Genomic DNA, 115,343 nt, shown 5'->3' with positions numbered 1-115,343 from the left:
ACACCATCGAGACTTCGCCTCTGGTCTCCACCTATTTCAGCTCTCCGGAGTCGCCTGCATCGCAGACCGCCGCTTCTGCCTCCGTCCATCATGAGGTCGCTTCATGCTGCCGTCGTTGAACTTGTCTGATGTCGCGGTCGATTCGGGCGATGGTGCGAGGCATCCAAGCCCACTGGATGTCAGAGGGGATCCGTAATCTGCGCGACATGGTCTATCTCCCTGGTTCGCTCGATATCGATGTCTTCGCCGAGAGTTTGCGGAGCAGTGTTGCTTATCCGGAATCTTTCGACAGGTGGCGGTCGTCAGCTGAGTACGCGATAGCGCTCCACGATGCCGATCGGCACGACGGTCCGCTGGTTGGTCAGACCGGTGGCGTTCCTGAACTGCCGCTCGGCGTCGAGTGGCCGGTCTGGGACGGCAGTGACCAGATCGGATACGGGGTCCAACCCTTGCATTTCGTTGCCCGCATAGACTGCGCCGCACTCCCCGCCACCGCAGCCGAGTTGGGGTATCCAACCGAGGGCACACTGTTGTTCTTCCATTTCGATGATGAAAGACTCGGGCAGTTCGTGCAGCCGCGGCCGGGTAACCCTGCCTATCCGGACGGTTTCCGTGTAATTTACGTCGGAGCCGACGAGATCGTCGAATCCCGGCCTGCGCCGGATGGTCTCGAAATCTACGAACCGAGAGGACTGGTCGCCGAAGTCGTTCAGACAATGCATGGCGTGCCATGTCGCTATGAAGATAGCGAAAGCATATACAAGGCCCTCGTCGACCCCTTCTCGGTGGCTGAGCCGGATGCGGGACAGCTTGCAGGTATCCCGGCTAGCATGCAGGACCCCGTTGAAGAAGAAGTCGCCGAGGCCGTGGCGAATGGGCTGACCGATCCCGCGTTGCGGGGTTCCTTCGACGAGGACGAAGAGTGGGTACTGCTCGCAAGCTTCTACTACGAGCGACACTTTGGGTTGCTCTACTACTTGATTCAGCCCGATGACCTCACCGCACGCCGATTCGACAAGGTCATGTTCACCTGGCAGTGCACATGATGCGTATACGAGCCTTCCGGAGCGCTTGGCATCACCCAGATTCGCCGGAGTTCTGGATGCCTGCCACATAGATGTATATGCCTCCGCGCAGAGAGCAGCGGCAGAACTCGGCAACGGATCGCTGATCACCGCGCAGAACACAGTACCGTTCACACTGTGGGTCGCGGCCGAATATCTGGACAACTACCCGGCGGCAATCACCACATGTATTGCGGCGGATGGAGATATCGACACCACGAGCGCTATCGCCGGCGGAATCGTCGCCGCCTATACCGGCGCAGGCCCGCTCACCGGAGTACCACAATCCTGGATAGCCGCGCGAGAACCCTTGCCGGGCTGGTTCGACCCGAAACGCGGAACACGACGGCGCGAAAAGTCCGCATCCAGCCGCGCTCGACGATGGTTGTCTGGCACGTCATAAGCACGAGAAGGTTCAGTTGACCCGGTGTCCGGGTACTACATGTCGGCGGGCAGGATCCGAAACGATCGGAATCCGGGTGTCAGTGGTTCGATGGCACGGAAGTCGCGCTGGTCGAGGGTGAAGATACAGTCGGTCTTGTATTTGTCGGCGAGCGCGATACCGACCGCATCGGCGAGGTCGAGTCGCAGCCCTTCGTACTTGGCTCGGACCGATTGCGCTGTGGACAGGTCGACGTGCTTCAGTTCGGCAAGCCGATAGCGGCCGTCGATGGCCCGACCCAGTAGCGCATCGGTGATCTGCATCGCCGCGGTGAAGCCGAGGTCGCGGTGGGTCAGGTGGTCCAGCTCCGTCAACACCAGCGGCGATATGACCAGGGTTTCGCGCTCCATCACGCGCAGTGTCTGTTCGTGTTCGTCTTGGTCGGCATCGAATGCCGCGAAGAGCGCCGAAGTGTCGGCGACGATGATCATCGACGTGCCGATCGCTGCTTGATCTGCTGGTAGACGTCCTCACGCAACTCGTCGGCACTGCGCGAGCGCCCGCTGTGGAAGACGGGCAGCGGCGCGTCGTTGCGGGGGCGTTCGGATGCATCCAGCAGCATGGCGATACCGCGGCGGATGAGTTCCGCCTTGCTCACCCCAGTTGCCGCAGCCTCCGCATCGAGTCGGACCTCCAGCTCATCGGAGAGATACACGGTTGTCTTGACCATGCCATATATGGTACCACCCACATACCTCCCGAGGGACTGCGTAAATCCGACACCGCCTGGCAGTGTGCGACCGATGTGGTCTGAGATGCCGAGTCAGCATCGAACCGCTCACTTCACCGGCTTTCGCCCAGTTCAGCGCATACCCTCTCCGGCCATCTCGTATCACGAGCCCGGAAACGCCCTGCGAGCGTGACCACCACATTGCGTCGATCTCATAGCTCACCGCGTGTCCGCATAGGCCGCACGGGATTCGTTCGGCCGGCCACACCCCTCTTTACAGTCGAAATATCAGCCCAATTCACACAGCTCGAAGGGGACGTCGTGGTTGATTCGCTTACCCAGGGTCACACACCCGCCACTGCGACCACCGAAGCCGGGGACTCGCTCCTGCCTCCGTCTATCATGAGGTCGCTTCATGCTGCCATCGTTGAACTTGTCTGATGCCGCGGTCGATTCGGGCGATGGTGCGAGGCATCCAAGCCCACTGGATGTCAGAGGGGCTCCGTAATCTGCGCGACATGGTCTATCTCCCTGGTTCGCTCGATATCGATGTCTTCGCCGAGAGTTTGCGAAGCAGTGTTGCTTATCCGGAATCTTTCGACAGGTGGCGGTCGTCAGCTGAGTACGCGATAGCGCTCCACGATGCCGATCGGCACGACGGTCCGCTGGTTGGTCAGACCGGTGGCGTTCCCGAACTGCCGCTCGGCGTCGAGTGGCCGGTCTGGGACGGCAGTGACCAGATCGGATACGGGGTCCAACCACTGCATTTCGTTGCCCGCGTAGACTGCGCCGCACTCCCTGATACCGCAGCGAAGTTGGGGTATCCGACCGAGGGCACACTACTGTTCTTCCATTTCGATGATGAAAGGCTCGGGCAGTTCGTTCTGCCGCGGCCGGGTAACCCTGCCTATCCGGACGGTTTCCGCGTAATTTACGTCGGCGCCGACGAGGTCGTCGAGTCCCGGCCTGCGCCAGATGGTCTCGAAATCTACGAACCGTGTGGACTGGTCGCCGAAGTCATTCAGACAATGTATGAAGTGCCATGTCGCTATGAAGATACGGCGAGCATATACAAGGCCCTCGTCGACCCCTTCTCGGTGGCTGAGCCGGATGCGGGACAGCTTGCAGGTATCCCGGCTAGCATGCAGGACCCCGTTGAAGAAGAAGTCGCCGAGGCCGTGGCGAATGGGCTGACCGATCCCGCGTTGCGAGGTTCCTTCGACGAGGACGGAGAGTGGGTACTGCTCGCAAGCTTCTACTACGAGCGACACGATGGGTTGCTCTACTACTTGATTCAGCCCGATGACCTCACCGCACGCCGATTCGACAAGGTCATGTTCACCTCGCAGTGCACATGATGCGTATACAAGCCTTCCGGAGCGCTTGGCATCACCTGGATTCGTAAGCCGGAGCACAGCGCACTTCCGCCGCGCTGTGCGTTTCGGTGATTCTACGGATGCGCACCTCGATGGAGGCAAATTCCGGCCGGGCATGATATCCGAGCACCGGTCCGGCACAACCATGTTCACGGGTGCTCGGGTGGAGCATCGCGGCCGTCGGCTCCACCTGCCTGCGACCGCCCATCTCACGTCGGATGCGGCCGCGGGAAAGGAGCTCAACTGTGTTAACAAATGTAAAGCACGAAAGAATCGGCCGTTTCCAAAGCATCACCGGCACGATGGCCGACCACACTACTCGATCCGCTTTCTACCAGGTCAGCGCATATCCTCCCGGACCGTTGCCCATCGCAAGCCCCGAAAACGCTGCGCGAGCGTGACCACCAGATTGCGCCGATCTCACAACTCACCACTCATCCGAATGGGCTGTGAGGGATTCGTTTGGTCGTGCGCGGACGTCTCCTTACAGTCGGAATATCAGCACAATTCATACAGCTCGAAGGGGACGTCGTGGTTGATTCGCGTACCCAGGGTCACACACCCTCCACCGCGACCACCGAAGCCGGGGACGCGCTCCTGCGGCTGGGGAAATACTTCCACCGGGGCGAAGCGTCGGCCGACCACCGCACACTGCACAAAGTCGGTGGTCGCAGCGCCGACGAGTTCTATCGGGACCGCTGGTCGCACGATAAGGTTGTGCGCTCAACGCACGGGGTGAACTGCACCGGATCGTGTTCCTGGAAGATCTACGTCAAGGACGGTGTGATCACCTGGGAGTCGCAACAGACCGATTACCCGTCGGTCGGTGCGGACAAGCCGGAGTACGAGCCGCGCGGCTGCCCCCGCGGCGCGTCTTTCTCCTGGTACACCTATTCGCCCGCCCGGGTGCGCTACCCGTATGTGCGCGGCACGCTGCTGGAGCTGTATCGCGAAGCCAAGTCCCGGCTGAAGGATCCGGTGCTGGCCTGGGGCGAGATCGTGGAGGACCCGCAGAAGTCGCGCAGCTACAAGGCCGCGCGCGGTAAAGGCGGTTTCGTCCGCGCCGAGTGGTGGGAGGCGGCCGAGATCGCCGCCGCCGCGCATGTCTACACGATCAAGCAGTACGGTCCGGACCGGGTGGCCGGGTTCTCCCCGATTCCGGCCATGTCGATGGTCAGCCACGCCGTGGGCGCCCGGTTCATCTCGCTGCTCGGTGGCTCGATGCTGTCGTTCTACGACTGGTATGCCGATCTGCCGGTGGCCTCACCGCAGGTCTTCGGTGATCAGACCGATGTGCCGGAGTCGGCGGACTGGTTCGACGCGGGTTACCTCATCATGTGGGGCTCGAACGTGCCGGTGACCAGGACGCCGGACGCGCATTACATGACCGAGGCCCGCTACCGCGGCCAGAAGGTGGTTGTTGTCTCCCCCGACTACGCCGACAACACCAAATTCGCCGACGAATGGGTGCCCGCGCGCCCTGGCACCGATGCGGCGCTGGCCATGGCGATGGGGCATGTGGTGCTGAAGGAATTCTTCGTCGATCGGGCGACGCCGCGATTCCTCGACTACATCAAGCGCTTCACCGACCTGCCGTTCCTGATCACACTGGACGAACGGGACGGAACGTATCTGCCTGGCAAGTTCCTCACCGCGGCCGACCTCGGCCATACCGGCGAGGGCGTGGAGTTCCAGACCGTGCTGTTGGACGACCAAGCGCAGCCGGTGGTGCCCGACGGCTCGCTCGGCCATCGGTTCGGCGAATCGAACGCCGGACGGTGGAACCTCGATCTCGGGGACGTCGATCCCCTGCTGACTCTGCACGGCCGCACCAACGATGCTGCGGCCGTGCAGATTCCCCGCTTCGACAGCGCCACCCCCGGCGTGCTCACCCGCGGGGTGCCGACGACGACCGTCGCGGGCAAACGCGTCACCACAGTGTTCGATCTGCTGTTGGCCCAGTACGGCGTCGGCCGCGAAGGATTGCCGGGAACCTGGCCCAGCGGCTACGACGATGCGGCCGAGCCCTACACCCCGGCCTGGCAGGAAACCATTACCGGGGTACCTGCCGCGCAGGCCGCGCGCATCGCGCGGGAGTTCGCCGATAACGCCGAACGTTCCGGTGGCCGGTCGATGATCCTGATGGGCGCGGGCACCAATCACTGGTTCCATTCCGATCAGATCTACCGCGCGTTCTTCACCCTGACCCTGCTCACCGGCTGTCAGGGTGTCAACGGCGGTGGCTGGGCGCATTACGTCGGACAGGAGAAATGCCGTCCGGTCACCGGCTGGTCCACGCTGGCCTTCGGGCTGGACTGGCAACGCCCGCCACGGCAGATGCAGGGCACGGTGTTCTGGTATCTGGCCAATGATCAGTGGCGCTACGACCCGTTCACCGCGGAGTCGTTCGCCTCGCCACTCGGCGCGGGGAAATTCACCGGTCGCACCGCCGCCGACAACATCGCGTTGGCTACCCGGCTGGGCTGGATGCCGAGCTACCCCACTTTCGACCGCAACCCGCTCGACTTGGCCGATGAGGCGCAGGCCGCGGGTAAGAGCGCGGCCGAACACGTGGTGGACGGATTGAAGTCCGAGCAGCTGCGGTTCGCCTGCGAGGACCCGGACGCACCGGAGAACTTCCCGCGCTGCCTGACCGTATGGCGGGCGAACCTGCTCGGCTCCTCCGGTAAGGGCAATGAGTACTTCCACCGTCACCTGCTCGGCGCCGACGCCAACCTGCAGACCGACGAGGCCACCGGCGTGCGGCCACAGGAGCTGACCTGGCGGGAGACCGCCGCCACCGGCAAACTGGATCTGCTGCTGTCACTGGACTTCCGGATGACCAGCACCACCCTGTTCTCCGATATCGTGCTGCCCGCCGCCACCTGGTACGAGAAACACGATCTCTCCTCCACCGATATGCACCCGTTCGTGCACGCCTTCTCGCCCGCCATCTCCCCGCCATGGGAAGCCAAAACCGATTTCGACGCCTTCCACCGGATCGCGCGCGGTTTCTCCTGGATGGCCGACAAACATCTGGGCAAACGCACCGATATCGTGGCCGTACCACTGCAGCACGACTCACCGGACGCGACCGCGCAGGCAGGCGGGCGAGTGCTGGACTGGAAAGCCGGTGAGTGCGAGCCCATTCCGGGCAAGACCATGCCCAAGCTGGTGGTCGTCGAACGCGACTATCCGAAGATCGCGGAGAAGATGGCCGCGCTCGGGCCGCTGATCGACACGCTCGGTGTCACCACCAAGGGCATCACCACCCACCCCGATCAGGAGGTCGAACACCTCGCCGCGGTGAACGGCACGGTGGTCTCCGGGGTGGCGCAGGGGCGTCCGTCGCTGGCCAAGGACACCCATGCGGCCGAGGCGATCCTGGCATTGTCGGGTACCACCAATGGCAGGCTCGCGGTGGAAGGTTTCCACGCACTGGAACGCCGCACCGGGACCCAGCTGGCCGATCTGGCCGCCGAACACGAAGGCAAACGCGTTTCCTTCGCCGATACCCAGGCCCGCCCGGTGCCGGTGATCACCTCGCCGGAATGGTCGGGCAGCGAGACCGGCGGGCGCCGATACTCACCGTTCACCATCAACACCGAACGGCTCAAGCCCTGGCACACCCTCACCGGCAGGCAGCATTTCTACCTCGATCACGACTGGATGATCGAGCTCGGTGAACAGTTACCGATCTTCCGGCCACCCTTGGATATGACCGCGTTGTTCCGCGAGCCCGCGATCGGCGAAGTCGGCGATAGAGGCGTCACCGTGCGCTACCTGACACCACACTCGAAGTGGTCGATCCACTCCGCCTACCAGGACAACCTGCATATGCTGACGCTCTCGCGCGGCGGACAGACGATCTGGATGTCCGACCGGGACGCAGCGAAGATCGGGGTTGCCGACAACGATTGGATCGAGGCGATCAACCGCAACGGTATCGTGGTCGCCCGCGCGATCGTCAGCCACCGGATGCCGGAGGGCACGGTGTTCATGTACCACGCCCAAGACCGCGCGGTGGACGTGCCGCGCATCGAGGGCCTCGACGCGAGCACCAAGGGCCGTGGCAAGCGCGGCGGCATCCACAACGCGCTCACCCGCATCATGATCAAACCCTCCCATTTGATCGGTGGTTACGCGCAGCAATCCTTCGCGCTGAACTACCACGGCCCCACCGGAAATCAGCGTGATGAGGTCACCACGATCCGCAAACGCTCGCAGGAAGTGGAGTACTGACATGAGCCCGACGAGGTCACCACACTGCGTCCGTGAACGCTCGCACGAAGTGGAGTGCTGATATGCGAGTTATGGCACAGCTGGCCATGGTGATGAACCTTGACAAATGCATCGGCTGCCACACCTGCAGCGTCACCTGTAAACAGGCGTGGACCAATCGGGGCGGCACCGAGTACGTCTGGTTCAACAATGTGGAAACCCGCCCTGGCCAAGGCTATCCGCGGCAATACCAGGATCAGGAGAAGTGGAAGGGTGGCTGGACGCTGAACAAGCGCGGCAAGCTCACCCTGAAGTCCGGGTCGCGGGTCAAGCGGCTGATGAACATCTTCGCCAATCCGGACCTGCCCACGGTCGAGGACTACTACGAGCCGTGGAGCTACGACTACGACAATCTGCTGTCCTCGCCGCCGACCGACACCACGCCGGTCGCGCGACCGAAATCGCTCATCACCGGCCAGGATACGCAGGTGACCTGGGGCGCGAACTGGGATGACGATTTGGGCTCCGGCCCAGAGCAGGTCGGCAAGGACCCGCTGCTGGCGAAGCTCTCCGAGCAGGTGAAACTGGAGTTCGACCAGACCTTCATGTTCTACCTGCCGCGGATCTGCGAGCACTGTCTGAATCCCTCGTGCGCGGCCTCTTGCCCCTCCGGAGCGATCTACAAGCGCGCCGAAGACGGCATCGTGCTGGTGGACCAGGACAAATGCCGCGGGTGGCGACAGTGCGTCTCGGGCTGCCCGTACAAGAAGATCTACTTCAACCACAAAACGGGCAAAGCGGAGAAATGCACCTTCTGCTACCCGCGGGTGGAAGTCGGCATACCGACGGTGTGCTCGGAAACCTGCGTCGGGCGGCTGCGCTATATCGGCGTGATGCTCTACGACGCCGATGCCGTGCTGGGGGCGGCGTCGGTCGCCGAGGACACCGACCTCTACCCGGCCCAGCTCGGCGCATTCCTCAACCCGCACGATCCGCGGGTGATCGCCGAGGCCGAGCGGGCCGGGATATCCACGGAATGGATTCAGGCGGCGCAGGATTCGCCGGTCTACCGGCTGATCGTGGACTACCAGATCGCACTGCCGCTGCATCCGGAGTACCGCACCATGCCGATGGTCTGGTACGTGCCGCCGCTGTCGCCGGTGGTGGATGTGCTCACCGAAACCGGGCACGACGGCGAGAACGTGTCGAACCTCTTCGGCGCGATCGACGCGCTGCGCATCCCGGTGGAGTATCTGGCCGAGTTGTTCACCGCGGGGGATGTGGGTCCGGTGCGCGCGGCGCTGCAGCGGCTCGCGGCGATGCGCGCGTTCATGCGGTCGGTGAACCTCGGCGAGGAGCCCGATCCAACGATCGCGCCCTCGGTGCGGCTGGCACCGGAGGAGATCGAGGCGATGTACCGGCTGCTGGCCATCGCCAAGTACGAGCACCGCTACGTGATCCCATCCGGCGCGACAACGCGCGCACACGAACTGGATTCCCTCGCCACCGGGTGCAGCCTGGACACCGACGGCGGGCCTGGTATGACGGCATTCGACCAGATGGTGGAGAAGTTCCACCTCACCGACACCAACGACGCGACGCCGCAGCAGAAATCGTCCCGGATCAATTTGCTGAACTGGGACGGCAAGAGCACCGAGGGCCTGGTACCGACCACTACGCCTGCGAACGGTGAACACAACGGGCACGCGGGCGATGCCGGCCATACCAACGGCTCGAGTAACGGCGTCAGCGCCGATGGCTCTGCCACCACGCCGAGCGGAGCGCAGCGATGAGCCTGTTGAAGCTGCGCCGCCGCCAGGAACCGGCGATCGAACTCACCCAACGCGAGCGGCAGCTGGTGTGGCGGATCGCCGCACTACTGCTGGACTACCCGAGCGAGCAGACGCTGGCTATGGCCGACCAGGTGGCCACTGCCGCGGCAGGCTTGCCGGAGGGGGTACGTGAACCGCTGCGCGAATGCCTCGCCTATCTGCGCAACACCCCGCCCTTACGGCTCGCCGCCACCTACGTAGAAACCTTCGACCTGCGTCGCCGCGCCAGTCTGCATCTGACCTTCTACGCCTACGGCGACACCCGCAAACGCGGTATGGCGCTGTTGCGGTTCAAGCACGCCTATCGGCACGCCGGCGTCGAGCTCGGCGAACAGGAGCTGCCCGACCATCTGCCGGTGCTGCTGGAATTCGCCGCCACCGTTGATCCGATCGGTGGCGAACGGCTGCTCGGCGAGCATGTTCCCGTGCTGGAGCTGCTACGGCTCTCACTGTCCGACACCGGCTCCCCGTATGCCGGGGTGCTGGCCGCGATCGGTGCGACGCTGCCGCCGCCGACCACCGCGGACCGGCGGCGCATCGCCGAACTCGCCGCCCAGGGCCCGCCGGAAGAAGAAGTCGGGCTGGACCCCTTCGCGCTGGACCCCTCCCTGTTCGACGGATCGGAAGGCCGACGATGAACGCAACGCCGCACCTGCCGACCGCGCTGTGGCTGATCCTGCCTTATATCGCGTTCACCTCGTTCGTACTCGGGCACCTGTGGCGCTACCGCACCGACCAATTCGGCTGGACCACCCGCTCCTCCCAGATCTACGAAAGCCGCCTGCTACGCCTCGGCAGCCCACTGTTCCACTTCGGCATGCTCGGCGTGATCGCCGGTCATGTACTCGGCGTGCTGATCCCGGCGTCGTGGACCGCGGCGGTCGGCATCTCCGAGCACACCTACCATCTGATCGCCGTCTCGGCCGGATCGGTGGCCGGTCTGGCCGTACTCGCGGGCGTCGCCATCCTGCTCTACCGGCGCGTCACCGTTCCAGCCGTCCGCCGCGCCACCACCGCCAATGACAAACTGATGTACACGCTGCTGGCCGCGGCGCTGATCACCGGATTGCTCAACACCTGGGGCAGCAACCTGCTGTGGGGCACCTACAACTACCGCGAAACCGTCTCCCCCTGGTTCCGCAGCCTGTTCACCCTCAGCCCGGAACCCGAACTCATGGTGGACACCCCATGGACCTTCCAACTACACGGGCTGGTCGTGCTCGCACTGATCGGACTGTGGCCTTACACCCGGCTGGTGCACATGTTCAGCGCGCCCATCGGCTACCTCGTTCGGCCCTATGTGGTCTACCGCAGCAAGGAATACAACGCTCCCGATAAGCGCCGCTACGCCAGCGCATGGGACGCGCCGGTCACACCGGAACGCAGGCGCTGACCGAATCGAGCGCACCACGCGAGACCCCGCCAGGCCAGTAGCGTCCGGGCGGGGCTTCGTATATCAGCGTTGCGATAGGCGCCCCGCGAGAGATAGCGGATGGCCGTGATCAGTCGAGCAGGAACTTCAGTCGGTCTGTGGGGCGTCTTTCCGGTTGTCGGAGAACCTGAGCGGAACCACGAACATGCTTTTCTCGCTTCTGTTGTCGTCAGTGGTGTGCTCGGCCACCATCAGGGGTGCGGTGGGAGTTGCCGGAGGAGGTGTCGGCCAGTCAACAGGTGCTCGACCTCGCGGCGAATGAACTGTTCATCGCGGATGGCGTTGGCGAGGGTGGCCACGCCTTGACTGACGGTGAGTACGTGCATGGCCAGCGCATCGGCGTCGGTCTCGTGCCCGAGCCCGACGAACTGTTCACGCAGCCAGTCGCGGAACAGAGTGAACAGGCCACCGGCGGCGTCGAAGACAGTGTGGTCGAGACCGGGAATTCGTTGCCGAACTGCCATCAGGGATTCGTTGCGGAACTGCCACTGTTGGTGAGTTACTGGATGGAGGGATATCGCGACTATGTCGACATCCCTTGCAGTACAAAGTTTTCCTGTTGAGAGGCCGACCGATGGCGCCTGCGCTCACCTCGCTCAACCCCAGTTTCGGCCCCCAGGCCGGGGGCAACACGGTGCAGATCATCGGCAGCGGATTCTCAGGTGTCGGTCCATTGACCGTGCGATTCGGTTCGACGGCAACCACATTCACCATCGTCTCCGACACCCGGATCAACGCCATCGCCCCACCCGGCACCGGCACAGTCGGTGTCACCGTCCAGGCACTACTCGACGGCACCAGCAACGCACTGCCCTACACCTACAACGGCTCCGGCCTGCTGTATGTCACCGAAGGCACTAATCCCGGCAATGTGTATTCGGTGCCGCGAACCGGTGGCACACCAACCCTGCTGGCTTCCGGCATGAATCAACCTGTAGGCGTCGTCCGGGTCGGTAGCCTCCTCTATATTTGCGAGATCGGGGCCGATCAGGTGTCGACGGTGCCGACCATCGGTGGCACACCGACCCCCTTGGTAACCGGCCTGTCGCTCCCTGTGTTTCTCACTGTCTCCGGTAACACCCTGTTCATCACCAACGCGGGCACCAGCCAGGTGGTGTCGGCGCCGATCACCGGCACCACTACCCCCACCGTTGTCGCCACTAGCCCCACCAGCGTATCCGGGATCACCGACGGAGTGCCGACCCAACCAGGAGTCGCGTCGTTCGCGGCTGCCCTCCTGGCCGCACCGGTACTCACCTCGCTCAACCCCATTTTCGGTCCCACAGCAGGCGGCAACACGGTAGAGATCTTCGGCAGCGGATTCGCCGGCGCCGGGCCGTTGACCGTGCGATTCGGCACGACGGCAACCACGTTCACCATCGTCTCCGACACCCGGATCGATGCCATCGCCCCACCCGGCACCGGCACCGTCGACGTCACCGTCCAGGCACTTCTCGACGGCACCAGCAACCCACTGCCCTACACCTACGGCGGCCTGCTGTTCTTCACCGACAGCTCCAGCGGCAGCAATGTGTATTCGGTGCCACAAACCGGTGGCGCACCAACCCTGTTGGCTTCCAGTCTGAACGGTCCCAATGGTCTCGTCCGGGTCGGTGACGTCCTCTACATCTGCGAGACCGGAGCCGATCAGGTCTCGACGGTACCGGTCACCGGTGGCACGCCGACCCCCTTGGTGACCGGTCTGGCAAACCCCACGGGTATCACCGCCTCCGGTGACACTTTGTTCATCACCAACGCAGACTCCTCTGTCCACAACGTGGTGTCGGCGCCGATTACCGGCACCGCAACCCCCACCGTGATCACCACCCTCCCGGTCGGCGCATCCGACGTCACGACTTGAGCGCCGCCCGACCACTTCCGGCAGCTGGTTTCCCTCCCCACGCTGGGCGATGAACTCGGTCCAAGTGCCGCGACAGTGAAGAAGTATGTCGCCCTGCGCGAAGAAATCGACCTCGTCGAACGGATACCGACATGGTCAAGGAACATCAGCAGCCGGGCAACCACCACACCGAAGCTCGCGTTCGTCGGCTCCGGATTCGAATGCGACGCTCGTGGTGACTGCCCCGAGCACGAGACGTCTCACACGGAGATCACGGTCAGCAGCTTCTCTATGCCTTTGAAATCGTCGGGGTTACGGGTGAACAAGGGGAGATCGTGTGCCGAGGCCACGGCCGCGATCATCAGATCGACTTTACGTGGTTTCGGGTTCCGACCTGAAGCGACAACGAGTTTCGCCATCGACGTGAACCGTCGTGCCGCGGCGGCGGAGAACGGTAGCGGATCGAAACCGTGCTCGATCTCCAGCATCCGTTCCGTACGCAGGGCCAGGGCTTCAGGGGTGGTGGCGACAGCGATGCCGAGGCCGAGTTCGGCCAGGGTGACGGAGCTGATCCGCGCCTGGATCGGCAACTTCGCATCAGCGATGGCACCGATGTCGATGAGGACACAGGTATCCAGCAATCCGACCGGAAACCGTTCGCTCGAAACCGGTTCAGTCATCGAGGCGTTCCTCGCCGAACGCCACATCGATCTCGGCGCGTTCCTCGGCGCCACGACCTATATCGGCGAAACGGGCGAGTCGCGCCTTGAGTTCAGCCACCGTCATGTTATGTCGCGGAGTGATGGGCCGCAGCTCGCCGACAGGCCGCCCGTTACGGGTGATGACGAAGTCCTCGCCCGCTTCGAGCGCGTCCATCACCCCAGCGCTCCCGTTGCGCAACTCAGCCTGAGTAATCGTCTTCGCCATAACCCCATGATAGCAATTCATGCTATGCGATGCTATATTTCGGCGAACTCGCGCCGCGCATCCCGACGTCGAACCACCGGGAGCCGGTACGCATCGAGCTTGTTCTTGTCCCTGGACTTGTCCTCGCCCTCCCCCGCCGGGTCCGGCCACAACAGCCAGGCCAGCAGCACAGCCGATAGGCACCAATGGAAGAACCACATCTTCAGCAGATGACCGAACGAGGGATAGCCACCGCACTCCGGACTGATCACACACAAACCGAACAACGCCTTGCCGAGGGTGGCGTGGAAGATCGCTTGGCAGACAACCCGGCCTACTATCGATGCCGCTGCCCAGAAGCCTGCCAAGGCGACAAGATCGATACGGGTGGTGCCTTGCGGCACCACCCGTATCGACACGCCTACCAGCAGAAGCGGTAATCGCCGCTGCCACGGCATTCGAGCTCGTACTCCCATTGGTCCGGGATATCGGAGTTGGGAATAGCGGCGCCGGCGGCGCCGCCGAGCGCTATCCCGCCCAGCACTCCACCGATCAGACCCACCGGCAAGGTGATCGGGATCAGCAGCCCGGAGGTGGCGATACCGATCACCATACCGAGGAAGACTCCCGCTATTCCGCCGAGCGCGGCGCCGATGCTCATACCGGCCTCGATACTGCGCTGGCGCGGTGAGGTTTTATGCCAGTAGCCGATCTCCTCCGCGCTCATCTGCCGCGCGCTGACCTCGGCGATCAGGCGGGTGCCATCGGCGTCCAGGCGCGGCGCCAATTCCAACAGCTGTTCCTCCACCGGCGTCCGCAGCGGCAGACTGGCCACCTGAGTGCCATCGGCGGCGGTCACGGTGATCGCGTCGGCAGTAAGACCGAAGGTGCCATCGGCGAGGGTCGCGGTGAGCGTCGTATCGTCGCGGTCGATGGTGTATCCGACGCCGCGCTCAACCCCCTGCGCGAGAACTGGCCATGCACTGACGGCGGCATCGGGCACTGCCGGCGGATCACCTGCGGCGACCCCCGAGGTGATGCCGACGGCGGCGATGGACAGCATGGCGGTTGCGGTGAGTTTTCTGATCTTCATCTTTCCTTGTTCCCCGGTACTTTTCGACGATATGGACGAGTAGTTCCTGCGTGGACGACTGGACGTTCAGAATCGGTGCCACGGGCAGTACGCCCGGACCGAGGCCGCATGAACCAGACCGGTGCCCACACACCGCAATTCGACAAGAGCTGAAAGGCGTCGAACAGTGGCGTCGGGCAACCGAAGAGTTGATCATGTACCAGTGAATCGTGTCAAGATCTGTTCTGATGAGCCCGCTCAGAGCCCCTGACAGGTCAGGCGAGCTCGGATCGGGTCACCTTGCAGTGCAAGATGTTTCAGTGTGACTGCATCCAAATATCTTCTCTTACAAGAGGCAGTCATATGACCACCGGCTACGAGTACCACAATCCCGGAGATCTGTTACAAACCGATCCGTGCCGGCGGACCGCTACAACACCACACAGCACTTCAGCTACCCCAGAAAAGGCGCGCATCGCTGTAACAGCCACACCACTCGATGGGTGCGAATTCGACCTCGGTCGAGTTCTCGAACGGCCCGCCCCGATCGACGATCTCCAGCTACGACGGGACGATTCCCGTAGACTTCGAAGAAAGACCGTCTCGTATCGGTTCGGAGGGAGATACCATGATCCCCACCAGATATGATGCCATCATAATCGGCAGCGGCCATAATGGACTGACATGCGCATGCTACCTGGCGAAAGCCGGCCTGAAAGTTCTCGTTGTGGAGAAATATCATTCCATCGGCGGAATGACCAATACAGAAGAAATAACCATACCCGGGTTCAGGTCGGATACGCACGCGAGCTGCATTCAATTAGCAAACTTTTCTCCCGCTCCCGAAGAACTTCAGCTGGAAAAATATGGGTTCGAACTGATCCATCCCGACCCCGGTCTATCTCATGTCTTCCCCGACGGTCGCTCAGTTTCTGTGCATCGCAACCTCGATGATACTTGTCGGAGCATAGCGCGTTATTCACAAAGAGACGCGGACATGTGGCGCGTCCTCTACGAGAAATTCTTGGAACAGAAGGAATTGATTGGCGATTCTTTCAACAACCCACCGCCATCGTTCACCGAAGAAGCGGCATCCTTGCGGACTCTCCCCGGAGGCCTGGACGAGTATCGGTTTCAGATGCAGAATCTCAGATCCTGGTGCAATGAAACGTTCGAATCGGAGGAGGCCAAGTCCCTGCTGGGGACGTGGGGGGTGCACGTCGGTTCCTCTCCTGACGACGTCGGGGGTGCGAGTATCTCCTGGCTGCTCTCGATGCTGATTCAGCACTATGGGAACAATATTGTCGAAGGCGGAATGCGAAATCTTTCGCTGGCACTGTCCGGATTTCTCGAAGCACACAACGGTGAGATTCGGACGAATGCGGAGGTCAAGCAGATCGTCGTCGAGAACGGAAAAGCCTGCGGTGTCGAGCTTCAGGACGGCGAAGAGATCGGAGCCGGGTTGATCGCCTCCAGCGCGCACCCCCGGAATCTGGTGCTCGACCTTCTCGGGCAGCAACGGCTCGGAACCGCCATCGACACGAAGATCCGCCGTTACGAACTGGGCGAATCCGTCATGGTTGTATATATCGCTCTGCGCAGGCCGGCGAAGTATAGGGCCGGGCCGACCGCTGAACAGTCCGTCTATGTACATCCGAGCCCGGGGCTCTCAGATCATCTCTCCCGCATATTCTACGAAGCGCGAAGCGGCCTCTTATCCGAAGAGCCATTTGCTCTGATCTGCAACGACGCTGCTGCGGATCCGAGCCGTGTGCCGCCCGGTGCCGGATTGATGAAACTTGTGGTCCAGCCTGTTCCGTACGAGATCAAAGGGGATGCCGGCGGCACGATCGAGGAAACACACTGGGACCGTGCGAAAGAGCTCCTCGCGGATCGGATGATCGACCTGTTGACCGATAAGTACATCCCGGATCTCCGAGACAACATCATCAAACGAGTCGTTCACAGCCCGCAGGATATCGAAAGAATGCTGCCGAGCGCCCTTCAGGGGACGAACTCCCACGGAGCTTTCGTCCCATACCAGGTCGGCGCCATGCGCCCGATACCGGAAATGGGGTTTTATCGCTCACCGGTCACACATGCCTATCTATGCGGATCCGGCAGTCATCCCGGTCCGGGAGTGACAATGGCGCCAGGCCGAAACGCGGCGCAAATAATCTATGCAGACCTCGGGATCGACTTCACTGCGGTGGGACGGGGCTCGTCCCGATGAGTAGACGTCGATTCACCGCTTCGATCCGAACTCGGCCAAATCCTCTGAAAACGACCCAGTCGCCGCGACCTCTCAGATCGAGAGTGTTGCGACGACCGCGTGAACCCGGGGAGTACTGGGGGTCTGTTCATGCCGATCACCGATTCTCCAGCAGCGCCGATATCCGATCCAGTCCGTGGCTATAGTCGTCGACTCATGCCTTCAAGAACGTGGCATCGGACATGATGGTCTCGACCCCATGAAACAGCGGCAGAGAGGGTCAGCGCACCCGTGCCTCGACCAGCTCGCGGGCTGCGGTCCGGTAACGCTCGGCGATCAACCGGACCACGGCCGGATGCACGCCGATGGGTTCGGCGACACCATCCGCACCCGCCTCGTGCAGACGCTGCTGGAACAGGCCGTGCGCCAGCAGGTACGAGGCCACGAAGACCCGGCCCGCACCAGCCGCGCGCAGCTCGGCGACCACCTCGGGGATGCGTGGCGTACCGGTCGCGACATAGCCGACTCGGACCGGAGCGTCGAGCCGTTCGGCCAGTAATGCGGCGGCACGGCGGACATCCCGGCGGGCCCTGGCATCCGAGGAGCCCGCGGCGGCGAAGACCACCGCGTCTCCCGGAGTCCAGCCCGCGGTGCGCAAGCGCATGGCCATGATCCGCGCCAGCGCGGGATCAGGGCCCATGGCCGGGGTGACTACCACCGCAGGATGATCACTGTCGGCCACCTCGCGTGGTACGTCCTGGTAGACGTGATAGCCCGAGGCCAGGAACGCCGGAACCACCACCGCCGGAACGGCCTCCCCGGTCGGTGACACCAGATCGCGCAACACTTCGGCGGGCGAGGGGCCGAGCACATCGACGAACGCTGTGCGCACCCACGGCGTTTCCTCGGCCTCGGTGCCTGGTGCCGAAACCCCGGCGCCGAGTTCCTCGGTCACTGCCTCGGCGAGTGCCGCGATCATCTGCACACCCTTGGTGCTTCGGGTTCCGTGCGCCACCAGCACCAGGGCGGGGACCGTCACCAGCTGCCCGCCGTCTGGATGTATCGGGGTGCCCGAGCCGGAATTCCCGTGCCCGGCGCCTGCGCGCCATCGGTGGCGAGGGGCCTGGGATTGTTATCGATGCACTCCGCCGGATCCAATGCGAGCCGGTAACCGCGTTTGACCACGGTTTGAATGGCTTTCGGCGTGCCGAGTCCGGATCGGAGCCTGGCGATGGCGGTTTCCACCGCGTGCGTATCGTCCCCGCCGCCGGGCAATACGGCGAGCAGGTCCTCCCTGGAGACCACTCGGCCCGGCTGCCGGGCCAGCGCACGCATCAGAGCCATCGGCGCGGGCGCAAGCTGACGCACCTGACCGTCCACCACCACGCAGGCTCCGCGCACGCTGATGTGGTGTCCGGCGGCCTGGATCCGGTTGGCCCGCCTCGGCAGTTCTTCGGCAACGTGCCGGGCCAGCGCACCGAGCCGGGCCCGGCCCGGCATCGAGGTCGGCACGCCGAGTTCTTCCAGCGGCGCCGCCGTGATCGGCCCGACACAGGCGGGCAGCACCCGGCCACGTAAGGCGTACAGCAACCCGTCGAGCAGTCCGGTTTCCTTGGCGCGCATCAACATCGATGCGACGGCGGGAGCACTGGTGAAGGTGACGCAGTCCAGGCTCGCGGTGACGATGGCCTCGATGAGGTGATCCATCGGGCCCTGATCATCCGGCGGCACCCAGCGATACACCGGCACGGGCACGACATCCGCTCCCGCGCAGCGCAAGACCTCGCAGAAATCGGGTACCGGTTCCCACTCGGTGGTGGCTCCGTGTAATTGCACCGCGATCCTGACGCCCTCCACTCCCTCGGTGAGCAGGTGGTCGAGCACTTCGGCGGACGATTCGGAAGCAGGCGACCATTCCTCACGCAATTCCGCGGCACGGATGGCGCCCTTGGCTTTCGGGCCGCGCGCCAGCATCCTGGTGGTGCCGAGCGTGCGGCGCAGGTCATCGGCCATCCCCCAGCCCTCGGCGGCTTCCATCCAGCCGCGAAAGCCGATTCCCGTTGTGGCCACGGTGATCCGCGGCGGATCAGTGATCAGCTGCCGGGTGACCCGCGCCAGTTCGTTGTCGTCGGCCAGCGGGATGATCCGGATGGCCGGTGCGGACACAATCGTGGCGCCGCGTCGTTGTAGCAGCGTGGCGAACTCTTCGGCCCGCCGCGCCGCCGTGATACCTATCGTGAAGCCGGCAAGACCGGCTCCCGCGTCACCTGTCGCCATGCCGATCATCCGTCCGAGGATTCGAGCTCGGATACCACCGGCTCATTGGAAACCGAAACGATGCCGTCGTCCACGCGCACCGCGTACACCGGCAGCATCGCCGATTCGTCGTCCAGGCAGTGCCCGTCGACCAGGGAGAAAGCTTGCTTCAACAATGGTGAGGCCACGACGGGTACCCCACCGCGATCGCCGACGATGCCGCGCGACATGACCGCGGCCCTGCCGATCGGATCGACATTGCCGACGGCGTACAGCGCGCCGTCCCCCACACGGAACAGCGCAGCCTGCCTGCCGCCTTTCAGTAATACCGCGACGCCGCGGCCGGGAATCAGATAGTCGAGACGGCACGCTTGCGTCCACTCGGCGGTGGTCGCTCGGGCGATGCCAGGGGTGTCGATCACAGTCATCGGTGTCGTCCTCCAAACGCCTTACCTATTGGTACAGACGTTCTGTTTCTATGCGGTTACGCGGTTATTTCCCAGGCGTGGCGAGCGGCATGTCCGGCAGCCCGAGCAGCACAGGCACCTTCCGATCCCCGGTATCGTCGAACGAGATCGTCGGATCGGCCGCCTCGGGGGCGTTGACGAACGACACAAAGCGAGACAACTTCTCTTCGTCTTCCAGTACCGCGGCCCACTCATCGCGGTAACCGGCGACATGCGCGGCCATTGCCGCCTCCAGATCCCCTGCGATGCCCAAACTGTCTTCGCAGATCACTTGCTTCAGGTAATCGATACCGCCGTCCAGCGCCTCCTGCCACGGCGCGGTGCGCTGCAAACGATCAGCGGTACGGATGTAGAACATCAGGTAGCGATCGATGTACTTGATCAGTGTCTCGTCATCGAGGTCACCGGCCAGTAATACCGCGTGCTTCGGGGTGAGGCCGCCATTGCCGCCGACGTAGAGGTTCCATCCGTGCTCGGTGGCGATCACGCCGACATCCTTGCCACGCGCCTCGGCACATTCGCGGGCACAGCCGGAGACGGCCAGCTTCAGCTTGTGCGGCGAACGCAGGCCGCGATAGCGCTTCTCCAGCAGTACGGCCATACCGACCGAGTCCTGCTGCCCGTAGCGGCACCAGGTGGAGCCGACGCAACTCTTCACGGTGCGCAGCGACTTACCGTACGCGTGCCCGGATTCCATGCCCGCGTCGACCAATCGCTTCCAGATCAGTGGCAGCTGTTCGACGCGCGCGCCGAACAGGTCGATGCGCTGGCCGCCGGTGACCTTCACATACAGGCCGAATTCCTTGGCCACCTCGCCGATAGTGATCAGCTGCTCCGCGGTGACCTCGCCGCCTGGCATCCGTGGCACCACCGAGTAGGTGCCGTTCTTCTGCATATTGGCCAGGAAGTGGTCGTTGGTGTCCTGCAGCGCGGCCTGCTCACCGTCGAGGATGTGCTCGCTCGAGGTGGAGGCGAGGATGGAGGCGACGGTCGGCTTGCAGATATCGCAGCCCGTGCCCTTGCCGTGCTCGGCGATCAGGCCCGAGAAGGTGCGGATACCGGTGACCTGCACAATCTGGAACAGCTCGGCACGCGACTGTTCGAAGTGCTCACACAGCGCCTTGGACATCTGCACGCCGGACTGCTCTAGCAGCTTTTTGATCATGGGTACGCAACCACCACACGATGTTCCGGCGGTGGTGCACTTCTTGATCGCCGGGATATCACAGGCGCCGTCGGCGATCGCCCCGCAGATAGTGCCTTTCGACACGTTGTTGCACGAGCAGATCTGCGCGTCGTCCGGCAGGGCATCGGCGCCGAGTTCCGCGCCCGCCGGCGAGATCAGCGCAGCCGGTTCAGCGGGCAGCGGGCTGCCGACCAAGGGACGCAAAGCCGAATAAGCGCTGGCATCGCCGACCAGGATGCCGCCGAGCAGGATCTTCGCATCGTCGGAAACGACGAGTTTGGCATAGGTGCCCTTGGCCGCGTCGTGCAGCACCACCGACAGTGCGCCCTCGGTGACCCCGTGCGCGTCACCGAAACTGGCCACGTCGACACCGAGCAGCTTGAGTTTGGTGGACATGTCCGCACCGGGGAATTCGCCCGTGCCGCCGAGCAACCGGTCCACCACGATCTCGGCAGTGCTGTACCCCGGCGCGACCAGCCCGTAGCACACCCCCTCCACCGCAGCGCATTCACCGATGGCCCAGACATTGGGGTCGGAGGTCTGTAAGCCGAGATCGGTGACGATGCCGCCACGGGGGCCGATCTCCAGCCCCGCGTCCCTGGCGATCTGATCGTGGGGGCGGACACCGGCGGAGAACACCACCAGTCCGGCCTCGATCACCGACTCGTCGGACAGCACGACCGTCAGCCCCGCGTCCGACGCCTCGATCGAAGATGTGCCGACCCCTGTGTGCACCTGCAGGCCGAGGTCGGTGACCAGACGCTCCAGGATCGCACCGCCGCCCGCGTCGACCTGGGCGGGCATCAGCCGGTCGTTGTACTCGACTACATGGGGAGTGAGCCCGAGCAACCGCAGCGCGTTCGCGGCCTCCAGGCCGAGCAGTCCGCCGCCGATCACCACCCCTGCCGCACCTGGACCGGCAGCCGCGGCGGCCGCGCGGATGCCGTCCAGGTCATCGATGGTCCGGTAGACGAAGCATCCGGGCTGGTCATGGCCGGGAACCGGCGGTACGAACGGGTAGGAGCCGGTGGCCAGCACGAGCGCGTCATAGCCGAAGGTGTCGCCCGCCGAGGTGGTCACCTTACGCGCCCGGCGATCGATCGACTCGGCGCGCTGACCGAGCCGCAGTTCGACCAGATCGTCACCGGCGTACTCGTTACCGGGCAATGCCAGCGCACCCGGGTCCCAGTTGCCGATATAGGAAGAGAGGCCGACCCGGTCATAGGCGGGCAACCGCTCTTCGCTGAGGACGACTACCTGCCAGTGGCCTTCGGTATCGCGCGAGCGCAGCGCCTCGACGAACCGGTGCCCGACCATGCCGTGGCCAACGACCACCGCGGTCTTGCGATCGACTGTGGGGTTCATCTCTTGGTCCTCCTGGGCTGGTTCGGTGTCAGACACGGGCCGACGAACCGACGGAGTCCCGAGCTATACCGCGTCAGCATGTGCAACAGGGCCTCCCGGATTCGGTTGGCCCCAAGGTAAGAAATGGGTATTGCCGACATGCTGCGCGAAATGACCGTCAAATCAACGGTTGCTCACGCATTCCGACCATCCGCCGTGAGCTTCCAGCACATGTTTCCGGCATGTGACACAACGATTTCCGGATGTCACACGCGGCCCGATCCCGAATTCACCGAGCGGTGAGGTGCGCCGGGCACAGCATGCTCCCGCACGTACCCGTGCGCAACTCGGAACGGACGATCATTCCGGCGCGCGGGGAATCACCAGGTGTCTTCGAGCATGCGCGGTTTGCACGCTTGCCAGGCACCGAACAGCAGAACCAGCACCGCACCACCGAGCAGCGCGAACGGAGCGAGCCAACCGCCGGTCGTCGTATGCAGCATGCCGAACAGCAGCGGACCCGCGCAGGCCACCGCGTAACCGACCCCCTGGGTGAAACCCGATAATGCGGCCGAACCGCCCGGAGTGCGGGTACGCAGATTGATCAGCGTCAACGCCATCGGGAAGGTACTCGGGCCGAGTCCGAGCAACACAACCCACACCAGTGGCGCGGCCATCGGTGCGATGATCAGCCCGGCGAACGCGATGTAGAACAGCACCGCGCAGCCGATCACCACAGCGAACGGATTGCGGAACCGGACGACCACCGTCGGCGCTGTGAGCGCGGCGACCAGTCCGATCAGGGCGAACAACCCGACCATGGCACCGCCGTACCCGGCGCTCGCTCCCGCGTCTGTCATGATCTTCGGCAACCAGGCGAACATCGAGTAGGTGATCAGCGAGGTCATGCCGAACATGCCTGCCATGCCCCAGGCGATCGGCGAACGCCACACCCGGCCCGTTCGCGGGGCATGGTCCGGCACCGCCGTCTGATCCACGCGGTCGTATCCGTGCCGATCCCGCACGATGGCCAGCCATGGCACCACGGCGGCGAAGCCGAGCAGACCCCACATCCCCAGCGAGATCCGCCAGCCTTGCGCATCGGCCACCGGGACCGCGATAAGGGCAGGCACGACGGTGCCGAGCTGCACCATGACGATATACAGCGAGCTGACCGTGGCGATGTGGTCCGGGAAATAGCGTTTCACCAGTGGCGGGATCACCACATTGCCCATGCCCATGCCCGTGAGTGCGAGCGCGGAGAACACCAGCAGTTCCACGGTGCCGGATACCAGCACCCGCAGCACCATGCCCGTGCCGGCCATCAGCATGGCCGTAAGCGCGGTGCGCTCCAGTCCGAGCCGGACCGCAAGGAGCGGGGTGAGCAGCCCGGCCAACGCGAACATGGCGGGCGGGGCCATACCGAAGACCCCGACCACGGCGGCCCCGTAACCGATCTCGGCACCGATGAATTCGGCCAGCGGACTGAACGCGGTGACGGCGACACGCAGCGTAAGCGCGGACATGACGATAGCGGTGAGAACCAGCAGCCTGCCCTCGAGCAGCGCGCGACGCCGCCGCTCGACCAGCACGGATTCGGGGAGAGCCGCAGATTCGGGAAGGGTCGCAGTCACCGCGAAATCATAGGATGACCGGATGATCAAGGGCAAATGCGGGGATGGGCGGTACGCTATCGGGGTGCAAACCGTCCGCCGCACCAGTCTCATAGCCCAGGTCACCGAGCAGCTGCGGGCGGAAATCCGTTCCGGCCGTTGGCCGATCGGCTCCCGCATTCCCACCGAACCCGAGCTCACCGAACTCACCGGTACCGGCCGCAATACCGTGCGCGAAGCCGTCCAGGCGCTGGTGCACGCGGGCATGCTGGAACGCCGCCAGGGCTCGGGCACCTATGTGATCGCCAGCTCCGATCTGGGCGGAACCTTGGCGAAGTACTTCGCCGATGCCGAGGAACGCGATGTGCTGGAACTGCGCCTCGCGCTGGACACCACCGCGGCCGCGCTGGCGGCACGCCGCCGTGACGACACCGATATCGAGACGCTGCTGCACCTGCTCGAAGAGCGGGACGAAGGATGGGATGAGGACCTGGACACCGCGATCGAAGCGGACGTCCAGCTACACCGCGCGATCGTCGTCGCAAGCCACAACGCGGTATACCTGGAATTCTACGATTCGCTGTTGCCTATCATCAAAGAGGTCATCCTCGCCAGAGCGTCGAAGTCCGACGATTCCTATCCGGCGCAGCACGCGGCCTTGGTACACGCGGTGATCGACGGCGATCCCGAACGAGCCGCCTCGACCACCAGATGCTTCCTCAACTCCCTGATCGCGGAATATCCGGACGTGCGCTGAGGCGCGCACTCGCGGCGCGTAACCAAGTGGTCACCATCGCGGCTCACGGATAGTGAGACCGATTTGCCCGGAACGTCATCAGCGGCCACAGAAACGCAATAACCGGCTTCTACCTTGGTCACGACCAGCATTTCAGGAACTCGACAGCCGCCGTCGGCAACGACGCCGCGATGAGGGTCGGTCGAGCCCCGATCGAGAGGATGTGCCGATGACCGCCGTCGCGACCACCGGCCCCGAGGTACAGACACCGACATTCCAACACCAGAAACGTGGGCGTTGGCTCGACCACTGGGAGCCGGACAATGAGCAGTTCTGGGAGTCCGGTGGCAAACTGACCGCGCGCAAGAACCTGTTCTTCTCCGTTTTCGCGGAGAACCTCGGCTTCAGCATCTGGGTGATCTGGGGAAGCGTGGTCACCGCGATGGGCGCGGCCGGATTCGGCTTCCTCGCCGGTCTCGGGCAGGGAAACCCGACCGCGGTGAGCAACGCCCTACTGCTCACCTCGACCCCGACCCTGGTCGGCGCCATGTTGCGGGTGCCGTACACCTTCGCGATCCCGAGGTTCGGTGGACGAGCGTTCACCGCGTTCAGCGCGGGCATGCTGCTGTTTCCGACACTCGGCTTGGCTTACTTCGTCAACCAGCCGGAAACACCCATGTGGGTGTTCATGATCCTCGCCGCGCTGGCCGGTGTCGGCGGCGGCAACTTCTCCTCCTCGATGGCCAACATCAACTTCTTCTACCCCGAGGGCAAGAAGGGCGCTGCGCTCGGCATCAATGCCGCGGGCGGGAACATGGGCGTCGCGCAGACTCAGCTGCTCCTGCCATTGGTGATCACGCTCGGCACGCACATCATGGCCAAGGACCCGGCAGGCTACCGGTTCGGCATCACGCTCGCGGTGCTGGTCTGGGTACCGTTCATCCTGGCCGCGATATTCGGCGCGCTGCGGTACATGGACAGCATCAGCCAGGCCCAGTCCGACGGGCAGTCCTACAAACTGGCCCTGACCAACCGGCACACCTGGATCATGGCCTTCCTCTACATCGGCACCTTCGGCTCGTTCATCGGCTTCTCCTTCGCGTTCCCGACACTGCTCAAGGCCAACTTCCCCGATCTGGTCGAGATCAGCTGGATGAGCACGCTCGGCAACCTGGCCTTCCTCGGCGCGTTCGTCGGTTCGTTCAGCCGCCCGCTCGGTGGGTGGATCGGTGACCGCGTCGGCGGCGCGAAGATCACCATGTCCGTCTTCGGCGGCATGGCGCTCGGTATCGCGCTCATCATGGCATCGCTGTCGGTGAAGAGCTTCCCGCTGTACCTGATCTCGTTCCTGCTGCTGTTCGTGCTGACCGGAATCGGCAATGGTTCCGCCTACCGGATGATCCCGATGATCTTCAGCGCGGAAAACAAACGACGCGCCATGGAAAGCGGGCAGGACCCAGCGGAGACAACCGCCTCGGCCAAACGTCAGGCAGGCGCCGCGATCGGCGTCATCGGCGCGGTGGGCGCGAGCGGCGGCTGGCTGCTGCAACAAGCGCTCCGGCTGTCCAACACCCACCTGGGCAGCATGGCGCCCGCCTTCTGGGCGTACGCGGTGGCCTTCCTGGTCATGGGCGGTGTCACCTGGTGGTTCTACCTGCGGTCCTCCTTCGCGGTCGACCGCGTCCCCTCACTGGCATACGCCAACGTCTGACCGCCACAACGCCGATGTCCCGCGGGTTCTCGAACCCGCGGGACATCGGCGTAACAGCCACCGCTACCGGTCGGATAGGCGTGACCTACGACGGCTTGGGAATGAAAATTTCCTCGATGAGGTGACCGACGCGCTCCGCTTGGGCCAGGATGTTCGTTTGCGACGCGATATAGTCGCCGATCCCCTCCTCCTGGGCGGCCTTCAGATAAGCAGGCAGCGGCTGCTGGATCTCGTTGCGGATGGCGTTCTCCAGCAGCGGTTCCATCTTGCCACGCAGCGGATTACCGGTCGCCGCCTGATTGTCGAGCTCGAGCCGGCCTTCGTCGGTGCTGTAGTCGTAGAGCTCGAACTCCTGCTGCTGCGCCGAGTCGACCCGGACTTGGCCTTCCACCCAATGCGAATACGAGGCGAACTTCGCCTCGGCGGTGCGCACCATCGCCACATGCCCTGGAGCGTTCTGGTTGAACAGGATCGCGGCTTCTTCGATGGTGGCCTCGTCGGTGGTGTGCGCGATCCACGGCCTGCCCGCGGCACCGGAATTACGGCACAGTTCCGTGAGATCGTAACGCCCGCTCAGGTGTTCATAGCGCCCGTCGCTGCGCCAGCCGTTACCGCCGGTGGCGATGGTGAGCAGCAAGGGGGTGAGATCGATGCTGGAGGTGAGCTGGTTGCGGATGCTTGTGCCCTCGACCGGGCTGAGATAGCCGCGCGGGTCGTGTACGTAGAGCGGCACCCGGATGGCCTCGTCGTAGGCGCCGCCACCCTTACCGTGCAGGCCGTGCGAGCCGGCGTAATCGCCGTGGTCGGCGGTGAAGATGATGACGGTGTTGGCCGCGACGTCGGGCCGCGAGTACAGCGTATCGAGCACCCGGCCGATCTGGATGTCGACCTGCTGCTGCAGCCACAGGTAGAGGTTGCGCACCTCGGCCCAGGCCTGCGCGGCTTCCGGGGTCCCCGCGGGCGCCAACCCGAATGCCACTTGCGAGACCTCGTACAGCGCCATCTGCAGCCGCGGCTTCTCGGCCAGCTGTTCGAGTGTTTCGAAGTTCGGCGGCATGCCGTTCATCCACTGCGGGATATCCATATTGAATTGGTCGCGGCGGGTCCAGCGCGGCCAGAACTGGATATCGTGCGGATTGACCAACGAGACGGTAGTGCACCACGGCGCGTTACCGGAGTCGTTGTGGAACCAATCGACGAACTGGTCGGCGATCTTCGGATCCGCTTGCAACCCTTGGCCCGGCGCACCGTTGGGTGAGGGGTAGGTGCCGCCGTAGAAGCCGTAGGCCTCGAGCGAACCCGGCGTCTTGTCGGGATAGTTGCCGATATGCCATTTGCCCCACCAGTTGGTGTCGTACCCCTGCTCGCGCAACATCGATCCCCAGGTGGGGAACTTCGGCGACAGCGTCGACCCGGACACCACCATGACCCCGGTCTGGTGAGCGTACAGGCCGGTCAGCATGCAGCCACGGGAGGCGGTGCAGTCATTGGCCGCGGTGTAATGATTCTCGAACGACACACCACCGTTGCGGATACGCGCCATATTCGGCAGCACACTGTCCAAAGTGGCCTGGTCGGGGAACCACATGGGCGCACGCATCTCATCGACCATGATCACCAGGATGTTCGGCTTGTCCGGATCGGTATCCGCACGGGCCTTACCGGGGGCCGCCCCCGCCGAGACCACGGCCGCGGCCGTTGCCGAGGTAGCCGCACTGGCCAGGAAACCCCTTCGGTTGAACGAGGGCAATGTTCCTCCACGAAAAGCGAGATCAAATTCCGTCGCCGAATGATAGGTGGCACATCTCGTTGTTGTCACCGACCGGATTCTCGAAAGTGACCACTCCACGCCGATAGGAACGGATTTCATGTCTGGGGTATAAATTCTGGATCCAATCCAATCCGCATTACACTGGATCGAAATATCAAGTGCATCAATACATTTCGCATACAAAAGGGACATACTGGACATATTGCGCTGCCACTCGGAGCTGTTTCTAAAAGTTTCGTGAGAATCGGATACGGCGCAATAGAATCCATCGGGTGAACTATTCGGATCAGGCATGATCCGGTTACCCGCACGGGCCGGATATCCGGTGCGATGGCACCGGATCCGGCTCATCGCATCATCCGCTGCCGGTGCTGAGTTCGGTAACGGCCGGATCGGCCCGCAACAGGTGCCGCGACAACCGTTCAGCACAACCGGTCCGGCTCGTATGCAGGTCTGCGGTGCATACTCGCTGACGCGAGATGCTTCGGGCCGGTGGTTTCCAACCTCAGATGGGGAAGCCGGTGGTCGAGCCAGCCCGGCAGCCACCAGGTAGTGCGACCGAGCAGCGCCATGGTGGCGGGCACCAACACCATCCGGACAAGCGTGGCGTCCAGCACGATCGCGGTCGCCAGCCCCAGCCCCATCATCTTGAGCAGGGGGGATGGGTCCGCGATGAAAGCAAGGAAGATCGCGGTCATGATCAGGGCAGCGGAGGTGATCACACGCCCCGTACCCGCGATACCGCGGGCCACCGACTCGGTGTTGTCGGCCGTGGTGTCGTATTCCTCGCGGATACGGGAGAGCAGGAACACCTCATAGTCCATGGACAGGCCGAACAGCACCGCGAAGAAGATCATCGGCATCGGAGAAGCGATGAGATAAGTCTGGTCCAGGCCGAAAAAGTCGGCGAACCAACCCCATTGGAACACCGCGACCACGGCGCCGTAGGCCGCGCCGATGGACAGCAGGTTCATCACGACAGCCTTCAAAGGCACCACGACCGACCGGAAAACCACCAGCAACAACAGGAATGAGGCGGCCAGGACGGCGGCTACGAAGATCGGCAGGGTATCGGCGAGCTGAGTAGCGAGGTCGTCGGTCATAGCGGTCAAGCCCGATATCGCGACATTGGCAGGCATGAGATCGCGGATACGCGCGAGTGTTTCGGAGGTCGCGGTATCCGCAGGTGCGGTAGTCGGCAAGGCTGGCAGCACCACCGTGTCACCGGCGGGTGCGATCTGGGGTACGCCGACCTGGGCGATACCGGGATCTGCGGCAATCCGCTCGGACAGCGCGGTGATACCGTCGGCGGTCACACCCGCGCTGCGCAGATCGACGACCAGCAGCAACGGCGCGTTGATGCCAGGCCCGAAACCTTCCGCCAGCAGGTCGTAGGCACGCCGGTGAGTGGTGCTGGTCGAATCGTCGCCCGCATCGGGAAAACCGGTCTCCATTGTCCACGCTGGCACGGCCAGCGCCACCATCGCCGCCACCGCGACCAGCAGATACGGCCACGGTCGGCCCGCGATGCGATGCGCGAAGCGCCACCACGCCGTCTCCTCGACCCGCGCCACCGAACGCCCGCGACCCACCAGCCGCCCCGCGTCGATACGATCGCCGAGCAATGCCAGCAGTGCGGGCAGCAGAGTCAGGGCGGTCGCAACAGCAACCAGCACAACGAAGGCCGTACTGAGCCCGATCGAAGCGAGGAAACCCAGGCCGGTCAGCGCGAGCGCACCCATGGCAACGACCACCGTGCCGCCTGCGAATACAACGGCGGCGCCCGACGATCCCATAGCGTTGGACAGAGCAGTTGCGTTGTCCTGGCCCATAGCCCGGTTCTCCCGGTATCGGGCCACGACGAACAGGGCATAGTCGATTCCGACGCCCAAGCCGATCATGACACCGATCGGCGGTGCCGAGGTGGAGATGTCCATCGCATTGGCCAGCAGTGCGACAGCGCCAACTCCCCCCGCGACCGCGACCACAGCGAGCACGATCGGCACCAGCGCGGCCACAAGGGTGCCGAACACCACGACCAGCACGATCAGCGCCACCAACAGGCCGGCCAACTCCGCAGTCGATGGCTCGGTCTCAGCGTTGATGAACGCCGCATCGCCGCCGAGTTCCGCGAGGAGACCGGCTTCCCGCGCAGGCGCTATAGCGGCGGTGAGCGCCACCAGCGACTCCGGGCCGAGCTCCGCCGAGGGCCGGTCGAAAACGATATCCGCGAAACCGATACGCCCGTCCGGCGACACGGTGCCCGCGGTGAACGGATCCGATACAGCCACAACATGTGGCACCTCGACGATCCGGGTGACCGCGGCGTCGACGGCGGCGCGCCCATCGTCGAGCTGTTGTCCCTCCTGCGCGGCGAACACCGCCATCGCACTACCTCCAGCCGCCTCGGGGAAGCGCTGTTCGAGCAGGTCCATCGCCTTCTCACTCTGGCTGCCCGGCGCGACGAAATCATCGAGGAACGAGCCACCCGCGGTACCGGCCAAGGCGACTACGAGGGCGACAACAAAGACCCAGGCGGAGATCGTGGCCCATGGTCTGCGGGCGCTCATATCGCCGATGCGGCGAGTGAAACGGTTCATGGTGATGTGCTCCTGTGTGTTGACCGTGGTCCCCAGCCCGGTTCGACAACCGGTGGGGCGGCTGTATCGCAGTGGTTCCACGGTGCTGGTCCACCCCCCGCCCTGTCGTCCGCCGGACAGCTGGTCCGCGTTCCGCCGCCGGGCGGGATTCGAGCGGACGCATCGGCCGGTGGTCTCCCCCATACGGCGGAGGCCCGAAGCCGTCTCGCGACGGGTGAATACGTTCATGACCGGGCGTACTGTGAGCCGATGCCCACCGACAAGGCGCTGTCCCCCGTGGACAGCACGACGCCGTCTGTCACTGGTGCGCGCAGGTTCCGGGGTCCGTTCGCCCGCTGGCCACGCACCGCGGATACCGCACTCGCCGTGGTGGCGTTCCTGCTGGCGCTGTTCGTGGTCGACGCACCTGGTGACGCCCTGACCATCCGTCCGCTCGCCGAGGTCGCGCATCCCGCCGTGGCAGCCCTCCTAGCGGGAAACGCCGTACTGTACTGGCGGCGACGCGCACCGCTGATCGTGCTCGGCTCGGTACTGCTCAGCTGGATGCCGCTGCTCCTGACCGGCTACTCGCATCTCGGCCCGGCCGCCCTCGTCGCCCTGTACAGCGTGGGCCGCTACGGGACCGTGAATCGTTGGTACCCCGCGGGTATCGCCGTGATCATCGTGCTGCTCATCGGCGACGGCCTGGACGATCCCACCCCGTGGTGGCAGGAGATTCTCGTCGGCGGCATCTTCATGTTCGGAGCGTGGAATATCGGGTACCTGCTCCGGTCACGCGCCGAGCGCGCCGCACGGCTGTTGCGCGAAGGCGCCGCCGAAGCCGATCGGATCCTCGCCGAGGAGCGGACCCGTATCGCGCGCGAGCTGCACGATGTAGTCGCCCACCGGGTGAGTCTGATGACCGTGCAGGCCGGAGCGGCGAAAGTCATCGCTACCCGGGACCTCGATGCCGCCGTGCGGGCCATGGGCGCGGTGGAGGAAGCCGGCCGCCAGGCGCTGGCCGAGATGCGGCATCTGCTCGATGTGCTGCGGCCCGAAACCGAACTCGGTCCACAGCCCGGCCTCGCCGATCTCCCACGGCTCGTCGAACAGATCCGCGGCGCGGGTGTGCACGTATCGCTGTCGGCGGACGGGCTGCCCGCCGCTGTGCCCGCCCGAGTGGACCTGTTCGCCTACCGCATCGTCCAAGAGGCACTCACCAACGTGCTCAAGCATGCCGGGCCAGGGACCCACGCACAGACACGACTCGATGTCGACCGCAACGCGATCGTCATCGAGGTGCTCGATGACGGTCGCGGCACTGCCGTCGTGCCAGGACCGCCGGTTGCGCCACCTGGATCCGGCGGACACGGCATCATCGGAATGCGTGAACGCGCACTACTGTTGGGCGGGAGCCTCGAGGCGGGGCCACGTACACAAGGAGGGTTCCTGGTGGTCGCCCAGCTGCCGATCGGAGACGATCGGGTATGAGTGTCCGCGTGCTCATCGCCGATGACCAGGCTTTGGTCCGTGGTGGTTTCGCCATGGTCCTTGGCATTCACGACGATATCGAGGTGGTCGCGGAGGCCGGGACCGGTGTAGCTGCTATCGATGCCGCCAGAGCGCATCGCCCGGATGTGATCCTGATGGACATCCGAATGCCGGAGCTGGACGGTTTGGAGGCGACCGCACGCATCCTGGCTTCCGCCGACTGGGAGGTGCGGGTATTGATTCTGACCACCTTCGACCCGGACGAATACGTCTACCGCGCCCTACGCGCAGGCGCCAGCGGCTTCGTACTCAAGGACATTCCCGCCGACCAGCTCGCCGGAGCTGTCCGCACCGTGGCCGACGGCGGTGCACTGCTGGCTCCGTCGATCACTCGCCGCCTCATCGGCCGGTTCACCGAACCCCGTACCGCCGATGCCACTGTCGTGCGCAGGCTGGACCGGCTCACCGAACGCGAACGCGAGGTGGTGGCCGCCGTCGCCCGAGGCGCCAGCAATTCGGAGATCGCCACTCAGCTGTTCATCGGTCCAGCGACCGTGAAATCACACGTATCGAGCATCCTCACCAAACTCGGTCTCCGTGACCGCACCCAGGTGGTGGCTTTCGCGTACGAGAGCGAACTCGTCCGGCCGGGCGACCACGATATCGGCCACTGAAAGCATGTGGCCTTCGGCCATCCGACCAGATGTCGGTCAGTGCGGCAGGTGAACGCCGTCACGCACTTCCGTGACCGTCCTGGCGATCATCTGCTGCAAGGTGGCGGTGATCCGTTCGCCGGTAGTGGGTTTGCACGTCAGCGTATGGGTTCCGAAGGTGACGTAGCGACCGTCATCGTCGACATCGTTGAGCTGGAAGTCCTTGCGGCCGTCGATATGCCGGTTGTCCACACTGCCCATAGCGTAGACGCCGATATGGCAGGTCATCGCCATCGTATGCGTGAAGAACTTCTCGAACTCCTCCCGTGGCGTCGGTCGCCAGCTGTCGCGAACCGGTGGCCGGGGCCGCTCCAGTTCTTCGGCCGGTACCTGCACTTGTTTTCCGCGTCCCTCGGTACGGCTGGGGAGCACATCGACCACCGCCCGCGCCACCGCACCGGCGGGCAGTAACGTGAGCAGCACATCACCGCCGTGTTCTGGGTCGGGTCCCGGTTCCTGCACTGCGAGCGCACCGTGCTCGTAGTACACCCCGGCATGCGCGCGCAGCGCGCGATCCCGGCAGATTCCGGCCAGCTCCACCCGGGCCTCCGGCTCCAGCAGCACCTCGACCGCACGCAGCAGATCGTCATCGATACGTGGATGCAACGCGTGGGCCGCCGCTCGGCGCAACCGCATACTGTCCGAACGAAATTCGGTGGTGTACTGGTGACGCAATGGATAGGGCAGCACGTCCCGGCCGGTCGACTCCCATAGCGTCCGGAATTCGAGCGCGGTGAAACGCCAGCTCTGCATGGCTGTCAACGGAGAAATCCTTATCGTATCCGGTTATTCACCGATGACCGGTGGCGTCGTCTTCGGTAGATCGCCCAATCCGGTGAGTTCATCGCTGTGTTCCTGCGTGATCAAATAGTCCGGAATGCCTTTGCTGGATTCGTCATCGGTTTTGCCGCCGCGCGCGCCGGGCGCCATACCGCCGGGCATACCGGCCATACCGGGACGGCCCGGCGCGGATCCCGCCCGCGCGGCAGCCGCGGCCGGTCCGAGAGGGTTTGGCACACCCGGAGTCGAACGCCCCTGGGGCGGCACCGATACGCCTGATGATCCACCGGGACCGCCGAATCCGCCGTAGTTTCCTTGGCCTCCCGGCCCACCGTAGTTTCCTTGGCCTCCGGTTCCGCCGTAACTTCCCGGGTTTCCGGAACCACCGAAACCGCCCGGCGTACGGAAATCCTGGCTACTGGAGGCACCGGGCGCTGAGGCGGATGTAGTGGAGGCCGGAGCCGTGGACGCGGGATCGGTGGCGGCCGATGGCTGCGTACCGCCGGGATCGGCCGTGGCCTGCTCGGCGTTCGTAGGGCTGGTCGAGTTGCCTTGGTCACCAGGAATATCCGAGCCAGGCGATTGGGCTCCCGATGAGCTCGTACCGCCGGTATCGATTCCCCCAGCGCCGAAGCCTCCGATACCCCCGCCACCGGTTCCGGTGCCACCAGTGCCGGGACCACCAGCACCGCCGGTCCCGCCATCAGGATGCGTGCTCGGTGCCGGCCGGGGAATCAGCGGGACATCGGTATCGGATTCCATGACAACCGGGGCGTATACAGTGCGCAGCACCCGCAATGCCTCGGCCTTCGCGTTGTACTCGGCGACATCGTCATTGCGCCATCCACGCCCGGCGAAGAAGCTGCGGAAGTTGTCCATCCCACTGCGATGCTCCGGGGCATACGGGACCAACTGTTTGGTCGGCGCCAAGCCGGTCTGTAATTCCTCCACCTTGTTACTGGTCAGCCGGGCCCCATTCGAGACTTGCGCGCCCTGGGCGGCATAGTCGTGGACGGCGCTCGCCGCCGCATCGCGTGCCGCACCCCGCCACACGCTCGCATCGGTGACCTTGTCCATGGCCTCGACGAATTCGTCCAGCGATTCCTGATGCCCGGTACCGACATTCCGCCACGCTGCCACCAGGTCACTGACCAAAGCCAGATCGATCCGATCGACCTTGCCGCGCAACGTGGCGACGTCGTACCCCTCGAACTCGTCGGCGTCGAGCACTTCCCTCGGCCAGAAGTCGCCCTGAAAACCGATATCCGCCAACCGGCTTCGCACACCATCGCGTTGCTCGTTGTATCTTCCCTGCACCGCGAACGGGTCGACCTCGGCCTGCAACTCTTCCCCGGAAATCCAGTCGGTGATGCTACGGAGCATCGCCGAACCCAGAGTTTTCGGAGTGTAGTTGTAGTAGGGATAAGTCATCGATCTACCTGCTCGATAACATACGCCATCCGGTCCGCGTTCTCGATATCCTGGCCGGTGATACGTTTGAACGAAATCGCCATGACCTCACGCATATTCTGCACGACCTCGATATGCTCACGAAGGACATTCTCGATCGAATTATCCTCACCAGTGGCCTGCTTCAGAAACTTCTTCGCCAGAGCATCCGCCATCTTGAAATCACCGAAACCGCCGACATTCTTGGTTCTTTGCGCAGCCTCGAGCAGGCGGAAAAGTTCAGTAATCCGCTTTTCACATGCCTCGGCACAGAGATAGGCGGCTCTCTCGTCATCGAGATAGAGTTCCCCCGCACGCGCCTGCCCCGCCAGCTGCTTCCATACCAGGACGTTATCCTCGCCCATGACAACCCCTCCCGTTACTCCGGAAAAACCGGCACGATGAAATCTCCCACACGATCCAGAACCACGCAAGGATCTTCCCGCTCACCGGTAATAGGCTTATTCGATATCCGCAGCTGAATCACCCCATGACGCGTCGGGAACACGACATCGCAGAGCAGATCCTTCGATGCTCCCTCGACTTTGAACCGCCGCCCCTGCCGACCCGCCATCGTGACGTCCTCGAACTCCACGTTCCCAGGCTTGCTCTCGAACTCCGCCACAGTGTGACTGGTCGAGAACACTACGAGGAAGTACTGCGAGTTATCCCAGCCACAGATCTTCCACCCGGATTCCATCGGTCTGCCGAGGATTCCAGGTACTTCGGTCGCCGGATCGACCCCCGCCGCCAGCAATGCCTCATCCGGGACCCCCGTACACGGGTCGAACAGATCCTCCTTCGCGACAGCGCTAGTGGTGGGCGAACCACTCACAGTGTCACCACCACACCCCACCACCCCAGGCACAAGCAGGAAAGCCAGCAGCGGCAACATAACTCGGCGAACCATCCCCACCCTCTCAACCCTTAACGACGCAGGCCGGGTCAACGGTAGCAGACAAGCATCAGGACCTCACCCGCACACGGCACTGCGGTCACAATACGCCGCACACGATGCGGCATTTCCTGTCGCGGGCCACGTGACGATGAGGCGCTATTTGCTGACCTGCGCGGATATTGTCGATAAACTTGTCGATACCGAAGTTGTCCTGGCCATGGACGAGACCGCCGATATGAAGAAAGGCGCCGGATGCCGAAATCGGTATTCTGCGCCTCGGGACGATCCCGCGGTAATACCGAAAACGTCTGGGCAGATTCTTTGCCTCGGTATCACACAACGAGATGAGCGCCGCTGCTCGACAGTCCCGAAGTCTCCGAAAGAGAGAAAGGTGACCCATGCCGGAACATACGCGGGAACCTGTTGCGTTCGTTCTGTCCGGCGGCGCGGCGCACAGCGTGATCCAGGTCGGTATGCTGGCCGCCTTGTACGAGCACGGTGTCGTACCTGACCTGATCACTGCCGCATCGGCAGGCGCGCTCAATGCGGCCTTCATCGCCTCTCGCCCCACTACCGCGGCGACGGTGGCGGATTTGACGAACGTGTGGACCACACTGCGCCGCCGCACTGTGTTCCCGACCAACCCGATCATGGGTGCACTCGGCTTCCTCGGCTGCAGCGACCATCTCGCATCACAACACGGACTACGCGAACTGATCATCGATTTCCTCGAGTTCGACCGTCTCGAGGACGCCAGGATCCGACTGGAGTTGGTGGCCACCGATCTGCTGACCGGAGCCGAACGCCGCCTGTCCGAAGGGCCCGCGGTCGACGCACTGCTTGCCAGCGCCGCCATACCCGTCGTCTACCCACCGGTATCGATCGGGGGCCGGTTACTCGTCGACGGCGGCATCGCCGCGAACACCCCGATCGCGAGCGCGGTCGCGATGGGCGCACGCACAATCTACGCGCTCACAACCGGCTATTCCTGCGCCCTGAACCGGCCACCACGCGGAGCACTGGCTATCGCCGCCCATACCCTGTCGGTGGTGATCCGCCATCAGATGGTCGCCGATATCGGCCGCGTACCCGACCATGTGCGGCTGATCGTTCTGGCACCCCCCCGCCCGCTGACAATATCGCCCACCGACTTCGGCCATGCCACAGAGCTGATCGACCGCGCACAGACCGGCACGGAAATACTCCTCGCGCAGGCCGGGGACCGCCATCGATTCGTCCCCGAGGACATGTGGCACCCCGACCACACGCACTGACCACCGGCGGCTTCACCACACCGACCAGGTCCGAATCCCCCATCTGATAGCTATTACGCCGCACCGCGTCACTGGAATTGCCTTCGATGATGGTCACCGTATTGCCACTGTTCGCGCCTGCGCATGCCGCGCGCCGAACCTCCTGGTTCAGAGCACCAGACGGACCATATCGGCGGTGCGCGCGAGCCCGGGGAAGGCATGCGGTGTCGAGCGCGGGTGCAGGGTATGCACGATGAGCCGGAAGATGATCGCCCGCAACAACATCTGCGGCCACTCCGGCAAATCGGCCCAGCGCTCCAGTAGCCCGTCGTCCGCGCCGCCCCAGGCCAGCGCGTCCACCACGATGACAGCCGCGGCCCACGGCGCGGGCCGCCAGTACGGGGTGATGTCGGAGAGTCCTGGGGTGCGGGCGCCTGCGAACAGCACTGTGCCGAACAGATCACCGTGCACCAGCTGCGAAGGGGTGCGCACCGGCTTACGGAGTGTGGCCAGCTGACCGATCAGTTCGAGACTGCGCCGACCGTCCGGCGAGGTCGACAGCTGCGCGCCACCCGCACGTAAACTCCGCAGCGGCACCGCATCCCAGGTAGCGCGGTCGGCTGCGACGAACACATCCACATCCACCCAGGGCACGACCGGCGCTTGGGCGAGAAACCGTGGCCGCTCCAGCTGTGCCGTTGCTTGGTGCAGCCGCACCGATACCGAGACCACCTCGTCGTGCCGGGGTTCCGCAGCGCCCTCGAGATAGGTGTCCGCACGCCAGCCGGACACCACATAGCGACCGTCGGTCGCCCGCACCGGACGAGCGAGCCGCAGCCCATCCACCGACAACGACTCGCGGACATTGGCCGACCACGCCGCACGCGCGTGATCGGCAACCGGGCTGAGCACCACATCGCCGAAGCGCCAGCCGCCTTCCCAGTTACCGAGCGCCACCGGGGTCACTTCACGCAGACCGAACGTGGCGCGCACATGCTCGGGAGGTTCCACAGAAGTCACGGCCGTACCGTATGTCGTGTCCGATTCGACCGGTCGACGGCACGCCGTACGGCGGTCATTTTTAACGGTTCCCCACAGCTGAAGCCGGGGCTTCTCCGGTGGCACCTGGTGATCCATTTCCCACCATCCGGTACCGTCGCCCGGCCCGCGTCCCCGCGCCGAGTTCGGTGCCGATACGGCCGGAGGTGCGGTTCAACACCCGGATACCGCACGGCCCGAACTCCACCAACGGGGTACCGGCAAGGCCGAGCGCCACCGGGCACTCGGCCGAATACCGATACCGGCGGCATCAATACACCGGCAGTGACCGGTCGATCTGGTTGGCCCAGGCGATCACGCCGCCCTGCAGGTGGGTGGCATCGGAGAAACCGGCGCGTTTGAGCGCGGCCAGTGCCTCGGCGGAGCGGATACCGGTCTTGCAGTGCAGCACGATCGAACGGTTCTGCGGCAGCTCGGCCAGCGCCTCACCGGACAGGATGCGGTCCTTCGGGATCAGCCTGGCACCCTCGATGTGCACGATGTCCCATTCCACCGGCTCGCGCACGTCGATCAGTTCGATCTCCTTACCCGCGTCGAGCAGTTCCTTGAGCTCGTACGCGGTGATGGTCGACCCGGCCGCGGCCTCCTGCCCTTCCTCGGACACCACACCGCAGAACGCCTCGTAGTCGATCAGCTCGGTGATCGGCTGCCGTTCCGGATCGCGGCGCAGCTTGATGGTCCGGTAGTTCATATCCAGTGCGTCGTACACCATCAACCGGCCCAGCAGCGGCTCACCGATCCCGGTGATCAATTTGATCGCCTCGGTGACCATCACCGAACCGATCGACGCGCACAGCACACCGAGCACGCCGCCCTCGGCGCAGGATGGCACCATACCGGGCGGCGGGGCCTCCGGGTACAGATCGCGATAGTTGATACCGCGGCCGTCCGGCGCGTCCTCCCAGAAAACCGAGACCTGCCCCTCGAAACGGTAGATCGAGCCCCATACATAGGGTTTGCCCGCCAGTACCGCGGCATCGTTGACCAGGTAGCGAGTGGCGAAGTTGTCGGTACCGTCGACGATCAGGTCGTACTCGCCGAACAGCTCGACCGCGTTCTCCGGTTCCAGCCGGATCTTGTGCAACCGCACGTCGATGCCGGAGTTGATCTCCAGGATGGAATCGCGCGCGCTGTCGGCCTTCGAGCGGCCGATATCGGATTCACCGTGGATGATCTGGCGTTGCAGATTGGAAGCATCCACCTCGTCGAACTCGACGATGCCGAGGGTGCCGACCCCCGCGGCGGCCAAGTACAGCAGCGCAGGCGATCCGAGCCCGCCCGCGCCGATGACCAGCACCTTGGCGTTCTTCAAACGTTTCTGCCCGGCCACCCCGAGATCGGGGATGATCAGGTGACGGCTGTAGCGGGCAACCTCATCCCTGGTCAGTTCCGCGGCCGGCTCGACAAGTGGCGGCAGGGACTTGGGTGATGACACGTCCAGGACTCCTCGAATCGCTTGGCCGATCGCTACCGGCGGTGTGGCGCCCTCCGCGGGCCGCTCTTATGCAACACCGGCGATCGGACCGTTCTTCCCGCACCATCGTCGCGTATCGGCCGCCGCCCTACCCGCGCGGGTAGGGCCATGGATTGAAACGGCAGCGCTTGCCATCCCTTGGAACCACACCGTGCGGGTCGAGCTCGGCGATATCGTCGTTCTTCGTACCGAAGGTCTGCTGCATCATCACCGGCGCGAGCCCGCCATCGGTCTCGCACGGCTGATGCTGGTAGTAGCCGATGGCATGGCCGACCTCATGGTTGATCAGGTACTGCCGATACGACCCGATATCTCCTTCGAAGGCCAGTGCGCCCCGCACCCAGCGGGCCTCGGAGAGCACCACACGGCGACCATTGGCGTTGTAGCAGGAAGTATCGATCGGAATATCGAAACCGCATACGGTGCGGCTGGAGCCCCGCGAGGTGAGCGAGATGCGCAGATCCGCCTCCCCTTGATCCACCCGGCGGAATGCGAACCTGTGGTCGTGCACCCAGCTCTTCGGATTGGCGAGGGTGGCATCGACCATGGCGGCCACGGCCTGATCGCCGCCGATACCCGCGGTATCGATACCGTCCTCGATCTCCACCGTATAGCGGAGTACACCGTCGGTTCCGACACCGACCTCGGCGGTGGTTCCCGGCACTACGTGCCAGGTGCCCTGGCCGGTCTCGGCGAAGGCCCCGCCCTCTGGCAGTGCCCCGGTCGGCAGATCCGCGGGGAAGTGTCCGTCTCCCGGTGGGGCACCGATGATGCCTACCGTAGCGGCAGGCCTGCTCGGCTGTCCTGGATCGGATACCGAGTCGGTGGCATCGCTGGTTCCGGTGCCGCCGATCGCTTCGACGACAGCGAGAACAGTGATCGCGACCAGTATCGGGAGCGCATAAGCGCGCCAGCCATAGGTCGAGACGAACCTGCCGAGCGCACTTTGTTTCTTGGCGTCCCGCTCCGGACGCTCCCTGGCTCTTCCCTCCTCCGGAGCGATGGGATCCCACCGGGCGCGCAACGGCTGGTGGGATCGGTCGGCTTTGTAGGAGTAACGGCCCGACGCGGCACCGATCGCACCTTCCGCCCGATCGCGCTGGATCGAGCGGGCATCGGAATAGCGCGCGGACTGCCCGGGAACCACGGCGCGCTCCAGCTCCGGCTCGGCAGCGCCGAACGATCCGGCACGAGCCACCGGCCATTCGACTGCGCCCGCACGGGCCGTCTTCCCTGATCCCGCCGCGGGCCCAGTTCTCGCCATACGGTCCGACCCCAGGGAAGCGGACACGCCCGGGCCCGTCGGACGGCTCATGCCGTTTCGCCCCCCACGCGGTCCTTCCGGTCGGTCGATCATGTGCACCAGCGTCTCATGGCTGCCGTTGTGCATCTATGAGCACACGGTCAGCGACTACTGCGCACGCTGCGATTCAGTCCAGGAAGGCACAGTTGCCCGGCCCCGCTCCGCAGATCGATGGCAACCGGGTATCGTGCATGAGATAGCCCGGTGCACACCCCTTTTGCCGGGGAATCGACTGGAAGAGCCGACATGACTGACCTGGTGGACCGGATGTTGTCCCGCAGATCGTCGTCCGAGGCCATGGCGCCCGCCAAACGCGGTACCCGGCTTCCGCGCGACGAGCGCCGCCAACAGCTACTCCTGGCGGCAAGTGAAGTCTTCGTGCAGCGCGGTTACCACGCCGCGGGCATGGACGAGATCTCGCAGTGCGCCGGAGTGAGCAAACCGGTGCTATACCAGCACTTCAGCAGCAAGCTGGAGCTCTATGTCGCGGTGCTGCAGAACTATGTGGACATGCTGGTCTCCAGCGTGCGCCAAGCACTGCGCTCGACTACCGACAACAGACAGCGCGTGCGCGCGGCGGTACAGGCGTATTTCGATTTCGTCGACAACGAGATGCAGGGCTTCCGCCTGGTATTCGAATCCGATCTGACCAGCGAGCCACAGGTACAGCGCCGGGTGGAGCAGGCTACCGAGGCGTGTGTGGACGCGGTCTTCGATGTGGTGGCGCACGACTCGGGTCTCGATCCCTACCGCGCCCGTATTCTGGCGGTCGGGTTGGTCGGCGCGAGCCAGTTCACGGCACGCTACTGGCTGGAAGCCGACCGGCCGATCCCGAAAGAGGACGCGGTCGACACCACCGTCTCGCTCGCGTGGGGCGGCCTGAAGCACGTGCCGCTGCATCCGATCGGCTGAGCGGACCCAACCGGCTGAGCGATACAACGGCAACACTGAGCGATACGACGACAACACAGACGAGCCCCTGCCCGGAGCGATCCGCGGGCAGGGGCTCGATGTCTGTGAACGGTGATCGAACTCGGTCAGACCGCGGCGAAACCGACCCGGCCGCCCGCGGAAGAACCGATCTCGACGTAGGCCACCTTCGAAGCCTGGATCAGGAACTTGCGCCCCTTCTCATCGGAGAGCGACAAGACTCCACCGTCACCGCCGAGCGCACCGGAAACCAGTGCCTCGACCTCGTCCTGGGTCTGCGGACTGGTGATGACCAGCTCGCGCGGGCTATCCGAAATACCGATCTTGACCTCCACGGTCAACCTCCGAAACCTGAGAGTCCTGTGCTGTCGGATCCAGGCTAATGCCAGAACACTTCAGCGCGTATTCAGGCCATACTCCGCGAGCGCCCCGGTAACGGCGACCGACCTCGCCCGACATACGGGACGAGGTCGGCTCATGCGACGACCACCACACTGACCTGCGCAATCAGCTGCCGCACCCGATCATCGGCGATCATGTCCGCGAAACGGCCCGATGATGTTCGCTTCCGTCAGATACCGAGTACCGCCATCCGTTCGGCGTGGCTGGCCTGCATCCGCTCGAACAGCGCGGCGATACCGTTGAGATCGCCGGTGGCGGTCAGCACCAGATCGGTGAGTTCGTCGCGCTGGGCCATGACGTACTGGGCCTGGGTGATCGCCTCGCCGAGCAGCCGCCTGCCCCACAGCCTGAGACGATCGCGTTCGGAGCGGCTGCGGGTGACCGCCCGGCGCACTTCCTCGACAACGAACTCCGAGTGCCTGGTCTCGGCGAGCACATCGCGGACCACCACGGCGACATCGGGAGACAGCGCTCCGGCGATCTCGGTATAGAAGTCCGCGGCGATACCGTCACCGACGTAGAACTTCACCATCGATTCCAGCCACGTCGAGGGATCGGTAGACGCGTGGAAATCGTCCAGCGCTCGTACGAACGGCGCCATCGCATCGAAGATATCGGCGCCTCGCTCGGCCAGCGCGGACCGGAGCATGGTGAAGTGTTCCATCTCGGCCGCGGCCATCGTCGCGACCGCCGCTTTGCCCCGAAGGGTCGGTGACAGCTTCGCCTCTTCGGCCAATCGGTAGAACGCGGAGATCTCGCCATAAGCGAGCACCGCGAACAGATCGGTCACGCCGGGATGATCCGCGGGGATGAAGAAGGCTGCTGGGTCGGTCGACGAAACACCTAACGTGGCAGGTGACTGTGCTCCCATACCTATCAGCCTAATACTCGGCACGGTACATCCGGTTTCAGCCGAGTTACTTCCCCTGGTATCCGCATGTCGTGTCATATGAGGCGGGCGGATTACGCCTCGGCACCCGGGAAACCTCAGGGGCAGCGTCTACTCCGGCCGCATACCGACCGGGGTGATCGGCGGAAGCACCGCCTCGTGTATCCGGTGCACCAGTGGCGCGAGTGATGTGGTCAGCTCGGTGATCGCGGCGGTGGACAACACCGCAAGCGCCCCGTGCCATGCGGCCTCATCGGTGGCGGCCTCTACCCGCGTCAACAGCTCGGCACCGCTGTCGGTGAGCTTCGGATCGGTCGGCTCGCCCTCGACCACACCACGTGTCCGCATCTCGTCGAAGGCCGTCGCCCATTCCGCTTCCGATACCCCGCGAGCTGCGCGCATCACCGACTCCGGCGCCTTACCCGCCGCTACCTGTACGACCAGGGCCTGACGCCCGGTGAGACCATGAGTGACCAGTGCGGCGACATGACCATCGCCACGATGCTCACGGAGCGAGGTGCTCAGCTGCCACAGCGCGGCCACCGGATCGGCGGGCAACGCCAAGGCCGCGTTGGCGGCGAACAGTGCCCGGCCGGTCGGGTCGGCCGCATGCGATACCGGAGCGAGCAGCTCGACCGCGCGAGCGCATACCGCCTCCTCCGCGCCTACCCCACGTAGCAGTCCCGCCGACAGGTCGAGCCGGGCGGCCACACAGCGTTGCGGAGTTGTCCGCTCCCATGCCTCCGGGAGCGCCCGGCAGACCATATCGGGATGGAATCCCGCGAATACCGCCTCGACCGCCGCGGGGGTGACTGCCCCGAGCGGGGCGGCGCGGAAGGCGAAATAGCTCTGCCAGTAACCGCGCAGCCCGATCCGCACGCCCGCTTCCTTGACGCCCGTTCCGAAGTAGACGACATCATGGATCGGTTCGAGCGTCGTCCAGATTTTCCGGGCCGGATGAATTGCCATGTGCCGCAGCGTACGTCGCCACCATGGGATAAGGAAAGGGCACTTCACGTTTCCACATCCGCACTGCCGATTTTCCACATCCGCGCTACCACACCGTGGCGGCAATTCGAAGGAGGAACAATATCACGCTACAATCACTGCGGACAGCGGAAGTTTCGCTCGACGGAGTTGCCGGAATGCCGCGCTCACGCACCACAGGGCGCCGCTAAGGCCGCTGACCGATTTCGGGTGCGAAGTTTCGCTGGACAGGAAAATGTGCGCGCACCAGATCCGCGTCACCACTGCGCCGCGCCGATGTCTTACGAGGTAGTCGCCGTTTTACGGCAGGCACCCGGCATCCGGAGCGTGGCCGGGTGAATATCGCTCGCGGAGTCGTGGTCGTCGTGGACCGCCCGGTCCGCCCCACCTCGTGCGCGCTGGACGTGATGACGAGGAAGGCACGAACCTGAGCAAGATCACAGTCGACCAGGAACCAGGACTGGCGGATACGCTGTTGACGGCCGAACTGGACGCAACACATACCGCCCCGACTTTCGCCGGATTGGGCGTGCGTAGCGAAATCGTGCGCGCGCTCGGCGAGATCGGCATCGAACGCACTTTCGCCATTCAAGAGCTGACCCTTCCACTAGCACTCACCGGGGAAGATCTCATTGGTCAGGCCCGCACCGGTATGGGCAAAACCTTCGGCTTCGGCGTACCACTGCTCCATCGGATCTCGACCGCCGAGTCCGGCACGACGCCGTTGGACGGCACACCACGCGCACTGGTCATCGTGCCGACACGGGAGCTGTGCATCCAGGTCACCCAGGACCTGCAGAACGCGAGCAAGTACCTGACCGGGCATCGGGGGCCGCTGCGCGTCGCCTCCATCTACGGTGGGCGCCCCTACGAAGCGCAGATCGAGGCGTTACGGGAGGGAGTCGACCTGGTGGTCGGCACCCCGGGACGGCTACTCGATCTCGCCGACCAGCAACATCTGATCCTCGGCAAGATCGGCGTGCTCGTGCTCGACGAGGCCGACGAGATGCTCGATCTGGGTTTCCTTCCTGATATCGAGCGCATTCTCGGGATGGTGCCGGACAAGCGCCAGACCATGCTGTTCTCCGCGACCATGCCCGGTCCGATCATCACACTGGCCCGGACCTTCTTGACTCGTCCGACGCATATCCGGGCCGAGGAGCCGCACGATTCCGCGGTGCACGACCGTACAGCCCAATTCGTCTACCGCGCGCACGCCCTGGACAAGAGCGAGCTGATCGCACGGATACTGCAGGCCGAGGGCCGTGGCGCCACCATGATCTTCACGCGCACCAAACGCACCGCGCAGAAGGTCTCCGACGATTTGGCCGAGCGGGGGTTCGCGGTCGGCGCGGTACACGGCGACCTCGGACAGATCGCCCGCGAGAAGGCGCTGACCAAATTCCGCAAAGGCACTATCGACGTGCTTGTCGCGACCGATGTCGCGGCGCGAGGCATCGACATCGACGATGTCACCCACGTGATCAACTACCAGTGCCCGGAAGACGAGAAGACCTACGTGCACCGGATCGGCCGGACCGGCAGGGCCGGACGCACCGGTGTAGCGGTGACCTTGATCGACTGGGACGAACTCAACCGCTGGTCGGCGATCGACAGCGCGCTCGCGCTCGGCATCCCCGAGCCGGTCGAGACCTATTCGCGCTCGCCGCATCTGTACTCGGATCTGACCATTCCGGAGAATGCGACCGGTATGGTGCGCAAGCCGAGGCCGCAACGCGATCCGGACGCGGTTGTCGTGGAACGCCCCGGGCGTACCCCACGTCAGCGCAGCCGCAGGCGGACCCGCAGCGGCAAGCCGGTCGACGGCGCCGCGACCATTACCGAGGCCCCCGGCGATGCGGACCTCGCCGATGAGACCGGTGCCACCACCGAGGCGGCCCGAACCACGGAACAGACACCTCCCGAAGCCGACCGGCCCGCACGGCGCAGGCGCAGGCGTCGCAAGCCCGCCGATACCACGACGGACCACACGGGCACCGATACGGTGACCGCCGCCGATTCCGGCAGCGCATCCGACAGCGAGGTGGACAGGACCGCAACAGCTGGGACCGAAACAGACGAGCGACCCGCACGGCGCAGGCGTAGACGCCGCAAACCCGCGTCCGGGGAAGCCGCTACCGAGGACACCGCGAGCACAAGCTCGACTGCGGCTGCCGCATCGGCCTGATCGCCCGGATCAGCTAGTCTCGCACCCGTGCTCGCACCCGAGCGGCGAACGCGCGCCGATATCATCTCCGCAGTAGCGATCGCGGTTCTCGTGCTGCTCGCGGGGGTCGTGGTGTGGCTGCGCTCCGATACGCGCGGCACCGAGTCGATCACCGCGGCGGCACCGGTACCAGCACCGATCGCCGCCGAGCAACTGCCGACGCAACTGCACGAATTGTGGTACGCACCGGACGCGGTGAGCGCGCGAGCGATCACCGCGGGCGGTGTCGTGGTGACCGGTGACAACGGCACTGTCACCGGTCGTGATCCACGGACCGGCGCCCAACTGTGGAAATATCAGCGCAACATGCCTCTGTGCGGTATCGAGAGTCAATACGGCACGGTGGTCGCGGTGTACCGCGACCGGCGCGGCTGCAGCCAGACCACTTTGCTGACCGCCGACAGCGGCACCCGGCGCACCGCGCGCAGCAGCTATATGGATTCGAGTGTGCGGCTGTCCGCCGACGGCACCTACTTCCTCGCACAGGGGCAACGGCGGCTGGAAATGTGGCGTTCGGATCTGGTCCGCACTGTGGAATACGGCTTCGTCGACGCACCGGTGAACGCGAAAACCCAACCACGTGCGGGTTGCACACTGCTGTCGGCGAGTTCCAGCCCGTCCCGGCTCGCGGTGCTCGAACGCTGCCCCGATGATCCGGCCAACCGGCTCACCGTGCTGAAGCCGGTTCCGAAGGACAGCACGACGCCGGAGGAGTACGGCTCGCACGTATTGACCGGTCCAGGTATGGCTTCTGCCGACGCCAAGGTGATCGCGGTATCCGACAGCCGAATCGTGTTGTACTCCCCCGGCGTGACCGGGCAGGCGCCACCACGGCTCACCGTCTACGACGGAAATGGCAACCCCATTGTGCTGCACGATCTTTCCGCACCATTGAGCCAGGACACCACAACCACCCAGGTCGGCTCGACCTATCTGGTCTTCACCGGTGACAGCGTGATCGCCTTGAACGGCAGCACATTCGACCCGTTGTGGACCTCGGGCGCGGCGCTCGGCGCACCCGCACTCATGGCGGGCAAACTGCTGCTGCCCACCGCGGGCGCTATGACTGTCCTCGATCCGGCGACCGGAGCCGAACTCGGGCGCATACCGGTGGATCGGCCCGGCTACACCGGCGGCGCCATCTCCCTCGCGGTCCTCGGCGACACCGTACTGGAATTACGCGACGGAGCGATGCACGCTCTCGGCTGACCGATCGAACTTGTCGACATCAGCCGACATAATGGGATCATGAGCGAAAACGATTCCACCGCATCGAAATTCAATTCCGGAGCCATGTCCTACGACGACCCGGATGCCCCATGGAACCAGGAATACACCGACGAAGAGGTCGCCGGCTGGAACAAGGACGTGATCCAGGAATTCCGCGCCAACGACGGTAAGGTCGGCGGCGCCTACGCCGGCAGTGAGCTGGTGCTGCTCACCACCACCGGGGCCAAGAGCGGTAAACAGCACGTGGTCCCGCTCGGCTTGCTCCGACGCGGCGAAACGCTATATGTGAGTTCGTTCATCGAGGACAAGTACCCGGCCTGGTATCACAACGCGAAAGCCGATTCTCGCGTCACCGTCGAGTTGGGTTCGACCACCTACCGAGGCGCGGCGCTGGTACTGGAGAGTGGCGCGTACGAGGAGTTCGCGAGCTGGGTACTGGCGAACAATCCACTGCTTGCCGAGTGTCAGGCCAAGACAACACGTCCGATACCGCTGGTGATACTCGAACTCGGAGACCCGATCCCCTCGTGACCGGACCCGGTGCACGCCGTACCGCACGTGCGTGACCATGATGGGAGCCATGTCCGCACACAATGGCCCCCGGCTGATTCTGCTCCGGCACGGCGAAACCGCGTGGTCCCGCGAACGCCGCCACACCAGTCACACCGATCTGCCGCTCACCGCGCTGGGTGAGCGGCAGGCCGTGGCCGCCGGACACCTGCTCACCACACTGGAACTGCGAAATCCACTGGTGCGCATCAGCCCTCGGCAACGCGCGGCCCGCACTGCCGAACTGGCCGGACTCACCGATAGCGTGGTCGACGACAACCTCGCCGAATGGGATTACGGTGCCTACGAGGGGCTGACCACACCACAGATTCGCGAGTCGCTTCCCGGCTGGACCGTCTGGACCGACGAGATCCCCGATGGCGAGAGCGCCGAGCACGTGCGCGAACGGGCAGATCGAGTGCTCGCCACCGTAACGCCCATACTTCCGGAACGGGATATCGTGCTGGTAGGACACGGCCACTTCTCCCGCGTACTGATCGCCCGATGGGCCGAGTTCGAGGTCAGGGAAGGTCGCCGCTTCGCCATGTCGACCGGTGCGCTGACCGTCCTCGGCTACGAACACGACACGCACACCGTCCACGCGCACAACCTGGTACCCAACGGAGCGTCACTGTGACCAAGATTCGTAGCACGCAGGCTCCGTCGTTCACGGCGGAGTCCACCACGACCGGTCCCGATGGTCCAGGCCCGACCGATCCCGGCGTCGCCGATCTCGGTACCGCGGTCCTACGGCGCGCTGTCCCGTCCGATGTGCCCGCCCTGGTCGACCTCATCTATGAGCTGGCCGACTACGAGAAGGCGCGCGACGAGTGCACGGTCACGGCCGAACAACTGCACGCCGCGCTGTTCGGGCCGCTACCGAAGGTTTTCGCGCATGTAGTGGCAGACGAAACAGGCCCGCTCGGCTGCGCTATCTGGTTTCTCAACTTCTCCACCTGGGACGGCGTGCACGGCATCTATCTGGAGGACCTGTACGTCAAACCGGAGACCAGGGGCAAGGGCTACGGTAAGGCGCTGCTGGCCGCGCTGGCGAAGGAGGCCGTGGACAACGGCTACAGCAGGGTCGCCTGGTCGGTGCTGACCTGGAACAAACCCTCCATCGACTTCTACGAATCGATCGGCGCCGTGGCACAGCACGACTGGATCGGCTACCGGCTGACCGGTACCGCGCTCGACGCACTGGCAGACGAGGCGCGCTGACGCCGAATCACGGCGCGCGGCGGCGACAGCGCGGTGACCGGATACCCGCCGCACGCTACTCCGGTTCGACGCCGTAGTCCTCGGCCAGCCAACGGGTCGAGGCCGGCGCGAACAACAGCACGAGCGCGGTAACCGCGACCAGCCCGAGCAGGGTGCCGTAGACCGGCTGATGCGAGTCCGTGAGCAGCGACCAGGCCACCGGCAGCAGCAGCAGTTGCGCGAGCACCGCGATAGCGCGACCCCAGCGTTTCCCGGACAGCAACCCGATACCAGCGGCGAGCACCGCGCCGCCGAGGATGCCGAACCAGGCGGCAGTGCCGTAGCCGCTGGTCGCGGTCTGGTCGTGACCGAGCAGCCCGCGCACGATCAGCACGACCGCGATCCCGACGCCGACCGTCCCTTCGAGCGTCACCAGACCTCCGGCCACCCGCACCGTCATCGGCACACCCGCCGAACCCGCACCCTTATCGCTCATCGGGGCATCATCCCTTCCGCAGTCCGACCACTCGAGCGGCAAGCCTACGACCCGGACAACTACGGCATAGTCCGGGGCGGCACCTCAGCACTCACAGCTTTTCCAGCTCGGCGCGGCGGCCAACTAGGCTGCGAACGTGCGGACCCTCTTGATCGTGAACCCCAACGCCACCTCGACCACGCCTGCGACCCGAGACCTGCTGGCACACGCGTTGGAGAGCCGCACCCAACTGACCGTCGCACATACTCAGCATCGCGGTCACGCGGCGGAACTGGCACAGTGGGCGGCCAGCAACCAAATGGACCTTATCGTCGTGCACGGTGGCGACGGGACGGTCAACGAGACCATCAACGGCTTCCTACCGCTGCCCGAGCTGGATGATAGCCAAGCCTGGCTACCGCGCCTCGGTGTGATCCCCGGCGGATCGGCGAATGTCTTCGCCAGGGCACTCGGCATCTCACCCGATCCGGTCACCGCCACCAACCAGCTCATCGATCTGCTCACCCTGGACACGGACCGGCGTATCGGCCTCGGTATCGCCGACGACCGCTGGTTCTGCTTCAGCGCGGGAGTCGGACTCGACGCCGACGTCTGCGCGGCGATCGATGCCGCGCGTGCCCGCGGCCGTAGTGCCACCCCGGCACGTTATGTACGGACAACTGTGCGGCAATTCTTCCGGGCCAAGCGAAACGAGCCGAAGGTGCGGGTTGAGATTCCAGGACACGAACCTGTTGATGGTGTTCATTACGCATTCGTTACGAACACCACACCATGGACTTATCTGAACGCCACGCCGGTACACACCAATCCGGGCACCCGGTTCGAAACCGGGCTCGGTGTGTTCGCCATGCGTTCCATGGCCGTAGTACCGACTCTACTACTCGCGCGCCAGCTCCTCACGACCAACGGAAATCCGAAGTACCGCAATTTATTTCGTGAAGACGACGTTCCCGCTGTACGAATCGAGTCCAAAGAGCCCATCGGCCTGCAAATCGATGGCGACTTCATCGGAAAACGATACGTAGTGGATTTCACGGCGATCCCCGATGTCCTCGCCGTCGTAGCGCCACAGCCACACTGAGCGTTGAATACCGTAAAAAACCTCGCGGTAGTGCTGCAAAATCGAGATGGAACGAGTACAAAGGACCGGGCAGGCCTAAGGGCCTTCAGAGCGTGAGCTTCCCCACGGTGCACCGTGTACCTATTGACATCTACGGTGTTCGTGAAAGCATTCACAAGCAACCGTGCGGAAACATTCGAGTCGCACAAGTGAACGAACCATAAACCATAGGCGCCCTTATGCGGCGCCCAGCAAAGGAGCAGAGGAATGGACTGGCGCCACAAGGCCATCTGTCGCGATGAGGATCCCGAGCTGTTTTTCCCGGTGGGTAACAGCGGTCCCGCGCTCGCGCAGATTGCCGATGCCAAGCTGGTCTGCGCTCGCTGCCCGGTAACTGCCGACTGCCTGTCCTGGGCCCTGAAGTCCGGACAAGACGCCGGAGTATGGGGTGGTATGAGCGAAGACGAGCGCCGGGCGCTCAAACGCCGGAACGCGCGCACCCGCACCCGCACCGTTGTCTGATCAGACGACCGGCCTCATCGAGCTATTCGATCCGGCTCGATGAACGCATTCAGCCCGGCACCATATGGTGCCGGGCTGTGTTGTTCGATGACGGTGGTCGGTCGGTGACTTCTCCGACAGACCTTCTCCGACAGCGCCTTCAGCGGGCCGAGCGACGTCCCAGCGGAACACGCAGTACCGCGTCGGTACCGATATCGGCGCCGGGGTGCAGACCGATGGAACCGCCCAATTCGGCGGTTACCAGGGTGCGGACGATCTGCAGACCGAGCCGGTCGGAGGATTCCAGACTGAATCCGGCGGGAAGGCCGCGACCATCATCACTGATGATGACATCCAACCAGCGCGCCGAACGTTCGGAACGGATTGTCACCGTGCCGTTTTCGCCGGGATCGAAGGCGTGCTCGATGGCGTTTTGCACCAATTCGGTCAGCACCATCACCAATGGGGTCGCGCGTTCGGCGGAGAACACGCCGAGCGAACCGGCACGACGCACTTTGATGCGCGTGGTGTGCACGGTAGCGACATCGGCCATGATCGGCAGCAGCCGGTCGACGACCTCGTCGAGATCCACCTCTTCGTCCACCGACATCGACAACATCTCGTGCACCGACGCGATCGAGGTGACCCTGCGTACGGACTCGGTGAGCGCGACCTGTGCCTCCTCGTTCTCGGTGCGACGGGCTTGCAGCCGGAGCAGTGCGGCGACGGTTTGCAGATTGTTCTTCACCCGGTGATGGATTTCCCGGATGGTGGCATCCTTGCTCAGCAACGCCCGATCGCGACGCTTGACCTCGGTGACATCACGAACGAGTACAGCGGCACCCGCCAATTCACCGTGCGGACGCAGCACGAGCGTGCGCAGCAGGACGGTGGCGCCACGCGCCTCGACCTCCATGCGCCGCCCGGTCCGTCCGGCCAGGGCTGCCTGGATATCGCCGACCACCTCCTGCGCGTCGAATGGATCGGTGATCAACGCACGTGTGGTAGCGGCGAGGTCCTGGCCGGCCAGATCGGCCTGCAAACCCATCCTGTGGTAGGCCGATAGCGCGTTCGGGCTGGCATAGACGACGGCGCCTTCGGTATCGAGCCGGATGAAACCGTCTCCCGCACGCGGGCTGGAATGCGTGGCCGCGCGGTCCTCGGTTGTGGGAAAGGTGCCATCGGCGATCATCCGGCACAGATCGTCCGCACATGCCACATAGGCGGTCTCCAGCGTGCCGCTTCCCCTGGAGCTGCGCAGCTCGGTATCGCGGCTGAGCACCGCGATCACATCATCACCGCAGCGCACCGGAATGGCCTCGCGAACCGCGTGTACCGGATACGGGTCGGAGCCGCCCGAGGTCTCCTCCGCGCTATCGGCTCGTACGACCTCACCACTCATCAGCGCATCGAATACCTGTGGATAGTCGGTATGCCGAGCGACCGTGCCGACCAAGTCCTCTTGATGCACGGTCGGGGCGGTGGTGGGACGGCACTGCGCTACGCACACAATGTCCGCACCCGAGTTCACCGGACCCGCACCGACCCAAAGCAACAGGTCGGCGAAAGACAAATCGGCCAGCAACTGCCAATCGCCCACCACACGTTGGAGGTGGTCCACGGCGACGCCGGGTAGATCGGTGTGCTCGGCAAGCAGCTCACTCAGAGTCGCCATGAGGGTTTATCACCGCAATCGTTCAGGAGATGACCGCGATCAGATGACCTGCTTTGATGGCGTCGCCTTCCTTGACACCGATCGAGGTCACCGTCCCGCTGGATTCCGCGACTACCGGGATCTCCATCTTCATCGACTCGAGGATCACCAGGGTGTCCCCCTCCTCGACCTTGTCACCCTCCTGAGCGACCACTTGATAGACGACCGAAACCAGCTCGGCGAGCACTTCCTCAGCCATGACACCCCATTCGTTCGTTGGCCTGTATCCGCTGCAGGTACAGCCAACCACACATGAAACAATGGCCTTCAACCAGAAGGGAGACTACTCATGGGTAAGCGCGGACGTAAGAAGCGGAGCCGCAAAGGGAACGCTGCCAACCACGGCAAGCGGCCCAACGCCTGAGCACCGGCTCGGACCGAGACACGAAGCGGCACGCCCTCCCACGGGAAGGCGTGCCGCTCGGTATTTCACGGACCGGCCACTTCAGTCCGTGGTCTCGACCGGGTTCTCCGTGGCGATGATCGTCCGGCGAATTTCGATGGTCAGCCGCTCACGCAGCGAATCCGGCGCGCGATCGCCACCACACTTACGGCTGAGCAAACCCTTGATCTTCGCCTCGACGCCATAGGCCTCGATACAGGGGCTGCAGTGCTCCATATGATGCCGCAGCCGGGCCCTGGTCGCCTCATCGCACTCGCCGTCCAGCATCAGCCATACATCGGCGAGTACCGCCGCGCAATCCAGTTCCATATCGGGATCCCGCTCGGTACTCACTGCTTGACCTCCTGGTTTTCCCCCGCTCGGTGGAATCCACGCTCGCGCGCCACATCGGCGAGCAAACCCTTCAGTTGTTTGCGGCCGCGATGCAGCCGAGACATCACAGTCCCGATCGGGGTGCCCATGATGTCGGCGATCTCTTTGTACGGGAAGCCCTCGACATCGGCGTAATACACCGCCATCCGGAATTCCTCCGGCAACTCCTGCAACGCGGCCTTGATGTCGTGGTCCGGCAACGCGTCCAATGCCTCGACCTCAGCGGAGCGCAGTCCCTGCGAGGTGTGCTCCGCGGTCGCCGCCAGCTGCCAATCGGTGATCTCGTCGGTCGGATACTGCGCGGGCTGCCGCTGTTTCTTGCGATAGGAATTGATGTAGGTGTTGGTCAGAATCCGGTACAGCCAGGCACGGAGGTTGGTGCCCTCCCGGAACGACTTGAACCCCTGGAACGCCTTGACGTACGTCTCCTGAACCAGATCCTCGGCATCCGCGGGGTTCCTGGTCATCCGCAACGCGGCGCCGTAGAGCTGATCGAGCAGCGGGAGCGCGTCCCGCTCGAACCGCTGCGCCAGCTCGTCGGCATCCTCGACGGCGGCGACATCGTCGGCCACCACGTCATCGTCGCTCGTCACACCTGTCCCTTCGATCGCCGTCCCCGCCAAATCTACCGGCAGCGGCAGAACGAGCGAGCAGCCACCTGCTGTCGGTGACCCGCCTGCCGTCGATGACAGTGTGGTCCATACCGAGCAATCGTCGAGCAGTACGGGCACCGGCGTCTCCTTCGTGGTCTTCGCAGGACGTGCGCACGCGATAGAAGCGTTCGAGCACTGTGTACCGCCTACAACATGTGCGCCCCGCACAGTGTTCCCGCACCGGGCCTGCTTCCGGCTAGGGTTTCGCCCATGGCAGCAGGCTCGACTCCAGCGATCCGCGCCGCGGCCGAGGCCGAGGTGCTCTACCGTGTGCACGCCTACCCGCACACACCGCGCGGTACCTCCTATGGCATCGAGGCGGTCGAGGCCCTCTGCGTCGAACTCGGCGTTGTCGCCGAGCAGATCTTCAAAACCTTGGTCATCGAACTGTCCACCGGCGCGTTGGCCGTTGCCGTGCTCCCGGTCCCGCGCACCTTGTCCCTCAAAGCCGCCGCCAAAGCGCTGAGTGCGTCGAAGGCCGTTATGGCGGACAAGACTCGGGCGGAGCGGACGACCGGATATGTGCTCGGCGGTATTTCCCCGCTGGGCCAGCGCACCTCGCTGCCCACTGTGATCGATGACTCGGCGTTGGCCTTGGACCGGATGTTCTGCAGCGCGGGACGACGTGGCCTGGAGATCGAACTGGCACCGGCCGATCTGATTCGGATGACCGCCGCGGTGACCGCGCCGGTGGCCTCCGCGTAGCTCAGCCGGATTCGCCACGATCTGTGCATTACTGAACAGAACAGAATCACTGAACACAGCGGATTCGCCCGACACGAGGAAGTGATGCACATGTTCGCATACCAGCGTTTACGCACCATGACCGTCGTATTACTCGGAGCTCTCCTCACTCTCGGTTCGGTGACACTGTTCGCCCCAACGGTCACCGCGGCACCGCGTACCCCACAGACCGACGGCTTCTCCTTCGACGATCGACACAGCCAGGACACTCCCGCCGATCCTGATGACCAGGAGCACGATCGGCGGGCCGAGAAAACCGAGGAACTGGGTGGCCGGTTGGCGACCGAGATCATCGATCTCGTCACCGGAGTGATCAAATGCGGGTTGAATATCGCCACCCCGAGCGTGCACTGCACGCTGTAGTCCACCGACTGTGCGGGACCGGGCAGTCAACGCTGCCCGGTCCCGCACAGTCCGAGGTCCGTCATCTACCGGGCCGCAGATCACAGCAGCGAGAGCCGCCTGCGGTTCACAGCAGCGGGAGCTGCTCGGCTTCCTCCCGCTCCTCTACCCTGGCGAGCAGTTCAGGGCCTTTATTGCGCACGCTGTTGACCAGCACGGGCACCGGCCGGGGCACGATTCCCGCGATTATCTCCGCCGCAGGGGCCGCCAGCAGGCTCGCCGGAGCAGGGTGATCCGGATCCAGCCAGGCATCCCAATGCTCACGTGGCAGCGGTAGCGGCATCCGGTTGTGGATCCGAGCAGGCTCGCCCAGTGCGTCGGTGGTCACGATGGTGCACGACAGCAACGACCCGCTCTCCGGCGCTGCACGGTCACGCCACACCGACCACAGCCCCGCCATGTAAAGCCGGGAACCATCGGCGGCGGCCATGTAATACGGCTGTTTGGTGACCTTGCCTTTCGTACCCGGCGCGAGAGCTGGTTCGACGACCCACTCGTACCACCCGTCCATCGGCACCAGGCAGCGCCGGTATTTCACCGCGTCCCGAAAGGCAGGCGCGGTGGCGGCCCGGTCGGCACGGGCGTTGAACAGTGGTTTGCCCTTGACCGGAACACCAGGCTCGGCGGCCTTGGTCCAGACCGGGATCAATCCCCAGCGCATAGCCCGGATACGGCGTTCGCGGTCGCCGCAGGCATCTGCGTGGTCGCGTCGATCGACCACAGTGAGGACCTGATTGGTCGGAGCTACGTTGTAGTTGACGAAAGCGTCCCGACTCGCGGCCCCGGTCTCATCGATCGCGTCCAGTTCTACCGCGAGCCTGCCAGGGTCGGCCGTGGTCGCATATCGTCCGCACATACTCCGATCGTTCCACCCACTACCGACAAGTGCCGCAGACGATCACATCGCCACAGCCACTCACGCCACAGCCGGGCACGCGTAGCCCGTTGATCCACCGTAATCCGGGACAACCGATTACGCTGATGAACTATTGAGAGTTTCGGCATAGCATTTTCTCATCGGCAGGCCGGTCTCGGCGTCGTCCATACCGGCTGGCGCGGCACCGGACACCGCAGCGGCAAGAGGAGACCAACTGTGACATCCACCGACATCGGACCGGCCGACCACAACACGGCTCTCCCGTCGATCAATCCGGCGACACAAGAGGTGATCGGCACCCATGTCATCGCCGACGACACCGCGGTGGCCGCCGCGGTGGCCAAGGCCCGTGCGGCGGCCACCACATGGGGCGCACTGAGTTTCGACGAGCGACGTACACATCTGCTGCGCTGGGCGAGCACCTTGGTGCGACATTCGGACACGTTCTGCGAACTGATCCATACCGAAAACGGCAAGCCGATCGACGACGCTTATCTGGAACTGTCGCTTGCCTTGGAACACATCGCCTGGGCTGCGAAGAACGCCAAGAAGGTCCTCGGTGCGCAGAAGATCGCCCCCGGTGTGCTGATGTCGAATTTCAGCGCCAGGCTCGAATACCGACCGCTCGGCGTCGTCGGTGTGATCGGCCCGTGGAATTATCCGGTCTACACGCCCAACGGCTCTATCGCCTACGCGCTGGCCGCGGGCAACACCGTGGTATTCAAACCGAGCGAATACGGCACCAGTGTCGGCAACTACCTCGCCGAAACATTCGCCGAAGCCAATCCGGAACTCCCGGAGGGCGTATTCAGCACGGTCAACGGCTACGGCGCCACCGGTGCGGCACTGGTGCGCGCCGATGTCGACAAAATCGCCTTCACCGGCTCCACCGCCACCGGTAAGCGGATCATGGCCGCGGCCGCGGAGAAACTCACTCCCGTGCTCCTCGAATGCGGCGGGAAGGATGCGGTGATCGTCGCCGCCGATGCCGACATCACCGCTGCCGCCGATGCGGTCGCCTGGGGAGCTACCGCCAATAGCGGTCAAACCTGCGCGGGTGTCGAACGCGTTTATGTGGAACGCGCGGTCAGTGATGCGTTCGTGGCCGAGGTCGAACGGATCCTCCGCGGTATCGAGCCCGGTTCCGGTGATAAGGCTGCTTACGGCCCGATGACCATGCCGAGCCAGATCGATATCGTGCGTCACCACATCGAGAACGCACTGAAGAACGGCGGCACCGCGGTATTCGGCGGACCGGAGTCGGTCAAGGCGCCGTTCATCGAACCGGTGGTCCTGGTCGACGTGGACGAGGATTCCGAAGCGGTACGCGAGGAGACCTTCGGCCCGACCATCACCATCCGCACGGTGGACAGCGTCGAGGAGGCGGTCCGACTGTCCAACAACTCGGCCTACGGCTTGTCCTCCGCGGTGTATTCGAAGAAGAACGGCCTCGACATCGCACGCGCATTGCGTGTCGGCGCGACCTCGGTGAACTCGGTACTCGCCTTCGCCGCGATTCCAGGTCTGCCTTTCGGCGGTGTCGGCGACTCCGGCATCGGCCGCATCCACGGTGCGCCCGGATTACTCGAGTTCGCCCGCCCGCATTCGATCGCCGTGCAGCGCTTCGCCATTCCCGGCATGGCTTTGCTGAGCTATACCCGCACCGATACCACCATGAAGCTGCTGCGCGGGATCGTCTCGTTCCTGCATGGACGGCACAAATAGGAAAACGGAAAGCCACGCAACGGTTTCAGATACCCGGCAGCGTGAACGCCCGGCCCCCTCGGCCGGGCGTTCGGCGCCGGAAGCACCAGCGGACATCACGGTGACAACTCGAACACCTGGCATCGGAGGGTGACGAACACCCGGTTACGCAGGCGCTGCGGAAGCGAACACAGCTATGGGCGATGATGGATAAGTGAACTTCTGGCCAGCGCCCCATGTCGATGTCCCCGTGCACGCGACCGTGACCCTGCCCGGATCGAAATCGATCACGAACCGGGCACTCGTCCTCGCCGCTCTGGCCGACGAGCCCTCGACGATCACCGGTGCGCTCCGCAGCCGGGACACGAATCTGATGATCGCGGCACTGCGCGCCCTCGGCGCTGACATTCACGCGGAGGGCGCCACGGTGACCGTCACCCCGGCGACACTCGGCGCGGGCGCCATCGACTGTGGACTGGCAGGCACCGTTATGCGCTTCCTGCCGCCGGTCGCGGCGCTGGCATCGGGCGATGTCGCGTTCGATGGCGATGAACAGGCCAGAATCCGTCCATTGCGCACCATCCTCGACGCGCTGCGCGCACTCGGCGCCGGTATCGACGGCGACACACTGCCGTTCACCGTGCGCGGCAAGGGCGCGCTGCGCGGCGGCACAGTGACCATCGATGCGTCCGGTTCGTCACAATTCGTCTCCGGCTTACTGCTGTCGGCCGCCCGTTTCGATGAAGGACTCGTGGTCAACCACGACGGTAAAGCGCTGCCATCGATGCCGCATATCGAGATGACCGTGGAGATGCTGCGCAGCGCCGACGTGCGGGTACAGGCGCCAGCGGACAGCTTCAGGGCGCAGACGTGGACCGTCGAACCCGGACCGATCCGGGCAGTGGATTGGCGGGTCGAACCGGACCTGTCCAATGCGACCCCGTTCCTCGCCGCGGCCGCGGTCACCGGCGGCACCGTCAACATCCCGCACTGGCCTCGGCTGACCACACAGCCTGGCGATGTGATCCGGGAGATCCTGGTCCGGATGGGCGCCGAGGCACGAGTCTTCGACGGAACGCTCACCGTCCATGGCCCCGACCGGCTCGCTGGCATCGATATCGATCTGCACGATGTGGGTGAGCTGACCCCGACGGTCACGGCACTCGCCGCGCTGGCCGACTCCCCTTCGGTGCTGCGCGGTATCGGCCATCTGCGCGGCCACGAGACCGACCGGCTGGCCGCATTGTCCACCGAGATCAATCGGCTCGGCGGCAAGGTCAACGAGACCGAAGACGGCCTGGAGATCGTCCCCGTGCCCCTGCACGGCGGTCAGTGGCATTCCTATGCCGACCACCGGATGGCCACCGCGGGCGCCATTCTCGGCCTCCGGGTGCCCGGTATCGAGATCGAAGACATCGGGACCACAGCCAAAACGCTGCCGAACTTCGTCGACCTGTGGGAACGGATGCTCGATCCCACGCAGGCCGAGGAAGGAGCGGCACGCTGAAGCGGGCGGGACGCTCCGCGGGCAGCTACGACGAATCCGATGTCCGGATTCGTCCCGGGCGTAGCTCCCGTCCGCGCACCAAGACCCGGCCGCAGCACAATAATGCCGAATCCGCCATGGTGGTCTCCGTCGACCGCGGCCGCTGGGGGTGCGTGCTCGACGGAGACCAGGATCGTCGGATCGTGGCCATGCGGGCCAGGGAGCTGGGCCGCACCCCGATCGTGGTCGGTGACCGGGTCGACGTGGTCGGTGACCTGTCCGGGCAACCGGATACCCTCGCCCGCATCGTCCGGGTCACCGAACGTCGAACCGTGCTGCGCCGCACCGCCGACGACACCGACCCGTACGAGCGGATCGTGGTCGGCAACGCCGAACAGCTGTTCATCGTGGTGGCGTTGGCCGATCCGCCGCCGCGTACCGGTTTCGTCGAACGCGCCATGGTCGCCGCCTACGCCGGCGGGCTACGACCGATTCTGTGCCTGACCAAACACGATCTGGCCGCTGATTCCGAATTCGCCACCGCATTCGAAGATCTCGATCTCACGATCATCCACGGTGGCATGGACGATCCGCTCGACCCGGTGCTCGATCTACTCACCGATCACCTCACCGCATTGATCGGACATTCCGGCGTCGGCAAGTCCACCTTGGTGAATCGGCTGGTTCCCGATGCGGATCGAGCTGTCGGCGAGGTTTCCGGCGTCGGTAAGGGCAAGCACACCTCCACTCAGTCAGTCGCGCTCCCCTTACCCAGCGGCGGATGGGTCATCGATACCCCTGGCGTCCGGTCGTTCGGCTTGGCCCATATCACCCCCGACGATGTCCTCGCCGCCTTCACCGACCTCGCCGAGGCCATCGAGGACTGTCCGCGCGGCTGTACCCATCTCGGTCCTCCCTCGGACCCGGAATGCGCTCTGGACCAGCTCACCGGCAAAGAGCACCGGGTACTCGCCATCCGCCGCCTGCTCACCGCGCTCACCGCCAACGACCCCTGGTAACCGACGCGGGCGGCTTCCCGGTCAGCACACACCGAGTCGTCGACAGCAAGACGTATGCGGGCGTCAAGGGATTTCCCGGACGCCCGCATACGTCGAAGCCTCAGTGACGACGCCGGGACTTCGGTCCGCGCTTACCCTTCGCCTCCGCACGGGCTGCCTCACGCCGCTCGCGCCGGGTGGGCTGGGCGCCACCGTCGGCACCGTACTCCTGGGCGTCACTGCGCACCGCGGCGCGACCGCCCTCGTCCGGACCCGAGTAGCTGAGGCCGCGGGTACCCGCATTGTCGATGCCCTTGGCGCGCAAGGCCGCCGGGGCATGACCATTGGTGCCGGGAGCCTCCTCGGTCGGCAGTGAGCGCGCGGCGGCCATCGCGCCGACCGGGGAACGCAGACCGGAATCCACCGAAATGCCTTCCTGCTGCGGCTGCTGCACCTCGACCTGGAGATTGAACAGGAAGCCGACCGACTCCTCTTTCAAGCCATCGAGCATCGCGGTGAACATATCGAAACCCTCGCGCTGGTATTCCACCAACGGATCGCGCTGGGCCATCGCCCGCAGGCCGATGCCCTCCTTGAGGTAATCCATCTCGTAGAGGTGCTCACGCCACTTGCGGTCGAGCACGGAAAGCAGCACCTGCCGTTCCAGATTGCGCATACCGCCCTCGCCCGCGAGTCCGTCGATCTCGGTCTCACGCCGCTCGTAGGCCCGGTGCGCGTCCTCGAGGATCGCCTCCAGCAGCTCCTCACGGGTGAGTTCGCCTGCCTCACCGACCTCGGTCTCCCCGGTCAATTCCCGGTAGTCCAGGCCAACCGGGTACAGCGTCTTCAACGCCGTCCACAGTTTGTCCAGATCCCAGTCCTCCACATAGCCCTCGGCGGTGGCGCCGTCCACGTAGGCGGTGATCACATCGGCGATCATGCCCTGGACCTGGCCCTCCATATCCTCACCACGCAGAATCCGGTTGCGCTCGCCGTAGATGATGGTGCGCTGTTGGTTCATCACCTCGTCGTACTTGAGCACATTCTTACGGATCTCGAAGTTCTGCTGCTCGACCTGCGTCTGCGCACTCTTGATGGCCTTGGAAACCATCTTTGCCTCGATCGGTACATCGTCGGGCAGATTCAGCCTGGTCATGATGGCTTCCAGAGCAGCGCCGTTGAACCGGCGCATCAGCTCGTCGCCGAGTGACAGATAGAAACGGGACTCACCGGGGTCGCCCTGCCTACCGGACCGGCCACGCAGCTGATTGTCGATCCGGCGGGACTCGTGCCGCTCGGTGCCGAGCACATAGAGGCCACCCGCCGCACGCACGGCCTCGGCATCCTCCGCGGTCTGGGTCTTGACCTGGTCCAGGGTGGGCAGCCAGGCGTGTTCGTACTCCTCAGGGGTTTCGACCGGATCGAGCCCCTGTTTACGAAGCAGGATGTCGGCGATGATGTCCGGGTTGCCGCCGAGCACCACGTCGGTGCCTCGGCCCGCCATATTGGTCGCGACCGTCACCGCACCCGGCCGTCCGGCCTCCGCGATGATCTCGGCTTCCTTCTCATGGAACTTCGCGTTCAGCACACTGTGCGGGATACCTCGCTTGGTGAACTGCTTGGACAGGTACTCCGAGCGCTCCACGCTGGTGGTACCGATCAGCACCGGCTGGCCCTTCTCGTGCCGTTCGGTGACATCGTCGACCACGGCGGCGAACTTGGCCTCTTCGGTCTTGTAGATGAGATCGGATTGGTCGGCGCGGATCATCGGCTTATTGGTGGGTATGGGGACCACGCCGAGGCTGTAGATCTGGTGCAACTCGGCGGCCTCGGTCTCCGCGGTGCCGGTCATACCGGAGAGCTTGTCGTAGAGGCGGAAGTAATTCTGCAGCGTGATCGTGGCCAGAGTCTGGTTCTCCGGCTGGATCTCTACCCGCTCCTTGGCCTCGATGGCCTGGTGCATACCCTCGTTGTAGCGACGTCCGACCAGGATGCGACCGGTGAACTCGTCGACGATGATCACCTCGCCGTCGCGGACGATGTAATCCTTGTCGCGGGTATACAGCTCCTTGGCCTTGATGGCGTTGTTCAGATAGCTCACCAGGGGCGAATTGGCGGACTCGTACAGATTGTCGATACCGAGCTGGTCCTCGACGAACTCGACACCGGCCTCGTGCACACCGATGGTGCGTTTCTTGATGTCGACCTCGTAGTGCAGGTCCTTCTTCAACAGTGGCGCGATACGCGCGAACTCGGCATACCACTTCGAGGAGGCGTCGGCGGGGCCGGAGATGATCAACGGGGTGCGCGCCTCATCGATCAGGATGGAGTCGACCTCGTCGACCACGGCGAAGTTGTGCCCGCGCTGCACCAGATCGTCCAGCGAATGAGTCATGTTGTCGCGCAGGTAATCGAAGCCGAACTCGTTGTTCGTGCCGTAGGTGATGTCGGCATGGTAGGCCGCCCGCCGCTGCGCTGGGCTCATGCCGGACAGGATGACACCGACCTCGAGACCGAGGAAACGATGCACGCGCCCCATCCACTCGGCATCGCGTTTGGCCAGATAATCGTTCACCGTGACGACGTGCACACCGTCACCGCTGATCGCGTTCAGGTACGCGGGCAGCACACAGGTAAGGGTCTTGCCCTCACCGGTCTTCATCTCGGCGATATTGCCGGTGTGCAATGCGGCGCCACCCATCAGCTGCACCTTGTAGTGCTTCTGGCTGAGCACCCGCCAGGACGCCTCGCGCACGACCGCGAACGCCTCGGCCATCAACTGGCCGAGCGGATCACTCTCACCCGCTTCGACCATCTCGGCGTAACGTTCCCGGAACTCGTCGGTCTTGGCCTGCAGCTCGGCATCGGTGAGGTCCGCGTAGTCCGGCTCGAGAGCGAGAACCTGATCGGCGAAATGTGAGAGCCGCTTGACCATGCGACCCTCACCAATCCGAAGCAACCTCGACAGTGTCAGCGCAGGCACGGGTCTCGTCAGTCCTCTGGTCGGTGTGGCAAATCGTGTCATCGGCCCCTGGCCGGTGGAGCCCGTGCGATCGCGCGGAATCCACTGCACGCTTCATGGTAGTTCGGCACCCATGGTATGCGCCGATGAGCGGTAACCCACCCCGGCATGTCGGCATAGTCACCTGTTCCTCGGCCTGCCCGGGACAACCGTGCGCCACCGGCTCGACACGTCCGGCCCTGGTACGCGGCGACCGTGCATCCCGGTGCGCACTGTGATCGAATCGATGTACCGCACCCGAATGGAGAGCGGCGTGCCGTGCACACCGTCGGCACAAGGCCACGACACGAGGCTCTTCGACACACGATGACAAGAAGACAAATGCACCGAATCACCAGACACACCACAGCTGCCTCGGTAACAGTTGTTTCGGCAGCACAGTAACGGGGGACAGCGTCGGGAAAAGGAGTACCGGGCAGCGTGATCACGAGATTGACGCCACAGGACACGGCGTTCTACCGGCTCGAGTCGAGCAGCAATCCGATCCACATAGGCTCCCTCGCGATCGTCCGGAATACCGATCCCGACGACAGTGCCGGCGTGCCGATACTCGATTACGACCGGTTGGTCGATCTAGTGGAGAGCCGGCTTGCGCTGGTACCTCGATATCGCCGCAAAGTGCGCGAGATCCCACTGTCACTCGGGCGTCCGGTCTGGGTCGAAGACAGCCGCTTCGATATCACCTACCACATCCGGCGTTCGGCGCTGCCCGGACCAGGCACCGAGGAACAACTACACGATCTGATCGCCCGGCTCGCCTCCCACCCACTGGATCCGACCCGGCCGCTGTGGGAGATGTATCTGATCGAAAGGCTCTCCGACGGCCGCTGCGCGATCTTCACCAAATCGCATTCGGCGCTGGTGGATGGGGATGCCGCATTGGAGATCGGCCATGTGATCCTCGACGCGGGGCCTGCGCCACGTGAGCTGGCCGCCGATTCCTGGATCGCACCGCGCGAACCCGGCGATATCGAACTGCTGCTCGGAGCGCTGGCCCATATCGCGGCACAACCACGTAAGGCGCTGGAGGTGGCCCGCGACGCGAGCGCGGACGCGTTCGCGGTACTGGAGACGGCGAGTAAAGCGGTGGAGTCGGCGGTCTCGGCGGCGCTCGCCGTGGTGACCGGAGCGCCGCACTCCCCGCTGAACACCCCGACATCCAGGAATCGGCGCTTCACCGTTGTGCGCACCGAACTGGAGAACTACCGCACGATCCGCAAGCGCTTCGGCTGCTCGATCAATGACGCGATCCTCGCCGTGGTCACCGGTGCACTACGCAGCTGGCTGTTATCACGCGGCGAGGCACTCACCGAATCCGCGACACTCCGGGCAGTGGTGCCGATGTCGGTGTACGTCGAGGGGACCAACGGAAATCGTGCTCAGTCCGGGAGCGAGGTATCGTCGTTCCTGATCGATCTGCCGGTCGGCGAACCGAATCCGGTGATCCGGCTGTCGCATATCGCGCACGCCACCGAGTTCCACGGCCGCCAGTGGCGCGGCGTGCGCGCTCGCACCCTCGTGCACCTGGCCGGATTCGCTCCGGCGAGCCTGCATGCGATGAGCGTACGCGCGGCGAGTACGTTCGCAGAACACACATTCAACTTGGTGATCACCAACGCACCGGGTCCGCAAACGCCGATGTACATCGGCGGCGCGCGGATGCTGGAGATGTACCCGGTATCACCATTGCTGCGCAATCAGGCGTCGAGCATCGGAATCACGTCCTATGACGGACGTGTTTTCTATGGCCTCAACGCCGACCGCGACGCGATGGCAGATATCGGCGTGCTCGCCGCGGCGGTGCGCGATTCCATGGAGGAGATGCTCGGTGCCTGTGTCTGAGCAAAAGAAGTCCGATCAGAAGAAGTTACGGGTCTACATTCCGGCGACGGTGCCGATGCTGCGTGAGCTGGTCACCCACCGGGAGCTGACCGCCATCGGCGGGACCGCGTTCGCGGTGACGCCCGCATTGCGCGAGGCCTATGCCTCCGGTGACGACGAGGAACTCGGCGAAGTGGCCATGAGCGAGGCCGCCCGCGCCTCGCTACGGCTGCTCGCCGCCGAACGGGAGACGATGAGCGGATCGGAGTCCGACCCCGAACCGGAGAATCCCGACGAGGCCGCACCCGGCGCCGGTGGCGGCCCGGTCTACCGCCGTGCCGTCATCGCCGCCGATGTGACCGGTGCGACACTGCGACCCGACCTCGATGACGCGGTGGTCCGGCTGGCGGGCTCGATCAGCTACCAGCAGATCGCCTCGGTGCATGTCGATCTGGCCGATGCCGAACCGCAGGTCGCGAAGGCCGTCGATGTGGTCGATGCCGCCGATCTCGGCGACCCCGACGCCGAGTTCGTGCTCGGCGACGCCGAAGACCACCAGCTGGCCTGGTACGCGGCCCAAGAGTTGCCATTTCTGCTCGAACTGCTCTGAATCGTGAAGCACCGTTCGACGACTCGACGAACGCAGTAACTCTGGTATTGCGCGCAGAAACCGGACGAAATACGTTTTTTCGCCGCCGCTACCGAGAGGTAGGGATCACCGGTGCGGCATCGAGATGGCAATAGTATCGAGAAACAAATCTCCACCATAAAAATAATGTTAGGAAATATATCTCTACCACAAATTCCTAACTGCGGTTCTGCAATCCACAGTTAGCGTAGGATGCATGGCCATCTCGGATGTCAAGGAATACGCGCATCTCACCGAAGCCGATGTAGAGGCGCTCGGCGCGGAATTCGACGCGATACGACGAGAAACCGAGGCCTCGCGCGGCGAACGCGACGCGAAGTACATCTACAGGACCATCCGGCTACAGCGGATCCTCGAGGTCAGTGGTCGAGCGGCGCTCTTCGCAAGCCCCGTGCGTATTGCCTGGCTGATAGGCGCAGTACTGCTTGCCGCTGCCAAGATCATCGAGAACATGGAGATCGGGCACAACGTCATGCACGGGCAGTGGGACTGGATGAATGATCCGGAAATCCACTCCAGCTCCTGGGAATGGGACATCGCAGGCCTGTCCGCACACTGGAAGCGCACACACAACTACCTGCACCACAAGTACACCAATGTGCTCGGCATGGACAACGACATCGGCTACGCCGTGCTTCGGGTAACGCGCGATCAGCCCTGGAAGCCGTCCCACCTGGGCAACCCTGTCTATACCCTGCTGATACAAGTGTTCTTCGAATACGGCATAGCGATCCAGCACCTGGAACTGGAAAAAGTGCTGGAGGGCAAGTACAAGCGGGGCACACCCGAACGCGCCGAGTTGAAGCGCAAAAGTCGCGAAGCGCTCGCCAAGATATTCAAGCAAGCCCTCAAGGACTACGTGCTCTTCCCCGCGCTCACCGGTCCGGCGTTCTTCTACACGCTGACCGCCAACATCACCGCCAACCTGGTGCGCAATGTGTGGGGGAACACGGTGATCTTCTGTGGCCACTTCACCGACGGTGCGGAGAAGTTCACCGCGGACGATCTCGACGGTGAGACGCAGGGCCAGTGGTACCTACGCCAGATGCTCGGCAGTGCCAACCTCTCCGGCGGACCGATCCTGCACTTCATGACCGGCAACCTGAGTCACCATATCGAGCACCACATGTTCCCCGATCTGCCGAGCAACCGGTATGCCGAGATCTCGGTGCGGGTGCGTGAGCTGTGCGACAAGTACGATCTGCCCTACACCATCGGCAGTCTTCCCGTGCAGTACTTCAAGTCGTGGCGAACCATCCTCAAGCTGTCGCTGCCGAACAAGTGTCTACACGCCACCAGCGATGACGCGCCGGAGACCGCCTCGGAACGCAAGTTCGGCGGCAACACCAGCACCACCGTCGATCCGGTGACCGGCAGGCGCCGTGGTCTGCGTACCGCGCTTACCAAAGAGCGGCGGTGGCGGCGCGCGTGGCGCAGCGCAGCCTAAGCGTGATGGCCGATATCGATGTGGCCGCCGCGGCGATGCGCGAGTCCTATACCGTCGGTGAAGCCGAAGACCACCAACTGGCCTGGTACGCGGCACAGGAGCTGCCATTTCTGCTCGAACTGCTCTGAATCGCCCAGAACTGTGGCGCAGCCTCCATCTATACGCGTAACCTACGATGCCGTAACCTAGCTGTTCAGGCAGTATCCGCTCGGACGGACAGCTGCCCGCGTATTCGACGACCAGGGAGACCGACGGCAGCGATGAGTTTCTCCAGGCAAGGCATCCGCGCGCGGCTGGCCGCGTCCGACACGAGTACCACCGAGCGCGGCGGCGCACTGCAGCGGCTGCGCGACGCAGTGACGTGGGTGACCACACCGTTGCTGCCCGACGACTACTTACACCTGGCCAACCCGCTGTGGTCGGCGCGCGAACTGCGCGGGCGCATCGTGGAGGTACGCAAAGAGACCGCCGACTCCGCGACTCTGGTGATCCAGCCGGGCTGGGGCTTCGACTTCGAATACCAGCCCGGTCAGTACATCGGCATCGGCGTCCTGGTCAACGGCCGCTGGCACTGGCGCTCGTACTCGCTGACCTGTCCGCCGGACTGGTCGACGCCGGAGCACGGCGGCAAGCGGCTGATCTCCATCGCGGTGAAAGCCATGCCGGAAGGCTTCCTGTCCAGCCATCTGGTCAGCGGCATCCCGGTCGGCACCATCATCCGGCTCGCCGCACCGCGGGGCGGATTCGTACTGCCGAACCCACTGCCGGAGAAAGTGCTCTTCCTCACCGCGGGTAGCGGTATCACCCCGGTGATGTCGATGCTGCGCGCGCTGGATCGCCGTGACCTGTTCACCGATGTGGTGCACCTGCACTCGGCCAGGACCGCCGATGACGTGATGTTCGGCACAGAGCTACGCGCACTGCACGATCGCCATCCAGGGTTTCGCACGCGACTGCATCTCACTGCGGAACGCGGCAAATTCGCCCTCACCGATCTCGACACCGAGATACCCGATTGGCGTATGCGGCACACCTGGGCCTGTGGTCCCGCGGCGTTGCTCGATGAGGTCGAGAGCCACTGGCATTCGGCAGGCTCCGCGGACGAACTGCACGTCGAGCGTTTCGAGATCGAGCGCTCCGCACCAGGTCAGGGCGGTACAGTAACCTTCGCCAAGACTGGACGTACCGCCGCCGTCGATGGCGCGACCAGCCTCTTGGAGGCGGGCGAGTCCGTCGGCGTGCAGATGCCGTTCGGCTGCCGCATGGGCATCTGTCAGACCTGTGTCGTCACTGTGCGTTCCGGCCAGGTGCGAGATCTGCGCAATGGCGACGAACATCGCGAAGGCGACAAAGCACAGACCTGCATCTCGGCGGCCGCGGGAGACTGCACGCTGGACGTTTGATCCACCAGGTACCCTCGATCCGGATCACGATCGAGCAGGGAAAGGATCCCGGTGGCCATCACCGATATCAAGACGTTCGCCCATCTGACGGCGGCCGACATCGAAACACTGGGGCAAGAGCTCGATTCCATCCGACGCTCGGTGGAATCGTCTCGCGGCGAACACGACGCGAAGTACATCCGGCGCACGATCGCGGCACAACGTGGCCTGGAGGCAGCGGGCCGCGCCGTGCTGTTCGGTAGTCGCAACCGATGGGCCTGGCTGACCGGCACCGCACTGCTGTCGGTCGCCAAGATCATCGAGAACATGGAACTCGGGCACAACATCAGCCACGGGCAGTGGGACTGGATGAACGATCCGGAGATCCACTCCAGCTCCTGGGAATGGGATATGACGGGTTCCTCGTTGCAGTGGCGCCGCGCGCACAACTACTCCCACCACACCTATACCAATGTCTTGGGCAAGGACGAGGACCTCGGCTTCGGCATCCTGCGGATGACCAGGGACGAACAGTGGCAGCCGATCCACCTGATACAGCCGCTGGCGAATCTGCTCCTGGCCGCCACTTTCGAGTGGGGTATCGCACTGCACGACTGGGGCATCGATAAACAACTGTCGAATACGCCGCGCTGGCAGCTCGGCTCGGCGCCGAACAAAGAGTTCGGGCGCAAGATCTTCCGCCAGGTGGTCAAGGACTACCTGGTCCATCCCGCACTCACCGGACCGGCGTTCAAGCAGACACTGAAGGCGAACGCCACGGCCAATCTGATACGCAACCTGTGGGCGTACGCGGTGATCTTCTGCGGTCACTTCCCCGATGGTGCGGAAAAGTTCACCATCGAACAACTGGACGACGAGACCCCCGGCGAGTGGTACCTGCGCCAGATGCTCGGCAGCGCCAACTTCGAGGCAGGCCCCGCCATGGCGTTCATGAGCGGCAATCTCTGCTACCAGATAGAACATCATCTGTTCCCCGATCTGCCCAGCAACCGGTACCCGGAGATCGCGGCGCAGGTGCGCGCCCTATGCGATAAGTACGATCTGCCCTATACCACCGGCTCCTTGGGCAAGCAGTATCTGCTCGCCTTCCGCACTATTCACAAGCTGGCGCTTCCGGACCGCTTCCTTACCGCGACCGCCGACAACGCACCGGAGACCTCTTCGGAACACAAGTTCGCGGGCATCACGCTGCCGTCGTTGAGCGGTGTAACGCTTCCCGGTGTGGAGTCGACGCACTGGTTGCGCGTCGATCCGGAGACCGGCGAGCGGCGCGGTCTGCGTTGGGCGCTGCACGAGGCCAAAGTCGTACTCAAGGAGAAAGCGCGACAGGAGAAGGAAGCCCTGCGCGAGGCGAAGGCGGCGCTGAAGGAGAAAGCGAAGCACGAACGACAGCTGCTGCGCTCGGCCAAGCGCACACTGCAGGAAAAAGCCCGCCAGGAACAGGCGATCTTGCGGGAAAAGGCCAAGCGGGACAAACCACACCGCCTCCGCCGAGGTGGTGGGATTTTATCGAATAGATACCCGAATAACAATACGGCGATCGACACATATCCGCACCCGAGTTCTTAACCTACGGTTGCGTAACCTACGCTAATGTAACCGGCATGGCGATCTCGGATGTCAAGGAATACGCGCATCTCACCGAAGCCGATGTAGAGGCACTCGGCGCGGAATTCGACGCGATACGACGAGAAATCGAAGCCTCGCGCGGCGAGCGCGACGCGAAGTACATCCGCAATGTCATCCGGCTACAACGCGTCCTCGAGATCAGTGGCAGAGCGGTGCTCTTCGCCAGTCCGGTGCGTGCCGCCTGGCTAGCAGGTGTCGCCCTGCTCGGCACCTCCAAGATCATCGAGAATATGGAGATCGGGCACAACGTCATGCACGGGCAGTGGGACTGGATGAACGATCCGGAGATCCACTCCAGCTCCTGGGAATGGGACAACACCGGCACGGCCAAACACTGGAAGCACACACACAACTACCTGCACCACAAGTACACCAATGTGCTCGGCATGGACGACGATATCGGCTACGGCCTGCTGCGGGTGACCCGCGACCAGCGCTGGCGGCCGTTCAACCTGGGCAACCCGGTCTACAACCTGCTGCTGCAGCTGTTCTTCGAGTACGGTGTGGCGATCCAGCATCTGGAACTGGGCAAATTAGCGGCGGGCAGATATAAGCCCGGCACTGCCGAACGCGCCGAGTTCGAGCGTAAGCGTGACGAGGCCCTGGCCAAGATGCGCAAGCAGATTCTCAAGGATTACGTGCTCTACCCCGCGCTCACCGGTCCGGCGTTCAAGCACACACTGACCGCCGATCTGGCCGCCAATATGCTCCGCAACGTGTGGTCGAATATGGTCATCTTCTGCGGCCACTTCCCCGACGGCGCGGAGAAATTCACCAAAGCCGATATCGACAACGAGACGCGAAGCCAGTGGTACCTGCGCCAGATGCTCGGCAGCGCCAATATCTCCGGTGGCCCGGTCACCCACTTCATGACCGGCAACCTGAGCCATCAGATCGAGCACCATCTGTTCCCCGATCTGCCGAGTAACCGGTACGCCGATATCGCGGTACGGGTGCGCGAACTGTCCGATAAGTACGACCTGCCCTATACCACCGGCTCGCTCCCGGTGCAGTACTTCAAGGCATGGCGGACCATCCTCAAGCTGGCGCTTCCGAACAAGTACTTGCGCGACACCACCGATGACGCTCCGGAAACTGCCTCCGAACGCAAATTCGGCGGCCGGACCGGCACCATCATCGATCCGACGACCGGCAAGCGCCGTGGTTTGCGTACTGCGCTCGCACAAGGGCGTCGACGCTTCACCAGGCTCGGGGCCGCCACCAGGCGCTGAACATCGTCGGCCGTAGCGCACACCACCCTCGGTTCGGATGCCCGTGTCCGAACCGAGGGTGGATGCGCGACGGCCGCGGTTCTGCTTGACTCGAGCGGTGCATGCTGAAGTTCTGAGCGTCTATGAGGCCATCCGGCAGCGCCGTGACGTGCGCGCGGAATTCACCGGCGAGATCGTGGACGATGCCACGCTGTGGCGGATACTGGAGGCCGCACACCATGCGCCGAGCGTCGGGAACTCGCAGCCGTGGGACTTCGTGGTCGTCCGCGAACCGACGACACTGCGCGCTTTCGCCGACCATGTAGCGCATAAGCGCACTGCGTTCCGAGAGACCCTGCCGCCGGAGCGCGCCGCGATGTTCGAGCCGATCAAGATCGAGGGAATCCGCGAGAGCGGCACCGGCATCGTGGTCTGCTATGACCACAGCCGCGGCGGACCGCACGTGCTCGGCCGGGCAACCGTGCCCGAGACAGGTATCTATTCGGCGGTTCTCGCGATTCAAAATCTGTGGCTGGCCGCCACGGCGGAGGGGATCGGCGTCGGCTGGGTATCGTTCTACGATCCCGGATACCTGGCCGAGCTGATCGGGCTCCCAGCGCGGATCCGCACCGTCGCCTGGCTCTGTATCGGCCCGGTCCACGAGTTCCAGCACCTCCCCGACCTCGAGCGCTTCGGCTGGCGCACGGGAAGACCACTGGCGGAGGCGATCCACCACGAAACGTATCGCGGCTGACACCGAGCACCGGGCAGCTCGTTCATGGTTCAACCAGGTACCGACTGGGTACGACAAGAACCAGACCGCTTCGAATGCGGTTCGGTTGTTCTTCAGGAGGTTTGTGCCATGGCCGATGTCGATGCTGTTCGATTGTCCAGCGAGCTGGGCATCGACTTGGCACAGGCCACGTTACGCCTGCGCAGGGAAGGCATCCCCGGCGAAACCAAGCACCAGACCTGTCTGCGGATCATCGCCCGCGAAGCGCACCAGCGACGACAGCCGCCGCGACCGAGCCATGAGCCGATACGCCGCTACCGGTAGCCCCTGACGCGGCGGCTTCTCGTAATTCTCCGGGCACCCAGCCGATATGCCGGGTGCCCGGAACGGTGGGAGCGGTAATTCGCTACCGTCAGGCGAGGTGGATGAGTCCGTAGTCGAAGGCGTGACGGCGGTAGACCACCGAGGGGCGCTCGGTCTCCTTATCTTGGAACAGGAAGAAATCGTGGCCGACGAGTTCCATCTGATAAAGGGCGTCGTCGACGGTCATCGGAGTCGCCGAGTGCACCTTCGTGCGCACGATATGGCCTGGGCCCGCGGCATGATCCAGCTCTTGCGTCTCGTCAGGAAGATCCTGTCCGGATACCGGCGAGGTGGGCCGTTCGAACAGGGAATCGTCCACCAGCGCGGCTGTGGCCTGGGCGACGGATACCGGCGTCTTCTCCCCGTAGTGCACCCTGCGCCTGTCCTTTGTGCGGCGCAATCGGCTCTCCAGCTTCGCGGTCACCGACTCGAATGCGGCGTAGAAACTGTCCGCACGAGCCTCGGCCCGCACGATGGGACCCTTTCCACGCGCGGTGATTTCGACACGTTGACAACTCTTGCGCTGACGGCGATTGCGTTCGTGGAACAGCTCCACATCGAAGAGGAAGATCGAGGGGTCGAAGCGTTCCAAACGGGAGATTTTCTCCGCGACGTAAATTCGGAAATGATCAGGCACCTCGACGTTGCGGCCCTTCACCACGATGTCGGCACGCGGCACCCGTGGTCGTTCCGCAACAGGTTGGTCCGGCATTTCCACGGTGCCGGTCTCCAGCACCGAAGTAGCGGAATCTTGCACTGAAGGACGTGAAGAATTCGTCACGCATACCTCCCGGATCTGGCCGCACGAACAGATTCGCATGCGGCGGGATTGAGCCGTGCCGAACGACAATCGCTCGGCACATGGTGTCCGAGGTGCCACCTCCAAACTCCCGGTTCGGGTGTGTGTTCGCGACGCTAGTACGCCGACGGTCCGACCGCCAGTCTTCACGCAAATTTCCTGGAGTCAAGCAGCACACGTAACCAGAACGCCATGTGTCGGCAACCCCGACCGGTACAGCGCGTGTACCGATTCGCGGACCGTGGCACCGGTGGTCAGCACATCATCGACCACCACGATCTCGGCATCCGCCCATGCTGCCCAGGCAGCGGCACGACCAGGTGTGGTGGTCACTCGTCCACCCAGATTGCGAACTCGCTCAGCGGATGTCAGCCCCACCGAGTCACGCACTCCCCGGCCCACCCGCAAGACCGGTAATACGGAGCTATCCGACAGCGACCGCGCCGCAACGCGTGCCGCGCGCAGCACCGGGTCACCACCTCTGCGCCGGGCCGCCAAGGCTCTGCTCGGCGCCGGCACCAGTATCAGTGGCCGTCGTGGCGACCTCAGCTCGGCGAGTCCGCCTGCCAGCGCCACTCCCAACGGCTCAGCCAGATCCCGCCGCCCTCGTTCCTTTGCCGCCAGCACCGCGCGACGCACGGGTCCGGTATAAGATCCAAGCGCCCAACAGGGCACACCGGGATCGATACGTGGCCGTATCCGCACCGGTGGACCGGCCAGCGCCGGAGCGCAGCAGGCACACCAACCGACACCAGGACGTCCGCACCCCGCGCAGTCGACGGGCAACAGCAGATCGAGCAAGGATCGCATCGCCCGAGTGTGCACCCCACCGCTGACAACTTCGCACAGTCGCCGCGAGTACCGCACTCCTCCCGCGCGCCTTCCCGCGACGGCGACGGCATTCGATCGACTCGCCGCCGACACCAGCGGCGACGGCCCGCTCAGCCGGGAAGCACCGGAACAGCGTTCGCCCCGAGGCCGGGCACCTCACGCCAGTAGGGTTGCCCATAGTCCGGGGCCGGGGCCAGCTCGAGTACCGCGCGTGAGTCGGCGACGTACTGACGCTCCGGACTCGCGCTCACCGCACGCACAGGTGGCGTCAGGTTCTGCGAGGTCAGCGGGGTCGGCTCCGATCCGTCGACCGATACCGTGCTCACCGGATCGACAGTGCCCTCCCGCACGATGATGATCGTGTCGGCGTCCAGCCAGTCCACCGACACCGCGGCCGTGCTGAGGCCGATGACTACCGGAAGCGCGGAAGTGAGCGCCAATCCCCCGTCCGGTTTCGGTACCACGACCGCGACATACACCTTGCCATCGGCGATCAGTGCCGCCCGCACCCCCGACCGGGAGATCCGGAGTTCGGTGATCGGTAACCGTGGTGCCGTTGCCGAGGAAGGCAGCGCCAGATCCGAGATATCGACGCCCTGCACCGAGACTGTCCCGGTAGCTCGGTCGGTGAACGCGCGAACGACACGTTCACCGTCGATCACCGCCCAGGCCGCGCTACCGTCAGCGGTCCAGGACGGCCGGGTGATGGCGAAACCCTCGGCCACCGGAAAAGCATCGCCACCATATGTGCCGACCATCAAGGTGTGCGATGGTTCCGGCGCGGGCCTTCCGGTCTCGGCGACCCCGGCGACCAATTTGCCATCCAGCGACAGTGCCACGGACTGCAGGTTGTTCACCCCACCGAAGTATCCGAGCGTCGGCATACTACCGCCGGATTCGCTGACCTGCACCAATCCGCCGCCACGCAGCGCGTGTAGTCCGGTCTGATTACGGACGAAGGTGGCCGGATTGAACTGCTGCACATCCCCGACAGTCCATCCGTTCACGGCGAACCGCTCGTCCAGCGGCTTGCCGTCGGCAAGCAGCAGGTAGGGCCCGAGAATATCGGCTCCGGACAGCGTGAGCACTATTTGCGCGGCCAGCAATTCCCGATCGCGCGGATTCAGCCCCGACGCGCCGGCGAGATCGATCCGGACACCGCCGAGACCGATACCGACATCATCCGGATCACCATTGGTCTTTGTGATGGTGCCACGCAGCGAGATCTGGGACAGTTCGTTGCCGAGCACCGATGCGAGCACGGGCTGCGGGCCTTTGATCAGCGCGCCGAGCAATCGCCGCGGCAGCTCATTCTTCGCCACCGACATCCAGCGCAGGTCGGGGACCAGAGTATCGCCGGTCGGGTCGACGAAATACAGTACATATCGCCGATAGGACTTGAAGAACGCGGCGGAGTCCATCACAACGCCGTCGGGGAGGTCGTCGATGCGCCATTCGCCGTCGACCTTGGTCAACTCGATCTTGTTCTCGATCATGACGATATCGTCGCTGGGCCGATACGCGCCGTCCCCGGCCAGCTCGCCGACCTTACGCGCCCGGATTCGATAGGTGGCTTTGTCGCCGGAACGTGATTCCCGCAGCGTATCCGGTTTTTCGACGATCACGGTCCCCTCCGCGTCGTCCCACTTGACAGAGGCTGCCGGCGTCATGTACTGACGGGCGGCCAGATGCCGGTTGGCCGGATCGGCGGTGGCTTGGAGGAAGTCACGCACCAAAAGGTCGGGATCCCGGTTCTCCAGCGGCTGCGGTGGCCCCTCCGGAGTGGGTTCGGGTTCGATGGTGCCCAGCGCCTCCGGCGCAGAGGACTCGGGCAAGCTGGCACATGCGGTGAGCGCCAGTAAAATCACCATAACCGCGGCGCCGAGCGCGGCTAGTCGCCGCGCCCGCGCGGATCTGACACGTATTCTCATGATTGTCTGTCACCGGACTCGAGTGCCCCGCCGCCATCGGCCTGTGCCGAATCGGCCACCTGTGATCCGTTCGAGCCGGACACAGGCGCATCCGCGGGCGGAGCTTCATCAGAAAGGCCGATCGTATCATCGGTCGGGGGATGCGTGGGGGCAGGACGATGATCCGCCGCCTCGGCCGCGTCCGGCTCGATGGCGTCCTTCGCCAGAACGCCCCGATCAGCGGATGACTCCTGCTCGACCGTACGCATCGACCTGCGCGGAGGTTCCAGCGACAACGGGCTCGGGCCGAGTTTCTTGCCACGCACCAACGGGAGCGTCAGACGGAAGCAGGCGCCGACCCCGATCTCACCCCACGCCTCGAGTTTGCCCTCGTGCAGATTGGTGTCCTCCACACTGATCGACAGGCCGAGGCCGGTACCACCGGAACGACGCATCCGGGACGGATCCGAGCGCCAGAACCGGTTGAAGACCAGTTTCTCCTCGCCAGGTCGCAAACCGACACCTTGATCACGCACCACGACGGCGACCGCATTGGCGGCGGCATCGCCACGCATCCGGATCAGCACCGGTTTGCCTTCGCTGTGATCGATCGCGTTGGCGAGCAGATTCCGCAGCACCCTTTCCACCCGGCGCGGATCGACCTCGGCGACCAGGGGCTCCTCCGGCAAATCCGTGATCATCTCGATGCCGGCGTCTTTGGCCAGATGCCGCACGGTGGAGATCGCCGCCCGCGCGCACATCCGCACGTCGAGTGATTCGACCTGGAGTTCGGCGACACCCGCATCGTGGCGACTGATCTCCAGCAGGTCGTTGAGCAGACTCTCGAACCGGTCCAGCTCGTTGACCAGCAGCTCGGCACTGCGAGCCAAGGTGGGGTCGAGGTCGTCGCTACTACTGTGGATCAGATCGGCGGCCATCCGCACTGTGGTGAGCGGGGTACGCAGCTCATGACTGACATCTGAGGTGAACCGGCGTTGTAGATTGCCGAACTCCTCCAGCTGGGTGATCTGGTTGGACAAACTCTCGGCCATCTCATTGAACGCCTGAGCCAGCCGCGCCATATCGTCCTCGCCCCGCACCAGCATGCGTTCTTTGAGCCTGCCATCGGCGAACCGACCGGCGATTCGCGCCGCGGAACGGATCGGCAGGACCACCTGTCTGGTGACCAGCGCGGTGATCGCGGCGAGTAACACCAGTAGCACGATGCCGCCAGCCAACATGGTGCCGCGCATCAGCGCCAGGCTGCGCTCCTCATTGGCCAGCGGGAAGATCAGGTAGATCTCCAGAGTCGGGATCTCGGTGCTCGGACTACCGATCAGCAGCGCCCGGCCACTGTAGCCATCCGCGTCGACAACCGTGGCGAACTGATAACTGACCTGGTTGCGCTGGACGAATCGGCGCAACTGATCGGGGATCTCCTGGATCGGGCCGATAGAGATCTGCTGGGGCGGCATACCGCCGATAACGCTCAGTGCCGCATCGAAACTATCCGCGGCACCCAGAGCTTGACCGGTAGCGCTGCGATTGGACAGCGCATTGCGGGCATCCTCCATCCGCTGCGGCTGGGTACCGATGTCGTGTACGCCGACGAGCTGGCCTTCCACCGTATTGCGGGCCTGGTCCATCTCCTCGACCGCCGCGTTGATCTTGGCGTCGAGTAACCGGTCGGTGATCTGCCCGATCAATACCACACCGAGAAATGTGATGACGATCAGCGACAGAGTCAGCGTCGACACGATGACACGTAACTGCAGCGACCGGCGCCAGAGATGCCCCAAGGCAGTGCCGACCGCTTGGAACCAGGCCGCCGCCGATGCCAGTGATCGGCGAGAACGCGCGATCACACCACCGGAACCTGATCTCCGGCCGATACGAGGGCCGTCGTGGTCACCCAAGCTACCGCCTCCGGGCCCTCGGCTCAGAGCGGATCACGGTGGTCCGGCCTTGTAGCCGACACCGCGGACGGTCAGCACGATCTCCGGATTCTCCGGATCCTTCTCGACCTTCGCCCGCAGCCGCTGCACATGGACATTCACCAGCCGGGTATCGGCGGCATGCCGATACCCCCAGACCTGCTCGAGCAGGACCTCACGGGTGAACACCTGACGCGGCTTACGAGCCAATGCGACGAGCAGATCGAACTCCAGCGGCGTCAGCGAGATCTGCGCGCCGCCGCGGCTGACTTTGTGCGCGGGCACATCGATCACGATATCCGCGATCGAAAGCAGCTCGGCGGGCTCCTCCTCGGTACGCCGCAGGCGAGCCCGGACACGGGCGACGAGTTCCTTCGGCTTGAAGGGTTTGACGATGTAATCGTCGGCGCCCGATTCCAGACCGAGCACAACGTCGACCGTATCGGTCTTGGCTGTGAGCATCACGATCGGAACCCCGGAGTCGGCCCGCAGCACCCGGCATACATCGATACCGTTCATACCGGGCAGCATCAGGTCCAGCAACACCAGGTCCGGGCGGATCTCGCGCACTGCGGCCAGGGCCTGTGTGCCGTCGCCGACCACATGCGGGTCGAACCCTTCCCCGCGTAAGACGATCGTCAGCATCTCAGCGAGTGCCATATCGTCGTCGACGACCAGAATCTTCGGCTTCATAATTACTATGTTGTCATCTCCCAGGCCAAGATCGGGCCGCCACGCCAACACTCGTGCCGAACCCAGGACACAGCCAACCTCACCGGCCACCGATTTCGGCGATCCGCGCGGCCAACGCGGCGGGATCGTCACTGGATCGGTATATCAGCCAGGGTCCGTACCAGCCGCGTTCGGCCAGCTCACGGTACACCGCGCCGGTTCGGTGCTGCAGACCGCCGTCGCGCTCGTAGGCATCGAGCGCACGGGCCGCGTCGAGTTGGCCTCGCTTGCGGGCACGCTCGGTCGCAAGCTCGGTGGGGACATCCAGCAGCACCTGCAGCGCGGGTTCGGGCATGGCGAATCTGCCGAATTCCAATTCACCGACCCAGGCCACGATTTCACCGTCCGCCGACTGTCCGAGCCGGGCGGCCGAGTAGGCGGCATTGGAGGCGACATAGCGGTCGAGCAGCACAATATCGTTGTCGGCCAACAGCTTCGCCAACTCGTCACGGGCACCCGCCCGGTCGAGCGCGAAGAGTACCGCCATACCGCTGACCGAATCGGCGAGATCACCGTGTGCGCCGCGCAACGCCTCTGCGGCGAGGTCGGCATGCACCGAGACCCGGTAGCGCGGGAAAGCCAGCGTAGCGACACGCACCCCGTGCCCACGCAGCTCGGCGTGGACTCGGTCGATCAATGTCCGCTTGCCCGCGCCGTCGAGGCCTTCGACCGCAATCAGCACTCCCATAGCCAGGCAGGGTACCCCGCGTCCCGTTCCCCGCCGACGGGGACTGATCAGTGCGGATTCCCGCCTCCACTCGGCCACGGACACGACTCGGGAGAGTGGCGACCGCGGTCCCGCCCGCCGTCGGCGGGCGGGACGCTCGGTCCGGCTCAGTAGCGGTAGTGCTCCGGCTTGTACGGGCCCTCCACGTCCACGCCGATGTACTCGGCCTGGTCCTTGGTGAGCTTGGTCAGCTCACCACCGAGCGCCTCGACATGGATCCGCGCGACCTTCTCGTCCAGATGCTTCGGCAGGCGGTAGACCTCATTGTCGTACTGTTCGGGCTTTGTCCACAGCTCGATCTGCGCGATCACCTGATTGGAGAAGCTGTTCGACATCACGAACGAGGGGTGCCCGGTCGCATTACCGAGATTGAGCAGGCGCCCTTCCGACAGCACCAGGATCGAGCGGCCGGTATCCCCGAAACTCCACAGGTCGACCTGCGGCTTGATCGCCAATTTCGTTGCGCCGGAACGCTCCAGCGCCGCCATATCGATCTCGTTGTCGAAGTGGCCGATATTGCCGAGAATGGCCTGGTCCTTCATCGCCTTCATATGGTCGAGGGTGATGATGTCCTTGTTCCCGGTCGCGGTGATGACGATATCGGCCTCGCCGATCGCCTTCTCCACGGTCACCACGTCGTAGCCGTCCATAAGCGCCTGCAGTGCGTTGATCGGATCGATCTCGGTGATCTGCACCCGGGCACCCTGCCCGGCCAGCGATTCCGCGCAGCCCTTACCCACATCCCCATAGCCACAGATCAATATCTTCTTACCACCGATGAGCACATCGGTACCGCGGTTGATGCCGTCGATCAGCGAGTGGCGGGTGCCGTACTTGTTGTCGAATTTGCTCTTGGTCACCGAGTCGTTGACGTTGATCGCCGGGAACACCAGCTCGCCCGACGTCGCGAACTGATAGAGCCGCAGCACACCGGTAGTGGTCTCTTCGGTGACACCGCGGACCGACTGAGCGATCGTGTTCCACTTACCTTTGTCGGTCTCGAACCGCTCCCGCAGCAATGCGAGGAACACCTTGTATTCGGCCGAGTGCTCCTCGTCCTCCGGCGGCACCACACCGGCCTTCTCGAACTGCGCGCCGCGCAGCACGAGCATGGTGGCATCGCCACCATCGTCGAGGATCATATTGGCCGGCTCCCCCGGCCAGGTGAGCATCTGCTCGGCAGCCCACCAGTATTCCTCCAGGGTCTCGCCCTTCCAGGCGAATACCGGAACACCCTCGGGCTCCTCGACGGTGCCGTGCGGGCCGACCACCACCGCGGCCGCCGCGTGGTCCTGGGTGGAGAAGATATTGCACGAGGCCCAGCGCACCTGAGCGCCCAACGCCGTCAGCGTCTCGATCAGCACGGCGGTCTGCACGGTCATATGCAACGAGCCGGAGATACGCGCCCCCTGCAACGGGCGTACCTCGGCATACTCACGGCGCAGTGCCATCAAACCGGGCATCTCGTGTTCGGCGAGACGGATCTCCTTGCGGCCGAATTCGGCCAGTGACAGATCTGCCACCTTGTAATCGATGCCGTTGCGGACATCGGTGGTCAACGACGTGCGTGCGGGAATTTCTGAGGTGGTCATCAGCCTCTCCTGGTTCGGCAAAGTACCAAGGCAAGGCTAGTCCTCACGGGACGGATATGGGCTACGCGGCCGCTCCGTGCGCCGCGCGGATCCGGTGCCGCTTACGCGGCTGAGTATTCGCCTGCGGCACAACACCACCGCGATGGGCGAGAACGCACGCATCCATCACTCACCCCATAACAGCGGGATAGCGGCGCGCACGAGCATCGCGGCGTATCCTGCGGGCAGCCATGGCGCCTACGGCGACAGTCCGTTTCCGGTGGGTGTGGGTATCGCGCACCCCGACCGGTGACCACGAACAGTTCAGCGCTGCGCCCGCGCGGCACGGACCGCTTCGACATAAGGACTCAACAACACACTCAACTCCGTAGGTGCGTCCCGCTCCGGACTCGGCGGCGTCGGGATATAACTCAGCGCGATACGCACCAACGCATGCGCGATCACATCCGACTCAGCAGCCGTCATCGCCATCCAACTGTGCTGAAAAGCCCGCGACAACCGCCCCGTCGCCTGCTCGAGCAACGGACCCGCATCAAGCGTGATCAACCGCAACAAATCCAGCTTCGCCTCACCGGCGACCAACGACCGCACCAAAGGATCCACAGCCGCGTCCACGAAGAAATTCGCCACACCATCACGCAACGCCACATGAACGTCATCGACATTCCCCACGATCCCCGCCTCCACATGATCAACCAGATCATCAGCCAACCGCAACGCATACGCCTGCGCCAGACCACTACGCGAACCGAACTCGTTATACAGCGTCTGCCTGCTCACCCCAGCCCCCGCCGCGATATCACCCAAAGTGATCTTCGACCAATCCCGCTCGGTGAGCAACTCACGCATCACATCCAGAACCGACGACCGCAGCAACCCCCGCGCAGCCTCCTGATAACGAACCCTCACTCCATTACGCGGCATACCCGCGACACTGTCACGAGCACCCCACACCGTCAAAACCTCACGACCGCTCGATTTCGACCATATAGAAATCCGACTTGGTCGCACCACAATCCGGACACGTCCAGTCATCAGGAACATCTTCCCACCGAGTACCCGGCCCGATACCATCCTCCGGCCAACCCACAGCCTCGTCATACTCGAAACCACACTGAATACACTGATAAAGCTTGTACTCGTTCACAGCCCAACCCCTACCCGCTCGAAATCGACCTTCTCCCGCACCCCCTCCCACCGGATACCCGGCAGAAAACCCTCATGCGGAGAATTTTTCACCTCATCAAAACATAATCACACATCGGACAGCGATACGCACTCATAACGAACCCCTTTCCAGGCCCTAGGGGATCGACTCGACACCGACTGCACCGTAGCGAGCGAGCACTTTATCCCGTTCGGCTGGATCCATATCGGCGCGGGTGATATCGCCGTCGTAGTGCGCGAGCACCCGCTTGTCCATGATGCGAAACCACAGCGGCGGTATCTGGACGAGCAACATCATGGTTGAGTAGCCTGCCGGATCGGTGCATCATCCCTGTTCTTCCCGAGCTGATAGCGCAGGGTCGGATAAGCGTGATGGTCACTGCGCCGTGGCAGGTGGTAGAGGAGGATCCTGCCGAGGATACGGTCGCTGTTCCAGCTGTGTCGCCGGCCGGGCCGCTCATAGCGCCCGCTCGGTGTGCGCTGCCGTGCCAGCCCGCCCAGCCACAGATAGCGCTTGGGATCACGCCGAACAGCCCCGCCGACCAGCTGCACGGATCGGTTCGCTCTCCGCGGCTCCGTATCAACCGCCTGGTTGAATACCATTGCCTACCACCATCCGAGCAGCGTTAAATACGAGATTCGCATCACCCCAAGCGAACTTTAATCCGATACCTGATCTTCCGGCTATACAAATCATTCAGTTCGCAAAGGCAAGTTAAATGATTTGCAAGCGCGAAAATGCTGGACGAACGGATCCGGGCGAGCCTGGAGGACTACCTGACCAACGCGCGGCGAGATATGAGCTACGCGGCCACTCCATGCGCCGCGAGGATCCGGTGCCGCTTACGCGGATGGATATTCGCCAGTGTCACATCACCGCCGTAATGGGCGAGAACACGCGTGTCCATCACCCGCCGCCATAATGGCGGGATAGCGGCGAGCACGATCATGGCGGCGTACCCCGCAGGCAGTTGTGGCGCCTGCTCCGAGGTGCGCAACGTCTGATAGCGACGGCCTGGGTTGGCGTGATGATCGCTGTGGCGCTGCAAGTGGAACAAGAAGATATTGGTCACCAGGTGGTCGCTGTTCCAGCTGTCGCGCGGCGAGCAACGCAGGTATCTGCCGTCCGGGCGGCGCGCCCGCAGCAGGCCGTAGTGCTCGATATAGTTCACCGTCTCCAGCACGCTGAAGCCGACCACCGCCTGCAGCACCAGCCACGGCAGTACCTGGTAACCGAATGCTACGACCAGGGCGCCGTACAGCACCACAGTCATCGACCACGCCTGCAGAATATGGTTGTCGACACTCCACCAGCCCTTACCCTTACGCGCGAGCCGCTCGCGCTCCAGGACGATCGCCGAACGGAAACCTCCGGACACACTCCGCGGCAGGAACTCCCACAGCGACTCCCCCAGCCTGGCGCTGGCCGGGTCCTCCGGGGTCGCCACTCGCATATGGTGGCCGCGATTGTGTTCGACGAAAAAGTGCCCATAGCCGGACTGGGCGAGGGCGATCTTGGACAACCAGCGCTCCAACTGCTCGGATCGATGACCCAGTTCGTGGGCGGCGTTGATACCGATGCCACCGGCGAATCCAAGAGTGACCGCCAGACCGAGCTTGTCGATCACGCTCAGCTCGTCACCGGCCAACATGGAACCTGCGATCACCAGCGCGAGCAGCAGAACCGGGATCATCAGATAGGTACACCACCGGTAGTAGCGATCATTGGACAGCAGCTCGTAGTCCTCATCCCTCGGGTTGTTGCCGTCCACTCCTATGGCCAGGTCCAGCAGCGGAATAAGGATCAGCACGACGATCGGGCCGCTCCACCAGAAGATCTCGGCACCCGTCCGGTACACCAGCTGCGAGGGTAGCAATGCTGACATGGGTGCGATCAGCCCCAGAGGCCACAGATAACGTTTGGGATCGGGCGTGCCCGTTGATCTGGCAACCGTTCGCACTGTGCCCCACTAGATAAAGATCTGATTCCGACGACTGAGCATACTGGCAGACTTTTAGTCCGCTATGCCCCTGATTGTCACCAGATTGCGATATCGATCACAGATCGTGAGTCACAGTTTCCGGTGGGTGTGGGTATCGCGCACCCCGACCGGTGACCACGAACAGTTCAGCGCTGCGCCCGCGCGGCACGGACCGCTTCGACATAAGGACTCAACAACACACTCAACTCCGTAGGTGCGTCCCGCTCCGGACTCGGCGGCGTCGGGATATAACTCAGCGCGATACGCACCAACGCATGCGCGATCACATCCGACTCAGCAGCCGTCATCGCCATCCAACTGTGCTGAAAAGCCCGCGACAACCGCCCCGTCGCCTGCTCGAGCAACGGACCCGCATCAAGCGTGATCAACCGCAACAAATCCAGCTTCGCCTCACCGGCGACCAACGACCGCACCAAAGGATCCACAGCCGCGTCCACGAAGAAATTCGCCACACCATCACGCAACGCCACATGAACGTCATCGACATTCCCCACGATCCCCGCCTCCACATGATCAACCAGATCATCAGCCAACCGCAACGCATACGCCTGCGCCAGACCACTACGCGAACCGAACTCGTTATACAGCGTCTGCCTGCTCACCCCAGCCCCCGCCGCGATATCACCCAAAGTGATCTTCGACCAATCCCGCTCGGTGAGCAACTCACGCATCACATCCAGAACCGACGACCGCAGCAACCCCCGCGCAGCCTCCTGATAACGAACCCTCACTCCATTACGCGGCATACCCGCGACACTGTCACGAGCACCCCACACCGTCAAAACCTCACGACCGCTCGATTTCGACCATATAGAAATCCGACTTGGTCGCACCACAATCCGGACACGTCCAGTCATCAGGAACATCTTCCCACCGAGTACCCGGCCCGATACCATCCTCCGGCCAACCCACGGCCTCGTCATACTCGAAACCACACTGAATACACTGATAAAGCTTGTACTCGTTCACAGCCCAACCCCTACCCGCTCGAAATCGACCTTCTCCCGCACCCCGCAATCAGGACAACACCAATCATTCGGCACCCCCTCCCACCGAGTGCCCGGCGGAAAACCCTCGTGCGGAGCACCTTTCACCTCATCGAAAACATAATCACACACCGGACAGCGATACGCACTCATAACGAACCCCTTTCCATATGAACACCCCACGCCATGAGAACAGCGACTCTGTGTGACCATTCTTCACCACCGCATCCAAGGCCTGCCCGCTCATGCTGTGCTCCATTCAGCATGAGCGGGGCCCCGCGTGACCACGCTTCACTGCCGCATCCAGGCCTGATCGTTCATACTGCGCTCCATTCAGCATGAACGAGACCTCGCGTGACCACACTCCGCCGCCTGCTCCAGATCCGATTCTCATACTGTGTCTCTTCCAGCATGAGCGGAACCCTCCTGGGTGGCAGCGGTGCCATAGTGCGCGAGCACCTTGTCCCGTTTGGCGGGAGCTATGTTCGCGCGGGTGATATCACCGTCATAGTGAGCCAGCACCCGCTTGTCCATGACCCGACGCCACAGGGGCGGGACATAGGCGAGCAGCACCATGCTGGCGTAACCGCTCGGCAAGTTGGGCGCACCATCCCAGCTACGCAGCGTCTGATAACGCCGGGTCGGATAGGCGTGGTGGTCACTGTGCCGTTGCAAGTGATACAGGAAGATATTGGTGACGATATGGTCGCTGTTCCAGCTGTGCACCGGGGCGGGCCGCTCATAACGTCCACTCGGCGTGCGCTGCCGCGCCAGACCATAGTGCTCCAAATAGTTGACCGCCTCCAACAAGCTGAACGCGAACACGGCTTGTAGCACCAGATAGGGCAGCAAACCGAGGCCGAATACCGCGAGCAACGCCGCGTACAGCACTGCCGACATCGACCAGGCAACGAGTACCTCGTTCCGCAGACTCCACGGCCGTATGCCGAGCCGCTGCAGACGGGTCTTCTCCAGCCGCCAGGCCGATTTCAGGCTGCCCCATACGGTGCGCGGCAAGAAGGCCCAGAATGTCTCACCCACTCGGGAACTGGCCGGATCCTCCGGCGTCGCGACCCGGACATGGTGGCCGCGGTTGTGCTCGATGTAGAAGTGCCCGTAGAACGACTGCGCCAAGGCGATGCGCGAAAGCCAGCGTTCCAGGTTCACCTTCTTGTGGCCGAGTTCATGCGCGGTATTGATACCGACGCCACCGATGAGACCGACCGTGAGCGCCAAGCCGATCTTGTCCACCAGGTGCAGACCACCGTCTATACCGAGCCAGCTCAGGTTATCGGCGGTGAGCAGATAGGCGGCCATGATCAACGTCGCGTACTGGAACGGCAGGTACAGATAGGTGAGGTAGCGGTAGTACTTGTCGTTCTCCAAGTACTCCATCACCTCATCGGGTGGATTGGAGCCGTCCGGACCGAAGAAGAGGTCGGCCAGCGGGATCAGCAGGTAGATCAGGATCGGCCCGAGCCAGAACGGCACCTGAGCCAGGCCGTACCAACCGAGTTCATTGAATGCCCAGATCAGCGGGAGGGTGATCGTGAAAAGACCGGCAGGCGCGAACAGCCCCCATAGCCACAGATAGCGCTTGCCGTCCCGCCATGCGGGTACCTCGACCCGTCCCGTGGTTCTGTCCGCCTTCTCCGCGGCTACCGAGGTAACCATCTCTATCGGGCGCACCGCTTCCGTCGACATCGACGCCTCCCATCTACAGCACCACAACTGTGATGTGCATTACTTCTAAAGTGGACAGTAGGCGCATATTTGTCGTTTGTCTAGACAAATTTATGAATTTGTAAATCTGCACGATGGCAGAGCTCGGCACGGGCCTCAGGGGCACCACACGGTGTGGTACCCCTGAGGCCCGTTATTCGATTCGGTCATAGCTCAGCGCAGCAGAACGTCGGCGTCCTCGGGTAGCGCGTCGACCGGCCACCAGCGCAGATCGGTGGACTCGCTGCTGCGCACCGGCACCGCCCCTTCCGGGGCGACGATCCGGAACAACAGATCCAGGTGCCTGGTAGGCACACCGAGCGAGCAGGTGATCGGATGCGCCTGGGCACCATACAATCCCGGCACCAACCGCAGCTCCGTGATACCGGATTCCTCTATCGCTTCGCGCAGGGCGGCATCGGCGACCGTGTCATCGCGTTCCTCGCAATGCCCGCCGAGCTGGATCCACCGGCCTACCCGCGGATGCAAGGTCAACAGCACCTCGCGCCCATCATGCGAGAAGACCACCGCGGAGGCGGTGATATGCCCTGGCGCGTGCGCACGTAAACACCCGCCTGGTGCCGAGCCGAGGAATGCCAGCATGGCTTCGCGTAATGATCGATCCGCATCGGTGTCCGGACGCCAGGTTTCGAGCAAGCTCGTCGCCGAGGCATGCAACGATGCCGCACTCACCGGCCACCTCCCCCCACCCCGAATGCCCTCATAGTTCGATCAGCCCGGAACCGGCGTCCGGCGCGGGCCGCGGGGCCGGCTCTTCCAGCGGATGCCCGATCGCGATAGCACCCAAGGGATTCCAGTCGCCTGCCAAACCGAGGATGTCGCGGGTGAGTTCCGGTGCGAAAATGGTCGACCCGATCCAGCAGCTGCCGAGCCCTTCTGTGGCCAGAGCGACGAGCAAACCCTGCACAGCCGCGCCGACCGCGACAGTGAACATGGTGCGCTCGCAGGCCCGCCGACGCTCATCCGGATAATCGTGCGCGCCGTCCGGCACACAAAACGGGATGATCACTTCGGGAGCATCGAAAAGGATGCGGCCACGGGATACCCGGCGCTCTATCCGCTCCGGCGTAAGCCCGTCGGCGGCGAGATCGGCACGCCACTGCTGCGCCATTTCCGCCAACAGCCTGTCCCGCAGGCCGGGCGCACGGAGCCAGACGAACCGCACCGGCCGGGTGTGATGCGGTGCGGGCGCGGTCAACGCGACGGACACCGCGGCCCGGATACGCGCCGGATCCACCGGTTCATCGGCGAACTGCCGGATCGAGCGACGCAACAGGACCGCCTCGCGCCGCCCTTGTTCGATGGCCTCCGCGGTACCGAGCCAGAACAGGTCCTCGGCACCGCGGCGCAGCAGATCAGTGGCGGTGGACCCGTCGTCGTCGATCGACAGTCCACGCACCACCGCGACCGGCACGCCACTGAGCTTGCCCTTCACCAGGTCCGCGGCGGCAGCCAGTTCGTCGGCCACAGCGACCTGGGTTACCTGTAGCTCATTGCCCTGACCGTCGACCGCGCCCGCGTAATCGTGCAATACCCGCAACCCCGCCGCACCGACGGCCGCGTCGGTCTGTCCATGGCGCCATGCGCGGCCCATGGTGTCGGTGATGACCACCGCGACCGTCACCCCCAACCGTTCTGCCAGCGCGGCACGCAGCGCTTCGGCACTGGCGTCCGGGTCGGCAGGCAGCAGAACCAATTCCCCCTGCTCGACATTCGAACCGTCGACCCCGGAAGCCGCCTGCACGATGCCGAGCTTGTTCTCGGTGATCAAGGTACGGCCCTTACGTGCGAGCACCCGCACCGCCTCCTGGTCGACGAGCCCGCGCCGCGCGATATCGCGTTCCTCCGGATCCAGCGGCGCGGACACGATACGCCCTTCGACCTTCGCGACGATCTTGCTGGTGACCACGAGCACGTCACCATCGGCCAGCCAGGGGGCACACCGCGCGATATGTTCGGCGAGATCCGCACCGGGCCGGAATTCCGGAAGTCCGGTGATGGGCAGGATACGCAATTCCCGCGCCGCGTGGTCGCTCGGTATGGTCACAGCTCGACTCCAGCGAGATCCAGTGCCTGACGCACCATTTCGGCGGTGGTCGGCGGGTCGGTCATCAATAGGGGCACACTGCGCACCTCGACACCTGGCACCTGGGCGGTATCGGTGCTGTGGATCAGCCAGCCGTCCAGAATGCCGGTCGCCGAGCGGGCGCCATAGTATCGGCCGATCGCCTCGGCCGTGGTCTCCACCCCGAGTACCGACAAGCACTCATCGGCCATGCCACGCAGTGGCTTTCCATCGATGACACCGGATACGCCGATCACCTTGGCCGCGGTGGTGCGCAGAGCGCCGCGAATACCGGGCACCGCGAGGATGGCGCCGATGCTCACGACAGGGTTCGAGGGCGCGAGCAAGACCACATCGGCGGATTCTATGATCTCTATCACATTTGGCGCTGGTTTCGCTTCATCAGCACCAATTGTGACGAATCCATGGGTATCGATGTTCGCACGGTACCGAACCCACCACTCCTCGAAATGGATCGCGCGCCGTTCGCCAGGGTTGTCCGGATCCGAGACAATGACGTGGGTTTCACACCGATCGTCAGTTGCCGGGATCAGTTTCACACCGGGTTGCCACCGATTACACAGCGCCTCGGTGACCGCGGACAGCCGGTACCCGGCGCGTAACATTTCGGTCCGAACCAGATGCGTGGCGATATCGCGGTCCCCCAAGCCGAACCAGTCCGGCTGAGCGCGATACTTCGCGAGTTCTTCCTTGACGTGCCAGGTCTCACCGGCCCGACCCCAGCCCCGCTCGACATCGATACCGCCACCCAAGGTATACATGCAGGTGTCGAGGTCAGGACAGATCCGAAGACCGTGCATCCAGACGTCGTCACCGACGTTGACGATCGCGGAGACGTCCGCCTCGGGCAGTAGTTCCCTGACGCCACGAAGAAAACGCGCACCACCGACACCACCGACAAGGACGGCGACCCGGGGTCCACGCGCAGTCGTGGTGTCCGCTTGTTGTCCAGTCACATCCACACAGCCTATGCGTTGACACGACAGGTTCGATTCACAGTCAATTTGCCATCCATTTGCTACTACACTGAACAAGATCGGTTCGGAATGCGGCTGCGGATAGTAACGGAATAGCGTCGGCGGCTTGACCATCGACACTTCCGGCGTGTCTAATCACAGTCATGTCATTCCGGGCTCGCGCGGAAGGTCAAGGCGCGAGCAGTTTTTCGAACAGATGTTCGCATCGGATGATGAGTATCGGCGAGATGGCGAGCATCGGGATGACAAGCTCGGAGGCGTCCGCGGGACAACGTCGCGGGGTATGGCCGTCGGCGCACACGTTGGTCCGACGGAAAGAATCATTCTGCGCTAACACACAGTGAGGAGGCGGAGCGATGGCCAACGAGATGGTCTCGCCGACCGATTCCACAGCAGGCGCAGCACGTGGCGTCTGCGCAGACAACGGCCGGAAGGACTTGGAGGGGGGTGACGGAGTCGCGGCCCCTCAGCTCAATCTGGTGGCGGTCGGCTTCGACGAAATGTTCGACTCCATCGAAGAACAATGGCAGGAGCGTGCCCTGTGCGCGCAGACCGATCCGGAGGCGTTCTTCCCGGAGAAGGGCGGCTCGACCCGCGAGGCGAAACGGATCTGCATGGGCTGCGAGGTACGCGACGAATGCCTGGAGTACGCGCTCGCGCACGATGAGCGTTTCGGTATCTGGGGTGGACTCTCCGAACGGGAGCGCCGCAGACTCAAGCGCGGTATCGGCTGACGGACATCCGCGTGCGCTCGGAGTCGCCCTGGCGGGGCGAGCGGCTCCGAGCGCACGCGATATGACTCCGGCGGATCTCCCGACTCGATACCGGCTGATCGAGGGACCTGGCCTAGATTCTGTGTCATGGCACGTTCCCGTAAGCGCCGACCACCGACCGCACGGTCCGTGACCCGTCGCGGCCGTGGGGTACGCGGTCCGATGCTGCCGCCGACCGTGCCGGCGTGGCGGACCCGCGGCCAGAAATTCGACCGACTGGTGCTGGAGGCGTTCGCTCCGTTGGACACCCGCTGGCACGACCGCCTCACCAAACTCGATATCGCCGTCGATGATGTGCCGAAGATTCGTCCGCTGCACCCGGATTCGGTCACCTGGCCGGATGAGGTCGTCGCCGACGGTCCGGTACCGCTGTCTCGGCTCATCCCGGCAGGCGTCGACCGGCACGGCACGGCTACCCGCGCACGGATAGTGCTGTTCCGCAAACCACTCGAACTCCGTGCCGACGATCCGGAAGATCTCCTCGACCTGCTGCGCGAGGTACTGGTCCAACAGGTCGCGACCTACCTCGGCGTCGACCCGGATGTGATCGATCCGGACGCCGGATGAGCGCGGACCGAGATTCTTCGAGCGTGTCTGTCCCCATCGACAGGCCGGGGCGGTTACTCTCATCGGCGTGCTTCCCATGCGTCGTTGCTGCCGACCTGGCTGTAAGAATCCGGCTGTCGCGACGCTCACCTATGTGTACTCGGATTCGACGGCGGTGGTCGGACCACTCGCGACAGTCGCCGAACCACACTCCTGGGATCTCTGCGCGACACACGGCTCACGGATTACCGCGCCGAAGGGCTGGGAGATGGTTCGCCATGAGGGCGGATTCTCCTCCAGCACACCGGATGACGACGATCTGACCGCGCTCGCCGAAGCTGTGCGGGAGGCCGGGCTGCGGCGCAGGCCACCCGAACGCGAGCAGCGCGGCTACCAGGACTACGCGCCCCAACCCCGCACCACCCGTACCGGCCGCACCGGTCGCCGCGGCCATCTGCGCGTTCTTCCGGACCCACCGTCCTGATCGGACCGGGACGGTGTCGGACCGGCCCAGCGCAACCACTAGGGTGTTGGGCATGACAGTCGCTCGCTCCGCCGAGTTCGTAAACGCGGTGATCAAGGCTTACGACGTTCGCGGTGTGGTCGGTGATCAGATCGACGCGGAATTCGTCGAGGATGTCGGTGCGTCCTTCGCCCGGCTGATGCGCGCGGAGGGCGCGGGCCGAATCGTCATCGGACACGATATGCGGGACTCCTCGCCCGGGCTCTCGGCCGCCTTCGCCGACGGCGTGCTCGGTCAGGGGCTCGATGTGGTGCACATCGGCCTCGCCTCGACCGACCAGTTGTATTTCGCCTCCGGGCATCTGGACTGTCCAGGTGCCATGTTCACCGCGAGCCACAACCCGGCCCGCTACAACGGCATCAAGATGTGCCGGGCCAAGGCGCTTCCGGTCGGCCAGGACACCGGCTTGGCCGACATCAAGAACGAATTGATCGCGGGCGTACCCGAGTACCCCGGCGCCCGCGGTACCTCGACAGAACTCGATCTGCTGGCCGACTACGCGGCCTTCCTGCGCAGTCTGGTGGATCTCGGCGATATCCGCCCGCTCACCATCGCCGTGGACGCGGGCAACGGCATGGGTGGCCACACCGTTCCCGCGGTACTCGGCGCACTGCCGCAGGTGACCATCGCGCCACTGTATTTCGAACTGGACGGTAGTTTCCCGAACCACGAGGCCAACCCGCTGGACCCGGCGAACCTGGTGGATCTGCAGAAGCTGGTCCAGGACGCGGGCGCGGATATCGGCCTCGCCTTCGACGGCGACGCCGACCGCTGCTTCGTCGTCGACCAGAACGGCGATCCGGTGTCACCATCGGCGATCACCGCCCTCGTCGCCGAACGGGAACTCGCCGAAGAGCCGGGCGCGGTGATCATCCACAACCTGATCACCTCGCGCGCGGTGCCCGAGCTGGTACACGAACTCGGCGGAACCCCGGTACGTACCAGGGTCGGCCACTCGTTCATCAAACAGGAGATGGCTGCCACCGGGGCCGTCTTCGGCGGCGAGCATTCCGCGCACTACTACTTCCGGGACTTCTGGGGCGCTGATTCCGGTATGCTCGCCGCGCTGCACGTACTGGCCGCGCTCGGCGAGAAGGACCGGACGATATCGGAACTGATGTCGTCGTACACCAACTACGCGGCCTCCGGCGAGATCAACTCCACCGTGTCCGATGCCGACGAGCGGACGCTGGCCGTGATCGAGGCATTCACCGACCGGGCGCATTCGGTGGACCGACTGGACGGGGTGACGGTACAACTGGCCGACAACGCCTGGTTCAACCTGCGTGCGTCGAATACCGAGCCACTGCTCAGGTTGAACGTCGAGGCCCGCTCGGCGGGGGAAGTAGACGCACTCGTGACCGAGATCCTCAACATCGTGCGCTCCTGACTGGAATAGTGGAATCACAGGCCGTGGATTCGCCCCGCTCTCGTACGATGCGGCAACCGAGCTGGACGAACACGGGGGCGGAAAAGATACAGCGCGATGAGGGGAGGTGGGACGCCCGATGATCGCTGGAACACCGGTGCTCGACCTCGACGATGCCGCTTCACTCGAAGCAGCGGATACCGGCGGCGCCCTACGCTCGGCCGCCTCCGGTGGCGCCCAGGTGCGCGCCACCGCGGCGGCTGTCAGTGAGGACACGTTGGCTCATCTGACCGATCTTCGGCCACGCAGCGTGGTGCTGGTCTCCGGTGCCGGACGTGCCACTCGTGCCGCCGGGCTCCTGGTCGCCACCCTCGGTGACCACGCAAGTCTGCCCATCGTCCCGGTCACCGCGCTACCGCCATGGGTCGGCCCGCTGGATGTGGTGCTTGTCTCCGGCGACGACTCGGGTGACCCTCGATTGATCGACGCTGTGGACCGGGCGCTGCGCCGTGGCGCCGAGGTGGTGGTCGCGGCACCGCATGAAGGACCGCTGCGTACTGTCATGGCAGGCCGCGCTGCCCTGCTCGAACCAAGGGTGCAGGTACTCGGGCACAACCGCCTCCTCCGTTTCCTTGCCGCCGGAATCGCGGTATTACGCGCGGTCGACCCCATACGTACCGGCGGTGCGGTTCCCGAGCTCACCGAACTGGCCGACCGCTTGGACGCGGAAGCACTGCGCGACGGTCCACGTAATGAGGTCTTCCACAACCCCGCCAAGACATTGGCCGCGCGCATGCAGCAACGCAGCGTGGTGCTCGCGGGTGACTCGCCCGCCGCTACCGTGCTGGCCGGGCACAGCGCCGAGGTGCTGTGCCAGTCCTCCGGCAAGCTGGCCACCGCGGTGGACCTGGCCGAGGCCATCGCGGCGAAGGACCGGCTGGTAGAAGCGGCCGGCGGCGCCGCACCCGATTTCGATCCACTGTTCCACGACGAGGAGCTCGACGGCCCCGCTCCAGTGGAGCGTGTTCAGATATTCGTGCTCAGTGCCGATCGAGATCGGGCTGCCGCCCGCCGCCGCATCGCGGTTTTCGGCGGGAACCGGACCGGCCTGGTCGACGCCGATCTGGTCGATACCGATACGGACGCAGATGTGGCCGACGCCGATATGAATCTGCTGGACACCCAGATCACCGATTCCGCGCCGGCCCGAGGAACAGCAACCGCGCCCGAGTACAACACCGAGCTCGAACAGCTCGCCGTGCTCGCGCTGCGTCTGGAGATGGCCGCCGCCTATCTGCAGCTGATCGGCTTCGGCGCTACCACGACCGATGACCAGGGGCAGTACGGGGGAAACTACTAGTGCACGAACTCGTTGGTGCGCTGCGCTCATATGCCTGGGGCTCGCGCACCGCGCTCGCTCAGTTATGTGGCAAGCCGGTACCCTCCGCTCATCCGGAAGCCGAACTGTGGTTCGGCGCCCACCCCGCCGACCCAGCACATGTACGCATCGGTGACCACGCTATCTCCCTCGCCGAGTTGATCGCCGCCGATCCAGAACGGGAACTGGGCACCACGGCAACGGAATTCGGTGGCAAACTGCCCTTCCTGCTCAAGATCCTGGCCGCCGAGGAACCGTTGTCGCTGCAGGCGCACCCGAGCATGACGCAGGCCGAAGCCGGGTTCGAGCGGGAAGATCAGGCCAAGGTGTCCTTGGCATCGCCGCTGCGCAACTATCGCGACAAGAACCACAAGCCCGAACTGATCGTCGCGCTGGACCGCTTCGAGGCACTGGCCGGTTTCCGCGACCCACACCGCACAGTCGAATTACTCCGCGTATTGGCCGTTGACGGATTGCGTTCCTACGCTGACCTGCTTGCCGCACAGCCCGATTCGGCTGGACTACGCACCCTGTTCACCACCTGGATCACCCTGCCGCAGCATGTGCTGGCCACACTGTTGCCCGCGGTGCTCGACGGCTGTGTGCGGTATCTGTCCAGGACGGGTCCGCGGGAATTCGCCGCCGAAGCCCGCACCACGCTAGAACTCGCCGAAGCCTATCCGGGCGACGCGGGTGTGATCGCCTCGCTACTGCTGAACCGGATAACACTGGAACCGGGACAAGGGCTGTTCCTCTCGGCCGGAAACCTGCACGCCTATCTGCGCGGGCTCGGCGTGGAGATCATGGCCAACTCCGATAATGTGCTGCGCGGCGGTCTCACCCCGAAACATGTCGATGTGCCGGAACTGTTACGAGTGCTGGACTTCGAACCGATCGACCTGCCCGTGGTGCTACCGGAGCCCGCGGGTGACGGCTCGGTGCGCTACCGCGCCCCGGCACCGGAGTTCGCGCTGCGTCGCTTCGACCTCGTCGCAGGCTCCGCCCAGGTACCACTGACCACGGCAGGACCAGGCATCGTCTTGTGCACCGCGGGAACGGTGCGCCTGCTGCGGAACGACTCCGCACTTGTGCTCTCCCGTGGTGGCGCCGCCTGGCTTTCCGCCGCCGACACCGACATTCGCGCTCAGGCAGTGGATGGGGAGGTTCAGCTGTTCTACGCGTGTGTCGGCACCGGCTCCTGACCGGACCGAGACAGCGGGCGGCCTTCCCGGGCCGGGCAGCACTGCCATACTCTGTTCGCGGTAACCCGAGCAGAGAGGACATGCTGCCATGTCGGCTGGCGGTAGCAGGAGGGCGATTATCGCGGCGCTGACCGCGAACGCGGGAATCGCTGTGGCGAAATTCATCGGCGCGGCGATCACCGGCTCGGCGTCGATGCTCGCCGAAGCGGTGCACTCGGTAGCCGATACCAGTAATCAGGGATTGCTGCTGTTCGGGCAGCGACGTGCCGAAAAAGAGGCGGATGAGCTACATCCATTCGGATACGCGCGCAGTCGCTACTTCTATTCGTTCATCGTGGCCTTGGTGTTGTTCACGCTCGGCTCCTGTTACGCCCTCTACGAAGGCATCCACAAGATCCAGCATCCGGAGGAATTGAATTCCCCTATGGTGGCGATCGTCATCCTGGTGATCGCGATCGGGCTGGAGACCTACAGCTTCAGGACCGCGGTACACGAGTCCGTGGCGGTGAAGGGTGACGCGAGCTGGTGGCGGTTCATCCGCAATTCGCGCAGCCCGGAACTTCCGGTGGTGTTACTGGAGGACGCCGGCGCGCTGATCGGTCTGATTTTCGCGCTCGCGGGTGTCGGGCTGACCATGCTCACCGGCGACCCGGTCTGGGACGGTATCGGCACCCTGGCCATCGGCGGGCTGCTCGGCGTCATCGCCGTCGTGCTGATCGTGGAGATGCAGAGCCTGTTGATCGGCGAGGGCGCCACTCCGGAAGAGAACCGGCTGATCCAGCTGAATCTGGTCGACGACGATCGCATCGATCGGGTGATCCACCTCAAAACGCAATACCTCGGCCCGGAGGAGCTGCTCGTGGCAGCGAAGGTCGGCGTGGTCCCCGGCCTGGATATCGCCGCGATCGCGCGCGCCATCGATGACGCCGAGTCCCGCGTCCGCACCGCTGTCCCCACCGCGCGGGTCATCTATCTCGAACCCGATCTCTATCGCGCCGCGTCCGCCACGGGGTAGACCGTGGCGGACGGCGTTCGGTAGTGCGATGCCGGAAAAGGACACACCGCGGAACGCTTCAGCGCAGCCGAGCGGCCGGCGCACGCAGCAGATCGAGAGGATCGACACCGATGGCGAAGCGGTCACGCAGGGCGTGGCGAGCGGCGTGTAAGCCGTTCATACCGTGCACACCCGGACCGGGCGGGGTAGCCGACGAGCACAGATAGACTCCGGGAATCGGAGTGGCGTAGGGGTTCCAGCGTGCGGTAGGCCGGAAGGCGAACTGGCGCAGGGTCATCGCACCCGCGGCGATATCGCCACCGATGTAGTTGGCGTTGTGCGTGGGCAGTTCGGCCGCCGTGCGGACATTCATGGCAACGATCACATCGCGGAAACCCGGTGCGAAGCGTTCCACTTGGGCAATCACCTCTGCGCTGACATCGCGTGGGGAGCCGTTGGGCACGTGGGCGTAGGTATAGAAGGTATGACCGCCTGCGGGCGCGCGGGTGGAGTCGACCACGCCGGGCTGGATGGCCAGCACATAGGGCCGTTCGGGATGCAGGCCGAGGGCGATGGCATGCTCGGCCGCCACGGCTTCGGCACGGGTGCCGATCACGTGCACTGTTCCTGCCAGCGCACAACCCTCGGCCTGCCACGGCACCGGTTCGGAGAGCGCGAAGTCGATCTTGCAGGCCGCGCCGCCGTAGCGGAAACCTCGCAGTCGCCGCGCATAACGCGCGGGCAACCGATGCTCCGCGATGCGCAGCAGTTCGGCAGGGGCGAGGTCGAGCAGGATCGCGCGAGCGGTAGCGAACTCGTCCAGCGAGTCGACCCGGTGCCCGGTGTATATCCGGCCACCGAGCCGCTCGAGTTCGGCGATCAGCGCATCGGGAATCGCCTGGCTCCCACCCCGCGGTATGGCCCAGCCACCGGTATGGGCGAGGGTACCGAGCAACAACCCGGCGCCCGCGGCCGGGAGCGTGCGCGGCGGGACGATCGCGTGGGCGGCGACACCGGTCAGCAAGGCAGGTGCGCGCTGTTCCCGAAACCTGGCGCCCCACAGCGGCGAACCCTGCTCACAGGTACGTAGCCCGAAGCGAAGCGCGGTCACCAACCCGGAGGGCGGGCGGCGCAGATCCGACATGGCGACCTCGACCACATCCGGCCAGTGCCGTACCAGCGGCTCGAACAGCGCACGCCATGCCGGGCCGTCCCGGCCGAGATCGTCGACCGTGCGGTTCAGATCCCGCCAGGCCAGCCCCGCCACACCGCCATCGAGCGGATGTGCGTAGGACACCTCCGGCGCCAACAGCTCGACACCGTGCGCAGTCAGGTCGAACGCGCGAAAAAAAGGTGATGCCGATGCCATCGGGTGCGCACCCGCGCATACATCATGCCGATACCCTGGCAAAGTCAGTTCGGCGGTGCGTGATCCGCCCCCGGCCGTCGGCTCGGCCTCATAGACCTCCACGTCCAACCCCGCCCTGGCCAGGATCACCGCGGCGGCGAGCCCGTTCGGCCCGGAACCGACCACAACCACATCAGCCATACCCCTAAGCTACCGACCCGATCGACACACCGATGGTCTCTAGCCACCGACCACCGGTGCGCTGGACCGAGCCCGGCCATCGCACCGACTGATCAGACCGCCGCCTGTCGCGGCGCGGGCACCGCGGGGCCCAACCGAACCGGCATCCGTTGGTAACCGTGCACGGTGAACAGCATGCGTCGCTGCAGCGGGCCGTCCAGGCGTAAGTCGGGGAATCGCTCGAACAGTGCCCGCAGCGCGTAAGTTCCCTCCATCCTGGCCAGGCTGGCGCCGAGACACGCGTGCACACCACTGCTGAAGGACAGGTGATCTTTGGCATTGTCGCGCCCGACGTCGAACCGCAACGGGTCGGTGAAGAACGCTGGATCGCGATTGGCGCCTGCCAGCGACAGCACTACTGTGCTGCCCTTGCGTACCACAGTGCCGCCGATCTCCACATCGGTCAACGCGGTCCGCGCGGTGGCCTGCACCGGAGGATCGAAGCGCAGAATCTCCTCGATCGCATTGGGCCACAGTTGCGGTTCGGTGCGCAACCGCGCCAATTGATCGGGGTGAGCCAGCAACTGCCCGACACCATTGCCGATCAAGTTGACCGTCGTCTCGAAACCCGCGCCCATCAGCAGGCTGGCGGTGGCCTTGAGCGCATGGGAGTCCAGCTCACCCGCGGTGACCAGACTACTGAGAATGTCCTCACCCGGTGCGCGACGGAGCTGTTCGATATGCCGGTCGAGATAGGCGTTCATCATCTCCATCGCCAGCAGTGCTTCCCGGTAAGCACGCCACGGAACGCCGATATCCAGTAACCGCGTCACCCGATCACCCCACGCGAGGAACATCGGGGTGTCCTCGTCGGGAAATCCGAGCATCCGCGAGATGATCGCGATCGGCATCTGGGCGGCGAACGATTTGATCAGCTCGGTCGAACCGCCCGCGGGTAACGCACTCAGCAGTTCCTCGGTGACCGTCTCGACACGATCGCGCAGCCTGCGGATAGCGCGTGGAGTGAACGCCGAGGCGACCGGTTTACGCATCGACGTGTGTTCCGGCGGATCGATCACCAGCATCGACGGCGGCTCGACCGGATTCGGCGGGAGCGGGAACCGCTCGCCGAGCCGCTGGAGCGGCCGCGGAGTGTTGAAACTCTCGACGGTGCGCACCCCGAAGCGGTTGTCGCGCAGGATGGATCGGCACAGTTCGTAGTCGAAGGTCGCCCACGCGATCGGGGTGCGTAACAGGCCGCCCTGCCCGCGTAACTGCTCGATCAACGGGTAGGGCGCGGCACAACCGAGGGGTCCGCCCATCAATTCGGCGAACGGATCGCCGCGACGAGCATGGATACGTAAGAGAAAGCCGGGCGTACCCTGCGTCGACAACCAGTGGAACCAGTAGCGTGTCTTCATCGTTCACCCTGTCGTAGCGCGATGATTCCACGGTACGGAACTTCGCCGGTCCGCGGGGTACGTTCCGGTACGGATTCATTCCCCGGTTCCGGATGAGACGCGCTCCCGGACCCGGCTCACTCGCGGTGCACGGTCACCCGTTCGGAAGCGATGCGCCGGTCACGGAGCGTCGGATCGGGATTGACCACCTGTACCAGGGAAGCACCTGCGGCGAGCACTGCCAGGTATCCGTCGATCAACTCACCCGGAGTGTCCCACGGCATACTGGACAGCACCCGATCGCCCGCACTGATTCCTTGGCGCACAGCCGATTTCCTCGCCTCGGCGAGCACAGCGGCAACCGGCATACCTGCCAGCGCCGCACCGGCGCCGCGCGGCAGGAAGTGGTCGCCGTGCACCCGCACCGACGTGGCGAAATCCGTGATGCCCACCGGCAGATCCGGTACCGGGGCTCCCATGGCGTCCAGCGACAATGCCGCGATTTCGCCACCATCGTCGACCTCGTCCAGCCGGTCGACCGTAATCAGGTGCACCTCGGCGTCCTGATCGGGATGCAGGACCACCTCGGCCCCCGCCCACCAACAGCCGAGCAACACCGCGGCGGTCTGCCAGTGTGCGGGCAACAGCACCGCGACCCGCGCCCCCGGACTCAGGCCGAACTCGTCCCGGAGCAAATTGGCGGTCTTTGCCGCCCAGTTCGCCAACGTCAGACCGGACAGTTCGATCCTGGCTCCGGTGGCGTCGTCGTAATACGTGACGCGCGGACCCGAGGGATCCCCGGCGAGGATCGGATCGAGTACCGCTTCGGTGAGCGTATGTTCCTGGTCGAAGTTACGCATAGTTCAGTTCACGCATTTCGGTCCGTTCTGGCCTGCATCGATCGGTGGGGCGGGCGGAACAGGTGTCGCTGTGCCCGCCGTCGCGGAAAGATCGAACACCCGGTCTGCCGCCGAGCCCGGACCAGAATAGTCGCTCGCCAGCACGACGCTCACCGCATCCGGCGACAACCCCGAATCCGCCAGGATCGGCAAGCCGCCGAGCGTCTCGGCCACCGCCTTGGCCCCAGGGCCGGAGGTATCCGCGGCGCGCACCCGGCTGCTGGTAACACGCGGCCCGGTGTAGTTGGCCACCTCGCCACGAAGAAAACCCGCCGCACTGAGCGTTCGGGCCACTTCTGCCGCCAGTCCGCCGACACTACCCGCGTTGTAGACGCTTACGGTCACCTTCGAGGGATCGGCGGCGGACTCAGGGCTCCGCGCGGACTTTTCATCGCCGACCAATGCGGCGACGAAGGTCTCCACCGCGGTGGCGTCGACCTCGACCACTGATTCTCCGCCACTGGTCGAGCCGTTGAGATCGGCGATCGGGATGGTCTCGAATGTCACCCGCCCACCGGAGAGGTCCTTCAGCTGCTGTAGGAACGCCAACACATCCCAACCTTGGTCGAGTACGACCGTCCGTCCCACCGCCTCGCTGAGCTGCCGTAGCCTGGCCGGATTGCTCAGCGTCTTGGTGCTGAGCATCTGCTGCACCAGCTGTGCCATGAACACCTGCTGACGCACGATGCGATCGATATCACCACGCGGCAGGCCGTGACGCTGGCGGACGAAACTCAATGCCCGCGGCCCATCCAGCCGCTGACGGCCCGCGGGAAAATCGGCCCCGGACATCGGCTCCTCGACAGGCTGGTTCAAACAGACCTCGACCCCACCGACCGCCTCGGTGAGCAGCACGAAACCGAGCAGACTCACCTCGGCGTAATGGTCGACGGTGACACCGGTGAGATCGGCGACGGTCTTGATCAGCGCCTGCCTGCCCGCCTGGGTGGACTGTCGCTCCGCGTCGGCAGGCGCGACACCCTGGTCGATCAACGTCGACCGCCGGGTCTCCTTGGTCGCGCCATAGGCGGAATTGATCTTGCCCATGCCGATACCAGGAATCCTGACGTAGGAATCGCGCGGAATCGAGACCGCGGTGGCGGAGCGCCCGTCGTTCGGCACCCGCAACAGCACGATGGTGTCGGTGTTGGTACCGATCTCGTCGCCCGCGTGCAGCATGGCTCGCTCGCCGTCCGACAGTGAGTTGCCGTGCGCGTCGGCCCGGCTGTCCACCCCGACCAGCAGGATATCGACCGCGCCGTCATGCGCGCCACCGAGACCGAGGTCACCGATGCGCTCGATACTGGAGACCAACGAGTCGACACTACGCCAGGCCAAACCGGTGAACACGAGCACCAGAATCGCCGCGACCGCGACGAACGAGCGCAACGGCCCGATCGTCTGCGCACTGTGCCGTGCGGACTGCATACTACGCTGAGTAGACTGCGAAATATGCCGTGCAGACTGTTTACTATTCCGTACGGACTGTGCGCTATGCCTGGTCCGCGGCGCGGGCCCGGCCTGCTGCGAAGACATCGACATGCCTCTCCGCTGCGGCAATTCTGCATCCTCTCACCGAAATCGATGTCCTGACGATGTCCTGACAACACCTGCGGCACTGCTCAACCACCTGGGTTACCGCACGCTGGAGTTCCCGCACGTCCGATCGCACGGATCCACCCGGCGCGCCGAGGCGGCGAACAGGTACTGCGAACAACCTCAATCAAGAGAACGGCGGCATGCCACACTTGCGCCGTGACCGACCGCACCGCGCCCGAACCCACCGTATCCGCCCGTCTCGTCGTTACCGGGGCGTACGGACAAGTAGGCCGGGAACTGCTGCGTCTGGTTCCGGCTGCCAACGGCTACGGGCATACCGAACTCGACATCACCGACCCCGCCGCGGTGCGCTCGGTCCTCGCACCCGGCGATGTGGTGCTGAATTGCGCCGCGTACACCGCCGTCGACCAGGCCGAAACCGAGATCGAGGCAGCCTACGCGGGTAACGCGACCGGACCGGCCGTGCTCGCCGAGGCCTGCGCCGACCTCGGTGCCAGACTGATCCATCTGTCCACAGATTATGTCTTTCCCGGCACTCCCGGTACACACGATCGACCGTATGATACGGCCGATCCGACCGGACCGGCCTCCATCTACGGAAAGTCCAAGCTGGCAGGCGAACAAGAAGTGCTAGCCCGCTGCCCTGATGCTCATGTGGTCCGCACCGCGTGGGTATACACCGGGCACGGTAGCGATTTCGTCGCGACAATGCTGCGCCTGGAGCGAGAGCGCGACACCATCGATGTGGTCGACGACGAGATCGGCTCACCAACATACGCCGCCGACCTGGCTGCCGCGCTGGTGGAATTGACCAGGCGACCGGACGCACCGCGACTGCTTCATGCCACCAACGCCGGACAGGCCAGCCGGTTCGAGCTCGCACGTGCGGCTTTCACCGAGGTCGGTGCCGATCCGGACCGGATCCGCCCATGCCGCTCTGCCGCGTTCCCCAGACCCGCACCGCGCCCGGGGTATTCGGTTCTGTCGCCACGTACCTGGGACAACGCCGAACTGACCCCCCTGCGCAATTGGCGTACGGCACTGGGGGACGCGCTGGCACGACGGTCCGGCTAGGGTGGGCAAACGTGAGTGAGCGCAGCGAGCGAACCCTTGATACAGCAGCTTTCGCCCAGGGTGCGGCCGAAGGTGAGCAAGGCCGCACTGTGAGTGATTCCGATTCCGCTGCGTCCGCGGACCTGGCCGTCGTCACGGTGACCTATTCACCGGGTGCGCACCTGGAGCACTTCGTGACCACCCTCGCCACGGCGACCGCGGCGAAACCCCAGGTGATCCTGGCCGACAACGGGTCGGTGGACGGTGTGCCCGAACTGGTCGCCGAGGCCAACGCGCACGTACGACTGCTGCGCACCGGCGGCAATATCGGCTACGGCGGTGCGATCAACCGAGCGGTCGCGGAACTCGATCCAGGTATCGAGTTCATCGTGATCGCCAATCCGGATATCCGCTGGGGTGCGGGTTCCATCGATACGCTGCTCGCCGCCGCGCAGCGCTGGCCGCGGGCCGGAGCGCTCGGGCCACTGGTGCTGGAGCCGGACGGCAGCGTGTACCCGTCGGCCCGCCGTGTGCCAGGACTGCTCGACGGCGCAGGCCATGCGCTGCTCGGCACGGTATGGAAGTCCAATCCGTGGACCCGCAGGTACCGACAGGAGAACGAGGAGATCTCGGAACGAGCTGTCGGCTGGTTGTCCGGGTCGTGCCTGCTGGTACGCCGCACAGCGTTCGACTCGATCGACGGCTTCGATTCGCGGTACTTCATGTACATGGAGGATGTCGACTTCGGCGACCGCATGGGCAAAGCGGGCTGGCACAATGTGTTCGTTCCGGACGCCGAGGTCACCCATGCCAAAGGGCACGCGGCAGGCCGCCATCCCGAGACGATGCTGCCCGCCCACCATGCCAGCGCCTACCGCTTCCAGGCCGATCGGCATCCGCACTGGTGGCAGGCACCGTTGCGGCTGGCGTTGCGGGCCGGACTTGCGGTGCGCTCGCGGATTGCGGTTCGATCTGCCCTGCGCCAACAGGCGCGCGACGCCGGATAGCCGGCGGTCGCGAGCGAGAGACGACATTGTGAACAGGGGAAGCTTGATGGCAGGAAATGCAGGCACCGACGCCGTGATCCTGGTCGGTGGCCAGGGCACCCGACTGCGTCCGCTGACCCTTTCGGCACCGAAGCCCATGCTGCCGACGGCGGGGTTACCGTTCCTGACCCATCTACTCGCCCGCATCGCGGAAGCCGGGATCACCCACGTGGTGCTCGGCACCTCGTTCAAGGCCGAGGTGTTCGAGGAGCATTTCGGGGACGGCTCCGAACTCGGGCTCGAACTCGAGTACGTCACCGAAACCGAACCGCTCGGCACCGGCGGCGGTATCCGCAATGTGCTGCCCAAACTACGGGCGGACACCGTACTGGTCTTCAACGGAGACGTACTCGGCGGCGCCGATCTCGGCGCGGTACTCGACACCCACGAGTCGACCCGCGCCGATGTGACCCTGCATCTGGTACGAGTCGGCGACCCACGTGCGTTCGGCTGTGTACCGACCGATGAGAACGGCCGGGTCACCGCGTTCCTGGAAAAGACCCAGGACCCGCCGACCGATCAGATCAACGCCGGATGCTATGTCTTCCGGCGCGAGTACATCGAGAAGATCCCGTCCGGGCGTCCGGTCTCGGTGGAACGGGAAGTGTTCCCCGCACTGCTGGCCGAAGGCGCCCACATCCAAGGACATGTCGACACTTCCTACTGGCGTGATATGGGCACTCCGGAAGACTTCGTCCGTGGCTCCGCCGATCTGGTCCGTGGTATCGCTCCCTCCCCCGCGCTACCTGGCCAACGGGGCGAATCGCTGGTGCACCCCGGCGCGGGCGTAGCCCCTGGCGCGGTGCTCATCGGCGGCACTGTGGTCGGCCGTGGTGCCGAAATCGGCGCGGGGGCCCGCCTCGACGGCGCGGTGGTCTTCGACGGCGCGGTGATCGAGGCAGGCGCTACCGTCGAGCGCACCATCATCGGGTTCGGCGCGCGCATCGGCCCGCGCGCACTCGTCCGCGACGGTGTCATCGGTGACGGCGCGGTCATCGGCGCGCGGTGCGAACTCCTCCGCGGCGCCAGAGTCTGGCCCGGCGTGGAGATTCCCGATGGCGGTATCCGCTTCTCCACCGACGTCTGAGGCCGGCGGAAGCCGACGGCTTGCCCGCGCGAGCAGCCCAGCCACCGGAGCCTGCGATACCATGCCCCCTCCGGGGGACCGAGACCGTACACTGACGGAATGCCGAGTTACAGCTATCGGTGCCGCAGCTGCGGCGACACATTCGAGTCGATCCGCCCGATGGCGGAAGCATCGGCACCTGCGACCTGTCCGAGCGGACACGACGATACGGTCAAGCTACTGACCACCTTCGCCGCTGTCACCAGGGGTGGCGGTACGCCCGCACCGAGCCAGGCAGCTCCTCCAGCCGGTGGCGGTGGCTGCTGCGGTGGTGGCTGCTGCGGCTGACCGCGCCGCGACCGGCGCCGGCGTCAGTCCTGCCGATCGGTATGGCCGAGGGAGCGTTCGGGGGCTACCCGATCGCGCACTCGTTGCTTGAGCACCGTGATATCGGGGAAGCCGCCGTCGGCCTTGCGTTCCCAGATCTGTTCGCCGTCGACGGTGATCCGGAATACCCCGCCCGAACCGGGGACGAGTGCGACCTCACCGAGATCGGTGGCGAAAGTGCTGAGCAATTCCTGCGCCATCCAGCTCGCGCGCAACAACCAGCGACATTGGGTGCAGTACTCGATCGCGACACGTGCCATGCCCGCTGACGCTACCGGTCAGGCGGGGTCGGTGCCGTCCAGGTAGACCCACGCACCCTCGGAGCGGGCGAATCTGCTGATCTCGTGCAGTGCGCCACGGCCTTGTGCATCCCGGTAATGCGCGATGAACTCCACAGTGCCGGTATCGTCGAACAATCCGCCACGTTCGACGCGGTTGATCTCCAGCGACAACCAGTGGTTTCCTGGATCCAGCGCCAGCGTGCGCGGACGAGTCCGCGGATGCCAGGAGCGCAACAGGTAGTCGGCATCACCCACCGCGAACGCGGTATAGCGTGAGCGCATCAACGCCGCGGCGGTGGCAGCGGCGCGCGCACCGCGCAATACCGGAGCGCAACAATCCTCGAATGCCTCACCGTGACCACACGGGCACCTGTGCGATGTGTCCATACCGTCGTATCTTGCCGCCGGGCCGCCCGGCGCGGCCGCCGGGGTCACCCACGATGCGCGGCGACAGCCTCCAGCTCCGTGGCGAGCGCGAGAGTCTGCTCGCACCAGCGCCGCAGCTCGGTGACGCTCGGCGCGAGTTCGTAATCGTGGTGGTGCGCGGCGCGCGACAGGGCCGCCCACAGCACCGCTACCCGTGCCGCGATATCCGGGCCTGCGAAAGCCCGCAGCGCGATCAGCTGAGCCCGCATCGGACAGCGGACCAACGCTGGCGCCACCCGCAGCCACAGTTCGTCGACAGACTGTTCCAGGGCGATGCGCAGAATCCACGCCGTCGCCCGCGACCACAATCCGCCCGCATCGCTCACCGATCCGCTGAGTAACAGCTCCACCGTTTCCAGCCGCTCGGCCACCGCAGGCCTCGGCACCCGCGGCCCGTGCGCGCCGTTCTTCGGTCCACGCCGCCGATACCGGGCGGAGTGACCGCCGGAAGCGGGCCCGCGCCGCCCGCTCATCGGCACGTCACCGGGCCAGCCATGCGACGAATTTCTCGGTCGCCCTGATCAACTCACGCATATCGCGCTTGATCGGTACATGCGCACCCGCCGTGGTGTCACGCAGTGCCTCCACCACCCATCGCCCTTCCCGCGCGAGGAGGTTCTTGTGCAGATCGTCGACCTTGCTGCCGACACCGAACACAGCGAGCGCCACCTTCGCCCTGGTCGAGTGCGCGGCGTCGACATGTCGTTCCACTTCGCTGTGGTCCATGCCCGCGGCAAGCAGCGTACGTCTGGCCCTTGCCGCGCTGGCCGCCTCCACCGCGGAACGGCAGCAGGTGGCCACCAACTCGTCGGCGATCGCCGCGGGCAGCTGCGGAGTACGCACCAAGGCCCTGGCATCGTCGAGGTAGCGGCGGATCGGATCGCCGGACACCCGCACCTCCACCACCGAGCGGTCACGGCGTTGCACTTCCAGTATCGTCGCGTCGAGCTGCATACGCCGCACGGCCTCGGCGAGCCGCTCGTCATGCGTGAAGACGATGACCTGCCTTGTCAGGGCGACCGTAGCCAGTACCTGCGCCAAGCCATCCACCTTGGCCGGGTCCATCGCCTGTACCGGATCATCGATCATGACGAAACGAAAGGGGCTTTCCGGCACAGTAGCCCGCGGCAGGAACAGCGAAAGCCCCAGCGCGTGCAACTCACCCTGGCTCATCACCCCCAATGCGGCGCCGTCCACCTCGTCCACGGTCACATCGAGCAGCACCCGGCGCGCAGTACCGGCATTGCCCTGCAAGCGGATCGCGCCGAGCTCGACATTGCTCTGCTGCCTCAAGGTGCGCCATACCCAGCGGGCAGTCGTCTCCAGTGGGGTCATGCGCTCCCCACGCAGGCCGGCGGTCGCCGACTTCAGCCAGTCCTCGGCCTTCTTCACCGTGCGCAGTTCGGCCGCATACGCGGCGACTTCGCGCGCGCCCTCCAGCCATCGCACAATCCGCGCGACCAACGGTGTCCATACCTCGTCCAGGCGGTCGAGTTCCTTATGGGTGCTCTGTTGCAACAGAGCGAGCTCACCGGCCAACCGCGCGTGCGCACCGCGCAGCCGGTCCGGCAGGTCCTCGGTGTAGTCGGCGGTAGTCAACGCGGCCCAGTCGGCCCAGGCGGCCCGCACCGCGGTGGTGTCGATCGACGGTGGATTACCCGGATCGACATCCAGTTCCCTTGGTAAGAGATCCGCGAGCGCCCGCGCATCCCGCACCGCATCGTCGAGTTCCCCGTGCGCGGCGGTGAGCGTGGCGATACGGGCGGCGAGCTGCTCGATGACCGCATCGGTGTCATGAACCCATACCTCGTCGAGTACGCCACAGCCACAGACCGGACACCGGCAGCTACCGCTCGCCAGCTGGTGGGCCCGCGCACCACGCAATAATTCGAGCACACGCAGATCGGCCGCTGCCTCGGCGGTGGAACCGCGGGCGATCGCCACTCCACCGGCCTCCAGCCGGGCCGCGACCGCCGCCACCTCTGTATCCGCGGGCAGCGTCAGCCGCATGATCGCCCGCAGACCAGCCGCTCCGGCCGGGTCGTCCACCACGCCGAGCACCGCACGACTCACCGCGGTGAGATCCGGTTGAGCCGGACGCAGCAGACCGGCCATACGCACCGCCCGCTCATCGGCTACCGCGGCGAGCAGCTCGAGGAGTTCCAGACGTTCCTGACGTGAATCACGGACGGCGCGTTCCAACTCCAATCGGCGCACCCGGATTCGTTCCTGTGCCATGGTCAGTTCATCGAGTCCGAGCAGCTGGTGCAGTGCGTCGAAGAGGTCACTCGGCTTGCCGTCGACCAGCGCACCGAGTTCGCTGTAGGACAGGAAAGGACGGTAGAGCTCCAGTTCGGCCGCCCACCGTCGCGTATCGAATTCCGTTGGCGGAGCGGGTGGATGCCGCTGGGTCCACTGCGCATCGGAGAGATCCGCAGCGGCGGCCCACTCTTTACCGATACTCAGCTCAGGGGTATCGCCTGAGGTGAGTAGCTCGAGTTCGATGCGCGCCGCTGTGCCGGCGTGCAGATTACGCCAGCCTTCCCGCCAGGCCGCCGAACGACCATCCCAGCGGCGGTTCCCACCGGTCAACGCTAATTCGGCGGCCTCGGCGAAGCTGGATTTACCACTGCCGTTGCGCCCGGTTACCAGAGTGAGGCCCGGCCCAGGCGACAACGGTAACGTCGCCTCCGGCCCGATACCACGGAACCCGCGCACTCGAATGGCCCGCAGGAAAATCCCCGAATAGCCGAACGGCTCTGCCGCGACACCGGATTCGTTGGCGCCGAGCGCATGCCGCACCATACGCACGACCGTAGGCGGCACCGCGGGATCCTCGGCGAGACGCCGGAGCACCACCTCCGACAGCCTAGGCCCCGACTCGGCGGGAGCACCGGCTTCGACAGCATCGGGATCCGGGCGCATGCGAGAAATCCTCCACCATCAAGCCGCTACACACACTCCGACCTGGCACGCAGCACCTATGCCGAAGCTGTGCGAAACGCTACCCGATCACGCGGGAAGCCGCGCATCGCATCGGTGCGAATCTGCCCGCGGGGATGGAAATGGCCATCGAACACATGCGCCTCGTTCGATGTCCACCCCTCGCACCACCCCGGCGGGCAGTTCGATGATGTCAACACCCGTCCTAGGTGGCTCGGTCGAGCCGAACAGGACAGGATGCCAGAGCATTTCGAATTATGCAAGGCTTACCTCCGTGAATAGGTAAGTCCTCGGCACACGTTCCGCCGATCGCGACGCGTTATCCGGTTACGGCATATGTCGGTGTGCTGCGATACAAATCCTGGCGACCGAGAAACCGAGGAAAATGATGCGATACAACCGCGTTGGAGCAGGCTGATGACAACACCGTGGACCGAAGACCAGGTCACGGGATCGGCGCCGGATACGAGTTCGCTCCCGGCCACTGCCGAACGACGCAGCGCACGGGTGCGCGCAGGCCTGGCGGAACTCGACGTCTGGCTCACCGATCAGGTGCGCACCGGTCTCGCCGAGAGCGCGCGCTCCTATCACGCCTTCGAGACCATTGCCGCCAGAATGATCGATGCGCAGGCCCCCGGACCGGCCGCGGTGCTGCGCAGGCTGCCGGCCATCGTGGCCACCCGGACCGACTGGCCGGATATCCTGCTGCGCGAGTACGCCCGATTACACCTGCTGATCGCCGCGCACCGACAGCTCGACGCGGTATCACCCGCGCTGCGCGCCAGCATTCGTAGCCATATCGGGTACCCCTATCCCATCGAAGCGGTCCGCACCGAACCTCCGGTTCGGGACCAATGGATGGTGGTCGGTCTTCGGATCACCGAGGAAGCGCGCCTCCATACTCGGCGCAGCTGGCTGTACGGGCGCACCAGCAGGCGCTGGGCGCTGCTCGTCGAGCATTCCTTCGGCTCCCCCAGCTTCGCTACGGATCTTCCCGCGCTCGGGCGGCTAGTCGACGCACAGCTACATTTCTATCCGGGTTCCGTACCACTGCGGGCGGTCTGGGGCGAACGGTACGGAGCGGACGAGCCGGGTACCGCGCTGCCGCACTCGGACAACCGGCCGGCAACCATCGCCACCGAGCTGGCCGAACACGCCGCGGCGCTCGGTGCCGATCCATGGCTACGCTCCTGGCCGATGCTGCTGGCCGATGTGGTGCCGACCCGCACCGAACAGGGCTGGTACATCACCGAATCCGATGGCAAAGCACTGCCCATCCGGGATACCGAGCAACCGTGGACGCTGCTCGCCGTCTCCGGTGGCCACCCGGTGACAGTAGTCGGTGAGTGGAACGCCGACGGGCTGACGCCCCTATCGGTATACGCCGAAGGTGAGGTACTCGACCTGGTCCGAGTGGCTACCGCGAGAGAAACGCCGAGGCACGTCCCCGCCGAACAGGCGATCAGCGCGGAGCTGACCGCCGCGGCACTCCTCGGCACCGCGCGCCGGGCACCGGAGCTCACCGCGGTAGCGCCACCGATCCCCGACGCAGCGCACCGATTACCTACCGATCCAGCACTGTTACTTCTGGAAACCACGGCACTCCAAGACCTTTTCGTCCGCGGTGGGATGATGCCTGCCACCGCACCCGTCCCCGAACAAGCGGCACCGGACACCCGCCGGTTACTGCCGCGGCCCTCGGCCGCACGTCTGACGCGCATGCTGCGGGAACGCTCACCATTCCTGCTCGAATGGTTCGCCACGGCGGCGCCGCACGACTATCGGGCCCCGGCCGAGCTGTGCGAACAGCTGCTCGAGTACGCACAGCACGACACGAACCTGCGCGATCCCGCACTCCGCTTGGCAGGCGTCCGGGGCGACTGGCTGGCGGCGCGGCATCCGATATGGCGCGATTCGGCGCGGCAGCCCTCTCCCCTATCCGAGCACAGCACGGATACCTGGCACTTCGGCAAGCCACATGAGCGAAGCGATTGGCTCGCCGAACTACGACGCCGCGATGCCGCCGCGGCCAGGCAACAGCTGGCCGCGGCGTGGCCGAAGGAATCCGGCCCGCTGAAAGCCGAGCTGCTCACCGTGCTCGCCGAAGGCCTCGCGCCCGAAGACGAATCGCTGCTGGAACCCGCGCTCGACGATCGCCGCGCGGACGTCCGCCGTACCGCGGCCCGCCTGCTCGCGCTGCTGCCAGGGTCGGCGTTCGCACAGCGGATGCGGGCCAGGGCAGCTGAATGGATCCGCGCCGAACAGCGGCTCCGGCGCACACATCTGCTGCCCGTATTACCCGATACGCTCGACGCCGCCGCCCAACGCGACGGAATCACCGACCGTACCGCGGAATTCAGCTACCGCTGGGACGGGATTCCCGATATCACCGCGATTCGGCTGCGGCACCTGGTCGCGGCGACACCGCCGCCCTACTGGACGGAACTGCTCGGCTCACCCACACAGGCGGTACGTACCACGATCGAGGATCGATACCGGCAACCGATCTTCGACGGCTGGATGGACGCCGCCTTACAGCACCGGGATCCCACCTGGGCACGAGCATTGTTCGAATCGGGCGTACCGACCGATCTCGCCATACTCCGCAGACGGGAACTGTTCGCGCTGCTGCCACTGCCGGACCGGACCGCGCATCTGGTGCGACTGGACGGATCCTGGCTCTCCGAACTGGAGGCGCTACTGCCGGCGGTCGACCATCCGTGGCCGGAGGCGCTGGCCCGGCATGTGCTCGTGCTGTTGTCCGAGCGGGCACGGGTAGCAGCAGGCCGCCCGAATACCTACGGCACCGGTCCGGACGCACACCGCTCGCTGATCGCCGCAGCAGCCGCCCATTTCCCGGTCGCCATGGCGGGCGCACTGACCGCAGTGGCGCACCACTGCGCAGATCCCGGCTGGGAGCGTGCTTTCGACCGGCTCGCCCACGATCTCGATTACCGCTCGAAGATGCTAGAGGAGTTGCAGTGACACCAACCACCCCACCGCCGGAGCTGCTGCGCCCGCACGCCGAACAGGCCTACGCCGATGAACTGCGCGCACTGACCGCCGCCGACAACCGGCCCCGCCCGCCCTCCTGGAAGTTGTCCCCATGGGCGGTAGTCACCTATCTGCTCGGCGGCACGCTCACGGACGGCACCGTGATCACCCCGAAGTACATCGGTCCGCGCAGGCTCGTTGAGGTAGCTGTCGCGACCTTGGCAACAGATCGGGCGCTGCTGCTGCTCGGTGTCCCCGGCACCGCCAAAACCTGGGTATCGGAACATCTCTCCGCAGCCATCAGCGGTGCGTCGACGCTGCTCGTGCAGGGCACCTCCGGCACTGCCGATGAAGCGATCCGCTATGGCTGGAACTACGCGCGGCTGCTCGCCGAAGGACCGAGCGAGGGCGCGCTGGTGCCGTCGCCGGTGCTGACCGCCATGCGCACCGGAGCCATCGCCAGGATCGAGGAACTCACCCGTATCCCCTCGGATGTGCAGGACGCGCTGATCACCATGCTGTCGGAGAAAACCTTGCCGGTACCCGAACTCGGCACAGAGGTGCAGGCAGCCAAGGGCTTCAACGTCATCGCCACCGCCAATGACCGCGACCGCGGGGTGAACGAGCTGTCTTCCGCGCTGCGGCGCAGATTCAATACGGTGGTGCTGCCGCTGCCCGCGAGCGAGGAGGAGGAAGTCGCCATCGTCAGCAGGCGTGTCGAACAACTCGGCTCCGCCCTGGAACTGCCCGCCGTGCCCGCTGCCGCCGAGGAGGTACGACGGGTGGTGCGGGTCTTCCGGGAGCTGCGTTCCGGTAGCACCGCCGACGGGCGGACCAAACTCAAGTCACCGTCGGGCACCATGTCCACCGCCGAGGCGATCTCGGTGATCACCAACGGCATAGCACTGTCGGCACATTTCGGCGATGGTGTGCTGCGTGCCTCCGATATCGCTGGTGCGGTACTCGGCTCGGTGATCAAGGATCCGGTGACCGATGCGGTGGTGTGGACCGAGTATCTGGAGGCCGTGGTGCGCCAGCGACCGGACTGGTCGGATTTCTACCGGGCCTGTCGTGAGGTCAGCGGGTGAGTTCCGGCACCGAATCCGGGCCGATGACCAAGATTTTCGGCATTCGGCACCATGGACCAGGATCGGCCCGCTCGGTGCGGATGGCCCTGCAGGCGTATCGGCCCGACTGCATTCTGATCGAGGGACCCGCCGATGCCGATCCGCTGGTCGGCTATATCACTGCCGAGGGGATGATCCCCCCGGTAGCACTGCTGGCCTATGTACCGGACGCTCCTGACACCGCCGCGTTCTGGCCGTACGCGGTGTTCTCCCCGGAGTGGCAAGCACTGCGGTACGCCGTGGACAACGGGGTACCGGCACAGTTCTGCGATCTGCCCGCGACCATCGCACTCGCGGCCGAGGACGAACCGGGTGACCGGTTCGATCCGCTCGCGGCACTGGCCGAGGCAGGCGGTTACGACGATGCCGAACGCTGGTGGGACGCGGTCGTGGAATCCGTTCCCGATGCCGACGCGTTCGATCCGATCCTCGAGGCGATGCGCACGCTCAGGGAGTCCGAGACACCAGCGACGCTCGCCGAGAGCGACCAGCTCAGCCACCCGCGAACGACCGGCCAGAACACAATCGACAGCCACACGCTGCGCCGCGAAGCGTATATGCGCCAGACCATGCGTAAAGCGCTCGTGAACGGAGCCGAGCGCCTGGCGGTGGTCTGCGGAGCATGGCACGCGCCCGCGCTCGCGGGCCCGCTCGGCCCAGCCGCACCGGATGCCCGGCTGCTCAGGGGACTTCCGAAGACCAAAGCCCGGCTCACCTGGATACCGTGGACGCATTCCCGGCTGTCCACGGCCTCCGGCTATGGAGCAGGTGTCCCCGCACCTGGCTGGTACCACCATCTGTTCCTCGAGACCGAACAACCGATCGCGCACTGGTTGACCAAGGTCGCAGGCGTGTTGCGCACTCACGATCTGCCGGTCTCCAGCGCGCATATCATCGAAGCCGTCCGGCTCGCCGATACCCTCGCCGCGTTGCGCGGACGCCCGCTGGCCGGGTTGTCCGAGGTCACCGAGGCAACCGGGGCGGTGCTGTGCGACGGCGATGAGACGATGCTGCGGCTGGTGATGCGCGAACTCGTCGTCGGTGAGGCGCTCGGCACCGTCCCTGAGCACACGCCGACCGTGCCGCTGGCCGCGGACCTGCGCACGACG

At 64.7% G+C, this 115,343-nt stretch carries 110 protein-coding genes and 1 pseudogene (2 of these 111 running past the window's edge); 54 read left to right on the top strand and 57 right to left on the bottom strand.

Translation table 11 applies throughout. The features are described from left to right. The 3 genes in view from ACL02S_RS09465 to ACL02S_RS09455 are tightly spaced (at most 30 nt apart) and all read left to right on the top strand, a layout consistent with a single transcriptional unit that may run on beyond the window. Window positions 1-119: the 3' portion of a hypothetical protein gene (locus tag ACL02S_RS09465; protein ID WP_412801941.1), read on the top strand. 22 nt of this gene lie to the left of the window's left edge; only the last 119 of its 141 coding nucleotides appear in the window; its start codon lies off the left edge, out of view; it ends in the stop codon at window positions 117-119. 30 nt (window positions 120-149) lie between these two features. Further along, window positions 150-1,046, top strand: coding sequence for a DUF1963 domain-containing protein (locus tag ACL02S_RS09460; RefSeq protein WP_412801940.1), 897 nt, complete (start codon window positions 150-152; stop codon window positions 1,044-1,046). After that, window positions 991-1,467, top strand: coding sequence for an ADP-ribosylglycohydrolase family protein (locus tag ACL02S_RS09455; protein ID WP_412801939.1), 477 nt, complete (start codon window positions 991-993; stop codon window positions 1,465-1,467). The genes ACL02S_RS09460 and ACL02S_RS09455 overlap by 56 nt, the downstream gene beginning before the upstream one ends. Window positions 1,468-1,502: 35 nt before the next feature. Here the strand turns inward: ACL02S_RS09455 and ACL02S_RS09450 are convergent, their stop codons facing one another. After that, entirely contained in the window at window positions 1,503-1,937 is a 435-nt protein-coding gene (locus ACL02S_RS09450; RefSeq protein WP_412801938.1) for a type II toxin-antitoxin system VapC family toxin, read from the bottom strand. Next, window positions 1,934-2,176, bottom strand: a complete 243-nt coding sequence (locus ACL02S_RS09445; protein ID WP_412801937.1) for a ribbon-helix-helix protein, CopG family — start codon at window positions 2,174-2,176, stop codon at window positions 1,934-1,936. Before ACL02S_RS09445 ends, ACL02S_RS09450 begins: the two co-directional genes overlap by 4 nt. A gap of 488 nt (window positions 2,177-2,664) precedes the next feature. Between ACL02S_RS09445 and ACL02S_RS09440 the strand changes: the two genes are divergently transcribed. The 5 genes from ACL02S_RS09440 (at window position 2,665) to narI (ending at window position 10,998) form a co-directional block, all read left to right on the top strand. Beyond that, window positions 2,665-3,534: a DUF1963 domain-containing protein gene (locus ACL02S_RS09440; protein WP_412801936.1), complete on the top strand. Its 870-nt coding sequence runs from the start codon at window positions 2,665-2,667 to the stop codon at window positions 3,532-3,534. A gap of 549 nt (window positions 3,535-4,083) precedes the next feature. Continuing rightward, a complete protein-coding gene (locus ACL02S_RS09435) occupies window positions 4,084-7,794 on the top strand; it encodes a nitrate reductase subunit alpha (RefSeq protein WP_412801935.1) in 3,711 nt (1,236 codons plus the stop codon). Between the two features lie 62 nt (window positions 7,795-7,856). After that, on the top strand, window positions 7,857-9,566 hold the full coding sequence (gene narH, locus ACL02S_RS09430; protein WP_412802094.1) for a nitrate reductase subunit beta: 1,710 nt from the start codon (window positions 7,857-7,859) through the stop codon (window positions 9,564-9,566). Further along, the gene (gene narJ / locus ACL02S_RS09425) at window positions 9,563-10,243 is read left to right on the top strand and encodes a nitrate reductase molybdenum cofactor assembly chaperone (protein ID WP_412801934.1); all 681 of its coding nucleotides are present in this window, start codon (window positions 9,563-9,565) and stop codon (window positions 10,241-10,243) included. Before narH ends, narJ begins: the two co-directional genes overlap by 4 nt. Then, window positions 10,240-10,998, top strand: coding sequence for a respiratory nitrate reductase subunit gamma (gene narI, locus ACL02S_RS09420; protein ID WP_412801933.1), 759 nt, complete (start codon window positions 10,240-10,242; stop codon window positions 10,996-10,998). The genes narJ and narI overlap by 4 nt, the downstream gene beginning before the upstream one ends. A 230-nt stretch (window positions 10,999-11,228) precedes the next feature. Here the strand turns inward: narI and ACL02S_RS09415 are convergent, their stop codons facing one another. Then, entirely contained in the window at window positions 11,229-11,501 is a 273-nt protein-coding gene (locus tag ACL02S_RS09415) for a hypothetical protein (protein ID WP_412801932.1), read from the bottom strand. Window positions 11,502-11,596: 95 nt separating this feature from the next. Between ACL02S_RS09415 and ACL02S_RS09410 the strand changes: the two genes are divergently transcribed. Further along, window positions 11,597-12,898, top strand: a complete 1,302-nt coding sequence (locus ACL02S_RS09410) for an IPT/TIG domain-containing protein (RefSeq protein WP_412801931.1) — start codon at window positions 11,597-11,599, stop codon at window positions 12,896-12,898. A gap of 24 nt (window positions 12,899-12,922) precedes the next feature. After that, window positions 12,923-13,087, top strand: a pseudogene (locus tag ACL02S_RS09405) (DUF8612 domain-containing protein); the annotation flags it as partial. 50 nt (window positions 13,088-13,137) lie between these two features. On the opposite strand, the gene ACL02S_RS09400 reads toward ACL02S_RS09405, so the two are convergent. From ACL02S_RS09400 to ACL02S_RS09385, 4 genes are read right to left on the bottom strand one after another with little or no spacing between them, the layout of a single operon-like run. Further along, a complete protein-coding gene (locus ACL02S_RS09400; protein WP_412801930.1) occupies window positions 13,138-13,557 on the bottom strand; it encodes a type II toxin-antitoxin system VapC family toxin in 420 nt (139 codons plus the stop codon). Next, a complete protein-coding gene (locus ACL02S_RS09395) occupies window positions 13,550-13,804 on the bottom strand; it encodes a type II toxin-antitoxin system Phd/YefM family antitoxin (RefSeq protein WP_412801929.1) in 255 nt (84 codons plus the stop codon). The genes ACL02S_RS09400 and ACL02S_RS09395 overlap by 8 nt, the downstream gene beginning before the upstream one ends. 32 nt (window positions 13,805-13,836) lie before the next feature. Then, entirely contained in the window at window positions 13,837-14,202 is a 366-nt protein-coding gene (locus ACL02S_RS09390; RefSeq protein ID WP_412801928.1) for an RDD family protein, read from the bottom strand. A gap of 2 nt (window positions 14,203-14,204) precedes the next feature. Next, window positions 14,205-14,876 carry a DUF8020 domain-containing protein gene (locus ACL02S_RS09385; RefSeq protein ID WP_412801927.1) on the bottom strand — a complete coding sequence of 224 codons (672 nt, stop codon included), beginning with the start codon at window positions 14,874-14,876 and terminating at the stop codon, window positions 14,205-14,207. A gap of 607 nt (window positions 14,877-15,483) precedes the next feature. Between ACL02S_RS09385 and ACL02S_RS09380 the strand changes: the two genes are divergently transcribed. Then, the gene (locus tag ACL02S_RS09380; RefSeq protein WP_412801926.1) at window positions 15,484-17,088 is read left to right on the top strand and encodes a phytoene desaturase family protein; all 1,605 of its coding nucleotides are present in this window, start codon (window positions 15,484-15,486) and stop codon (window positions 17,086-17,088) included. A 259-nt stretch (window positions 17,089-17,347) separates the two neighbouring features. On the opposite strand, the gene ACL02S_RS09375 is transcribed toward ACL02S_RS09380, so the two are convergent. The 5 genes from ACL02S_RS09375 to ACL02S_RS09355 all read right to left on the bottom strand — a co-directional run bounded on the left by ACL02S_RS09375 (window position 17,348) and on the right by ACL02S_RS09355 (window position 23,954). Further along, the gene (locus ACL02S_RS09375) at window positions 17,348-18,106 is read right to left on the bottom strand and encodes a sirohydrochlorin chelatase (RefSeq protein WP_412801925.1); all 759 of its coding nucleotides are present in this window, start codon (window positions 18,104-18,106) and stop codon (window positions 17,348-17,350) included. Beyond that, window positions 18,103-19,344, bottom strand: a complete 1,242-nt coding sequence (locus ACL02S_RS09370) for a uroporphyrinogen-III synthase (protein WP_412801924.1) — start codon at window positions 19,342-19,344, stop codon at window positions 18,103-18,105. Before ACL02S_RS09370 ends, ACL02S_RS09375 begins: the two co-directional genes overlap by 4 nt. 5 nt (window positions 19,345-19,349) lie before the next feature. Further along, window positions 19,350-19,751, bottom strand: coding sequence for a nitrite reductase small subunit NirD (nirD, locus tag ACL02S_RS09365; RefSeq protein WP_412801923.1), 402 nt, complete (start codon window positions 19,749-19,751; stop codon window positions 19,350-19,352). A 64-nt stretch (window positions 19,752-19,815) separates the two neighbouring features. Next, a complete protein-coding gene (gene nirB, locus ACL02S_RS09360; protein WP_412801922.1) occupies window positions 19,816-22,341 on the bottom strand; it encodes a nitrite reductase large subunit NirB in 2,526 nt (841 codons plus the stop codon). A gap of 359 nt (window positions 22,342-22,700) precedes the next feature. After that, window positions 22,701-23,954 carry an MFS transporter gene (locus ACL02S_RS09355; RefSeq protein ID WP_412801921.1) on the bottom strand — a complete coding sequence of 418 codons (1,254 nt, stop codon included), beginning with the start codon at window positions 23,952-23,954 and terminating at the stop codon, window positions 22,701-22,703. A 64-nt stretch (window positions 23,955-24,018) separates the two neighbouring features. Here ACL02S_RS09355 and ACL02S_RS09350 point away from each other — a divergent pair, with 64 nt between their 5' ends. After that, window positions 24,019-24,690 carry a FadR/GntR family transcriptional regulator gene (locus ACL02S_RS09350; RefSeq protein WP_412802093.1) on the top strand — a complete coding sequence of 224 codons (672 nt, stop codon included), beginning with the start codon at window positions 24,019-24,021 and terminating at the stop codon, window positions 24,688-24,690. A 208-nt stretch (window positions 24,691-24,898) separates the two neighbouring features. After that, complete coding sequence (locus ACL02S_RS09345; RefSeq protein ID WP_412801920.1) at window positions 24,899-26,380, top strand: MFS transporter; 1,482 nt, start codon at window positions 24,899-24,901, stop codon at window positions 26,378-26,380. 85 nt (window positions 26,381-26,465) lie between these two features. On the opposite strand, the gene ACL02S_RS09340 is transcribed toward ACL02S_RS09345, so the two are convergent. Beyond that, a complete protein-coding gene (locus tag ACL02S_RS09340) occupies window positions 26,466-28,130 on the bottom strand; it encodes a sulfatase-like hydrolase/transferase (protein ID WP_412802092.1) in 1,665 nt (554 codons plus the stop codon). A gap of 443 nt (window positions 28,131-28,573) precedes the next feature. Further along, window positions 28,574-30,751, bottom strand: a complete 2,178-nt coding sequence (locus ACL02S_RS09335; protein WP_412801919.1) for an MMPL family transporter — start codon at window positions 30,749-30,751, stop codon at window positions 28,574-28,576. 249 nt (window positions 30,752-31,000) lie between these two features. Between ACL02S_RS09335 and ACL02S_RS09330 the strand changes: the two genes are divergently transcribed. Both ACL02S_RS09330 and ACL02S_RS09325 read left to right on the top strand, forming a co-directional pair. Next, a complete protein-coding gene (locus ACL02S_RS09330; protein ID WP_412801918.1) occupies window positions 31,001-32,221 on the top strand; it encodes a sensor histidine kinase in 1,221 nt (406 codons plus the stop codon). Continuing rightward, a complete protein-coding gene (locus tag ACL02S_RS09325) occupies window positions 32,218-32,895 on the top strand; it encodes a response regulator transcription factor (RefSeq protein ID WP_412801917.1) in 678 nt (225 codons plus the stop codon). Before ACL02S_RS09330 ends, ACL02S_RS09325 begins: the two co-directional genes overlap by 4 nt. 36 nt (window positions 32,896-32,931) lie before the next feature. On the opposite strand, the gene ACL02S_RS09320 is transcribed toward ACL02S_RS09325, so the two are convergent. The 4 genes from ACL02S_RS09320 to ACL02S_RS09305 are packed head-to-tail and all read right to left on the bottom strand — an operon-like array spanning window position 32,932 to window position 36,058. Beyond that, window positions 32,932-33,687, bottom strand: a complete 756-nt coding sequence (locus ACL02S_RS09320) for an ESX secretion-associated protein EspG (protein WP_412802091.1) — start codon at window positions 33,685-33,687, stop codon at window positions 32,932-32,934. 33 nt (window positions 33,688-33,720) lie between these two features. Beyond that, a complete protein-coding gene (locus ACL02S_RS09315) occupies window positions 33,721-35,145 on the bottom strand; it encodes a hypothetical protein (RefSeq protein ID WP_412801916.1) in 1,425 nt (474 codons plus the stop codon). Further along, a complete protein-coding gene (locus tag ACL02S_RS09310; protein ID WP_412801915.1) occupies window positions 35,142-35,528 on the bottom strand; it encodes a hypothetical protein in 387 nt (128 codons plus the stop codon). Before ACL02S_RS09310 ends, ACL02S_RS09315 begins: the two co-directional genes overlap by 4 nt. A 14-nt stretch (window positions 35,529-35,542) precedes the next feature. Further along, window positions 35,543-36,058: a DUF3558 domain-containing protein gene (locus ACL02S_RS09305; protein WP_412802090.1), complete on the bottom strand. Its 516-nt coding sequence runs from the start codon at window positions 36,056-36,058 to the stop codon at window positions 35,543-35,545. Between the two features lie 401 nt (window positions 36,059-36,459). Between ACL02S_RS09305 and ACL02S_RS09300 the strand changes: the two genes are divergently transcribed. After that, the gene (locus tag ACL02S_RS09300; protein ID WP_412801914.1) at window positions 36,460-37,335 is read left to right on the top strand and encodes a patatin-like phospholipase family protein; all 876 of its coding nucleotides are present in this window, start codon (window positions 36,460-36,462) and stop codon (window positions 37,333-37,335) included. A 147-nt stretch (window positions 37,336-37,482) separates the two neighbouring features. On the opposite strand, the gene ACL02S_RS09295 is transcribed toward ACL02S_RS09300, so the two are convergent. From ACL02S_RS09295 to ACL02S_RS09285, 3 genes are all read right to left on the bottom strand, one after another. Beyond that, a complete protein-coding gene (locus tag ACL02S_RS09295) occupies window positions 37,483-38,334 on the bottom strand; it encodes a TIGR02569 family protein (protein WP_412801913.1) in 852 nt (283 codons plus the stop codon). A 289-nt stretch (window positions 38,335-38,623) separates the two neighbouring features. After that, window positions 38,624-39,808 (bottom strand): adenylyltransferase/sulfurtransferase MoeZ, encoded by a 1,185-nt coding sequence (moeZ, locus tag ACL02S_RS09290; protein ID WP_412801912.1) that lies wholly within the window; start codon window positions 39,806-39,808, stop codon window positions 38,624-38,626. Between the two features lie 127 nt (window positions 39,809-39,935). Next, window positions 39,936-41,111: a DUF3152 domain-containing protein gene (locus ACL02S_RS09285; RefSeq protein WP_412801911.1), complete on the bottom strand. Its 1,176-nt coding sequence runs from the start codon at window positions 41,109-41,111 to the stop codon at window positions 39,936-39,938. 285 nt (window positions 41,112-41,396) lie between these two features. Here ACL02S_RS09285 and fasR point away from each other — a divergent pair, with 285 nt between their 5' ends. Continuing rightward, complete coding sequence (fasR, locus tag ACL02S_RS09280) at window positions 41,397-42,062, top strand: HTH-type transcriptional activator FasR (RefSeq protein WP_412801910.1); 666 nt, start codon at window positions 41,397-41,399, stop codon at window positions 42,060-42,062. Window positions 42,063-42,187: 125 nt separating this feature from the next. Here fasR and ACL02S_RS09275 read toward each other — a convergent pair whose 3' ends face one another. The 3 genes from ACL02S_RS09275 to ACL02S_RS09265 all read right to left on the bottom strand — a co-directional run bounded on the left by ACL02S_RS09275 (window position 42,188) and on the right by ACL02S_RS09265 (window position 44,340). Continuing rightward, window positions 42,188-42,415 (bottom strand): DUF3107 domain-containing protein, encoded by a 228-nt coding sequence (locus ACL02S_RS09275; RefSeq protein WP_412801909.1) that lies wholly within the window; start codon window positions 42,413-42,415, stop codon window positions 42,188-42,190. Between the two features lie 236 nt (window positions 42,416-42,651). Beyond that, window positions 42,652-43,353, bottom strand: coding sequence for a ferritin-like fold-containing protein (locus tag ACL02S_RS09270; RefSeq protein ID WP_412801908.1), 702 nt, complete (start codon window positions 43,351-43,353; stop codon window positions 42,652-42,654). Window positions 43,354-43,482: 129 nt separating this feature from the next. Beyond that, window positions 43,483-44,340, bottom strand: a complete 858-nt coding sequence (locus tag ACL02S_RS09265) for an SCO6745 family protein (RefSeq protein WP_412801907.1) — start codon at window positions 44,338-44,340, stop codon at window positions 43,483-43,485. 478 nt (window positions 44,341-44,818) lie between these two features. Here ACL02S_RS09265 and ACL02S_RS09260 point away from each other — a divergent pair, with 478 nt between their 5' ends. From ACL02S_RS09260 to ACL02S_RS09240, 5 genes are all read left to right on the top strand, one after another. Next, window positions 44,819-46,546 carry a DEAD/DEAH box helicase gene (locus ACL02S_RS09260; RefSeq protein WP_412802089.1) on the top strand — a complete coding sequence of 576 codons (1,728 nt, stop codon included), beginning with the start codon at window positions 44,819-44,821 and terminating at the stop codon, window positions 46,544-46,546. A 27-nt stretch (window positions 46,547-46,573) separates the two neighbouring features. Beyond that, window positions 46,574-47,794: an Rv3212 family protein gene (locus ACL02S_RS09255; protein WP_412801906.1), complete on the top strand. Its 1,221-nt coding sequence runs from the start codon at window positions 46,574-46,576 to the stop codon at window positions 47,792-47,794. Window positions 47,795-47,833: 39 nt separating this feature from the next. After that, a complete protein-coding gene (locus tag ACL02S_RS09250) occupies window positions 47,834-48,346 on the top strand; it encodes a nitroreductase/quinone reductase family protein (protein WP_412801905.1) in 513 nt (170 codons plus the stop codon). Window positions 48,347-48,395: 49 nt separating this feature from the next. Continuing rightward, a complete protein-coding gene (locus ACL02S_RS09245; RefSeq protein WP_412801904.1) occupies window positions 48,396-49,001 on the top strand; it encodes an acid phosphatase in 606 nt (201 codons plus the stop codon). Between the two features lie 134 nt (window positions 49,002-49,135). Further along, window positions 49,136-49,585 carry a GNAT family N-acetyltransferase gene (locus ACL02S_RS09240; protein WP_412802088.1) on the top strand — a complete coding sequence of 150 codons (450 nt, stop codon included), beginning with the start codon at window positions 49,136-49,138 and terminating at the stop codon, window positions 49,583-49,585. Window positions 49,586-49,640: 55 nt separating this feature from the next. Here ACL02S_RS09240 and ACL02S_RS09235 read toward each other — a convergent pair whose 3' ends face one another. After that, window positions 49,641-50,060 carry a hypothetical protein gene (locus ACL02S_RS09235; RefSeq protein ID WP_412801903.1) on the bottom strand — a complete coding sequence of 140 codons (420 nt, stop codon included), beginning with the start codon at window positions 50,058-50,060 and terminating at the stop codon, window positions 49,641-49,643. Between the two features lie 136 nt (window positions 50,061-50,196). On the opposite strand from ACL02S_RS09235, the gene ACL02S_RS09230 reads away from it, so the two are divergent. Both ACL02S_RS09230 and ACL02S_RS09225 read left to right on the top strand, forming a co-directional pair. Next, window positions 50,197-51,141 carry a diacylglycerol/lipid kinase family protein gene (locus ACL02S_RS09230; protein ID WP_412801902.1) on the top strand — a complete coding sequence of 315 codons (945 nt, stop codon included), beginning with the start codon at window positions 50,197-50,199 and terminating at the stop codon, window positions 51,139-51,141. Between the two features lie 246 nt (window positions 51,142-51,387). Beyond that, window positions 51,388-51,642 carry a WhiB family transcriptional regulator gene (locus ACL02S_RS09225; protein WP_011211115.1) on the top strand — a complete coding sequence of 85 codons (255 nt, stop codon included), beginning with the start codon at window positions 51,388-51,390 and terminating at the stop codon, window positions 51,640-51,642. A 139-nt stretch (window positions 51,643-51,781) separates the two neighbouring features. Here ACL02S_RS09225 and ACL02S_RS09220 read toward each other — a convergent pair whose 3' ends face one another. Beyond that, window positions 51,782-53,296 carry a sensor histidine kinase gene (locus ACL02S_RS09220; RefSeq protein ID WP_412801901.1) on the bottom strand — a complete coding sequence of 505 codons (1,515 nt, stop codon included), beginning with the start codon at window positions 53,294-53,296 and terminating at the stop codon, window positions 51,782-51,784. Between the two features lie 22 nt (window positions 53,297-53,318). Next, window positions 53,319-53,534, bottom strand: a complete 216-nt coding sequence (locus tag ACL02S_RS09215; protein WP_412801900.1) for a biotin/lipoyl-binding carrier protein — start codon at window positions 53,532-53,534, stop codon at window positions 53,319-53,321. 90 nt (window positions 53,535-53,624) lie between these two features. Between ACL02S_RS09215 and ACL02S_RS09210 the strand changes: the two genes are divergently transcribed. Further along, the gene (locus tag ACL02S_RS09210; RefSeq protein ID WP_022597109.1) at window positions 53,625-53,699 is read left to right on the top strand and encodes a 50S ribosomal protein bL37; all 75 of its coding nucleotides are present in this window, start codon (window positions 53,625-53,627) and stop codon (window positions 53,697-53,699) included. Window positions 53,700-53,780: 81 nt separating this feature from the next. Here ACL02S_RS09210 and rsrA read toward each other — a convergent pair whose 3' ends face one another. Together rsrA and ACL02S_RS09200 are read right to left on the bottom strand one after the other, a co-directional pair. Continuing rightward, a complete protein-coding gene (gene rsrA, locus ACL02S_RS09205; RefSeq protein WP_412802087.1) occupies window positions 53,781-54,047 on the bottom strand; it encodes a mycothiol system anti-sigma-R factor in 267 nt (88 codons plus the stop codon). 20 nt (window positions 54,048-54,067) lie between these two features. After that, entirely contained in the window at window positions 54,068-54,802 is a 735-nt protein-coding gene (locus ACL02S_RS09200; RefSeq protein WP_503129052.1) for a sigma-70 family RNA polymerase sigma factor, read from the bottom strand. A 171-nt stretch (window positions 54,803-54,973) separates the two neighbouring features. Between ACL02S_RS09200 and ybaK the strand changes: the two genes are divergently transcribed. Together ybaK and ACL02S_RS09190 are read left to right on the top strand one after the other, a co-directional pair. Further along, entirely contained in the window at window positions 54,974-55,468 is a 495-nt protein-coding gene (gene ybaK / locus ACL02S_RS09195; protein ID WP_412801898.1) for a Cys-tRNA(Pro) deacylase, read from the top strand. 90 nt (window positions 55,469-55,558) lie between these two features. Continuing rightward, entirely contained in the window at window positions 55,559-55,870 is a 312-nt protein-coding gene (locus tag ACL02S_RS09190; RefSeq protein WP_412801897.1) for a hypothetical protein, read from the top strand. Between the two features lie 106 nt (window positions 55,871-55,976). Here ACL02S_RS09190 and ACL02S_RS09185 read toward each other — a convergent pair whose 3' ends face one another. Beyond that, window positions 55,977-56,765, bottom strand: a complete 789-nt coding sequence (locus ACL02S_RS09185; protein ID WP_412801896.1) for an SOS response-associated peptidase — start codon at window positions 56,763-56,765, stop codon at window positions 55,977-55,979. Between the two features lie 237 nt (window positions 56,766-57,002). On the opposite strand from ACL02S_RS09185, the gene ACL02S_RS09180 reads away from it, so the two are divergent. From ACL02S_RS09180 to rsgA, 3 genes are all read left to right on the top strand, one after another. After that, a complete protein-coding gene (locus ACL02S_RS09180; RefSeq protein ID WP_412801895.1) occupies window positions 57,003-58,511 on the top strand; it encodes an aldehyde dehydrogenase family protein in 1,509 nt (502 codons plus the stop codon). A 193-nt stretch (window positions 58,512-58,704) separates the two neighbouring features. Next, window positions 58,705-59,997, top strand: coding sequence for a 3-phosphoshikimate 1-carboxyvinyltransferase (aroA, locus tag ACL02S_RS09175; protein ID WP_412801894.1), 1,293 nt, complete (start codon window positions 58,705-58,707; stop codon window positions 59,995-59,997). Continuing rightward, window positions 59,994-60,995 carry a ribosome small subunit-dependent GTPase A gene (gene rsgA, locus ACL02S_RS09170; RefSeq protein WP_412802086.1) on the top strand — a complete coding sequence of 334 codons (1,002 nt, stop codon included), beginning with the start codon at window positions 59,994-59,996 and terminating at the stop codon, window positions 60,993-60,995. Before aroA ends, rsgA begins: the two co-directional genes overlap by 4 nt. A gap of 100 nt (window positions 60,996-61,095) precedes the next feature. Here the strand turns inward: rsgA and secA are convergent, their stop codons facing one another. Then, window positions 61,096-63,957 (bottom strand): preprotein translocase subunit SecA, encoded by a 2,862-nt coding sequence (secA, locus tag ACL02S_RS09165; RefSeq protein ID WP_412801893.1) that lies wholly within the window; start codon window positions 63,955-63,957, stop codon window positions 61,096-61,098. A gap of 459 nt (window positions 63,958-64,416) precedes the next feature. On the opposite strand from secA, the gene ACL02S_RS09160 reads away from it, so the two are divergent. The 9 genes from ACL02S_RS09160 to ACL02S_RS09120 all read left to right on the top strand — a co-directional run bounded on the left by ACL02S_RS09160 (window position 64,417) and on the right by ACL02S_RS09120 (window position 73,213). Next, window positions 64,417-65,838, top strand: coding sequence for a WS/DGAT/MGAT family O-acyltransferase (locus ACL02S_RS09160; RefSeq protein ID WP_412801892.1), 1,422 nt, complete (start codon window positions 64,417-64,419; stop codon window positions 65,836-65,838). After that, window positions 65,831-66,427 carry a DUF6912 family protein gene (locus ACL02S_RS09155; RefSeq protein ID WP_412801891.1) on the top strand — a complete coding sequence of 199 codons (597 nt, stop codon included), beginning with the start codon at window positions 65,831-65,833 and terminating at the stop codon, window positions 66,425-66,427. The genes ACL02S_RS09160 and ACL02S_RS09155 overlap by 8 nt, the downstream gene beginning before the upstream one ends. 235 nt (window positions 66,428-66,662) lie before the next feature. After that, the gene (locus ACL02S_RS09150; RefSeq protein WP_412801890.1) at window positions 66,663-67,913 is read left to right on the top strand and encodes a fatty acid desaturase family protein; all 1,251 of its coding nucleotides are present in this window, start codon (window positions 66,663-66,665) and stop codon (window positions 67,911-67,913) included. A gap of 5 nt (window positions 67,914-67,918) precedes the next feature. Continuing rightward, window positions 67,919-68,041 carry a DUF6912 family protein gene (locus tag ACL02S_RS09145; RefSeq protein WP_412801889.1) on the top strand — a complete coding sequence of 41 codons (123 nt, stop codon included), beginning with the start codon at window positions 67,919-67,921 and terminating at the stop codon, window positions 68,039-68,041. Between the two features lie 132 nt (window positions 68,042-68,173). Continuing rightward, the gene (locus ACL02S_RS09140; protein ID WP_412801888.1) at window positions 68,174-69,316 is read left to right on the top strand and encodes a ferredoxin reductase; all 1,143 of its coding nucleotides are present in this window, start codon (window positions 68,174-68,176) and stop codon (window positions 69,314-69,316) included. A 51-nt stretch (window positions 69,317-69,367) separates the two neighbouring features. After that, window positions 69,368-70,885, top strand: a complete 1,518-nt coding sequence (locus ACL02S_RS09135) for a fatty acid desaturase family protein (protein ID WP_412801887.1) — start codon at window positions 69,368-69,370, stop codon at window positions 70,883-70,885. A gap of 35 nt (window positions 70,886-70,920) precedes the next feature. After that, on the top strand, window positions 70,921-72,177 hold the full coding sequence (locus ACL02S_RS09130; protein WP_412801886.1) for a fatty acid desaturase family protein: 1,257 nt from the start codon (window positions 70,921-70,923) through the stop codon (window positions 72,175-72,177). Between the two features lie 112 nt (window positions 72,178-72,289). Next, a complete protein-coding gene (gene bluB / locus ACL02S_RS09125; protein WP_412802085.1) occupies window positions 72,290-72,910 on the top strand; it encodes a 5,6-dimethylbenzimidazole synthase in 621 nt (206 codons plus the stop codon). 108 nt (window positions 72,911-73,018) lie between these two features. Further along, a complete protein-coding gene (locus ACL02S_RS09120) occupies window positions 73,019-73,213 on the top strand; it encodes a hypothetical protein (protein WP_412801885.1) in 195 nt (64 codons plus the stop codon). A gap of 88 nt (window positions 73,214-73,301) precedes the next feature. Here ACL02S_RS09120 and hpf read toward each other — a convergent pair whose 3' ends face one another. From hpf to ahcY, 7 genes are all read right to left on the bottom strand, one after another. After that, entirely contained in the window at window positions 73,302-73,964 is a 663-nt protein-coding gene (gene hpf, locus ACL02S_RS09115) for a ribosome hibernation-promoting factor, HPF/YfiA family (protein ID WP_412802084.1), read from the bottom strand. Between the two features lie 252 nt (window positions 73,965-74,216). Further along, entirely contained in the window at window positions 74,217-74,861 is a 645-nt protein-coding gene (locus ACL02S_RS09110) for a ComF family protein (RefSeq protein WP_412801884.1), read from the bottom strand. A gap of 131 nt (window positions 74,862-74,992) precedes the next feature. Next, complete coding sequence (gene lpqB, locus ACL02S_RS09105; protein ID WP_412801883.1) at window positions 74,993-76,813, bottom strand: MtrAB system accessory lipoprotein LpqB; 1,821 nt, start codon at window positions 76,811-76,813, stop codon at window positions 74,993-74,995. Beyond that, on the bottom strand, window positions 76,810-78,657 hold the full coding sequence (gene mtrB / locus ACL02S_RS09100; RefSeq protein ID WP_412801882.1) for an MtrAB system histidine kinase MtrB: 1,848 nt from the start codon (window positions 78,655-78,657) through the stop codon (window positions 76,810-76,812). Before mtrB ends, lpqB begins: the two co-directional genes overlap by 4 nt. 84 nt (window positions 78,658-78,741) lie before the next feature. After that, window positions 78,742-79,419, bottom strand: coding sequence for an MtrAB system response regulator MtrA (mtrA, locus tag ACL02S_RS09095; protein WP_039800350.1), 678 nt, complete (start codon window positions 79,417-79,419; stop codon window positions 78,742-78,744). Between the two features lie 79 nt (window positions 79,420-79,498). Further along, window positions 79,499-80,146, bottom strand: coding sequence for a dTMP kinase (locus ACL02S_RS09090; protein ID WP_412801881.1), 648 nt, complete (start codon window positions 80,144-80,146; stop codon window positions 79,499-79,501). Window positions 80,147-80,292: 146 nt separating this feature from the next. After that, window positions 80,293-81,777 (bottom strand): adenosylhomocysteinase, encoded by a 1,485-nt coding sequence (ahcY, locus tag ACL02S_RS09085; protein WP_412801880.1) that lies wholly within the window; start codon window positions 81,775-81,777, stop codon window positions 80,293-80,295. Window positions 81,778-81,871: 94 nt separating this feature from the next. Here ahcY and ACL02S_RS09080 point away from each other — a divergent pair, with 94 nt between their 5' ends. Next, the gene (locus ACL02S_RS09080) at window positions 81,872-82,069 is read left to right on the top strand and encodes a hypothetical protein (protein WP_412801879.1); all 198 of its coding nucleotides are present in this window, start codon (window positions 81,872-81,874) and stop codon (window positions 82,067-82,069) included. A gap of 11 nt (window positions 82,070-82,080) precedes the next feature. Here ACL02S_RS09080 and ACL02S_RS09075 read toward each other — a convergent pair whose 3' ends face one another. The 11 genes from ACL02S_RS09075 to cofD all read right to left on the bottom strand — a co-directional run bounded on the left by ACL02S_RS09075 (window position 82,081) and on the right by cofD (window position 90,718). Continuing rightward, a complete protein-coding gene (locus ACL02S_RS09075; protein WP_412801876.1) occupies window positions 82,081-82,701 on the bottom strand; it encodes a TetR/AcrR family transcriptional regulator in 621 nt (206 codons plus the stop codon). Between the two features lie 40 nt (window positions 82,702-82,741). Next, entirely contained in the window at window positions 82,742-82,924 is a 183-nt protein-coding gene (locus ACL02S_RS09070; protein WP_412801875.1) for a rubredoxin, read from the bottom strand. A 156-nt stretch (window positions 82,925-83,080) separates the two neighbouring features. Beyond that, window positions 83,081-83,242, bottom strand: coding sequence for a hypothetical protein (locus tag ACL02S_RS09065; protein ID WP_412801878.1), 162 nt, complete (start codon window positions 83,240-83,242; stop codon window positions 83,081-83,083). 505 nt (window positions 83,243-83,747) lie between these two features. Further along, window positions 83,748-84,830 (bottom strand): alkane 1-monooxygenase, encoded by a 1,083-nt coding sequence (locus ACL02S_RS09060; RefSeq protein WP_412801877.1) that lies wholly within the window; start codon window positions 84,828-84,830, stop codon window positions 83,748-83,750. Between the two features lie 242 nt (window positions 84,831-85,072). Then, window positions 85,073-85,693 (bottom strand): TetR/AcrR family transcriptional regulator, encoded by a 621-nt coding sequence (locus ACL02S_RS09055; RefSeq protein WP_412801876.1) that lies wholly within the window; start codon window positions 85,691-85,693, stop codon window positions 85,073-85,075. A gap of 40 nt (window positions 85,694-85,733) precedes the next feature. Further along, on the bottom strand, window positions 85,734-85,916 hold the full coding sequence (locus ACL02S_RS09050) for a rubredoxin (RefSeq protein WP_412801875.1): 183 nt from the start codon (window positions 85,914-85,916) through the stop codon (window positions 85,734-85,736). Further along, window positions 85,913-86,086 (bottom strand): rubredoxin, encoded by a 174-nt coding sequence (locus tag ACL02S_RS09045; protein ID WP_412801874.1) that lies wholly within the window; start codon window positions 86,084-86,086, stop codon window positions 85,913-85,915. The genes ACL02S_RS09050 and ACL02S_RS09045 overlap by 4 nt, the downstream gene beginning before the upstream one ends. Window positions 86,087-86,323: 237 nt before the next feature. Further along, window positions 86,324-87,607 carry an alkane 1-monooxygenase gene (locus ACL02S_RS09040; protein ID WP_412802083.1) on the bottom strand — a complete coding sequence of 428 codons (1,284 nt, stop codon included), beginning with the start codon at window positions 87,605-87,607 and terminating at the stop codon, window positions 86,324-86,326. Between the two features lie 222 nt (window positions 87,608-87,829). Then, window positions 87,830-88,348 carry an NUDIX hydrolase gene (locus ACL02S_RS09035; RefSeq protein WP_412801873.1) on the bottom strand — a complete coding sequence of 173 codons (519 nt, stop codon included), beginning with the start codon at window positions 88,346-88,348 and terminating at the stop codon, window positions 87,830-87,832. 28 nt (window positions 88,349-88,376) lie between these two features. Further along, window positions 88,377-89,723: a coenzyme F420-0:L-glutamate ligase gene (locus ACL02S_RS09030; protein ID WP_412801872.1), complete on the bottom strand. Its 1,347-nt coding sequence runs from the start codon at window positions 89,721-89,723 to the stop codon at window positions 88,377-88,379. Next, window positions 89,720-90,718, bottom strand: coding sequence for a 2-phospho-L-lactate transferase (gene cofD, locus ACL02S_RS09025; RefSeq protein ID WP_412801871.1), 999 nt, complete (start codon window positions 90,716-90,718; stop codon window positions 89,720-89,722). Before cofD ends, ACL02S_RS09030 begins: the two co-directional genes overlap by 4 nt. A 521-nt stretch (window positions 90,719-91,239) precedes the next feature. On the opposite strand from cofD, the gene ACL02S_RS09020 reads away from it, so the two are divergent. The 7 genes from ACL02S_RS09020 (at window position 91,240) to ACL02S_RS08990 (ending at window position 97,545) form a co-directional block, all read left to right on the top strand. Then, on the top strand, window positions 91,240-91,473 hold the full coding sequence (locus ACL02S_RS09020; RefSeq protein WP_028477295.1) for a WhiB family transcriptional regulator: 234 nt from the start codon (window positions 91,240-91,242) through the stop codon (window positions 91,471-91,473). Between the two features lie 126 nt (window positions 91,474-91,599). Continuing rightward, the gene (locus ACL02S_RS09015) at window positions 91,600-92,079 is read left to right on the top strand and encodes a metallopeptidase family protein (RefSeq protein WP_412801870.1); all 480 of its coding nucleotides are present in this window, start codon (window positions 91,600-91,602) and stop codon (window positions 92,077-92,079) included. A 76-nt stretch (window positions 92,080-92,155) separates the two neighbouring features. Next, entirely contained in the window at window positions 92,156-92,542 is a 387-nt protein-coding gene (locus tag ACL02S_RS09010) for a DUF3499 domain-containing protein (protein WP_412802082.1), read from the top strand. Window positions 92,543-92,594: 52 nt separating this feature from the next. Continuing rightward, the gene (locus ACL02S_RS09005) at window positions 92,595-93,971 is read left to right on the top strand and encodes a phosphomannomutase/phosphoglucomutase (protein WP_412801869.1); all 1,377 of its coding nucleotides are present in this window, start codon (window positions 92,595-92,597) and stop codon (window positions 93,969-93,971) included. A 118-nt stretch (window positions 93,972-94,089) separates the two neighbouring features. After that, window positions 94,090-95,310 carry a tobH protein gene (locus ACL02S_RS09000; RefSeq protein ID WP_412801868.1) on the top strand — a complete coding sequence of 407 codons (1,221 nt, stop codon included), beginning with the start codon at window positions 94,090-94,092 and terminating at the stop codon, window positions 95,308-95,310. Next, a complete protein-coding gene (gene manA / locus ACL02S_RS08995) occupies window positions 95,310-96,530 on the top strand; it encodes a mannose-6-phosphate isomerase, class I (protein WP_412801867.1) in 1,221 nt (406 codons plus the stop codon). Before ACL02S_RS09000 ends, manA begins: the two co-directional genes overlap by 1 nt. An 88-nt stretch (window positions 96,531-96,618) precedes the next feature. Continuing rightward, window positions 96,619-97,545: a cation diffusion facilitator family transporter gene (locus tag ACL02S_RS08990; RefSeq protein ID WP_412801866.1), complete on the top strand. Its 927-nt coding sequence runs from the start codon at window positions 96,619-96,621 to the stop codon at window positions 97,543-97,545. 58 nt (window positions 97,546-97,603) lie between these two features. Here ACL02S_RS08990 and ACL02S_RS08985 read toward each other — a convergent pair whose 3' ends face one another. The 4 genes from ACL02S_RS08985 to ACL02S_RS08970 all read right to left on the bottom strand — a co-directional run bounded on the left by ACL02S_RS08985 (window position 97,604) and on the right by ACL02S_RS08970 (window position 102,779). Beyond that, window positions 97,604-99,073, bottom strand: a complete 1,470-nt coding sequence (locus ACL02S_RS08985; RefSeq protein WP_412801865.1) for a phytoene desaturase family protein — start codon at window positions 99,071-99,073, stop codon at window positions 97,604-97,606. A 92-nt stretch (window positions 99,074-99,165) separates the two neighbouring features. Further along, window positions 99,166-100,473, bottom strand: coding sequence for a cytochrome P450 (locus ACL02S_RS08980; RefSeq protein WP_412801864.1), 1,308 nt, complete (start codon window positions 100,471-100,473; stop codon window positions 99,166-99,168). Window positions 100,474-100,589: 116 nt separating this feature from the next. Continuing rightward, the gene (locus ACL02S_RS08975; RefSeq protein WP_412801863.1) at window positions 100,590-101,312 is read right to left on the bottom strand and encodes a TIGR03089 family protein; all 723 of its coding nucleotides are present in this window, start codon (window positions 101,310-101,312) and stop codon (window positions 100,590-100,592) included. A 3-nt stretch (window positions 101,313-101,315) separates the two neighbouring features. Then, on the bottom strand, window positions 101,316-102,779 hold the full coding sequence (locus tag ACL02S_RS08970; RefSeq protein WP_412801862.1) for an LCP family protein: 1,464 nt from the start codon (window positions 102,777-102,779) through the stop codon (window positions 101,316-101,318). 327 nt (window positions 102,780-103,106) lie between these two features. On the opposite strand from ACL02S_RS08970, the gene rfbD reads away from it, so the two are divergent. The 4 genes from rfbD to ACL02S_RS08950 all read left to right on the top strand — a co-directional run bounded on the left by rfbD (window position 103,107) and on the right by ACL02S_RS08950 (window position 106,424). Then, window positions 103,107-103,985 (top strand): dTDP-4-dehydrorhamnose reductase, encoded by an 879-nt coding sequence (gene rfbD / locus ACL02S_RS08965; RefSeq protein WP_412801861.1) that lies wholly within the window; start codon window positions 103,107-103,109, stop codon window positions 103,983-103,985. Between the two features lie 89 nt (window positions 103,986-104,074). Continuing rightward, window positions 104,075-104,971, top strand: coding sequence for a glycosyltransferase family 2 protein (locus ACL02S_RS08960; protein WP_412802081.1), 897 nt, complete (start codon window positions 104,075-104,077; stop codon window positions 104,969-104,971). Between the two features lie 46 nt (window positions 104,972-105,017). Beyond that, on the top strand, window positions 105,018-106,097 hold the full coding sequence (manB, locus tag ACL02S_RS08955; protein WP_412801860.1) for a mannose-1-phosphate guanylyltransferase: 1,080 nt from the start codon (window positions 105,018-105,020) through the stop codon (window positions 106,095-106,097). A 99-nt stretch (window positions 106,098-106,196) separates the two neighbouring features. After that, window positions 106,197-106,424, top strand: a complete 228-nt coding sequence (locus ACL02S_RS08950) for an FmdB family zinc ribbon protein (protein ID WP_412801859.1) — start codon at window positions 106,197-106,199, stop codon at window positions 106,422-106,424. Window positions 106,425-106,447: 23 nt separating this feature from the next. Here ACL02S_RS08950 and ACL02S_RS08945 read toward each other — a convergent pair whose 3' ends face one another. Genes ACL02S_RS08945 through ACL02S_RS08930 form a run of 4 tightly spaced genes read right to left on the bottom strand, consistent with a single transcriptional unit; the run spans window position 106,448 to window position 110,095 of the window. Further along, window positions 106,448-106,723, bottom strand: coding sequence for an Rdx family protein (locus ACL02S_RS08945; protein ID WP_412801858.1), 276 nt, complete (start codon window positions 106,721-106,723; stop codon window positions 106,448-106,450). 18 nt (window positions 106,724-106,741) lie between these two features. Then, window positions 106,742-107,131, bottom strand: coding sequence for a YchJ family protein (locus tag ACL02S_RS08940; RefSeq protein WP_412801857.1), 390 nt, complete (start codon window positions 107,129-107,131; stop codon window positions 106,742-106,744). 44 nt (window positions 107,132-107,175) lie between these two features. Then, window positions 107,176-107,643, bottom strand: a complete 468-nt coding sequence (locus ACL02S_RS08935) for a hypothetical protein (RefSeq protein ID WP_412801856.1) — start codon at window positions 107,641-107,643, stop codon at window positions 107,176-107,178. Window positions 107,644-107,650: 7 nt separating this feature from the next. Beyond that, window positions 107,651-110,095, bottom strand: a complete 2,445-nt coding sequence (locus tag ACL02S_RS08930) for an AAA family ATPase (RefSeq protein WP_412801855.1) — start codon at window positions 110,093-110,095, stop codon at window positions 107,651-107,653. A gap of 435 nt (window positions 110,096-110,530) precedes the next feature. On the opposite strand from ACL02S_RS08930, the gene ACL02S_RS08925 reads away from it, so the two are divergent. The 3 genes in view from ACL02S_RS08925 to ACL02S_RS08915 are tightly spaced (at most 23 nt apart) and all read left to right on the top strand, a layout consistent with a single transcriptional unit that may run on beyond the window. After that, a complete protein-coding gene (locus ACL02S_RS08925; RefSeq protein WP_412801854.1) occupies window positions 110,531-113,098 on the top strand; it encodes a DUF5691 domain-containing protein in 2,568 nt (855 codons plus the stop codon). Beyond that, entirely contained in the window at window positions 113,095-114,195 is a 1,101-nt protein-coding gene (locus ACL02S_RS08920; protein ID WP_412801853.1) for an ATP-binding protein, read from the top strand. The genes ACL02S_RS08925 and ACL02S_RS08920 overlap by 4 nt, the downstream gene beginning before the upstream one ends. Before the next feature lie 23 nt (window positions 114,196-114,218). Next, window positions 114,219-115,343: the 5' portion of a DUF5682 family protein gene (locus ACL02S_RS08915; RefSeq protein ID WP_412802080.1), read on the top strand. 1,110 nt of this gene lie beyond the right edge of the window; 1,125 of the gene's 2,235 nt are visible here — the first part of the coding sequence; its start codon is at window positions 114,219-114,221; the stop codon falls past the right edge of the window.

Origin of the sequence: Nocardia spongicola, from assembly GCF_047200775.1 — a bacterium.
In the GTDB taxonomy this organism is placed as follows: domain Bacteria; phylum Actinomycetota; class Actinomycetes; order Mycobacteriales; family Mycobacteriaceae; genus Nocardia.
Note: the sequence above shows the minus strand (reverse complement) of the source record. Positions and strands in the feature narration are given on the sequence as shown.

What these genes read in the sequence shown, in the direction of transcription:
- ACL02S_RS09460 (WP_412801940.1), top strand. Translation starts at nt 150, where the DNA reads ATGGTGCGAGGCATCCAAGCCCACTGGATGTCAGAGGGGATCCGTAAT.
- ACL02S_RS09455 (WP_412801939.1), top strand. Translation starts at nt 991, where the DNA reads ATGACCTCACCGCACGCCGATTCGACAAGGTCATGTTCACCTGGCAGT.
- ACL02S_RS09450 (WP_412801938.1), bottom strand. Translation starts at nt 1,937, where the DNA reads ATGATCATCGTCGCCGACACTTCGGCGCTCTTCGCGGCATTCGATGCC.
- ACL02S_RS09445 (WP_412801937.1), bottom strand. Translation starts at nt 2,176, where the DNA reads ATGGTCAAGACAACCGTGTATCTCTCCGATGAGCTGGAGGTCCGACTC.
- ACL02S_RS09440 (WP_412801936.1), top strand. Translation starts at nt 2,665, where the DNA reads ATGTCAGAGGGGCTCCGTAATCTGCGCGACATGGTCTATCTCCCTGGT.
- narH (WP_412802094.1), top strand. Translation starts at nt 7,857, where the DNA reads ATGCGAGTTATGGCACAGCTGGCCATGGTGATGAACCTTGACAAATGC.
- narJ (WP_412801934.1), top strand. Translation starts at nt 9,563, where the DNA reads ATGAGCCTGTTGAAGCTGCGCCGCCGCCAGGAACCGGCGATCGAACTC.
- narI (WP_412801933.1), top strand. Translation starts at nt 10,240, where the DNA reads ATGAACGCAACGCCGCACCTGCCGACCGCGCTGTGGCTGATCCTGCCT.
- ACL02S_RS09415 (WP_412801932.1), bottom strand. Translation starts at nt 11,501, where the DNA reads ATGGCAGTTCGGCAACGAATTCCCGGTCTCGACCACACTGTCTTCGAC.
- ACL02S_RS09400 (WP_412801930.1), bottom strand. Translation starts at nt 13,557, where the DNA reads ATGACTGAACCGGTTTCGAGCGAACGGTTTCCGGTCGGATTGCTGGAT.
- ACL02S_RS09395 (WP_412801929.1), bottom strand. Translation starts at nt 13,804, where the DNA reads ATGGCGAAGACGATTACTCAGGCTGAGTTGCGCAACGGGAGCGCTGGG.
- ACL02S_RS09385 (WP_412801927.1), bottom strand. Translation starts at nt 14,876, where the DNA reads ATGAAGATCAGAAAACTCACCGCAACCGCCATGCTGTCCATCGCCGCC.
- ACL02S_RS09380 (WP_412801926.1), top strand. Translation starts at nt 15,484, where the DNA reads ATGATCCCCACCAGATATGATGCCATCATAATCGGCAGCGGCCATAAT.
- ACL02S_RS09370 (WP_412801924.1), bottom strand. Translation starts at nt 19,344, where the DNA reads ATGGCGACAGGTGACGCGGGAGCCGGTCTTGCCGGCTTCACGATAGGT.
- nirD (WP_412801923.1), bottom strand. Translation starts at nt 19,751, where the DNA reads ATGACTGTGATCGACACCCCTGGCATCGCCCGAGCGACCACCGCCGAG.
- nirB (WP_412801922.1), bottom strand. Translation starts at nt 22,341, where the DNA reads ATGAACCCCACAGTCGATCGCAAGACCGCGGTGGTCGTTGGCCACGGC.
- ACL02S_RS09345 (WP_412801920.1), top strand. Translation starts at nt 24,899, where the DNA reads ATGACCGCCGTCGCGACCACCGGCCCCGAGGTACAGACACCGACATTC.
- ACL02S_RS09335 (WP_412801919.1), bottom strand. Translation starts at nt 30,751, where the DNA reads ATGAACCGTTTCACTCGCCGCATCGGCGATATGAGCGCCCGCAGACCA.
- ACL02S_RS09330 (WP_412801918.1), top strand. Translation starts at nt 31,001, where the DNA reads ATGCCCACCGACAAGGCGCTGTCCCCCGTGGACAGCACGACGCCGTCT.
- ACL02S_RS09325 (WP_412801917.1), top strand. Translation starts at nt 32,218, where the DNA reads ATGAGTGTCCGCGTGCTCATCGCCGATGACCAGGCTTTGGTCCGTGGT.
- ACL02S_RS09320 (WP_412802091.1), bottom strand. Translation starts at nt 33,687, where the DNA reads ATGCAGAGCTGGCGTTTCACCGCGCTCGAATTCCGGACGCTATGGGAG.
- ACL02S_RS09315 (WP_412801916.1), bottom strand. Translation starts at nt 35,145, where the DNA reads ATGACTTATCCCTACTACAACTACACTCCGAAAACTCTGGGTTCGGCG.
- ACL02S_RS09310 (WP_412801915.1), bottom strand. Translation starts at nt 35,528, where the DNA reads ATGGGCGAGGATAACGTCCTGGTATGGAAGCAGCTGGCGGGGCAGGCG.
- ACL02S_RS09305 (WP_412802090.1), bottom strand. Translation starts at nt 36,058, where the DNA reads ATGTTGCCGCTGCTGGCTTTCCTGCTTGTGCCTGGGGTGGTGGGGTGT.
- ACL02S_RS09300 (WP_412801914.1), top strand. Translation starts at nt 36,460, where the DNA reads ATGCCGGAACATACGCGGGAACCTGTTGCGTTCGTTCTGTCCGGCGGC.
- ACL02S_RS09285 (WP_412801911.1), bottom strand. Translation starts at nt 41,111, where the DNA reads ATGGCGAGAACTGGGCCCGCGGCGGGATCAGGGAAGACGGCCCGTGCG.
- fasR (WP_412801910.1), top strand. Translation starts at nt 41,397, where the DNA reads ATGACTGACCTGGTGGACCGGATGTTGTCCCGCAGATCGTCGTCCGAG.
- ACL02S_RS09270 (WP_412801908.1), bottom strand. Translation starts at nt 43,353, where the DNA reads ATGGGAGCACAGTCACCTGCCACGTTAGGTGTTTCGTCGACCGACCCA.
- ACL02S_RS09265 (WP_412801907.1), bottom strand. Translation starts at nt 44,340, where the DNA reads ATGGCAATTCATCCGGCCCGGAAAATCTGGACGACGCTCGAACCGATC.
- ACL02S_RS09250 (WP_412801905.1), top strand. Translation starts at nt 47,834, where the DNA reads ATGAGCGAAAACGATTCCACCGCATCGAAATTCAATTCCGGAGCCATG.
- ACL02S_RS09245 (WP_412801904.1), top strand. Translation starts at nt 48,396, where the DNA reads ATGTCCGCACACAATGGCCCCCGGCTGATTCTGCTCCGGCACGGCGAA.
- ACL02S_RS09235 (WP_412801903.1), bottom strand. Translation starts at nt 50,060, where the DNA reads ATGAGCGATAAGGGTGCGGGTTCGGCGGGTGTGCCGATGACGGTGCGG.
- ACL02S_RS09225 (WP_011211115.1), top strand. Translation starts at nt 51,388, where the DNA reads ATGGACTGGCGCCACAAGGCCATCTGTCGCGATGAGGATCCCGAGCTG.
- ACL02S_RS09220 (WP_412801901.1), bottom strand. Translation starts at nt 53,296, where the DNA reads ATGGCGACTCTGAGTGAGCTGCTTGCCGAGCACACCGATCTACCCGGC.
- ACL02S_RS09215 (WP_412801900.1), bottom strand. Translation starts at nt 53,534, where the DNA reads ATGGCTGAGGAAGTGCTCGCCGAGCTGGTTTCGGTCGTCTATCAAGTG.
- rsrA (WP_412802087.1), bottom strand. Translation starts at nt 54,047, where the DNA reads ATGGAACTGGATTGCGCGGCGGTACTCGCCGATGTATGGCTGATGCTG.
- ybaK (WP_412801898.1), top strand. Translation starts at nt 54,974, where the DNA reads ATGGCAGCAGGCTCGACTCCAGCGATCCGCGCCGCGGCCGAGGCCGAG.
- ACL02S_RS09190 (WP_412801897.1), top strand. Translation starts at nt 55,559, where the DNA reads ATGTTCGCATACCAGCGTTTACGCACCATGACCGTCGTATTACTCGGA.
- ACL02S_RS09185 (WP_412801896.1), bottom strand. Translation starts at nt 56,765, where the DNA reads ATGTGCGGACGATATGCGACCACGGCCGACCCTGGCAGGCTCGCGGTA.
- ACL02S_RS09150 (WP_412801890.1), top strand. Translation starts at nt 66,663, where the DNA reads ATGGCCATCTCGGATGTCAAGGAATACGCGCATCTCACCGAAGCCGAT.
- ACL02S_RS09145 (WP_412801889.1), top strand. Translation starts at nt 67,919, where the DNA reads ATGGCCGATATCGATGTGGCCGCCGCGGCGATGCGCGAGTCCTATACC.
- ACL02S_RS09140 (WP_412801888.1), top strand. Translation starts at nt 68,174, where the DNA reads ATGAGTTTCTCCAGGCAAGGCATCCGCGCGCGGCTGGCCGCGTCCGAC.
- ACL02S_RS09130 (WP_412801886.1), top strand. Translation starts at nt 70,921, where the DNA reads ATGGCGATCTCGGATGTCAAGGAATACGCGCATCTCACCGAAGCCGAT.
- ACL02S_RS09120 (WP_412801885.1), top strand. Translation starts at nt 73,019, where the DNA reads ATGGCCGATGTCGATGCTGTTCGATTGTCCAGCGAGCTGGGCATCGAC.
- hpf (WP_412802084.1), bottom strand. Translation starts at nt 73,964, where the DNA reads ATGCCGGACCAACCTGTTGCGGAACGACCACGGGTGCCGCGTGCCGAC.
- ACL02S_RS09110 (WP_412801884.1), bottom strand. Translation starts at nt 74,861, where the DNA reads ATGCGATCCTTGCTCGATCTGCTGTTGCCCGTCGACTGCGCGGGGTGC.
- lpqB (WP_412801883.1), bottom strand. Translation starts at nt 76,813, where the DNA reads ATGAGAATACGTGTCAGATCCGCGCGGGCGCGGCGACTAGCCGCGCTC.
- mtrA (WP_039800350.1), bottom strand. Translation starts at nt 79,419, where the DNA reads ATGAAGCCGAAGATTCTGGTCGTCGACGACGATATGGCACTCGCTGAG.
- ACL02S_RS09090 (WP_412801881.1), bottom strand. Translation starts at nt 80,146, where the DNA reads ATGGGAGTGCTGATTGCGGTCGAAGGCCTCGACGGCGCGGGCAAGCGG.
- ahcY (WP_412801880.1), bottom strand. Translation starts at nt 81,777, where the DNA reads ATGACCACCTCAGAAATTCCCGCACGCACGTCGTTGACCACCGATGTC.
- ACL02S_RS09075 (WP_412801876.1), bottom strand. Translation starts at nt 82,701, where the DNA reads ATGCCGCGTAATGGAGTGAGGGTTCGTTATCAGGAGGCTGCGCGGGGG.
- ACL02S_RS09065 (WP_412801878.1), bottom strand. Translation starts at nt 83,242, where the DNA reads ATGATGTTGCTCGTCCAGATACCGCCGCTGTGGTTTCGCATCATGGAC.
- ACL02S_RS09060 (WP_412801877.1), bottom strand. Translation starts at nt 84,830, where the DNA reads ATGTCAGCATTGCTACCCTCGCAGCTGGTGTACCGGACGGGTGCCGAG.
- ACL02S_RS09055 (WP_412801876.1), bottom strand. Translation starts at nt 85,693, where the DNA reads ATGCCGCGTAATGGAGTGAGGGTTCGTTATCAGGAGGCTGCGCGGGGG.
- ACL02S_RS09045 (WP_412801874.1), bottom strand. Translation starts at nt 86,086, where the DNA reads ATGAGTGCGTATCGCTGTCCGGTGTGTGATTATGTTTTCGATGAGGTG.
- ACL02S_RS09040 (WP_412802083.1), bottom strand. Translation starts at nt 87,607, where the DNA reads ATGGTTACCTCGGTAGCCGCGGAGAAGGCGGACAGAACCACGGGACGG.
- ACL02S_RS09020 (WP_028477295.1), top strand. Translation starts at nt 91,240, where the DNA reads ATGTTCGACTCCATCGAAGAACAATGGCAGGAGCGTGCCCTGTGCGCG.
- ACL02S_RS09015 (WP_412801870.1), top strand. Translation starts at nt 91,600, where the DNA reads ATGGCACGTTCCCGTAAGCGCCGACCACCGACCGCACGGTCCGTGACC.
- ACL02S_RS09010 (WP_412802082.1), top strand. Translation starts at nt 92,156, where the DNA reads ATGCGTCGTTGCTGCCGACCTGGCTGTAAGAATCCGGCTGTCGCGACG.
- ACL02S_RS09005 (WP_412801869.1), top strand. Translation starts at nt 92,595, where the DNA reads ATGACAGTCGCTCGCTCCGCCGAGTTCGTAAACGCGGTGATCAAGGCT.
- ACL02S_RS09000 (WP_412801868.1), top strand. Translation starts at nt 94,090, where the DNA reads ATGATCGCTGGAACACCGGTGCTCGACCTCGACGATGCCGCTTCACTC.
- ACL02S_RS08990 (WP_412801866.1), top strand. Translation starts at nt 96,619, where the DNA reads ATGTCGGCTGGCGGTAGCAGGAGGGCGATTATCGCGGCGCTGACCGCG.
- ACL02S_RS08985 (WP_412801865.1), bottom strand. Translation starts at nt 99,073, where the DNA reads ATGGCTGATGTGGTTGTGGTCGGTTCCGGGCCGAACGGGCTCGCCGCC.
- ACL02S_RS08980 (WP_412801864.1), bottom strand. Translation starts at nt 100,473, where the DNA reads ATGAAGACACGCTACTGGTTCCACTGGTTGTCGACGCAGGGTACGCCC.
- ACL02S_RS08975 (WP_412801863.1), bottom strand. Translation starts at nt 101,312, where the DNA reads ATGCGTAACTTCGACCAGGAACATACGCTCACCGAAGCGGTACTCGAT.
- ACL02S_RS08970 (WP_412801862.1), bottom strand. Translation starts at nt 102,779, where the DNA reads ATGCAGTCCGCACGGCACAGTGCGCAGACGATCGGGCCGTTGCGCTCG.
- manB (WP_412801860.1), top strand. Translation starts at nt 105,018, where the DNA reads ATGGCAGGAAATGCAGGCACCGACGCCGTGATCCTGGTCGGTGGCCAG.
- ACL02S_RS08950 (WP_412801859.1), top strand. Translation starts at nt 106,197, where the DNA reads ATGCCGAGTTACAGCTATCGGTGCCGCAGCTGCGGCGACACATTCGAG.
- ACL02S_RS08945 (WP_412801858.1), bottom strand. Translation starts at nt 106,723, where the DNA reads ATGGCACGTGTCGCGATCGAGTACTGCACCCAATGTCGCTGGTTGTTG.
- ACL02S_RS08940 (WP_412801857.1), bottom strand. Translation starts at nt 107,131, where the DNA reads ATGGACACATCGCACAGGTGCCCGTGTGGTCACGGTGAGGCATTCGAG.
- ACL02S_RS08935 (WP_412801856.1), bottom strand. Translation starts at nt 107,643, where the DNA reads ATGAGCGGGCGGCGCGGGCCCGCTTCCGGCGGTCACTCCGCCCGGTAT.
- ACL02S_RS08930 (WP_412801855.1), bottom strand. Translation starts at nt 110,095, where the DNA reads ATGCGCCCGGATCCCGATGCTGTCGAAGCCGGTGCTCCCGCCGAGTCG.
- ACL02S_RS08925 (WP_412801854.1), top strand. Translation starts at nt 110,531, where the DNA reads ATGACAACACCGTGGACCGAAGACCAGGTCACGGGATCGGCGCCGGAT.